We start from the raw sequence: 115,343 nt of genomic DNA on the forward strand, positions 1-115,343 counted from the left end.
TTTTTTGAATTTACCACTCTTAGAATAGACCTGGAATCTTCATTCCGCCAGTGTACTTACCCATATCCTGGTTAGCTAGTTCTTCTGCTTTTGTAAGAGCATCGTTAACAGCTGTTACAACAAGATCTTGTAACATTTCAATATCTTCTGGATCAACAGCTTCTGGACTAATTGCAATATTAAGCAGTTTTTTGTGACCGCTAATTGTAACCGTTACAACACCACCACCAGCACTTCCTTCAACTGTTTTTGTTTCAAGTTCCTCTTGTGCTTTAAGCATTTGTGCTTGCATTTTTTTAACTTGTTTCATCATTTGGTTCATATTATTCATTACATTCACCTCATTAGATTATTTGTCTGTTACCACAACTAGATCTTCACCAAATAACTTTACAGCTTCTTCGATCCAGATCGGTTGTTGCTTAGTTTCATTTATAGAAATATCCTCAGGCTCTAGCTCTAATGCTTCTGTCGGAGATTGTGATGTCCCTTCCATAGCATTTTGCCAGTCCTTGAGCATGACGGTAACCAATTGGTAAGGCTTACCCAGTACTTCTTGGGATACTTGTTCAATTAATTCTCGATGAGTTGGTTTTTCCGTTGTTTCGCGATGGATTTCATTTTTGAACGTTAATAACAATTGTTGATCAACTGCAGATACTAGTTCACTATCTCTCAACCAAGCATGCACAGTCACTTTACGATCTTTCACTCGCATTAACACATCGCTCCAGTTCATTCGAGCTTGATTAGTCTCTTGTGAACTAGCTGCAACAACATATTGGTCTAATTTAATTTTCGGACGATTGACGCCCGTACTCGTAAATGATTTACGTGTGACTGTTCGATCGGTTGCATTCGATGCAGCTGGCGTAGCTTGTATTCCTTGCTTCATTAGCTGGGCTAATTTACCCTCTAACTTTTGCACATGTTGTCGTAGTTCTACAATCTCGTGGCTACTTGCAGCTGAAGCACCACCTTGAACACCACTACTAGATTGCGAAGTTGAACAAAGTTTTAAGAGTGCAACTTCCAAAAGTGTTTGCGGCTGAGCAGCATGGCGTAACTCTTGTTGATAATGATTCAATGTTTCAATCATACTAAACAATGATTCTGGGCTATACGACTCTGCCATCTGTATAAATCTTTCATGATCTACGATTCTTTCAGTAGCTGCATTACCTTGCGGGGCAAGTTTTAACACTAACAAGTCACGGAAGTAATAAATAAGATTCTCCATGCACTTATCTGGACTTTTACCACCTTGCATAAGCCCCTCAACAAGTGGCAGCATTTTCGATACATCCCGCTCCTTGATCGCTTCTGCTAATTGATAAAATTGTTCAGCAGCAATACCGCCTGTGACATCTACTGCAGCTTCTAATGTAATATTGCGATCAGCAAAGGCAGCCGTCTGCTCTAATAAGCTGATAGCGTCACGCATGCCACCTTCTGATAATCGTGCAATATAAGCGAGTGCTTCATTAGTCGCTTCAATACCTTCTTCTTCACAAATCTCTTGAAGTCGCTCAACCTGCTCTGAAGTAGAAACCTGCCTAAAATCAAAGCGCTGACAACGTGAAATAATTGTAGCAGGCAACTTATGTGGTTCCGTTGTTGCTAATATGAATATAACATGTGGAGGCGGTTCTTCCAATGTCTTCAGAAGTGCATTGAATGCTTCTGCAGTTAACATATGAACCTCATCGATAATATAAACCTTAAATCGAACTTCCGTAGGAGCATATCTTACTTTATCGCGTATATCACGAATTTCATCAATACCACGATTTGATGCCGCATCGATTTCAACAACATCCATAATATGTCCTTCTGTTATTCCAATACAATTATCACATTGATTACAAGGTTCGATAGATGGACCATGTTCACAATTGACAGCCTTCGCCAATACTTTAGCAGTTGTTGTCTTACCAGTACCACGAGGGCCGTTGAACAAATATGCATGTGAAACACGTTGTTCACGTATCGCATTTTGTAGCGTCTGTATAATATGCTGTTGTCCGACCATATCCTTGAACATCTGCGGACGCCAAGAACGATATAGAGCTATATGTGACACGTTACGTTCTCCTCTAATTTCTATATAGTAAATCATATAGTTATTTCGTCATCTCATTATACTACATGTATTGTCTTAACAACATATTTTCACACAATTACACACAAAAATACCTGCCAATCATTAAGAGTACACTCTTACCATTGGCAGGTTATTTGTAGGCTACGCCTTTTGTTCATTCATTTAGTACCGTGCACCTATCTTCGATAGAAGCGATCCAAGCGACTTTCTTACTACATAGCTCGAGCAAGGCACTCCCTCGGCACATGAACTAACTTACTTATGGCTGCTTCCTTCCGGACCTGACCAGGTTCATAAGCGTCCATTGCGAAGGACCCCACTGTCAACACTACTTGCAAGCGTCAGACCTCACATCGACAACACCTAGAATAGGAATTCAACCTCGCTATAGCGGATTGCGAGTTACAGGGCACCGCTACCTCCCCATCTAGCACGGCAAGAATCAGTATATTACAATATGAGCAAAAGTGCAACCATCTCACAATCTGTTCACAAAAGTATGTTATATTTATTGGCCACATACTTTGATGTTTTCGCATGTTTATGTTGTATGGACACTGGTTTTGCGGTCTATTGCGACGTTTTCTCGTATCTATACTGCATAGACACTAGTTTTACGGTCTATTGCGACGTTTTCGAGTGTTTCTACTGCATAGACATTAGTTTTACGGTCTATTGCGACGTTTTCACGAATTTTTGCTACATAGACACTAATTTCACAGTCTATTGCGAAGTTTTCGCGTATTTATGCTCCGTAGACACTAGTTTTGCGTTACATTATGACGTTTTCGCATACTTATATCCTAAACAGTACATGAACACTGTAACGCACGATAATTGGGGCTGTAGCACAGTCTCCGTCGACTATGCTACAGCCCCAATCATTGTGACCACTAGCACCAAGATTGATATAATAAAAAAAAGCCTCCGATGGCTTGTACAAGCCACCGAAGACTTTCCTATGTTCCCTATAATAGGCACATATACGATATGGATTAGATACCGTATTTCTTTTTGAAACGATCTACACGACCGCCTGCATCCAGGAACTTTTGCTTACCCGTGAAGAATGGGTGGCATGCGGAACAAACTTCTACTTTAAGAGTCGATTTAATCGAACCTGTTTCGAAAGTGTTGCCACAAGAGCAAGTTGCTGTAACGGCGTGGTATGTCGGATGAATACCTTGTTTCATCTCGTTCACCTCTTTCTGCCCTGGATCTCATACGGACCAGAGTTTTATGCACATAAAATGAGTTTAACAGACTAAAGGTTCAATTGCAATGGAAAAGATGCGTAACCTACTTGCGTCTAAATCCCTCTGGTGGTACATGAGTATAGGAACCAATAACTACGTCTGGTAACTCTTCACGGAATATTTGAAGCATCTGCTTCATACCGTAAATTTCACCTTTAGCTTTAGGAATAAGATTCAAATAACTTTCAGGATCGATATTAAGATTCCTCATTTGAATCATTTTAAGTTTTGTACGTTTACAGAAATCAATCATTGCTTCTATTTCTTCTTCACGATCTGTAACTCCTGGGAAGATCAAATAGTTAATAGATGTATATACACCTTGCTCAGCAGCATAGATCAAAGATTTCTCAACATTTTGTAGTGTGTACCCTCTAGGACGATAGTATGCATTGTAATGTTCCTCTACAGCACTAATCGTACTAACACGCATAAGATCAAGTCCCTCATCGACAATAGCACGGATAAAATCAGTAATTCCGGCATTCGTGTTAATGTTAATGTAGCCTTGATTAGTCTGACTACGAACTTGCTTCATAGCTTCAACAATTATTTTAACTTGAGTCGAAGGTTCACCTTCACAACCTTGTCCAAAACTAATAATAGAATCAGGGTGTTTCAAATGTTCAAGCATAACCTGTGCTACTTCATCAACTTGAGGCTTGAAATTCATTCGAGTCTGAGGCGCAACAAATCCGCTATCATCAGGTTGTTCAGAAATACATCCGAAACAGCCAGCATTACATGAGAATGATACAGGCACCCCGCCCTCCCAACGATTCAAGAACGTGTTAGAAGCCGTAAGACATTCATATTCAAGTGCACAATTAGAAAGGTGCTTATACAGACGATTTTCCGGATATGTCGTTAGAAGTCGATCTACTTCGATCTTCAGTTCATCACGATCGCAATTTTCCGGATCCCAACGTTCAGGCTCATCGCATTGTTCAGCGGTAACATAGAACTCCCCATCTTTCCAGACAACCGCTGTATAACCGAAGAGTGGGAATTTCTCATTCGGATCTGATTTCACATATCCAGGAATATTCAGACGAGTATATCCTTGCGGAAGCAATGCTCCTACCGCCTGTGCTCCATCACCTATAACTTGCATTTCACCTGTATCTGGATCAAGTGCAATAGGCTTACTGAATGGCAGACTAACAAGTGTCGCTCCATCAGGTAAGGGGATTAATTCATCCTCCATAATCTCCACAATCATATCGCCACTTCTAGCTAACGCAATATAATCTGGATGATCATATACATTTCCTTGTTCATCTGCATATACGAGATTCATGTTGCCCTCCTAAAACTTTTTGTGACTTCATCGAAATACTTCTTGAATACAAAAAGTACATCGAAAGCATACTCAAAACTTCTCAAAGCTTCCAAATAGACTTCAACGTAATTGAAAAGTACATCGGAAGCAAGAATCTATCTTTTTGTGACTTCATCGAAATACTTCTTGAATATATAAAGTACATCGAAAGCATACTCAAACTTTTCAAAGCTTCCAAATTGACTTCAACGTAATTGAAAAGTACATCGAAAGCTTAATCTAATATTTTATCCAAACCATGTTTTGTAAATGAAAAGTACATCGAAATGAAAAGTACATCGAAAGTAAAATCCCATTCTCTCGATGTACTATAAGATATACTTCTCGAATTTAATAAGCACATCAGTATTTCACTTAATTAATGAAGTTCATTATTTTACAATTTGAGAGGATTGCGTTGTTCTAGTAGGCGGTTTGCGAGTAGTAGATGATGATGCAGGTCTTTTGGCACCAGACAACTCTTGCTTAGGCTTATCTAGTTTTGGAGTATCGGTGGCAGTATCCAATGACATTAAGAACTGCTCATTATTCTCCGCATCTTTAATTTTCTTCAGGAATTGATCAACAAATTCGAAGGAATCATTCATGTTTTTACGGATTGCCCATATTTTCTCAAGCTCATCCTTAGAAAGTAACAGTTCTTCTCTACGAGTTCCCGAACGACGAATATCTATAGCAGGGAATAATCTACGCTCAGCAAGCTTACGATCGAGATGAAGCTCCATATTACCCGTACCCTTAAATTCTTCATAAATAATATCATCCATACGAGAACCCGTCTCTATTAATGCGGTAGCTAAAATAGTTAAGCTACCACCTTCTTCAACATTACGAGCCGAACCGAAAAAGCGTTTAGGACGATGGAATGCCGCTGGGTCAATACCACCACTTAATGTTCTACCAGATGGCGGAACGTGAAGATTGAAAGCTCTAGCAAGTCTGGTAATACTATCTAATAGAATGACAACATCTTTTTTATGCTCTACAAGACGCAAAGCACGCTCAAGTACAAGTTCAGCTACTTTAATATGATTTTCTGGAAGTTCATCAAAGGTAGAAGCAACAACTTCACCTTTCACAGAACGTTGCATATCGGTAACTTCTTCTGGACGCTCATCAATAAGAAGAATAAACAACTCAATATCAGGGTTATTCGTTGAAATACTGTTGGCAATTTCTTTCAAGAGTAGAGTCTTACCTGCTTTTGGAGGAGCGACAATAAGTCCACGTTGTCCTAGACCTACTGGTGCTAATAAATCCATAATACGAGTGGAGATTTTATTTTGCTGTGTTTCTAGCGTTAATTTCTTGTCGGGATAAAGTGCAGTAAGTGCAGGGAAGTGTAAACGTTCTTGTGCCGTTTCAGGACTTTCTCCATTAACTGCATTTACTTGAAGTAGACCATAATAACGTTCACTATCTTTAGGTAGTCTACATTTACCCGATACTAAATCTCCGTTTCTCAGATCAAATTTACGAATTTGAGAGGCTGAGATATAGATATCCTCTTTACTAGGTAAATAGTTGATCGGACGTAGGAAGCCGAAACCATCCGGCAACACTTCCAATACGCCTTCCATAAATAAAAATCCACTTTTCTCTGCTTGAGCACGTAGTATAGCAAAAATTAGTTCTTTCTTTTTCAATTGACCATAATACGGAATTTGATATTGTTTTGCGAGCTTATATAGCTCAGTCAACTTCATATTCTCCAAATCAGCAATTTGAAGATCTGACATGATCTCACCACTTTATTATAAAATATAGAATCAGCTATTGATTAATCAGCATTGCCTGATCATCATGAATCTATTCTATGACAGTGCTAACTGTTTACTCTCCCGAAGTCTAGCTATCTTCTCTCCACACTTCAGCACCTAGTATACTCAAATTCTCAACTAGTCGATCATAACCGCGATCGATATATTCTACGTTAGTAATTTCCGTGACTTCGTCTTTTACAGTAAGGGCAGCCACAACAAGTGCCGCACCAGCACGAAGATCTGCCGCTTTTACTTTAGCAGCTCTTAAAGGACCACCTTCAATTACAGCTGTTCTACCTTCAACACGAATATTAGCTCCCATTAACGCTAATTCTGGAACATGTTTAAACCTAGTTCCATAAACATAATCAGAAAGTAAACTCGTACCCACTGCACAAGTAAGCAAAGAAGTCATTGGAGATTGCATATCAGTTGGAAAACCAGGATACACAAGTGCTTTCACATCAATAGCGTTATACTCTTGTTTACCAATAATACGGATGGATTCATCATATTCGATAACCTCAACACCCATTTCTTGCAATTTGGCAGTAAGTGCCTCAAGATGTTTAGGAATAACGTTATCGATTAACACATTTCCTCTAGTAGCTGCTGCTGCGATCATATACGTTCCCGCTTGAATACGATCAGAAATAACAGAGTGACGGCAACCTTTCATCTCACTCACGCCTTCAATACGAATAGTTTCAGTACCCGCACCTTTAATCTTTGCACCCATAGCAGTCAATAATGTCGCTACATCAACGATTTCCGGCTCTTTTGCAGCATTTTCAATAATAGTAACACCAATTGCACGTGATGCAGCAAGCATAATATTGATCGTTGCACCAACACTAGCTACATCAAGATATATTTTCGCTCCGCGTAATTGCTCAGCTTTTATATGCAAAGCGCCTTGTTCATTCGTCACTACCGCACCTAACGCTTCAAAACCTTTAATATGTTGATCGATAGGGCGAGGTTCAAAGTTACAGCCTCCAGGCATTCCAATAGTCGCTTCTCCGAAACGACCAAGCAGTGCTCCCATCAAATAATAAGATGCACGAAGCTTTTTGACATTACCGTTAGGCATTGGTTTAGATATTAAATGTGTAGGATTTATACGAATTTCATCGTCTTTTCGAGACACAACTGCGCCCAATTCCTCGAGTATTTCTGCATAAATAGCTACATCGCTAATGTTAGGTAAATTATCTAAAATCACTTCAGATTCAGCTAAAACTGCTGCTGGTAATAAAGCAATCGCACTATTTTTGGCTCCACTAATTGTTACCGTTCCGTTAAGTGGATTACCTCCGCGTATCATTAATTTCTCCATTAATCTATTGGTCCTCCCGTTGCTTGGAAGTCTACATAGTAAAAACCGCCGCATGCGTGCCCTCAAAAAATGAGAAAGCGCACTGACAACAGGCGGTTTACATGTGTCCCTTGTCCCATGTTTCTAATATTCCGTAGTGTTTAATAGATAACATTATATATAGGATCAAATTTTCTAATCCCTATCCATTTAAATTATATCTATATTATGCTAAGTCAGCGAAGAACATACATTCTTTCGAACAAGTTCACACTCACTACTAAGCAAACTAATTCAACGATATTATAGCATAGTGTACTCTGATTTCATACCGCATATTAAAACTACAAAATAATAGAAGCATCGCCACGATAACGTAACGACGCTTCCATTCATTAACCTTCAGCTAGTTGTGAGTTGTAAGTACTGTTATAGTTCAATTGAAAATTAACTTCAACTCGAAGTTCATCAATATCAAACGGCTTTGTGAAGTGCTTCACTGCACCCAGATCAGTCGCTTTCTTAATCATATCTAGTTCACCGTAGGCTGTCATCATGATGACTTTAATTGTAGAATCAATTGACTTAATATGCTTCAAGATTTCAAGACCATCCATACCTGGAATCTTCATATCAAGAAGCACAAGATCAGGGCGATTATTACGTACAATGTCTAGGGCAATTTTGCCGTTAGACGCTTGAAATGTGTTATAACCTTCAGAACTAAACACCTCATGCAACAGAAGTCTAATTCCATTCTGATCATCTACTATGAGTACTCGTTGCTTTTCCAAGCTATTTCTACCCCCTATAGCCTTCACCATAATAATGTGACGGGAATGTTACTATAAAAGAGTATTCGATGTAACTTTTAACTTTTCCTGCTAATTTGCAAATAATTCAACAGTAATTCCAAATTTTAATAATATTTTATTGTTGAAGAGCTGCTTCTACAAAGTTTTGGAATAATTGTTGAGGACGATTAGGTCTTGATGTAAATTCTGGATGGAATTGAACTGCTAGGAACCACGGATGATCCTTAACTTCTACCATTTCAACTAATCTTCCATCTGGAGATGTACCAGAAATAACAAGCCCAGCTGTTTCCAATGCTTCACGATACTCATTGTTAAACTCATAACGATGACGATGACGTTCATATACAAGCTCGTCATTGTATGCTTTATAAGCATTAGTTCCTTCAACAACTTTACAAGGATATAAACCAAGACGCATTGTTCCACCCATATCTTCGATATCTTTTTGATCTGGTAATAGATCAATAACTGGATATGGAGTTGAAGCGTTAATCTCAGAACTGTTCGCATTTTCAAGACCTAGAACATGTCTAGCGTACTCAATAACTGCTACTTGCATACCAAGACAAATTCCGAAGAACGGAACTTTTTGCTCACGTGCATAACGAATTGCTGAAATTTTACCTTCAATACCACGATCACCAAAACCACCAGGAACAAGAATACCTTGCACACCTTGTAGCTTGTCCACAACATTAGCATCTGTAAGTTCTTCTGCGTCAACCCAACGTAGTGAGATAGAAGAATCAAGAGCAATACCTGCATGGTTCAACGCTTCTACAATACTCAAATAAGCATCATGTAGTGCAACGTATTTACCAACAATCGCAATTTCAACATTCTTTTTCAATGATTTCACACGATCAACTAGTGCTGTCCATTCCACCATGTTTGCTGGAGGAGCATCTAATTTCAAGTGATTTAGAACAATTTCATCGAAACCTTCAGCTTGAAGTTGTAATGGTACTTCATACAAAGTAGAAGCATCACGACATTCAATCACTGCATTCGTATCTAAATCGCAGAATAGACCAATTTTACGTTTCAAATCATCTGCTAATGGATACTCCGTACGGCATACGATAATATTCGGTTGAATACCAATAGAACGAAGTTCTTTAACACTATGTTGTGTCGGTTTTGTTTTCACTTCACCGGCAGCTTTAATATATGGAATTAACGTAACGTGAACGTACATCACGTTATCACGGCCAATATCACTCTTAATTTGACGAATCGCTTCTAAGAATGGAAGACTTTCAATATCACCGACAGTACCACCAATTTCAGTAATTACAACATCAGCACCCGTTTCTTTTCCAGCGCGGAATACACGTTCTTTAATCTCATTAGTAATATGAGGAATAACTTGAACCGTTCCACCTAGATAGTCACCACGACGTTCTTTTGTAATAACATTGGAATAAATTTTACCTGTTGTAACATTGCTGTTTTTTGAAAGGTTAATATCAATAAAGCGCTCATAGTGACCTAAGTCAAGGTCTGTCTCTGCTCCATCATCAGTCACAAAAACCTCACCATGTTGATAAGGACTCATTGTTCCTGGGTCCACGTTAATATATGGATCAAATTTCTGAATCGTAACTTTTAGTCCTCTGTTTTTAAGCAGTCTTCCCAAAGATGCTGCAGTAATCCCTTTACCTAATGACGATACAACGCCGCCCGTTACAAAAATATATTTGGTCACTGTGATAATACCCTCCATGCTTTAGTTATGTTTTAGCTATTCCCAAATGTTAATAATTCAAGCCTGATCCCTTCATTTTCCCAAAGGTTTTTAGCTTATCTATGACCTGTACAAACAAAAAAAGTGACACCCGTAGCACGGGGGCACTTTTCTCACAAGGTATATAATGATACATCAATATGTTCAGCTGTTTCTATAGCCCATAGGTTAGTTTACTCTCCCCTATTGCTCATGTCAAGCATAACTGAAGAACTAATAGAGTAACATTTTATTCCTCTATTATTGATCTAAATTGATGAACCAATTATTTGTCTTCTTCTTCAAAATCTTCGTATTCTTCTTCTGCAGCTTCTTCAAGAGAGATCTCTTCATCTTCAATGTCTTCTTCATCCAACTCTACATCTTCTTCTGTAGCGTCTTCTTCATCAGATTCACTAAAAGTCTCTTCTTCACGATAAGCACCAAACTCATCATCTTCAGCTGTGTAATTTTCTTCCTCTTCTGCATAAAGATCTTCATCTTCATCCATATCGTCTTCGTCATTAATAATACGAGTACGTTTGGTATTTCCAACTGGATCTTCTGCACGTTCCACTGGGTACCAGCGTTTCAGGCCCCAAACATTATTCCCTACACAAGCAAAACGTCCATCAATATTGATTTCAGTATACACTTGAGCAATGAATCTGTTGATTCCATCCTCACTAAGACCACGAATTTTTGCAATTTCCATCATTAGATCACGGTAAAAGTACGGCGTGTTAGCTGCTTTTAGCACCTCAAATGCCAAATCAACCATTGGCATTTCGCGAATACGTTCAGGATCCAATTTTAATGTGTAACCGCTCATAACGACACATCCTCTCTTGCTATCTAAATAAGTAAGTTGTAAGCATCTTAATAACAATAGTCACAGTATAGTAAACCTTATTTCATATAAAAAAGCAAGTTGTTCCTATTCGAAGACTTAACAAATTGAATAAAAAACAAAAAGCGAAGGGGGGCACCCTTCGCCGTGACTGTATCCTTCCTAATGATGGTAGTCACCTTTAGGCATAAATGAGCTTTGAACTCATCTTTCATTTTATGTAACAATATCCATTTTGACACGGATATAAGCCCATTATTATTAAAAAAGGCGTTTGCATATACACATCACCTCTTCCGCACATACAATATCGAACACTGTATTCGGGAGGGAATAGAAATTAATGAAATCAAAGCAACTAGACGACAGCACTATTCAACTACAGTCCTCCACAGCAAGCAAGAAACTCATTCATAATGGGATACCTTGGGGGATCGATAAAGTGAGAGCTCCTCAAGTTTGGCAATATACAACTGGACGTCAAATCGTAATTGGCGTCATAGATACAGGTATTGATTTTCATCACCCCGCTCTGAAAGGTTCAATTCTTCCGGGTGTTAATCTAATTAACCGTGGAATGCCTCCTATTGACGATAATGGTCATGGTACACATATCGCCGGTACTATAGCAGCTTCCAATCCTGTAAACGGCATGATTGGCATAGCCCCTCACGCACTCATAGCTCCTGTAAAAGCTTTCGATAACAATGGCAGTGCATATGTCTCCGATATTATCCAAGCGATTGACTGGTGCGTACGTAATGGCGTTGACGTTATTAATATGAGCTTTGGGATGAGAACTAGAAGTAAAGCTATGCTAAACGCCGTCATTCGCGCTTATAACAAGGGAGTTATTATTGTTGCATCATCAGGCAATGAGAGCAAGAAAAAGTCTATTGATTATCCCGCTCGCTACCCTCAAACCATTGCAGTTGGAGCGACTAACTCCACCCGAAAAATAGCCCCCTTCAGCAATCAAGGATCTTATATTGATATCTATGCTCCAGGTGATCGCATTGTGTCAGCTTGGCTTAACGGAGATTATCATGAGATGAGCGGAACGAGCATGGCCACATCACATGTTAGTGGCGCTATTGCACTTTTGTTAGAACGTTCCCCTAACTTAAAACCTATCGAGATCAAAGCCATACTGAAAAAATCGATGCAGCCTTTGAAGTATGCTAAAGCTCGGAAAGCAGGAGAGCTTGATATCGTGAAGATGTTACAAGTTGCCAAGGAGGGGTAGTTCAAAACCGTTAAGTCCCAAACAAAAAGAGGCAATAGATTAATCTACTGCCTCTTCGCGGTCATTCAATTTCCAATATAGGTTTAAAACATTTGCTCGTTAGCACCATGAAGATACCATGAAGCTAGTGAAGTGAGTATCGCAACGTACGTTATTGGTACGTGAGAAAGCGAACGATGAATGGCAGCTTCGCAGCTGATTTTACTACAGAGTCAATCATCGTGATCACTAGTGAATGTTTGGTTCTACCTCGATTACATACGTTCAGGAGCTGAAACTCCTACTAATGTTAATACGTTAACTAATGCAATCTTCACTGATTTCACTAATGCAAGACGTGCTAGTGTCAACTCACGGTTCTCGGTAATTACTTTTTCAGCACGGTAGTAGCTATGGAATTGAGCTGCTAACTCGTAGACATAACGAATAAGACGATGAGGTGCATGTTGTGTTGCAGCCTCGCTTATTTCTTGCGGCAATTCACCTAATTTACGAAGCAAGTCAAATTCATGCTCAGACGTCAATGTATCGAATTGCAATTCAGATAGTGCTGGAACCTCGATCCCTTGTTCAATCGCTTGACGGAATACACTACAAATACGAGCATGTGCATATTGAACATAGAACACCGGATTTTCATTGGACGTTGAAACCGCTAAGTCCATATCAAAATCAAGATGTGAATCCATGCTACGCATTGTAAAGTTATAACGGATAGCATCTACGCCTACTTCTTCCATAAGATCCTGCATCGTTACCGCTTTACCTGTACGTTTAGACATTTTTACTTTTTCGCCATTTTGGAATAGACTAACCATTTGTGCGATTAGAACTGTTAATTTCTTAGAATCATGGCCAAGTGCATCCATCGCAGCTTTCATACGAGGAATATAACCATGATGATCTGCTCCCCAAATATTAATCATACGATCGTATCCACGTCCGTATTTATCCAGATGATATGCGATATCTGGTGTCAGATAAGTGTATGAACCATCATTTTTTATAAGTACACGGTTTTTATCATCACCAAGTGGCATTGTTGCTAACCACGTAGCTCCATCTTCTTCATATACATGTCCTGATGCTTTCAACTTATCAAGTGCTGCAATAACTTTTCCTTCTTCATAGAGTGAAGTTTCACTATACCAAATATCGAAGTTAACACGGAAACGTTCAAGATCACGTTTTATTTTAGCTAATTCTCGTTCTAAACCATAACTACGATAGAAATCATATTTTTCTTTACCTTCTAATTGCAGTAAAGAATCACCTTTATCTGCTACGAGTTGTTTGGCAAAGCCTACAATATCTTCACCATGATATCCATCGTCCGGCATCGCAATTTCTTGTCCTAGCTGTTGTAAATAGCGAGCTTCAATAGATAAAGCAAGGTTCTCAATTTGTTTACCTGCATCATTGATATAATATTCACGGGTTACATCATAACCTGCAAAGTCAAGTATGTTACATAACGCATCACCAACTGCTGCACCTCTAGCATGACCTAGATGCAAATTACCTGTTGGGTTTGCACTTACAAATTCAACTTCAATAGACTGACCTTTACCAATTTCTACTCGACCATAGTTTTCTTGACCTTCAAGCACTTGAGTAACTACTTCGTATAAATAACGATTGTCCATGCGGAAGTTAATAAAACCAGGCCCTGCGATTTCAGCAGATTCAATAGATGCTGATTTCATATCTAAATGTTCAATAATTGCTTCAGCAATCGCTCTTGGATTTTTCTTTGCAATTTTTGTTAGTTGCATCGCTGCATTTGTTGCAAGATCGCCATGCGTCTTATCTTTCGGTACTTCTAACACGAAAATCGGCAATTGTTCACGCTCGACTAATCCTGCAGCAATAACTGCATTAGCAATTGCTTCTCTCAATGTTTCATACATTGTTTCTAATACATAATTTTTCATTAACTTAACCCTCCTGAATGATCAAACGGTTTGAAAATTGTCCTGTTAATTGTTCACCAACAAATAAGTCATACGTCCATTCAAGTGTGAATGGTAACTTGGTTGGTAATTCATCCATCATCACTTCATCATTATGAAGCAGAAGTAATTCACTTGTATGAGCATCAAGTTCAAACTTGACTACTTTGTTATCATAATAACCACTTCGCCTAATCCCTAGCGCATAGATCTGCTCAGAGTTAACTGCACCTTTGCGCGAATGAGAAAGCATCTGATGCTCGTAGCGCAACAAATTCCGAACTTCACCAAGTTCGGTCTGCTCTGCATAACGAATGTAGAAGGAGTTCTCCTTAATAAACCATTCACCAGAATAAGTTAGAGCTATACTTTCTCCGTCTTGTTTACTCTCTAGTGTAATCGTAACACCTTGTTTGTGATTCATATTTTAACTCCTATACCAACACATTATATCTTACTACTATATACAGTATGAGGTTGAAATTCAACGTGAAAACCGTACTTTCATAACGACGACAACAAAAAGACGCATCCTTCCCCAATATGGAGTCAGAATACGTCTTTCTCATAATTTCGAATTATTTGACAAGATCTTCAACAAATTTCGGAAGAACAAATGCTGCTTTGTGTAGACGAGATGTGTAATATTTAGTATCCAATTCAGGGATTTTTGTCTCGTCCACTTCTAGTGGATCATATTTTTTACTTCCCATCGTAAACGTCCAAAGACCACTTGGGTAAGTAGGAATGTTAGCTGCGTATACACGTACAATTGGGAATACTTCCTTCACATCACGGTTAACCATTTGAATAAGTTCTGCTTTGAACCAAGGGTTATCCGTTTGCGCAACGAAAATACCATCTTCTTTTAATGCATCATAAATCCCTTGATAGAAACCACGAGTGAATAGATTTGCTGCTGGGCCTACAGGCTCAGTAGAGTCAACCATAATAACATCATACGTATTTTTATGGTCATGAATATGCATAAATCCATCGTTAACTTGCACTTCAACACGAGGATTTTCCAGCTCACATGCAATTGTTGGCAAGTACTTTTTAGAGTACTCAATTACTTTTCCATCAATATCAACTAGCACTGCCTTTTTAACTTTTGGATGTTTCATAATTTCACGAATAACACCACCGTCACCGCCACCAACAACAAGTACATGCTCAGGGTTTGGGTGAGTGAACAGAATAGGATGCGCGACCATTTCATGATATACAAACTCGTCCTTAACTGTAGTCATAACCATACCATCAAGTACAAGCATCGTCCCAAACTCTTCAGTCTCGATCATATCAAGCGCTTGAAATTCAGTTTGTTCATCAACATAAGTTTTTGTGATTTTAGCAGTAATCCCAAAGTTCTCTGTCTGTTTCTCTGTATACCATAATTCCATGTCGAATACCTTCTTTCTATCAGTGGTCAAAAAGTAATTATAGTGTAACGCTACGAAAAATCAACACTGTTTCCAATATCTTCAGAAATAAATATTTTCATACATGTCATAACTTGTGAATATCCGCCAATGTATTCTTCCATACTACAAATATAACTAATTATTGTCATAATTTGAGGTGAATCGTTTTGCGGAAAAATAAAAATTGGCTGCGTCATAGATTGCGTAGAACATCATTCCCAGCTATCTCAGAACGATATTTATCGTTCATGCTAAAACTTAACAAATGGTTACGTCGTACGATTATCGTCTTAATGGTGATGATGATACTTATATTAGGTAGCTTATTTTATATGAAACAACAAGACTTACCCGTATCTAATATTAGTCAATCCTCTCAACTCGTTGATCGTAATGGTGTTTTAATAGATTATTTTCATACAGGTGTCAATCGTCGCGCCGTTTCACTAGATGAGATTTCTCCTTATGTTATTGACGCAACTCTTTCAATAGAAGATAAGCGTTTTTACTCCCACTTTGGATTTGATATAAAAGGTCTTGCTCGTGCCGTTATCGTCAATGTACAAACATTATCTGCCAAGCAAGGTGCAAGTACATTAACCCAACAGCTTGCTCGAAATTTATATCTCACACATGAGAAAACTTTTGAACGCAAAATTAAAGAAGCTCTTTACACGACACAACTAGAAATGAAATTTTCAAAAGATGAAATATTAGAAATGTACTTGAATCAAATTTACTATGGTCATGGAGCTTATGGCATCGAAGCTGCCGCACAGTATTATTTCAACAAGTCTGCAAAAGATCTTGACCTTGCTGAAAGTTCATTACTAGCAGGAATACCAAAAGGGCCAACTTACTATTCTCCCTACAATAATATGTTAAAAGCAAAAAATCGCCAAAACCTTATTTTACAAGCGATGGTCGATAATGACTATATCAATGAAGATGAAAAACTGGAAGCCTATGAGGAAATGCTCACTTTTGGCACTCAAGAAAATAGCAGTAGTAATAATGAAGCTTCTTACTTCAAAGATTATGTCATCCAATCAGCGGTACATAATCTTGGTATAGATGAACAGTTACTATATGAAGGCGGCGTTACGATCTATACGACGCTTGATATGAATATGCAGGAAATTGCGGAGCAAAAAGTGCAAGAAGGATTACTGAAAGATAGTGAGCAACAAGCTGCACTCATCGCTATTGACCCACGTAATGGACATATTAAAGCGATGGTCGGCGGCAAAAATTATAGCGACAATCAGTTTAACCGCACCACAGCGACCACTAGACAACCTGGATCCACTTTCAAACCTTTTGTATTTCTGACTGCACTACAACAACAGACTTTAACGGTTATGTCGACTTTCAAGAGCGAACCAACCGTATTCACATACGATGAAGGAAGAAAAACTTATGAACCACAAAACTATGCAGATAAATATGTGAATGATTTCATTGCAATGCGTCGTGCTATCGCTAGCTCCGATAATATTTACGCTGTCAATACATTAATGACAGTTGGAGCAGATGCAGTCGCAGAAACTGCACAAAACCTTGGTATTCATTCGGATTTAACGGCTGTTCCATCACTTGCTTTGGGGACATCGCCGGTTAGTCCATTAGAAATGGCAGCATCCTATGGTGTGTTCGCTAATCAAGGAATTTACAACAAACCAATAGCTATATTGAAAATAGTTAATAAGCAAGGTAAGACAATCTATGAAGCTGACTATACACCAACATCAGTCATTACACCTCCTGAGGCTTTTCTTGTCACTTCATTATTAGAAGGTGTTTTTCAAACTGGCGGAACAGCTCACCGTGTACAAAACTATATTCACCGTCCAATTGCCGGTAAAAGCGGAACTACAGCTGTTGATGCCTGGATGGTTGGTTATACACCGGAATTAAGTACTGCTGTTTGGGTAGGCTATGATAAGGATCGCTACTTAACCGTTGCCGAAGCATATCGAGCAGCTCCTATTTTTGCTCACTTCATGGAAGAGGCATTGCAAGGCATACCACCTAAAATGTTTCCGATTCCAGAGGACATTGTAACGGTATATATAGATGAAGATACGGGATTATTAGCATCCGAAGCATGTCCATCTGATCAGATTGAATATTTCCTTGCCGGAACTGAACCACAAACCTATTGCCAAGCTGAGTTAGATGTAACCGATAACGAAATACAACCAAAAGAACCGCCTAAAGTGGATATCGATGAACACCCAAGTTATCGCACATGGTGGAATCAACTGAAGAAATGGTGGGATGATTAATTAACTTGTGTCCAAAGTTTGATTAAAAAGTGAAAAAAGTTTGAACAAAGTGACAAATTTGTGTTATATTAAAGATAAGAAAACCCTTACATCATTCAAGTGTTTTCTTTCGATGTATTTTCATTATGAAATTACGATCAAGATAACAATGAAAATTTAAGGAGTGAATATGATGACTTCAAAAACTGTTAATATACAAGGTTTATCTCCTGCTCAACCTGATTCCAAAAAACTTGTGAAGATTATGACCTTTATTGCGTGGGTCATATTATCAGTCGGTGTGATTTTATGTCTTACCAACATTACACAATTTAACGATCGTAACTTTGGGTTAATGATCGGTATCGGATTTTTGATTGGTAGTGTTCACATTTATGTTATTGGAACAGCCATCGGCTTAGTACACTCCCGTGCCATGAATCAAGCTATGGCAGATATTGAAGAATCCTAATCGTCTCCTCATAACCTTTATTATTGGAAGCATACACATCTCCATGAGGAGATGTGTATGCTTCCTTTTTTGTGAATCGTTATAAAAAGTGATAAAACAGGAAAGGTTATGTCTAAGAAGTGAACGAGATATGTCGGATATAAGACGATTTATTTACGGATTAGTTAACCCTGCATTTTTATGTGTGATAATTTGTTATCTTAGACTTAAGTTCAATAACTCAAGGAGTGGAAACGTCATGAGACCTGTTTTTCGAAAGCTATCAGTACTGCTTATTGTTGCGATGATACTTGTCTTATCTGGCTGTAGTGATCAATATCTTGTTCTCGATCCAAAGGGACCTATTGCATCAGCTCAAAAAGATTTGATACTTATTTCCTCATTAATCTGTCTGATTATTGCTGTACCTGTAATCGCAATGACAGCTGTTATTGTGTGGCGATACAGAGAACGTCCTAACAGCAAAGCAAAATACAAACCTTATTGGGAACACAGCACTAAGTTAGAGGCTATTTGGTGGGGTATTCCGATTGTTGCCATCGCAATTCTTGCGGTAATTACAGTTGACTACACTCACAAACTAGAACCATCTGTCGCTATTGAATCAGAGCAGAAGCCAATTGAAATTCAAGTTACTTCACTTGATTGGAAATGGTTATTCACATACCCTGATGAAGAGATTGCAACTATCAACTATGTTAAATTCCCGGTTGATACTCCTGTAGTCTTCAAACTTACTTCTGATATGGCGATGAATTCCTTCTGGATTCCTAGTCTAGGGGGTCAACTTTATGCCATGAGCGGTATGGCTATGACCTTAAACTTACTTGCTGATGAAGAAGGTGTTTATTACGGTTCAGGAGCCAATTTTACTGGTAAAGACTTCGCACAAATGACATTTAATGCGGATGTTACTACTAAAGAAGAGTATGACCGTTGGGTTCAAGAAGTTAAAACAACGGAAGTTGCTTTAACTGATGCAGGAGTAGATGAGTTAAAAGAACCAGGTACTGCAGAGGTTGCACAATTCTCTAGCTTCCCTGAGAATCTATTCTACAATATTATGACTCAATACGTAGAAGAAGGCGAAACGGGTGCACACGCACATCATATGACTTCTGAAGCAAGTAAACCAGATGATCAAGCTGTCGATGAAGATAGTTCTGAACATCATAATCACTAACAAATTTCATCATACGAAAGGAGTTTACTCTCCATGTTAGAAACAATTAAAGAGTTTGCTTCCGAGTTTTTCGTTACTGGTGACCCACTGATTTTGGGTGCACAAGTATCAATCGGTCTAGCAATGGTTGCCATTGTATTTATCCTAACATTCTTCAAAAAATGGCGCTGGCTCTGGACAGAATGGTTAACTACTGTCGATCACAAAAAAATCGGGATTATGTATATCATCTGTGCTATTTTAATGCTATTCCGTGGTGGTGTTGATGCGTTATTAATGCGTGTTCAACTAGCTGCACCAGAATTAGAATTTTTAAATGCGGAACACTATAATGCCATATTTACAACACATGGTGTTATTATGATTCTATTTATGGCGATGCCATTAATGTTCGGTTTATTCAATATTATCGTTCCATTACAATTGGGAGCACGAGATGTCGCCTTCCCTTTCTTGAACTCATTCAGCTTCTGGATGTTCTTTGCAGGTGCAATGTTGTTCAACGTTTCATTCGTTATCGGTGGTTCACCAGACGCTGGTTGGTTATCATATCCACCACTGTCTGAAATAAGTGGTAGTCCGGGTGTAGGTCAAGACTTCTATATATGGGGTATTCAAATTTCAGGTATGGGTTCATTAGCAACAGGTATTAACTTCGTTGTAACCATTCTGAAAATGCGTGCTCCTGGTATGAAGTTAATGAAAATGCCAATGTTCTCTTGGTCTACTCTGGCATCTTCTATAACTATTATGTTCGCATTCCCTATCTTAACAGTTACATTATTCCTATTGTTCCTCGATCGTTATCTAGGTGCGCATTTCTTCACTGTTGATGGCGGCGGTAATCCGATGATGTATCTTAACTTGATTTGGATGTGGGGTCACCCTGAAGTATATATCGTTGTATTACCAGCATTCGGTATTTTCTCAGAGGTTGTTGCTGCTTTCTCCAAAAAGAGAATTTTCGGTTACAAATCCATGGTGTTTGCTCTAATGTCTATTAGCTTCTTCTCCTTCTTCACATGGGCCCATCACTTCTTTACAATGGGTTCTGGAGCGAATGTTAATGCATTCTTCGCAGTCACTACGATGATTATAGCTATACCAACCGGAGTTAAAGTGTTCAACTGGCTCTTCACGATGTATCGAGGCAAGTTGTCATTCCCTACTCCAATGATGTGGACGGTAGCGTTTATACCATGTTTCGTAATTGGTGGTATGACAGGGGTGCTTCTATCTGTTGCACCAGCTGACTTCCAGTTCCATAATAGTTACTTCTTAATAGCCCATTTCCACCAAGTATTAATTGGTGGTGTAGTATTCGGATACTTTGCAGGTCTGTATTACTGGTGGCCAAAAATGTTCGGTTTCAAATTGCATGAAGGTCTTGGTAAATGGGCATTCTGGTTATGGAATATCGGTTTCTACGTATGTTTCATGCCGCAATACGCACTTGGTTTAATGGGTATGACTCGTCGCTTTAACGAGTATAACTTCGACATGGGTTGGCAGCCGCTTAACGTTGTCTCCACAGTTGGTGGTTTTATCATGGGTCTAGCGTTCCTATTCCAAGTATGGCAAATTGCTCATAGTATTAGATTCTTGAAAAAAGATACAAGTGGCGACAACTGGGGTCAAGGCCGTACGCTTGAATGGTCTATTCCATCTCCTGCGCCGTTTTATAACTTTGCACGTATTCCACATGTTGTTGATCAAGATGACTGGTGGGAAAAGAAAGAACGTCATGCTAGAGGCGAAGCAGATCCTGCTGAAGTAATCGCTGCGGATACAGCACCTCTTGAACCAATTCATATGCCTAAAAACTCTGGTATTCCAATCATTATGTCTGGTTTCTGGTTCGTTGCTGGGTTCGGTTTTGTATGGGATTGGAAGTGGATGATTATTCTAGGCTTAGTCGGCGTTGTTGTTACGATGTTAGCTCGTTCATTCAACTATGACGATGATTACTACGTTTCTGTTGAAGAAATTGAACGTATCGAAGCCGCTGCATTAAAGGGGGCTAAATAATGGCACAAGCACATTCGCATGACCACGATCATGCCCATGGCCATCAAGATCCTGAACAATTGAAGCAATTTGGTTTCTGGTTGTTCATGGTTACCGATGTTATTCTGTTCTCTACACTATTCGCAACCTTCGTTGTCCTTCGTGGCAACATTGCTGGCGGTCCTTCGGGAGCAGATCTTATCGAAATTAATGGGATTATCGTTTCCACATTTATTTTGTTAACAAGTAGCTTTACAAGTGGTCTAGCACTACTTGCTATGAATAGAGGGAATAAGCAAGGACTTATTCTTTGGTTAGCTGTTTCAGCTTTACTTGGATTATCCTTTATCTATCTTGAAGTTTCAGAGTTCGTTCACCTAGTGCATGAAGGTGCTAATATCGGAACAAGTGCATATTGGTCTGCCTTCTTTACTTTAGTTGGTACTCACGGACTTCACGTTTCACTCGGTATTGTCTGGATCACTTCAGTCATTATTCAAATTGCTAGACGTGGTATTACTCCTGCTACTAAGCGACGTGTTAATATCATTAGCTTGTACTGGCATTTCTTGGACGTTATTTGGATCTTCGTATTCTCAATCGTCTACCTTATGGAGGTGATGTAGCATGGCATCTCATCAACAAAATGAGCACCAAGCTCATTCACATGGTTCAATGAAATCTTATGTTCTTGGTTTCATACTATCCATTGTGTTAACCATTATTCCTTTGGTTGCTGTATTGAATGATATGTTTAATAAGACGACAACAATCGTTATCGTACTTGTTACAGCTGTACTACAATTACTAGTTCAATTACTATTCTTCATGCATATTCGTGATGAAGATGGACCAAGATACAACCTTATCTCACTTGTCTTTGCTGTTGTAATTCTACTTACGATCGTTATAGGATCTATCTGGATTATGACTTACAATGCAGTAGCGGTATAAGTTATAGTTTTATAACAAACGCCCCTCTCAACCACTTTAGTGGAAGAGAGGGGCGTTTGTTGTTTATGCTGTATTCAGTATACTATCTTATATCATTGATGTAATAACAAAAAGAATCCACATGGAGTTTACTCACATGTGGCTTTAATGGTTATACTATCTACTTTACTCCAGTTTTATAGAAGTTCTTGTTTCAATATTAATCTCGTATTTTTCTAGTGGAATTCCAAGAGCTGCTGTCGTATGTAGAATATAAAGTGATGAATTATCCGTTGGTTCAAGCTTCACCCAATGATTAATCTTACTAACACTTAGTCCAACAATTTTGCGAGATTGAATCTCCGTCGCGATATACATTTCCTCTTGCGAGCCAACATCCTTAAGATAAAGTCGAGCATTACTATTTCTTTGAAATAAGTTAATTAAATCTACTCGATATTCATACTTCTGGTCTGCTGTCACCTTTAATGTGTCACTTTCTATCTTTTCGTTTGCCCAACCGTTGGTAATAACACTTTGAATCAGGGTGGCCGAGACTAGTACTGAAAATATAAGACCTATACTAAGCCCAGCATAATCTTCTTTACTTGTTGGTGTCCAGCCTTTAATCAGTAGTATAGAAAATAAAATAACTAACAATAAAACTAGAATACCTGGACCAACCAAGTAAACCGTTCCTATTATATCCATTCCACGTTGGAAATATGCCGTTGCACCTAAAAGAAACCAAGCAAATGATGAAACACCAAAAATAATTACCACTATTAGCGAAATTCGTAACAATACTGGCATATTATCCTCCTTAGGGTGCACTATAAGCAAGCCCAGACTAATTCGCCTGGGCTTGTTCTTTACGCTGTTCTTCCTTCTAAACATTAGTTCTCAACTCTATTAAATTCTAGTGACCGTATAGCCTTTTTCCTTAAGCTGAGTGATCAAACCATCCTTGCCCAGCATATGAAGATATCCAACTACGACGAAATATGATTCTTTCTTCTCGTTACCCAAGTAGCCTTCAATTTTCTCCAACATACCCGTATGGCGGTTTGTAAGTAGCTTTTCATACAATTCTGGACTTTCTTCCACACTAGCAACAAGCTCTTCCAGTCCAGCGTCATCTCCTTGAATCCATAAATTAGCCAAAGCATCCAATGATGTATCTGTCTCAGCAGTTGTTTCAGTTATACCAAAGATTCCATCTAGCACTTCATTTACTTGCTGTTCCTGAAGTTCCTTCGAATAACTATCAAAAATGTTCAACTGAGACTTATATGATTCTAGTTCCAAAATAGGCTTATTTGCCAATTGTGCCCTACTTAAATAGTACATATCAATGCCCAGCCCTCCTTGATAACCAGAGGATAGTGATACATAGTTAGCCATATCCAAATATATTGCCCACGGCTTAAATGTATCATATGAGTTAGTAGGCAGATCTAATTCTACAAGGAACGATTGCAGTCGTGCATATGTTTCTGCTGATACATGATCCTTTAGCGTTGTTCCGTCGGAGTATACTTGCATAGCTTGAATTTCTGCAGCGGTTTTCTCATCAGGTCCTTCCGCAATATTCACCTCAACGACTAGGTGGTCAGAGTTATCAAAGGCTTGTTCAATTTCATCACGAAGTGGATACATCTTCTCGTCTCCCATATGGATCGAGCCTAGAAGGTGTACTTCCACACCGTCTTTTTCTACTTTCCAAATGTAGCCCTTGCTATATTCTTTTGTTAATAGTATGGAACCAGTAGCACCCTGCCACTCAACATTAAAACCAATAGTTTCACTAATAAATCTTAGCGGTACATAGGTAGTGTTGTTATATACTTTAGGAGCTGCTGCTAGTTCTACTTCAATCCCGTTAATATAAGCTGTAAGATTTCCGATTTGTAACGCAACAGACAATCCATACTTTTCTGCTAATACAACTTCATTTTCCTTATCCCAAGATACATCATAACCGAGAGTTTCAAAAATCTTGCGTGCTGGTACAAGCGTCGTGCCCTTCTCAATAATCGGCCCATTTTCACCGAATTGAACCTTTTCTCCATTGAGCGAAACTGAGATTGCCTTATCGTTAGCAGTGCCAGCTGCCTGTGCCTGAGTGCCTGTTGTCAGTACAAATACCATAACTAATGCAACGAATAGTGAGATAATTTTCTTCATTTAACTTCTCCTTTTTTGATCATATTTTCAAATAAGTTCCACATCATTATAAGCTATATATACAAAATATGGTATAATATATTTGCAGGCCTACTCTTGCAATCTGTCATAATACAAGATAAACCATTAGCGAAACATACTTCATTAGTCTGTTATTTAAATGAAAAACTAAGAGTTTACCATTACACCATTAGTAACAAGTAACCATTTTTCTTTAAATATTTCGTACTCTAATTTGGAGTTTTCAAGTGCTATATGGGCCCTATCTCGTTGAAATTCAACTGTTTCAACTTCTTTACTTGTTACTTTACCTGCAAAAAATAATAACTGTATATCTTTCACCGATTGTTGAGATGCTTCATACTGAACTTCATTCCCATTGACTTGATTAATTAGTGCGTTTCCTTCTAGCACTAGCGCTTCAATATACTGACTTATTTGCAGTTTAATAATGGCTTTGGTTTCTGTTTGTGTCTCCGTTATTTTCTGATAGTATTTTAGTAATTCAGGATTGTTCCCATTTGCAGATTCAGCCATCTCTTTATTGAAAATAACCTCTTCTTCTACTAAACGTAGTTCAATCATTTTCGACATATCTATCTTTTTCTCGTCTGTTGGAATGAAAGAAGTATAACTACTTACGGGTTGAAGCTTAACTTGTTTCTTACGATCAATTCCAAGTTTAGTAGAAAACTTTCTTAGCTCCAGATCAAACATCTTTTGTTGATCTATTACTAAGTTAAGCTGCAAATTATATTCTCTTTGCAATCTATCAAGTTCGCCTTTTTCTATGAGACCAAGTGAATACAATACATTTGAATCTTTTAAATGAATCTCTAATTCTCTAGATATTGACTGTTGTTGCTCCAATTCATTTTGCATTTTTAACAGCTCATAATATTGATAGGTTGCCTGATACTTAACAAGTTCTAGCGTACTCTCTAATTGAATTCCCGCAATACTTTCTTCTTTTTCCGCCGTAATTCCAGCTTGCTTCAACGAAGCTACACTGTTCATATAGTCAGTGAACACAGTAGAATATTGTATTCCACCCACCAACTCTAAGACGGGATTTAATGATTGATTAATCATCATTTGAATTCCAATAATATAATCTAATTCCCTCTGTTCTTCTTCACTTAACTCATCATAGTTAGGAATAGATGCTATGATCTCCTCAAATGTATCTGGCAAACTAATTATTGCCGGACTATTAATACCTTTTCCTGCAAGATCAATTTGACTTTGTACATAGGCTAATTGTGCTTTTGTCGCATCAACCTTTAGTTGAGCAAGCTTAACATCAACAAAATTTTTAAGTGCAAGTTCAATCACTTTATGACGATTAAGCTCAATAACTTCTGTTGCACTTGATGCATTCGTATTATTAGCATGACTACAAATCAAAATAGAAATAATACATAGTATCGATATTATTTTTCGTATCATTATTACGAATACCTCTATTCCTTCAAATTAATTTTTTCAAGAATATAGTAAATAATTTTTTGTGAATTTGTTACGATGTACGCCTCTGCAGTCATACCTACTCTAATTTCACCTTGCTCACCTTTTTGATTAACTAAAGGTTCATTTGCGATAGCAGCTTCTATAATGTAATAACGTAAACCGTCCTGCTGAACAACAGCATCTGAACCTATGGAGGTTACCTCACCAACTAAAGAACCATAACTTTGCTTAGGAAAAGCATCGAAATTTAGCTTAACCTGATCTCCAATAGCAATTTTCCCTATCTCTTGATTCGTGACTGCTATGCTAGCTTTATACATCGTTTCGTCAGTTGGTAATATGGTAAGTAAAGGTTCTCCCGGTTGGATAACATCGCCCTTATTTAGTTCTTTTACAATATTAACAGTGCCAGAAACCGGAGATTTCATTGTCTTATTTTCTAATTCTTGTTCTATCTTTTGGATATTTTCTTGTATAGATTCGATGTTCGATTGTTTATCATCTATGCTCGCTTGGATTATGACTACTCGATCCAGCCTATACTTTTGAAGTGAAGTTACCTCTGCAGTTTCTGTCAGTTCTGTTTTTTGTTTTAACTCCTGCTCTTGAATATTTAATTGTTCTTTCTTTAGATCTAATGATGCGATTTCTAGTTGCAAAGATCCATTGGGCTGAATTAATTTAGAGTATTCTAAGTTTAATTCCTCTAACTTCGTCTCATAACTTGTAATATTACTTTCCGTGGATAACAAAGCTTCTTTCTCTAACATTGTTACTTGTAGCGTTGCTTTTTCATAGACTCCGAGTTGTTGCTCTAACTCAACTTGAGATATAAATCGATCACCGAGCTTGAGGGAAGTCTCATATGTGTTTTTTGCATTAGTTAAGTCAACCTGTAATTGCTTTAGCTGCGTACTATATTGTTCATATTGTGCAGTTCTCAGTTCATCAGTTGATGATATTTTATTTTTTCCTGATTGAATCGATAATTTTAAATTCTTTTCCTGTTTAATATCCTCAGTTAATTGTGTAATTGCTTTTGAAAGTTCTTGCTTAGTTGTTTCCATATTTGTTTTATTCGCTTCAATATTCAAATCAATGCTAGATTGTGATTGTTCAAGTTCAGTTTTGGTTGATTTGATTTGTTGATCAGCTGTCATATAGTCTAACTCAAGTTGTTGATACTCTAAATTAAACTGCTCTACTAATTTATAATAATAACTTTCTTCTTCTATATTAGATTGGAATAAATTTTGATCGATTTCAATGCTTTGCATATATCTCTCTAAAAGTACTAATTCTTGCTTTTGTTGTTCTAGCTCTTCAAGACGATAGTTTAGCTCAGTCACATATTCCTCCTGCTGTAAAACAATAAGCGAATCTCCCTCTTCAACATACATGCCCTCACTAACAAAAATATCTTCTATCTGACCAAGTGTTGATGATTGTATTGTGCTCACCTTTTCATTAGGCCTTACAACCCCTTGAGCCTTAGCAGTTTCATCGATTTGACCAAAAAATGACCATGTGATCACAGATCCAATAAGCACAAGTAATATGACTAAAAACGAAGTAATTGCAGGACTTGTACGGGCTTCCAGTAATTCACGACTATCCGACATATCGGACAAATTGCGGATGATAGCTTTCATGATGTTACACTCCACCTACTCCCACTGCATATTGTTGGTTTTCCTGAGTTAATTCTATGCCTGGTAATTGATCTTTCCACAGTCCGTAATATTTTCCGTGTGCTGCTAATAACTCTTGATGTGTACCTTGTTCAATAATACTTCCGTTATCCATCACATATATTCGATCACAACGCATAATTGTGCTCAGACGATGAGCAATAATAATCGTCGTAACATTCTCAAAACTATTAATTGTTTCAGAAACAGCTCTTTCCGTAGTTGAGTCTAAGTTACTTGTCGCTTCATCAAGAATAAGAATATCTGGTTGTTTAAGTATCGCTCTGGCAATGGCTAACCTTTGTTTCTGACCACCAGAAAGATTAGAGCCATTTTCTTCAAGCATAGTCTGATATCGTAATGGAAACTGATTAATAAATTCATGAGCCTGGGCTATTTTACAAGCTTCTGTTATGGCTACTAAGTCTTCATCACTGTCGATGCCTAAACTTAAATTATCATGGATTGTACCGCTGAAGAAGAATGTATCCTGTGGAATATACGCAATACGTTGTCTTAAATAATCCAGATGTATGTCTTTAATATTATGTTCATTAATGACAATATCCCCTTGCTCATGGCTATAAAATTGCATTAGTAGTTTAATTAGTGTTGTTTTTCCAGAACCACTTTCACCAACAAACGCTATTTTTTCACCTTGATTAATCGTAAGGTTAATACTTTTCAAAGTTAATGCTCTCGTACCATAGCGAAAATCAACATTAGTTAGCGATATATTCCCTTTTAATGAAGCTAACTTTAATTTATTTTCCTCAGTATCTGCTTTTTCAGGTTCTAGATCTAATATTTCACCTAATCGATCAGCTGCTACTACTGCCGTTTGAATCGTCGGTTGAAGGTTAATTAAATTTTGAATAGGATTAAGAAAATATGCCAATAACGCATTATAAGTAATGAGTTGCCCCATCGACATATGGCCATTAATAACTTGCATAGCTCCAATCCATAGAATAGCAACTCCACCTAACATTTGGACAAATCCCTTCAGAGAATCTTGAATGTTGTTCATCACTCCGAATTTAAAGACAGATCTAAGAAGATCAACAAACTTCTTTTCCGTTTCAAAATTAGCTTTACTCTCCGCATGATAAGCCTTTACTGTTTCGATTCCATCAATAGACTCGAAAATGTAAGATGTTAATTGAGCATTCTTTTCCATCTGATCTCTGTTAAGTCTATCAAAGGACTTATGAAATCCCCAAACTAATGCTAGATAAATTGGTACCAGTATAATGGTGACTCCAAATAATAAGGTGCTTTGGGAATATAAAATAACACCTCCAACTATGACCATAATAATATCAATCATAATCGTTAGTGTTGCACTCGAAATAGCATCTCTAACCTTAGAAGCATCCATTAAACGCGATATAATTTCTCCAGTTTTTCTTGTACCGAAAAAACTCATTGGTAGTTTTAATACATGGTGATAATAGCCAAGTATTAGCGAAATATCGAGTTTTTGACTCAAATATAGTAATAGGTGGCTGCGGAAAGCATTTAATAGTACCTGAAATATATAGAGAACGATAACGCCGATAGAAAGTATATGTAATGTTTTTTGCAAGCCGTAGGGTAATATTTCATCTAGAAGAAATTGAAAATAAAATGCACCAAAAATGCCAAGTACAGTGTAAAGTATTGACGCCATAAAGATGCCAACTAGCATATTTTTTTGTGGGATTAGTAAGCTGAAGAAACGCGAAAAAAGCCCCTTCGTATGATCACCCTTTTGAAATTGTGGAGTAGGAACCATAAGGATAAGAACCCCTGTCCATATTCCAAAAAAGTCTTCTGGTGTATACTTAACAAGACCTTTACCTGGATCTGCAATAATTACTTCTTTTTCAGATATTTTATGTATGACAACATAGTGGAGTAAGGACTGGTCGATAACGACATGTGCAATCGCAGGAAGTGGAAATTCGCTAAAAAAGGCTTCTTGGTCACCTTTAACACCTTTCGCGGTAAAACCTAGTTGCTCTGCAGCTTTTACTAAACCATAAGCATTTGTACCTTTCTTATCTGTACCTGCAATTTCTCTTATTTTTGATATTGGATATTTTAAGCCGTGCTGCTTAGATATTGTTGCCAAGCAGGCAGCACCGCAGTCTTTTATATCTTGTTGCTTGATGCAATGGTATTTTTTTAGAAAGAGCATAGTCTACCCCTTAGTTTTTAGTCTTTCTTTTTTTATTAATAGCACTATATCGTAATTGAAGTTTTCATTTTAATACTATGCATTTAAATTATTGACATCTTTGAATTACTTAATTAAATGAGTTTTTATTAAGGAGTACACAATGAAAAAAGAAGTTAGCTTAAACCTTCTAAGCTAACTACTTTTTAAGTTTCAGTTAATTACCATATGCATTCCAACCTTTAACAATTCCTTTTCCAAAATCGTATGCTGGCTCGATTAATTGGATTGCTACCACTAACTTTCCAAGTGGAGACTTTGCAGCTGTTTTACCGAATTCAACAATATCGTCCCAAATACCTCCGCCATCGATATTGATTAACTGATCATGAGTAATTTCTTTAAACATCTTCATTCCTCCTTTCTGATCATATACTGTTTTCAATCCAATCATTATTTCGGAAGTAATCCTGGATAGTAGTAATTAATATAGTTTTTTGGATTAACCGCTTCTTTTGCAACATGTGCTATAGTCTTTACACCTTCAACTGCACCCCTAATAGCATAACCAACTGCAAAACCGATGTCTTCGAATGCACCTCCACCATCAAGTTGCAACAATTCATCCTGTGTGATTTCTACAAATAAATTCTTTTCCAATGAAATCCCTCCCAACTTTAATATTTAACTAATTTCACTTCATTTTCATGTTAACTTGTATATTCCCCCTTCAAAAGTCCTAATATAATTAGTACTTCTCACCAGTAATATTTTCTAATATACTATCAAGACATCCTTTTTTTTCCACAAATTTAATGTGTGAGGTGTACCATGCAAAACATCACTACTAAATATTTTTTTTGCTTCTTTCTTTCTTATTTTCTTATAAACTTCACAGTGGCAACATTATTTTTCGTATTTTCTGTAGATTCAGTATTTATTCTTTTGATTAATGTTATTTCCGCATTTGTGCTATTTACTATTTTCAAACAGGCAAGAGCCTATTTATTGACTCAATTAGTACCTATGGTCAAACCTTTAAGAGGTTCTTTACTCATTATTACAGCACTCATTTCACTGTCGCTTCTTAACTATCTTTACAATTATGTTTTAAACTGGAACAGCGTAATGAGCATCGAAGAACAGTTAAATACTGAAACTGTACAATTTAGAAATGAAACGACCATTCAAATATTGTTCAATATTTTATTTATAGGATTCTTAGCACCAGTAATTGAGGAATTACTATTTAGAGGATTTTTATTTTCATATCTCAATAGAAGTGGAAAAGTACTTTTTGCTAGTTTACTTACTTCAGCATTATTTGGATTAATGCATAGTGGCTTGTTTTTCTTCGCATTTACGATGAGCATTATGTCCATTATGTTATACAAATACACTAAATCGCTTAGGGCATCTATCTACTTTCACATTGCATGGAATAGTTTGAGTGTCCTCCTGAACTATTTACAATAATCCTCAGCTTACCTACGATTATTATCAATATTTTAACGTTTGTGACATAATACGCTCTTCCTACCGCATTTGTTGTAAGATATTAGTGATTTACATTATTATCGACTGTTATGTAAATAAATTAATTGAATGTATTTTAAACGATTAAAAACCACTAAACGCATTAGAATTATATAAACTAGCCTACTAATATGTAATCTTTAATTAACATAGGAGGGAACATGATTAAAATTAATACGCTAATTGTAGACGCTGATCCTATTTGGCGATATTCTATTGAAGCTTTGTTCGCAAAGGAGCATGATATTCACGTTATTAGCAGTGTAGCTACTGTTCAAGAAGCACTTCATTATATTTCAGAAGTCGATATAGTCATATTAGATATTAATATAGAAGCTTATAAATTAGAGGGTTTAAAGATTCTCCGTGACATTACAATTATTAAGCCAGTCCCTATTATTATTTTAACAACGATATCTGATCAAAATATAATACTTACTGCATTTCAAGCAGGAGCGATGCACTATATTGATAAACTCAACTATGATGTTCTACCTACCGCTATTCGAGAAGTTACTCATACTCTCTCTCCCTTTCAATTATTACTAAAGGACTATCATAAGCTTCGTAATGTTATGGCGTTGCATTCCTTAACACCCGCTGAAAAAGAAATTACTGATCTTATAATAAAAGGTTATACCTTATCCAACATTAGCTTAGCACTATATAAAGCTGAGAGCACAGTGAAGAATCAGGTTGGAAGTATATACAAAAAGATGAATGTGAGAACCCGAAAACAACTTATAAGCATATTACAATAAACACTAGTATGTAGGAGGAGCTCAACGTGGCATCTGAAAAATATTATAAACTCATTATAATTTTGTTCGTATTACATCTAATCAATATAGTTTATACTCTTATTATTTACCATGAAGTCGCTTACTTCTCACTTATTATTTTCGTTCTATTCCTAATTGCTTTTCTCGTTACATACTATCGTAAAAATAGATGATATCAATATTTTTATACTGTTCGTCACAATATGTTCTAGGATTAGCAGTACATTGACGTACAATGAAGTAGCAATATAAGTTGTAACCTTACAACAAACGCCCCTTTCAACCACTTTAGTGGACGAGAGGGGCGTTTGTTATTACGAACAACGAAAGAGTTTACACATACACCTTTAGATAAAATGTTTGTTATAAATTCTATAACGATGTATTAATCTTATTGAGTATTTGACCATAAAAAGCAACATTAATAAATTGACAACGATCGTCATCCGATCTATCCACTCAGTTATGCAACATCCGCTGTTACTCTATTTCTATATATAACTATTAACATAGTATCTATAAATAATATAACAATGACAAACCATGCTAAATAATCATGAAGATCATTCACTACCTCAGAAAGAATAAATATAATCATAGCTATAAACTTCAGAAAATTAATCGAGTAATGAAAATCAGCAACTTTCCGGTTGTAACCCGGATTTCCCACCCTCTTTATAAGCAATTTCCCATTATTACAAACTGAATATATAAAGAAGTTAACACTTAAAAACCACATAAACAGAAGCCATTCTGATAGAGTATCTTCAATTAATATACTATCCAAGTTTATACCGCTCATCAAAATCACCGCGGTCAGCCACCAGTATTTACTTCCCACAAATCTCGCTCCCTATAATCTGTTTTCCATCTAAGACCTTACAATTCAACATTAACTGAACTGAACACTTAATCCGAAACAAACAATACTATACTAATATTACCATTTAAAATATATTGTGGAAATATTAGCTTTCCCATCCCTCTTAAAACAATAAAAAAGCACCCCCTAGAATCCATTGAATAAACCTACTGGCTTAATAATGTCAATTCTAAGGGGTACCGCTTCTTATTGAAATGCAGTTTTGTTATTATTCCATAAACTTCATCATATTCATAATGATCGTGATCGCTTCAGCTCTTGTTGCAGTACCATTCGGATCGAATTTATTATTGCCTTTACCTTGAATAATACCTTCCTCAGCTGCTGCTGCAACCGCAGCTTTTGCCCAAGTTGCAATATCACCATTATCAGCAAAAGTCGTTGTAGTGTACTTACTAAGATCAATATCCATTGCTCTTACAGCCATAAGTACTAACTCCATACGATTGATATTTCGATTTGGTTGGAATGAACCATCTGCATATCCAGTAACGATTTCACGTTCGATACCATTTAACACAGCAGTTCTTGCCCATGATGCAATACTAGCTTCATCCGTAAAGGTCATTGTAGTATTACTCTCTTTTTCACCTAATAACCTCATTAGCATGACTAAAAATTCTGCACGGGTAACTTCTACATTAGGCTTGTAGCTACCATCTGTATATCCAGTCACAATACCAGCTGTTACTGCTTTACTAATGTTTTCTTCTGCCCAGTGACCCTTTGTATCCGTGAATGAGTTTACTTGACCATTTCCATCTGGATTAGGCGTTACCGTTGGTTCTGGTATTGGTGTCACTGTTGGTTCTGGTGAAGTATTACCATCACTTCCGCTTCCCGAACCCGTTCCAGGTGTTGGTGTTGGTATTGGTGTTGGTATCGGTGTTGGTTCTGGAGTAACTTCATCATTAGCTACGTTGATACTAATTTCTTGCGTACCTACTGTTGCAAACCACGTTTTCATTTGATTGAAATCATCAGTAAAAGCAAGTGTTAGAATCAACATAATTCTAGCATGTTGAGGATCTAGGTTATCCCCTGCGATAATACCATTACCAGAGCTGTATACAGACCCTGATCCTGTACGCGAACTGGATACAAAGACTATATTTTTATCCTTAATCGCTTTTGATCTTGCACTTGACAGTGCGGATGAAATTCCTCCTGCACCTGTACCAGCAGTAACAATTCCTTGTACTCCTTCTTCTACCAATCCGTTAAGTGCTCCTGCACCTGCTGCTTGATAGTTATATAGAATACCTACGCTAGGTAAATCCCCTTTAGCAATAGTTTTAAGATTAAAAGGTGTTTTCCATTGGTCTGTACCCGCCTTAGAAGCACGTCCATTAAGTCTGTACATTCTTACAGCATTATCATCGACATAACCCAATACACCAAACATTGCTGTATCGAATGTATCCATGCGATGAGTATTACTCTTCGTCACTTCTCTAGCAGCTTGGATCGTATCATTTAACATGATGACTGTTCCATACCATTTTGTTTTGTTACTAGCCGCTGTTTTAATCGCTTGGTATAGGTTAGCAGGACCATCTGTCCCGATTACATCCCAAGGTCTCATTGCTCCTGTAACAACTACTGGCTTTTCACTTTGAACAGTAAGGTCTAGGAAATACGCAATCTCTTCCATCGTATCCGTACCAGTCGTTACTACTGCACCATCATATTGTTCTAATGATTGCTCAACAGCAAGTGATAGATCATATAGATCTTGAATTGAATAGCCACCTGATCCTTTATTGCCAAATTGATACGTTGACACATCTGCAATTTTTTCTTTATTAGGTAGTTGAGCCACAAGATCGGCTATTAAATACGTACCCGCTGCATAACTTTGAAAATTTGTAGGATCACCGTTACTCGCTTTACCAGCTAAAGTACCACCCGTACCTATTACGATAATATTAGGCTTCTCTGAAGCTTGTTGTGCATCAGTGACAGCAGGTATTTCAAAGGTAGGTATTGTAACTGTCGAGGAAGCAGCCAGGGCAGCAGCATTTGGTTTACCGAAACTCCAAGAAGTAGATATAATAGCTACAACTAGGAGAGAAAGGAACAGGCGTTTCAAATTAATATCTCGAGTTAAACTCATATCCATCTTCTCCCTTATTGTGTTATGGCGTTACAGGCGTTTCAGTTGGAACTACTGGAGTTACGTTAGGAACTTCCGTCTCCGTTGGCACTACTGGAGTTACAGTAGGAATCTCTGTCTCCGTTGGTACTACTGGAGTTTCTGTAGGAACCTCTGTCTCTGTCGGTACTACCGGTGTTTCTGTAGGAACTTCAGTTTCAACCTCAACACTTACAATCGTGTTAGCATCAACAGAAATCTCAACATCTTGTGTACCGAAAGTAGTGAACCATTCACGCGTTTTTGCTACTTTTTGTGCATACTCAAGATCTGCTGTAAATGCTAAGGATAGTAGTAGCATCATACGAGCATGTTGCGGATCCAGATTGTCACCACCAATCGTGTTTCCACGACCAGAGTCATATACAGAACCTGAACCAGTGCGAGAAGTAGAGACAAATATTACTTGATTATCTCTGATTGCAGCCGTTCTTGCAGCACTCAATTTACTTGAGATACCGCCAGCACCAGTACCTGCCGTAATAATACCTTTAGCACCTTCAGCTACAGAACCTTTAATAGCTCCGCCACCTGCATCTTGGTAGTTATACACGATTTCTACTATTGGAAGATCAGTTTTTTCAATTTCAGTAAGATCAAATGGCGATGCCCATTCAGCAGTACCTGCATCAACCGCACGAGCAGGAGCTCTATAAATACGAACCGCAGAATCATCTACATATCCTAATGCCCCAAGCATGGATGAATCAAATGTGTCTGTACGATGTGTATTACTTTTCGTTACATCGCGGGCTGCATAGATCATGTCATTCAGCATAATAACTGTACCGAACCACTTTGTTTTACCACTAGCAGCGGTTTTAATTGCTTGATATAAATTAGCAGGAGCATCTGTCCCTATAACATCCCAAGGTCTCATTGAACCTGTTACAACCACTGGTTTTTCACTTTGCACCGTCAAATCGAGAAAGTATGCTATCTCTTCCATCGTATCCGTACCAGTCGTTACAACTGCACTATCATATATTTCTAATGCTTGATCTACTGCTAATGAAAGATCATATAAGTCCTGAATAGAATATCCACCTGATCCTTTATTTCCAAATTGATAAGTTGAAACATCTGCGATTTTTTCTTTATTAGGAAGTTGCGCCACTAGATCCGCTATTAAATATGTACCTGCTGCATAACTTTGGAAGCTTGTAGGATCTCCGTTACTCGCTTTACCTGCTAGAGTACCACCTGTACCTATTACAATGACATTAGGATTAGCAGATTGTTGATGTGCAGAACTGACAGATGGGATATCAAACTGTGTAACACTTGACGAACCAGCCGCCTTAACATAACTACTAATTGTTGAAATGTTTGTTGTTACTAATAGCATTGCTGTCACAACAACTGGAATTACTACTTTCTTAGTGAATGATTTTTTCAAGATATTCTCCATAATAAATTCCTCCCGCTGTACTATCATTTTTGTTTTCTTGTTAAATAATATATTTCATGTAATATTATTTAACAAATAATGATATGTACTATTTAAGCGTATACATATAACTTTTACTGAATAATACTATTATTTACTTGATAATACTCGGTTTTTTCCGTTTTATTATCCTAACTTTTATAAAACTTATATGTTTTCTATAATCTGATTAATATAAGTAAATACATGAAATTCTCATTAAATTTTTACTTATTTGAATTATGCCTACATATAATGTTATATAATATTACATAAATTAATTGACACATCTAAACGTTATTACATTAGTTAAGCACTGCAACACAAAATAAAAAAAGGATGAGCATCTTCGCTCATCCTTAACATTCAACTATTTTATTAGTCCTCATGATACTTAAGTTCATGTATATGAGTTAGTGCTCCTACAAAAACCAACTTATCCGGCTTATAGTTATATAATTCAATCCTATTAAACTTAGAAAAAATGTTGTTCTACATTACCATTGTTTCGGAGCTAATTCAATCGCTGAACGGATAGCAGCAAGCATACTCTTATCTTCAGCAATATTTTTGCCTGCAATGTCAAAAGCTGTTCCATGATCAACAGATGTCCTAATTACGCCACCTTTAAGACCGACTGTAATATTAACACCTTCTTCGATTCCCATCACCTTCACAGGAGCATGTCCTTGGTCGTGGTAACAAGCAACGACAATATCAAAGTCGCCTCTACCCGCTCTGAAAAACAGTGTATCTGCTGGTAGTGGACCAACTACATTAATACCCTCTGCTTGTGCACGTTCAATACCCGGCATTAATTTCTGTTCTTCCTCACCATACCCAAATAGACCATTTTCACCCGCATGAGGGTTAATTCCACACACAGCAACTCGAGGATTATCAAACCCTGCTTTTTTCAGCGTATCATAAGCAAGTTTTACGACAGTATACGTTCTTTCTGGATCAATACTAGCAATAGCATCAATAAGTCCCATATGAGTTGTTAAATGAATAACTCGTAAATTAGGTGTTGTTAACATCATAGAGAAATCTTCAGTATCTGTTAAATGAGCTAAAATTTCAGTATGCCCTGGATACATATGTCCACCTAAGTGTAATGCTTCTTTGTTTAAAGGAGCGGTACAAATAGAATGAATTTGATGATCTTTAGCCAATTCAATCGCTCTGGCTAGAAACTGAAATGCTGCGTCTCCCGCAATGGCAGAAACTTCGCCAAATGGCAGGTCAGCAGGTACTAAATTCAAATCAATCACATCAATTACACCATGTTCATAGCTCGCTTCTGATGGAGATTGAACAGTACGTATCGACAAAGACGAATGAACGATTGGTATAACTCGTTCTAGTATTTTGGCATCTCCAATTACTAGAGGTCTACATTTATCATACATTTCCTGATGTGCTAATGCTTTTACGATAATTTCAGGTCCGATACCAGCGGCATCGCCCATTGTAATTCCAACAATTGGTCTCATTATAATTGCCCACCTTTTAATTTAGTTATAGCATTAATAAATACTTCGGGTCTGCCAAATCCACCCGCTTTAGTAATAACGTGTAGATTGTCGATTCCAATAAATTTAGAGATTGGCACGCCAATTTCTAATTCATCCAACAATTCAAAACCTTTAATATTCCAGCGTAAGCAAATTTGCTTGGCGGTATCTCCACCTGTCATAGATACACCTTTGAAATAACCTTTTTCCAGTAGCTTCGCACATACCTCACCAATAGCTTTAACTATTTCATTACTAATTTCCGTGTGGCTTAATCCTCTTACCTCTCCCGTGCTCCATGCTTGTTCAATATCTTGTTGTTCGGCAGTAGAATAAATAACAATGTCTTTACCCTCTAAAGCCATAGATTCAGCTTCCTTATAAACATTATTTATTTCTTCATTTCTAATCGATTGATCAGAAACTGCCATATAAGAGTGAAAAGCGATTGCATGGACGTTTGCTTGATCTAAAAGCACTTTTAGCTGAGCTCTGGAATTTTTATTCACACTACCGATCACTGTAAGAATAGGACCTTTATTAGCAGCCAGCGTCAGCTCTGTTTTCTTTTCAGGTAATTCATAATAAGCAGGCAAATAATTAGCAATTCCAGCAGAACCTACCCATGAGAATTTATAATCCATATCCTTCACTACATTCAATATTTGTTCAAGATGAATCTCTTCAGTAGAATCGATGATGATATAAGGAGTATTGTTATGCTTAAATTGCTTCAATTGCTGAGCAATATGTTGTTTCCCTTGAGACAAATCATTAAGCGTAATACACGCTATGTCTTTGTCTGTTTGTTCCTTAAGAAGATCAGGCAAATATGAAATTAGAACTGGTGTCTTTGGATCCTTTGCAATTTCTGTCTCAGCTAATGGAATCCCATTTAAATAATGCGTTGATTGTATAATAGTACGGTTATTTTTAGGATATCCAGGAGCGATCATTATAAAATCCGGTTTCACCGTATCATATAGAGCATCGATTTCTGCTCCTATATTTCCACGCATAGTGGAATCTATTTTTTTGAAAATATTAGTAAACCCAGCATTAAGCAAAAAATTAGCTGCGGATTGAACTCTGTTGTAGGACTCTTCTCTGCTTACTGATCGGCTATCTGTATCAAACACAACAGCCTCATATCTACTAATATTGTGTTCATCCATATCGAAAAGAACGGATGTCTTCAAGCCATGACGTGCTAATTGAACCCCGCTATCGTTCGCTCCAGTTAAATCATCTGCAATAATTGCTAATTTCATGAGAATCTCCTTCCATAACTACGAAAAAATAACAAAGCTATATTAAAATGGCGAAAAGAAGAGAGTAATTACTCTCTTCAGGCTTTCGATTCGTTATATTTTGCAACGCCACCTGATTTCTCTAGCCGTTTCGCCAAGAAGCCAATAAATATAGGAAGCAGTATGGCCGTTGTCACTACACTCGCTGCAATTTGAACAGTTGCTATTTCAGCTATTGGTGCAAAAGAAGCATTCGCAGCTACAATCGCAGCTGGTGTACCAACGGCATTACCTGCAGTTGAACCTTCTGAAGCCCCAACAATTGGATTCCATCCAATTTTCTTAAATAATAGATAACCAATACCACCTGTAAATAGAACCGTAAGGACACCCAGTAATATTCCGCTTAATCCACCTTTAACAATGGAACTAAAGTTGATACCCATACCTAGTGCAAAAGCGAAAAATGGAACAAGCTTATCGCTACCGTTAGATAACCACTTACCCATATCATGATCGAGGTTACCAATAATAATACCAACAGCTAGCGGAAGTAGTACCGCCACAAAAGAAATTGGAGAGAACATCCCTTCAGCAAAGCCCATTGCTCCGAACACTGAAAGTGCTACCATCGTTAGAAATGGTCCATCACTCAATGCCAAAAATGGATAGGCTGCTTTGTCATCTTCTTTACCATATTGTCCTGCTAATGCGATGTACAGTCCACCATTGGAATTCGTCATCGCAGCAATAATTGCAAGTGGTGCTAATCCTAGAAATAAACCATTGGAACCTGCGAACATTATGGCAATTAAACCGAATGCTGCACCAATCACCCACTTAAATACTAACAGCGTAACACCTTTACCAACAGCTGAGCCTGCTGTTTTGAAATTAATTTGCGTTCCAGCAATCAATAGAAATAATGCGATAAGCGCACTACCACTATTTACAAATAGCGCTTCAGTGAAACCACCAATTCTTAATGCATTAGGCGCTATTGTATTAATACATGCCCCTAATAACAATGGCACAACCATCATTCCACCAGGAATACGATCTAATGTCGCTTTAATTTTCATATAACAAACTCCTTTAATAAAAATAATGTAATCAAAATGACTAGCGCTTACAAAACCTATACTAAAACAAAGTGTTTATAAAAGCAACACATTTATTTAACCAAATTTATCTTTTTCTAAATATGTTTAATAATGCAACAGTTTATTGCAAAGAAAAAGCGTAAACCTAAAGACATTAGTCTTTAAGCTTACGCCATAACGTAGCTCTATTAATTCCTAGACGTTCAGCAGCTTTAGATTGATTATTATTATTCTCCTTCAGCACCATTTTTATTACTTCTTTTTCAATTTCCTTTAACGTGCCTTGCAAAGGGATATTCCCTGTTAATTTTTGGTGTTCAAGTAAAACGGCATCTAGCGTTTCCATCGATATGACATAATCTTTTTCATTCAATGCGGCTAGCTTCATTAATGCTCGCAAATCACTAACTTCCATAAAGCGAGCTTGATCTTCAATCAACTTCAATGCATCTTCTTTGATTTTTATAGCCGTTGTGCCATACTTATGATAATAATCCATAAGAAAATATTGAATTAGAATGGGTATATCTTCTATGCGTTCCGCTAAGGAAGGAACAATAATCGTATTGAGTTTTAAGCGATGTACAACTTCTTGTTCTAATAATTGTTCGGTAACAACAAACACCCCAATTTGTAAGGACTGACAATTCTCTATAAATGCCTGTAAATTTGGAATCAACGCCCAATTTTCAGCATGCAAGATTTCAACATTACTTACCTTTATTAGTGATATTTTACTTAAATGATCAGGATTTACCTGAGCCAAATCTATACTAAGTAATGTCCCTCCACCACTAAGCTGCTGATGAATATAACGAACAATAAAAGATCGTCCACTACCGAAATCACCCTTCAAATGAATAACCTTATTACGTTCGTATAGAGCCTCAAGATTTTTCAAAGTAACCTTCATCGCATGAGAGTTGGCTGCAATTTGTTCCAGATTGATTTCTGTATATGCTGTAATGCCTCGTTGAGAATTTAAGCTTATCTCTTCTTTTTCTAAAACATATACTTTGAACTTATTGCTTTCAATTGTCATTTCATAGGCAGTAACTAATAATTGAAAATCATTTATTACAAACTGATTTTTAACCTCTGTCTTATGAAATTCTAAATTTGCATTAACGAGATGGATCTGATCATGAGATAATGGATTTTTATTAAAATGCTTTAATTGCTCAAAAACAATTTTGTTTTTCTCATCTAATATCATAATATTGGGATGTTCTTTCATAAACAATTGACTAAACAGATGGGAAATCGTATCATTTTTCGTTAAATAACGATGGACTAGCTGTGCTTCCTCAAATGCTTTTACAATAGATTCTTTTCCTGATTGAATTAGAAATCCATTCAAACCAAATACATTGGCGGTATCAAACGTCACGACATCCCCTACAATGCGTTCATAGCCTAACGATTTAAGCTGTAGTATAAGAGAAGCAACCTCATCCTTGCTATTAATGTTGTACACCTTCAAGGGCAAATCCATTAAATCAATAATGGCTTGCGCACCCGATGTAATATTAGAGAAACCAACAATAGCTGTCTTTTCATTCGATTGGCTAGCTAGCGTAAGAGAACGAATCATATCATAGCCAGAAAGCTGAACATCAATAACAGGCACTTTAACTGCCTTCTTGATTAACTGTGCTGTTCCACCCCTACTAATGATGATTTCTGTACCGTTCTGTTCTGCTTCAATTGCAAGCTCTACACCTTTAGCTAAATCCCCTACTGAATACTGTATTTCTAATTTAGGGAACAAAGGGGTACATTCCTGTATAATTGGAATCATTGCTTCATAAGGGGCAATGACATGTATTTGTATACTCATAGTTTCCCTGCCTTTAACAGTAAATAAATTAAACTTTAAACTACATATTTATTAATAATATTACTTAGTCCATTATAACCCAATAAAAATAATAATCACATCATTAACTAAACAAGCCCTCGTGATACCTGAATACATTCGCACCCACATTTTAAGTAAAAAGAAGAAGTTTCCCTGTCGGAAACTTCTTCTTTTACTTTTATGATTCAACCACACTACCTGCTGGCACAGATAATATAAGATTAGAAAATACTCGATCCGTTACTAGACCACTAACTTCATGCTCGATATTGTTAACAAAGACGTATAGCACATCGCCAACTTGCTTTGTTTGCATTAACTGCTGGTCGCGCAATGTCACAGCATCTCTCGCTTCATAAGTTATAGAACCAGTTAAAAGAACCTCAGATAATCCTTCATGTTCAGATATTGTGACAGGCACAGTACCTTTTACGATTATTTTAGACGGCTGATCTTGAGCAATAGCTACCTTCTCATCTACGAATAACGAACGCTCTTTCATATTAAAAGCTTGATTCAATTCATCTGTAATTCCTGTGTAGAATAGTACCGACATAATTAATGCCCCTACACTAATTATTGAAACAAACCATAGACTAAGCCAATCAAATTTTACCTTATATTTGGCCGATAACCCAAATGTATTAACACACAATAGCTCGATACCTAGTAATATGAACACAATTGGCGCTAGCCATAGTAAAAGCTCATACGCAGATATATCCTGCCATAGCGATACTGCAAACGCAGCTCCGATACCAATAAGCGTTATTCCCATGGAGTAGGAGCCTACTCGCCATACACGCTTCTGCTCTACTTCATGATGGTAGACTTCAGCTTCTGGTTCTTTAATCGTTATAGCTTCCATTACTTATTACCTCCCTTTTTTTGTACATTCTGTTTACTTGATGTTCCGAATAGTAACTTCATACCCAGAACGATCATAACAAAGGAGATAACAACGGTAGGTAACATATACTTCAATTCATAATATTCCCTCATCCAATTAGGGAACTTTATTTCAATTAATCTCAATGCAATTTTATCAAATAAATAATAGATTCCCACTACAAGTAAACCAATTCCAATCCAACGTTGGTACGGAATGAACATCGCTACAAAAGGTTCATCCTTCAATTCATCCTTTTCCCATCTACGCAGTTGGGACATAATATCAAAGAATGCATAACACCATAATAACGGCAATAGGAACAAGAATATGGTCAGACGCAATTGATCCATAATAAAAATACTTATTAGAAAAATTCCCATCAGTTGTAAACCACGCTGTTGAAGCCCAAGATACAAATGACCTGCACCCGGGAAGATAGATAGAGCAATCGCTGTAACACGATTTTTACGACCATCTGCCATATAACTTTCCATATTAGAAAATAAGGATTGATCGTTTATTTCCTCACCTTTTTGACGAGAAGCTAACAATGCTAACGCATCGAACATACCATAAATCCATATAATCGGTAGTGCTAACCAAAGCACAAAGATCGAAGGTGTTCCAAGAATTAGACCGATAAATAACGTTATACCAAATACGCCAACAAACAATATCATCAATGTAATACCCCGCGTAAGAAGACCCATATACATATGACCAAGGCCAGGGATCATAGATAACATCATTAATTTTGACTTCTCACTTTGTTCCTTAACTTCAAGTGGATCGTATACATAGTGTAGTTTGCCATACTCATCACGCTCCATCGTTGCCGATGTCGGATGAAACGCACGGTTCTTCCCACCAGCAATCGTAATAAGCATATCAAGCATATTAACTAAACCCATCAAACCTGCAAACATTAGCAAAAAAACAACAAATGCATCATCCGCATATCCACCACTTACCATTATAAAAAACAACAATGCTAGTGGTCCAAAAAATCCTCCAGCGTAAACAATAAACCGGAAAACTCTACCGATATATAAATGACCGAATCCCGGTAACAGCGATAGTAAAAATGCTACAAGCGGACTTTTATTTTCTGCTCTCATCTTTTTCAACTCCTTAAAATTTTTCACATCTTACTCCATTGCTTCCAGTAATGAAAAATCACCTCGAAAGCATTGGCTTTTTTATGACTTACAGATTAGCTTCATGTACATAAAAATATTTCGGAAGCATCTGTTTATTTTTCAAAGCGGCTATCTTGTACAGCTTCAATCCATCGCGACGCTTTATCAAGCCATTTCTCTGATCGCGTTTCGGCAGAGGATTCCGGAGCTGGTAGTTGCTCGATATTCTGTGATTGTACCGTCCGATCTAGCTTAACAAGTGTATGAGAAACGGTACTCATTAATCCTGATGTAACTAGCAATAGCGTAATCGATGCTGCAATACCATACTGTACGACAGGTCGCTGAATCCAACGTGGCTTTGTAACTACAGCTTGTTGACGAATCGTATCCATCACTTGATTACTAACTACTTCTGGATCAAGCGTTGAATCCGTTGGAAGCTGATCCAATAATAATACAAATCGCTCCATACATTGTTCGCACAATTGAATTTCCAACTCAACTCGCTCTCGCAGTTGTTCACTTCCCTCATTGCGTATGTACGCAATCATTTCTTGCTCACTAATATGCATAAGTTGATCTTTCATTCAAAATCCTCCTTTCGCCAATTTCGCTTCATCCATAGTCTAGCTCGATATAGTCGTGATTCCACTGATTTCTTCTCAAGACCAGTTTCCTTAGAAATCTGTTCATAACTTTTTTCATCCATATAGAATGCATGTATGATTTCTTGGTACTGTTCAGGAAGCTCATTAATTTCTTGATGGATCATAGCCTTTCGTTCCTCGGCAACAAAAGTATCTTCTATAGAGGGTTCATAACTCTTGTTATTCAATGATTCATATTGTTGATCAGTATCTTCTACAATATCTTCCCGTTGTCTACCAATCTTTCTTCTTGCATCAATCGCTCGATTTACTGTAATGCGGGTTATCCAAGTTTTCAAACCTTGATTGCGATACTCAGGGAGAGCCCGATAGATTTGAACGAATACTTCTTGCGTTACATCCTCAGCGTCCTGATGATGGTGTAGTACAGCGAATGCTGTCCGATACACATGCTCATGATAGACCTGTACAAACTCTTTATATCTACTTGTACCGCCTGCCCGAATACTGTTCAACCATTCCTGCTCATTAATCTGCTCCCCCTCCTCTCCATACAATAGACGAACGTTATCACTCGAACCCCTGCACATTTTTAAAAATAGACAAAAAAATCTCCTAGCATCGAGTTTAACCTAAAGTTAAACCAACATACTAGGAGATTTTCAGTCCATATTCAAACAGCTCACGAAGTTAGCAAGTTAATGCTACCACGAAGCTATGTTCAAAAAGATCGCAAAGCGAGCAACTTCCAAACACCTCGAAGTCCAACATTCAAAGAGATCGCGAAGCGAGCGACTTTGAAGCACCACGAAGTCCAACATTCAAAGAGATCGCAGAGCGAGCGACTTTGAAGCACCACGAAGAATAGCCCACACATCCCAGCATCGAAGCGAAGCTCGCTTGTCAGCACCAAGAAGATGGCATGAAGCTAGGAAAGCCGAGAAACGGAGCGTACGTTATTGGTACGTGAGTATCACAGGCTTCCGATGAATGACAGCTTCGCCGTCGACTAAGCTACGTCAGCCTAATCTTCGTGATCACTAGCGAGCGCTTGTTTTAGTTCCTCTGGAGAATGCTCCCACCACTCCGCATTATGCTCCATTAGCAATTTGCGCAGTGCTGCTTTTTCAACTGGGCCTATATTATCAAGGATGTAGCGACTTTTAATTGCAGAATCAAGACGATTAACATGGTCAGCGAGAATTTTCCAGCCACGCTTAGCTTCTGTATCAACTAACATTTCGCAAGAAGTTGCGCCTGCATAATACGCTCCTTGTTCATCTCGACCTACTGCAACCCAGACAATCCAACATGGACGACCATTAGGCGTATCTTCTTTATTAGGCGTAAATTTTATGCCGCGTTCAATTTTACTTTTCGCATGCATTGCACCTACGTCAATAAAAGCTACTCCTTGGTCAATCATTACACAAGCAACATCGCTTAAATCGATAGAACCTGCGCCAAAACCTTTATGCTTTTTATTACTCACAACGTTAAGAGCCAATTGTTTTTTCTCTTTTTTCTCTGGTTGTGCTGATTGATTCAACTCATCTGTCACTTTTATCACACCTTCCCGTACAATAATTCTATTTTAGCTAATATTATTGGAAAAGCCAACATATACATGCTGTAGATGCTTGTCAACGGGAGGGAATCGATAGATGTCTTCAAAACCATTTAAGTTAATTATTGTTGGTTTACTCATTGTTGTATTCTTAATTGCCACTTGGCCTTATCAATTTCAACATGCATGGCAATCGAGTTACACTTATGCACTTGAACCAATCCAATCAATCCAGAACATTCAGTCTACCATGTTTCAACCAGCCCTCAATGAGGCCAAGCCCTCAAACGGTACACTTAATTATGAAAACACCGCACCAAGTATACCGGCAGTAAAACTAAGTGAGCGTGTCGTCGATTACAACATTCAAGTTAGTCTTCGTGAGGAAGAACATATGTTAGACGGTGAGGAATTAATTACTTGGACCAATCCAGGAAAAGAAACCGTCACAGATATGTATGTTCATCTATATGCTAATGCATTCAATTCACCAGACAGTACATTTATGAAAGAATCTGGTGGACAACTTAGAGGAGATAAAGCAACGGACAAAAGTGAAGGTTCAATACGATTACTTAATCTCGAAACACTCGAAGGTGAAAATATGTTGCCACGAGTGAAATACATTTCCCCTGATGATCAGAACAACAACGACTATACTGTTGCTACATTCCGTCTAATCGATCCAGTAGCACCAGGAGAATCCGTAACTCTTCGAATTAAATTTGAAGTTACACTACCGCAAGTATTTGCAAGAATGGGTTATTACGAAGACTTTGTGATGGCTGGTCAATGGTTCCCCAAAATTGCTGCTTATGAAACTGTCGGCACTCGCAACGTCATGAAAGAAGGATGGAATATTCATCAGTATCACGGTAATTCAGAATTTTACAGTGACTTTGCCGTATACAGTGTCAAAGTATATGCTCCCGAAAATTACACCGTTGCAGGTACAGGTATGCAAACAAAAGTTGCAAATATTGGACAAGGTCGTAAAATGGTTCAATTTTATGCAGAAGATGTACACGACTTTGCCTTTGCGATGTCACCTAATTTCATTACACATGAATCATCCTTTTCTCATGAAGGAGTACCTGGTGTCAAAATTAAGCTTTACCTAGACCCTGCACATGAGCAATTGGCAGAACGCTATATACACGCAGCCAAGTCAGCACTAGCATATCTCGGTAAAAACTATGGTGCTTATCCTTATAGCACACTGTCTATTGTCGTACCACCCGCAGGTGCAAGTGGTGCTGGAGGTATGGAGTATCCCACATTTGTTACAACTTTAGCTGCTGATTCGACTAATCCTAAGTATGAACTTGAACGAACGGTCATTCATGAAGTTAGTCATCAATATTGGTATGGAATGGTTGCTAACAATGAATTCGAGGAAGCTTGGTTAGATGAAGCATTTACTTCTTATACTGAAGAGAAAATTATTGAGAATGCTTATGGCGTTACGAGTAATCATCGGATTGAAGCGAGTTTTATGACTAACCCTGCACCACTACAATTAAATTCATGGTTATATAAAGATCATAATCATTATGCTGAAAATGTGTACTTGCGTGGCAAGCTAGTATTACTTGATATTGAAGATATTGTTGGAAGAGTTACGATGAGCAAAATTATGCGTTCTTATTTCCAAACTTATAAATTCAAGCATCCTACCACGCAACAATTCCAACGCATCGTCGAGAACATTACGAAACAATCATGGCAATCTTACTTTGATAAATTCGTATATGGTAACGAGAGTGCAGACCTAGCCATTCAAAATATTAAAAGTCGAGTATTCGAAGAACAAGAAAAAACTATCTATGAATATACGATATTGCTAGATCAAAACAGTGGTATGCCGCGCAGTATTCCAATTGATCTCGTTTTCGAGGACGGATCTACTGTAAGAAAACAATGGGATCTAAGTGACGAAGCGAAGTTACACTTTGTAGAGCGATCTGAAGTACCTATTAGCTGGATCAAAATTGATCCAGAGCAAAACAATAAACTTGATTATCATCTAAATAATAACTTTATGCGAGCGGAATTACCGAATGCCGAAGTAAAACGAGTCAATATCGTAACTGAGTCTATTATTGATTATGCACTACGCTTATTCAGCTGGTAGCGGACTTTGATAACGATGAGTATGCTAACGCAGCGTATATCCCATCGAATATGAAGCTAATTTGGGAGTCAAGCGTAAGCTTGCGATGTATGTTTCTTGCAGAAACATTGTAGGTACGCATGTACCAACTACGTACACTTACGTTTCATACTTCCGTAAATTAACTCCATCTTCTCGGTTCTGAAATCCGCTTTTGAACTTTCAAAATAAGTTTTAGGAGGAAAGTTGCTATGACACAATTTTTACGCCAAGGTTGGCGTATGGCAAAAGGGCATACAAAAATCATTATCGCTTTGTTCTTGTATCAAGCGATTTGGGGTTTTATACTTTACAAAATGATAGACAACATTATTACCCCTCTGCTCAAGCGATACCCCGAGCTTACTGGAAGTGCAGATACTGTCGCATTATTCTGGATTGAAAATCAATTTCAAATTTTGAAAACAGATGTATGGATGCCCTATCTATATACGTTCCTGATACTACTCTTTATTCGCATGATCTTTACACCGTTTCTACAAGCGGGGCTATTCTACTCTATCCATCATCGTTCTGAAATTGGCAAAGGGACATATTTCCGTAAAGGAATTGCCGCTAAGTGGAAACAAGTGACGTTATTGTACTGGATCAAAAATATTCTCATCTTTATTCCGTTGATCTGGATTGTAAAACCAGTCTTCACCACAATACTTTCGAATAAATCAATTAATGCGATATTCAGCTTATTAGATTGGACATTATTTGTATATATTGCTTGGGCACTTATTGTTCAGCTGTTATTCTATCTGTTACAGCTTGGTACTTCATGGGAGATGAGCATAACAACTGTGTTACGTCAAACGCTCGTTCATCTCCTTCCTTTCATCTTAGTATCAATAGTTATTTCACTCATCTATTCATTCTTCAGTGTCAGTATTCACGCATTATCTATCATTTGGGTTAGCTTTCTTAGCTTCTTACTTTATCAAATCTTGCCACTCATTCGTACGTTATTCAAAGTATGGATGGTATCTGCACAATATGAAAGTATACGTGAACATAAAATTTAAATAAACTAAGCGCGTAGAGACCTTTGAAGGAATCTACGCGCTTAGTTTTGATTGTATCTCTACATGACATATTGGTCAATAACGTTGTGTACTAACTAAAAAACATTAACCTATTAAGAATGTTGAGGAATAAACTTAGAAATGTCTACGTTCAAACCTTCAGACAACTTTTGTCCAAGTGTAGCATCTGCACGGTAGAAGTTACACACCGCACGTAGCTGGATATCTTCATTCACTTGAGATAGATCGCCAATTAAGTTAGCAAGTAAGTTAGCTTGTTCCTCAGCCGACCAAGAACGGTATGTCTCACCAGCTTGGGTAAAGTTATCTTGCTTATCAATCTTCTGGCGACCAGCTACACCATGAATAGGTGAATAGGAATCTTTGAACTCCTCTGACGCTTCTTGCAGCTCATCAGAACCGCTATTCGGCTCATAGTTATATGTTGATGGATTAGCAGTCATCGTCATTGCACCATCACGTTGCTGATTACGAACTGCAGCATAAGGACAGTTTACTGGAATATGAGTGTAATTAGCACCAAGACGGTAACGTTGTGCATCAGGATATGAGAATAGACGTCCTTGTAACAATTTATCCTCAGACGGCTCAATACCAGGAACTAGTACACTTGGAGCAAAGGCAACTTGTTCTACTTCTGCAAAGTAATTCGTAGCGTTACGGTTGAGTGTCATTGTTCCGATCGTTTGAAACGGATACATATCTTCAGGCCATACTTTAGTTGGATCTAATGGATCGAAGCTATAACGATCAATATGCTCATAAGGCATTAATTGAACTTGTAATTCCCATTCCGGGAAGTTTCCTTTATCGATATTATCAAACAAATCACGCGTTGCATGGTTGAAATCTTTACCTTGTTGATCTGCTGACTCAGCAGCTGTAAAGTTACGAGCCCCTTGCTTCGATAACCACTTATATTTGATATAAGTGATTTTACCTTCCGCATTAATCCATTTGAAAGCATGAACACTAAAACCATTCATTTCACGATAGTTAGCCGGAGTACCATGATCTGATAACAACCAAGTCATCATATGTGTAGATTCAGGAGTTAACGTCATGAAATCCCAATACCGTGATGGATGTTGTATATTTGTAACTGGATCTGGTTTAAGTGAATGAACCATATCCGGGAATTTGATTGCGTCACGAATAAAGAATACTGGAATATGGTTACCTACAAGGTCGTAGTTACCTTCCTCTGTATAGAACTTCGTCGAGAAACCACGCGGATCACGTGCAGTTTCAGGAGAACCTTGACCATGAATAACTGTTGAGAAGCGAACAAAAACTGGTGTCTCTTTACCTTCGGTTTGCAAGAAATTAGCTTTCGTAAATTCGCTCATATTTTTAGATGTAACAAATACGCCATGTGCACCTGCACCGCGGGCATGAACAACACGCTCTGGAATACGTTCACGATCAAAATGTGCTAGTTTTTCGATAAGATGATAATCTTCCATTAATACAGGTCCACGTTGCCCTGCTGTACGTGATGATTGATTGTCTGCGACAGGTCCGCCTTGATTCGTTGTTAATCTTGTCATTTGTTCATACACTCCTTATTTAGTATTTAGACTTAATCTAAATCTTAGTATATTTACTATAGCGGAGTGTGGGTTACTATGTCATGAACTTCTGATGAAGAAACAATGAATTGACAATGAATAACTTATCTAAGAATTGGACGTATCAATCACGATCAGCTAGACGGTAGCCAACTCCTCGAACGGTAGCGATATACTTGGGATCCACTGCGCTATCTTCAAGTTTTTTACGCAAGCTTTTAATATGAACATCAACAACATTACTGCCTGCATAAAACTGTAATCCCCAAATAACATCAAGTAGTACTTCTCTCGTCTGAACCGCGCCATCTGAAGTTAAGAAGTGTAATAACAGATCATATTCTGTCTTGGTCAGCTCTATACGTAGATTGTCCTTCGTGACGATCATTTTACGAGTATTCACTTTCAAATCTTTGAATACGATAAGATCTTCAAATTTTGAAAACTGTGATTGATTCTCAAGCAAGCGATTAATACGCTCAAGCGCTTGATCTACAGATGAAGGCCAGATCATAATTTCAGCGCCCGCTAATTCTAACTGTTCTTTTCGCTCATAAGTTTGTTCATCCATCAGAATAACTAATGAAATATGATAACTAGAAACGTTGCCCAGTAAACTATGACCTCTTTCTAGTACGTCTGTATAGGAAGCAGTAACTGCCGTTGGCAATGCATCGTAGATCACTAGTTCAGGTTTCACAGATGACAACATATCTTCATTAAATTCATGTAATGAAAACACATCGAAACATGCCGTTGATAGCGAAACAAATAATTGCTTTACTCGTTCTGGCAGGGGACTAATAATCATAACTCGTTTCGTTAACGTGCATAACAACTGATCTTCTGATCGCTCTATTGCTTGGTCGTGCACTGGCCGCACACCCCTTCCATAACGATATGAGGATGATGAATACTGTAATTCGTTTGTTCACATACTTTATCTAACCATTCTTGTGGAATATCTACTAATACTTCATCTACCTTACCGCATACTGTACAAACAATATGTTGATGCTCCTCAGTTCTCGCATCATATCGACTAACAGCTTCGCCTAATTTCAGTTCTCTAATAAGTTCAACATCCGTTAGATAACGTAAAGAGTTATACACAGTTCCATACGCAAAATTAAACCCTCTTTCACGCAATCGATGAATAATATCCGCTGCTGTTGGATGATCTTCAGAGTCTTTCACTACCTCCAAAATCGCTCTACGTTGCACTGTTAAATTAATTTTCTGAACCATGACTCAGCCGCCTTTGCTTAATATTAGATTTAGTATAAATCTAATATTAAGCACCGTCAATGTAACTATCTTCCCCTGCAATTACTACCATCATTAAACGGCTTATCATTTGCTCTATGCACAAACAAAAAAAAGCAATCTAGACATTTGAATGTCAAAGATTGCTTTCGTTATAAGTGGGTGTTGCTTACTATTCGCCGCCGACTAAACTACGTTAGCACAATCATCGTGATCACGAGCGGATGTTTTGAACTTCCTATACAATGAAGGTTCAAAAAGCGGGCTTTCAGAACCGAGAAAATGGAGCGCTACTTGAGGAAGGAGGAAACGCAAGTGTACGTTATTGGTACACGCGTACCGGACTTCCCAAGTTCGCTTCATATTCGATGTCGAATAAACTACATAGCCGATCATCGTTATCAAAGTCTGCTTTTTGAACTTCCTATACAATGAAGGTTCAAAACATTCGCTTGTCAGCATCAAGAAGATGCACTCCAGCGAAAACGAGTAGCACAGCGTACGTTTTGTGTACGCGAGCACACAGAGGCTTTCGATGGGGGGGCATCTTCGACGCCGACTAATCTACAACGCGATACCGCGTGATCACGAGCGGATGTTTTGAACTTCCTCTATTACAATGAAGGTTCAAAACATTCGCTTGTCAGCACCAAGAAGATGCACTCCAGCGAAAACGAGTAGCACAGCGTACGTTTTGTGTACGCGAGCACACACAGGCTTTCGATGGGGGGCATCTTCGACGCCGACTAAGCTACGTTAGCATATTCCGCGTGATCACGAGCGGATGTTTTGAACTTCCTCTAAAGGATGGGGCTTAAAAGACGCGATATCGATTCCTTGATCCGTCTAACCCATGAACGCTTCGAATATTCCTCTATAGTAAGTACATGGCAATTTTCTATATCCTCATTGAATATTGTTTCAAGTCTTACTGCTACCTCTTGATTATAAATAAATGCATTCATCTCGAAGTTAAGCTTGAAGCTCCGAATATCCAAATTCGCTGTACCAACAGATGCTGATTTTCCATCTACGACAAGCGTTTTGGCATGGAGAAATCCGACGTCATACATATATACTTTAATACCGCATGACAAAAGATCTTCCAAGTACGATTGTGTAGCCCAATAAACAAAGAAGTGATCTGGCTTACTAGGCAACATAATTCGTACATCCATGCCTGAAAGTGCAGCAGTTCTTAATGCATTCAAAAGGCTACTATCTGGCACAAAGTAAGGGGTTTGTAGATACACCGATTTCCTAGCTGCGTAAATCATCTTTATGTATGAATTTTTAATCTCCTGATATTGTGAATCAGGCCCACTAGCAACAATTTGCATGCCGATGGGATTATTATTCTCTGCGATCAATATAGGGAAATAAGTTTCATTAAAACCAACTTTTAAGGATGATGCCATATTCCAATCAATCATAAATTGGGCTTGCATCTGTAAAACTGCATCTCCGCGAATACGTAAATGAGTATCACGCCACTTACCAAAGTGCTTATTAAGACCCAAGTACTCATCTCCGATATTGAAACCGCCAATATAACCAATCCCACCGTCAATAACAACTAATTTACGGTGATTACGAAAATTGATCTTAAAGTTAATATACGGTATACGAGAGGGAAAGAATGCTTCTTCCTTCCCTCCTGCAGCACGAAACTCCTTGAAAAATTTACGAGGAAGATTTGAACTACCAATATGATCATATAAGAAGCGAACCTCCACTCCTTCTTTCGCCTTAGCAGTTAATGCTTTCATAAGTCTACGACCAAGTGCATCATTTCTTACAATATAATAGACAAGATGAATATGATGCTTAGCTTCAGCAATATCAGCGATTAGAGCATCAAATTTCTCATTGCCATCCGTATAAATATTTACAGTGTTCTGTGTTGTAAATAGTGAAAGTCCTGTTGTAAGGTTCATCGATATCAAATCAGAATATTCGTCAATTTCAGGCCCAGCAAAATCAAGATCACCTCTTTGCAACTGACGGCGCTGTTCAATAACTAAGTCATTGATCATACTCGGATTAATACCAAGCAACTTTGCTAGTTTGCGCTTTTTGAATTTCTGACCTAATACAAGATAAAGAACGAATCCAAGAACAGGAATGAAAAACAGTACCATCATCCACGCCCATGTTGAGCTTACATTTCTACGTTCAAGAAATATTATTGCAATCGCAAGAAATATATTTAGTATTGTAATCGTAAAGTAGATGTTTTGAACAATATCCATTGCTTATCATCCCCTTTGAATTGCACTAATTATCTTTTTACTGGAACAACCTGATAATATTCTTCAAGTGTTAGTCCTTCGGAATCTATTTCTTTCGCTATTTCTACACCTACATAACGTAAATGCCATGGTTCATATTTGTAACCTGTAATATCTTCTTTTCCTTCAGGATAACGAATGATGAACCCGTGATTTGCAGCGTTGTTAGCAAGCCATATCGCTTCTACTGTCCCGCCAAAGCAGTCTTCTGCTGCACATTTACCAGTACTACCTGATACATCAATAGCAAGACCTGTTTCATGTTCACTTGTCCCTGGCTCTGCGCTGTACGTCTTAGCTTTCTCATAACCATCACGCTCTACGTAACGTTTGAAAAGTGCTTTTTGAGTTTCATGTGATCGATATGCAGATACTCCAGCCAAATAAATCCCATCAACTTCCGCAGCTTCAAACATTTCTTCAAGAGCAGTAGCTGCAGCTTGACGCATCATACGCTTCTCTATTTTGTCATCAAATGTAAATCGAACATCTGGGTACACTAGATCTTTCGGAGAATAATCTTCAGGAAGCTTATAATTTGGGTTGACCATTACTGCTACACTCTCAGCATCTGTATCCACATTATCAGTTGGACTTGATGTAGGCGATGGTACTGGTTCTTCCTGACCACTACCATTAGTATCATCATTTCCGTCAGTATTTGAAACATTATCATCTTCTTCTCCGTTATTAATAGAAGAGTCATTATTTGGAATATTTTCCTCTTGGTTAGTTCCATCAACTAACTCATTGTTTTGTTCATTCTTATCAGACATTAGAAATATAACAATACCAATCATAGCAGCACATGTGATTAAAAATAAAAATAATTTGAAAACCTTCAAAATATTGCCTCCTTGTGTAGATGCATGATTTCTCGCGATTAACGATGATATCATACGATTAATTATGGTTATTTAACACTATACGGCGTATTAATAGATAATTTGGCGGATTAGTAGTTTTAGTTTTTTTGACAACGCCACGCCGTACAAGCATAATAAGTAAGTATTATACCACCAATGAAGTTCTACTGAAATAACCAGATGAGATGAAAGAATTGGTTTTGTCTATTATTAAGTATTATAGCTCGCTCCTTATCCTTTTCGCTTTAACCCTTGTAATACTTAGTAAGAAATATACTTGGATTATTTTCTTGCTGTTTTATTGCATTTCTTTATGTATGATATGTCTGACCGTCTCGTTTGTATGAATAAACACTATATGGAAAGAAGAATATTTTGGATGAATATCCGTCAGTGTCTACTATTATAAATGGTATGGCGTCATTGTAACATATTTTGCATTTTCACAAGCATTAGTTCAGGTCGATCAGGTATTAGCTGTAAGTAATAGTGTATTCTCACTAACAGATTATTATTTCATACTCATCTTCATTGATATTGTTCTCTTGGCATTCTGCCTTATTCGAAAGAGAAAAGTTCGGAAACATACTTCTTCTTAGTTCTAACTCACCATTAACTTCACATAAAAGTATATATGTTATTTGAAAGGTAGGATGAATTGTGGTAAGCAATATTAAGTCTTTATTTGGTACGCGGCCTTTGTTATTATTTTCATTCATTATGCTATTAAAAAGTTCGTTAGCTTGGATGGTTATTTTTGAAGGAGGAGCGTCTTGGACACTTCTACTTAAAGAGTTACCGTTTGTACTCATTGTTTTTTGTTTAATTGAATGCTTTGCAAAGAAAAGAAAAATGCTATATTACTGGATAGCAAACTTACTAATGACTTCTATATTATTTGCCGTCATTATGTACTATAAGTATTATGGTGTTATTGTAACTTATTTTGCACTAGCACAAGTAAACCAAGTTACAGCGGTCAAGAACAGTGTGTTTTCATTGATGGACCCTTATTTCCTATTCATCTACATTGATGTTGTTATTATGGCTTTCTTCATTTTCATTAAAAGAAAACCACCAGGAGGCGGAACTCCACCAAGTGGAGGAAGTTCATCAGGTCGAGGAAACTCAAACAAACGTAGTATTAGATTTGCCTTACCAATTCTTATCGTTTCACTAGTTGTTTGCCTATTCAATGTTGTACCTAACCGTGCAAGTATGAATGAACTTGTAAAGGCTGAACAAATGGGTATATTAAACTATGAGGCTTATATGATTCTTTCCAGTAAAGACAAGGAATTTGTTGAACCTGAACATATTACACAAGAAGCTATTAATAAAATTAAAAATGTTAATCCTGTAACTGAGCCTTATCTATATGGTACTGCTGAAGGTAAAAATGTCATTATTCTTCAAATGGAGTCATTCCAAAACTTCTTAGTAAACTTAAAAATTGATGGCCAAGAAATTACACCTAATTTCAATAAGTTAGTGAAAGAAAACTATTACTTCAATAAGTTCTATCAGCAAGTAGGACAAGGAAATACATCAGATGCCGAATATGTAGTGAACTCATCACTTTATATTCCTGCTCGTGGAGCAGCGACACAAATGTATGCTGATCGTGAATTACCTAGCTTACCGAAATTGTTAGAGGAGCATAATTATGATACTGCTACTTTCCATACAAACGTAGTGGAGTTCTGGAACCGTGGTGAGTTGTATGAATCACTAGGCTTCAACCATTATTATGATTCTAAATACTTCGGAGAAGAGGATACTGTCTTCTTTGGCGCTTCTGATAATGTACTTTATCGTAAAACTTTAGATAAGTTAGTTGAAATGGATGCTGCAGAAAATCCTTTCTATTCGCAAGTCATTTCGATGACTGCACATCATCCTTATACTTTACCTGAAGATAAACAATTGATTTCGCTACCAGAACGTTTTCAAAATACGCTAGTTGGTAATTATATTGTGGCACAAAACTACGCAGACCATGCACTGGGAGTATTTATTCAAGACTTGAAAGATAAAGGAATTTGGGAAGACAGTTTGATCGTGATGTACGGAGATCATCTTGGTTTGCCAATTTATTCTCTTGATAATCATGAACGCGAACTTATGAACGAAATATATGGTCGTGAGTATGCATACACGGATATGATTAATGTTCCTTTGGTTATCATTAATGAAGGGGTATCCGAAGGTCAAACATTATCACAAATTGGTGGTCAAGTTGATGTATTGCCTACAATAGCTAACTTACTCGGTATTAGTGTTGAATCACAAATTCATTTTGGTCAAGATATTTTCAATCAAACTGAAAATATTTTACCGCAACGTTACTATCTACCTACTGGTTCATTCCTAACGAGTGAAGAACTATTCCTATCAGGTAGTGGTTATGAAGATGGCCGACATTATTCTTTGTCAGGTCATAATGTAGATAATGGTCTAGCAACAGAGTCAGAATTCCAAAGCGCACTCGATCTACTAAAGCTTTCCGATAGCTATGTAAATAGCTTGCCATTAAAAAAATCTGCGGTTAAAGATGAAAAATAATTAAACATTTAAAGGCCTATTGAGCAAAGTATCTAGCTTTGCTCAATAGGCCTTTTTTTATTAGTTACTGAACACTTGTGACTTTACCTTAGCATACCTCGCAACTCAATGTCGCTCAAAATATAATTGATCCTTCAGTAAGAAGTCTTGAACTTCTTGTTCTGAACGGAATAGGGAATAGGCGATCATAAGCTTCGTAAAGGCAGCTTCTATACCTATCTTCTCAAGTAAGACCGCTCCCGCTTCGATAAGAGCTGCTGTAGATGCATACTGTGCCTCTTCTGCCGACTTCACAGGGCAAAGATAGACTGTAATGTTGTCTTTCTTACAACGGGCAATAAACTCTGGTAACGAATATGGACCTTCTGTTAGTGCACACGCAGTTCCTGAATGATATAGATCATGAAGTATCGCAGTCGGACGACGATTAGATGACCACGAGTATAGTTCATAATTCAACCCAGGATATGGCTTCACATATAGAATATCGGTAACTAACGTATCTAATTGCTGTATTTGTTCAAGAATCGGATGAGCTGCTGGTCTAATATCACTTACCGTTAAACTATTAGACTGTTCTGCCATCTGTACGACTCCATCTTCTAATCTACCTAACACCATGTCATATGGGCTACGGAATTGATCAGTAAATGCTTCACATTGCATGATTCTTGAACCTAGATATAATATGCTTTCACTACGATTATTTTCGTATACGACAAAGATACCAGGACTTGCACCTTCTTCAATCCAACGAACAGCATTATTGAAATTACGCAAACCATTGGCACGTTCATCATTAAGATGATAATTACTCGCAATAAGAATAAGTGGCACTGGGATGTCGCTAAGCAAGTAACTTAGCATCGCTGCGGAATACGCTAGTGTATCAGAGCCATGTGTTAATATTATGGCATCTATTGAAGAGTAATCTATCGCACGTAACTGCTCAGCTAAGTTAATCCATTGATCAGCTACTAGATTTTCACTCAAAATATTCAGTGGTTGCATCGTCTCAAAGGTCGACGATGATTTATATTTTTCCTGGAATAGATCGATAATCATATATGAGCCTGCACCATTAACATCAATGCTACTTCCTTGCTTCATACTTCCGATCGTTCCACCTGTAAATACAACCATAATGTTCTTCATCATATATCCCTCTTTACTATTAACAATAATTAATGACATGTCCTATTAGGAACGATATTTTATTTAATAACATACCAACATAATGGTAGCATATCTATACGATATTACAAAGCGACTTAATTATCGCAATTGCTAACAAAAAGATGCCGTATATACATTGAATGTACATACGGCATCTTCTATTTCTACAACAAGTAGCGAGGACTATATCGTTACAGCAACTCCGCCAGCTTGAAGCTGATACATGAGGTAGTACTTTCCTTGCTTATCCATTAGAACATCATGATTGCCACGCTCCACAATTACACCACGATCTAGAACTAATATCTGATCGGCAGCACGAATAGTAGATAAACGATGGGCAATGACGAATGTCGTACGACCACGTTTTAATACATCTAGCGCCGCTTGTATAACAGCCTCTGTCTCTGTATCAATACTAGCAGTTGCTTCGTCAAGAATGAGTATGGCTGGATCATATGCTAGTGCTCTTGCAAATGAGATGAGCTGTCTCTGGCCAGCAGATAACGTACTCCCTTTCTCAACAACCTCCGTGTCGATCCCTTGAGGCAATTGCATAAACATTTCATATGCGCCGACTTCTTTCAGCGCCTGTTCGACACGCTCTCTTGAGATATCAGGATTGTTCAAACTTACATTCGTTGCAATCGTACCTGTAAATAAGAAAGGATCTTGCAATACAATCCCCATATGCTCACGTATTTGTTGTTTGGAATATTGACTAATATCTACACCATCAATAGAAATATGACCCTTCTCGATATCATAGAACCGGAACAAGAGATTCAATATGGAACTTTTGCCCGACCCTGTATGACCGACTAAAGCGACCGTCTCCCCTTGTTTGGCTTCAAAGTCAATATCTTTCAATACGTATTCTTCATCCTTATAGGCAAATGTAACATGATTGAATTTCACATTACCGCGGTAACGAGCCATTTTCTCCTTATCAACATCAATTCCTGGCTCATCCATTAGCTTGAATACTCGCTCCGCAGACACTCTAGCTACTTCGAGATTAGAAAGTTGATTGACGATACCTACGATCGGATTAAACATACGATTCAAATAATCAATATAAGCAAACAGTAAACCTACAGTAATTGCTGCCCCTAATTGACCTTTCCAAAACATAATAATTATGACGATGTAGATAATGTTCCGGAATACGTTTAATAAGTTATGAGACGTTAATGAATTTAAGCTAAGCATTTTTTTCTGATATTTGAAATAATACTGATTCAATTCATCAAATTCTTGCCCCATCGCTTTCTCTTTACGGAACGCTTGAATGATTGACATTCCTTGAATCGATTCATTAATATTACCATTAATCTCACTTAATTTAGCTCTTAAAACGCGGTTGTAGCGCGCTGCGAATTTGCGATACACATATATCCATGCCAATAATGCTGGAATCAATGGCAATGTAATAAGACCCAGTGTCGGATTCAGAACGAATATAGAAATATAAATAGCACTAATATAAATAAATCCTGTACTGAAATTAGCAATTACACCGACATATAGTTCACGAATGGCTTCGGTATCATTCGTTACTCGCGAGACGATTTGCCCTGCTGACAAATGATCGTAATACTTTACAGGTAAACGCTGAGTATGAGCATATACGTCATTACGTAGTTTTTGGACAATCTTATTCGCTGCTGTTTGCAACATAATGCGTTGGAAATAAACGAAGATTGCTGAAATTATTAGTAATGCAAGATAGAATGCTGATAACTTAATAATGTAAGGTATTTCATACTTGTAAAACTGATACACTTCTTCCTTTGTTAATAATACTTTCTCTCCCTCAGGGGAACCTTCTTCTAATAAATAGAACGTTAATCCCTTTTGTTCAAAGTTAATTGCACCATACGTTGTTTCATCGGTAACTCGATCCCCACGGAGTAAGTATTTATTCTGATAGGAAACGGCTTCAGGTGTGTCTTCATCTACATAGTACCAAGTTTGATTAATGCCTGTAATATGATTATCGATCATATTTTTCGCAATAATTGGTCCAACTACTTCCGCACTAACCGCGATAATTAGAAATACTAGTGCAATGATAATATTAGTTTTATAAAGCATCCCGTATTGAAATAATCGCTTTCCCGTCAAGCTTGATTTGCTTGTATCTTGCATTTCTATTGTTTCTTGTTCTATATTGTTACTCATCTATCCAATTCACCTCTCTGACTGCTACGAGCTAAGCTCTAGTTCAATTTGTTGGCGATCATACTGTTCTTTGTACCAGCCTTCTCGCGCTAGTAACTGATCATGTGTTCCCTGTTCAATAACTACACCTTCATCTAATACAATAATCCAATCGGCATGTTGAACTGCAGATAGACGATGCGTCGTAATGATTGTTGTTTTCTGTTGACGCTCAAGTTTGATACCATCAATGATTTCCATCTCAGTCTTCGCATCCACAGCAGATAATGCGTCATCAAGCATAAGAATTTCTGGATTGGCAATTAATGCACGCGCAATGCTTACACGTTGCTTCTGCCCACCAGATAATGCAACTCCACGCTCTCCCACCATCGTATCTAGACCATTTGGTAAGAAGTGAATATCTTTGGCAAATGACGCTCTTTCTAGCGCTTGCTGAAGCTGAGCTTCCGTTGCATGCTCATCACCAAATAGAATATTATCTCGAATAGAACGTGAGAATAAAACAGGTTGCTGCGGTACATATCCCATATAACCTAATGCATCTTCAAGAGATAAATCATCTAATCGATGATTTCCTAGCTTAACCTGACCAGAGCCCATTGGATATTCTCTTAATAGTTGCTTCAAAATTGTTGTTTTACCACTGCCGGTCTTTCCGACAATTCCTAATGTTTGACCTTGCTTAATTGAGATATTTAACTGACTAAGATTAACCTTCTCCGAAGTCGGATATTGGAATTGATAATCTTGGAATTGAACTTTCGAAGGAACATGATTGTCCGCTGTCTTCTCCTTATTAGCTACATCCGCTTCATAATCTAACGTTTCAGATACACGATCTAGTGAAGCATTACCACGCTGCATAATATTGATGAGTTCGCCCATCGCGATCATTGGCCAAATCAACATACCTAGAAACATATTGAAAGTAACTAGCTCACCAAGCGTCAATTCACTGTTGAATACGAGATAAGCACCATATCCAACACCAATTAAGTAACTAAGTCCAACGAGTATTTTCATCGTTGGTTCAAACAACGCTTCAATTTTCACAACTGCTAAATTACGTTGTAACACTTCTAACGTTTTTTTACGGAACTTCTCTTTGCTTGCTTCCTCTTGGACAAATGCTCGGATAACACGTACACCTGAAACGGCTTCTAACACATCATCATTCAATTCACCGAAAGAGTCCTGTGCAGCCATAAACCGTTGGTGAATAATTTTACCAAAAATAGATAATACAACGGCAATAAGCGGAAGAGGCAACAATGCCGCTAGCGTTAATTTCCAACTAATCATGAAACTCATTACAGCGACAATACAAATCATAAAAATAGTTGAATCAAACAACGTTAATATCCCAAAGCCAGCAGTGTTAGACACTGCACCTAAATCATTCGTTGCTCTTGCCATTAGATCACCAGTACGATTACGTTCATAAAATGTAGGCTTCATCCGCAAGAAATGTCCCATTAATTTCGTGCGTAGTATTCTCTCAAGTACGAAAGAGGCACCAAATAATTTGTTAAACCAAACATACGTAATCGCATAACTTACAATCGTAATGACAACCCAAAACACTATCATGAGTTGGAACTCTCGACTTGAGAATAATTGTTGCTGAATACCATCGATGACCTCACCGATTAACCATGGTGGGATCAGATCGAGTATTCCCGTTAGAAATAATAGCCCGATTGCGAGCGTATATCGTTTCCATTCTAATTTAAAAAACCATCTTAGTTTTTTCAGTACACTTAACATCGTGTATATACAACCCCTCATATGCAGTTTTAATACTGTATAGGCACAAAAAAAAGCATGCCTATCGTTCGTAGGCATGCTTCTTCATCCTAGTAAGTGAGCATTTCCGTAATGGCAATAACATCGCTTACTTATATGATAATGAAAAGGCGCATGACTACGATTCGTAATCATGCGCCGTAAATTGCTAAATGAATATAGCTCTATGGGCGCGGATTACGTTATCGTTATTATGAATTCCAACATTGATACCAACTGTAGTAAAATCGATCTTCATGATACGTAACCCCCTTTCCATTTTTTGTGATATGCTAACACAATATCATTGTAAAAACCTAGTTGTCAATTCTTTTTTTAATACACTCCGGTGAATATTTGCTACAACTGTGGGCTAATCGGCAATTACAGTCACTGGCCACATTTCTACATTATGCAATAAATTACTATGTTATGCCGGTAAATTAAACAGCTTCAAATCAAGAATAACGCAAAAAATGCTTCATCATCGATGATGATAAAGCATTTTTATTATGTTCAACTATTTTGAATAAATTTATTATGAAAGGATATTATGCTTTTTGTAATTCGAATTCGATGTTGATTTTAATATCGTCTCCGATTAATACGCCACCAGTTTCTAGAGCAGCATTGTATGTTAGTCCATAATCGCTACGTTTCAATGAACCTGTTGCGCTAAAGCCTGCTTTTTCATTGCCCCAAGGATCAGTTGAAGCACCTTCAAACGTTACTTTGAACGACTCTTCTTTCGTTACACCATGAAGTGTTACGTTACCAACTAATGTATACTCATCAGCACCCGCAGCTTTAATGGATGTCGCTACGAAATTCAAGCTTGGGCTGTTCTCAACATCAAAGAAATCTGCGGATTTCAAGTGATTATCACGATCTTCATTGCGTGTATCAACACTTGCAAGATCAATATTCACTGCAATTGTTGCAGTAGATAGATCATTAAGATCAGCTTCGATATTTGCATCGAAAGTATGGAATAAACCTCTAACCTTTGCAATCATAAGATGTTTAACTGAAAATTCAACTACACTATGCGATGCGTCTAATAACCATTTGGATGTCGTCATAATAAATTCCTCCATTTATATATATTTTATATTTACTTACTTAAATAAAGTTTATAACCTTATGTTATTTCTTGTTCGCAAAATTGTCAACACTTTTTTTGTAAAAAATGCAAGTTGTACAAAAAATTACAGAAAAATTATTTGTACACTAGTTCTTGTTGATCATGATATGAACTGTTTTTTACATCGGTTGATTAACGACAAAATAAATTACCACCTTATTGGATAAGGTGGTAATTCATAAACATAATTCAGATTATATAGAAGACTACAATAATATTTACAATTTATATTTATTTTTAATGATATCAGCAACTTCAAAAGCAGTTAATTTCGTATTGTTAATTTTGATGTAATTTTTCCGTCTAATTTCTCCCTCGTACGAGTTCAATCGATGTAACTCCATCGTCCGTTTTAACTCCTGTTCAGAGCGAGCAATATCTCTCTTTGTTGGTTTATGTTCAAGTCTATGAGGAGTTTTGTTACGCTCGATTCGCTCCTCAAGGTCGGCTTCAAGCTCCACTAAAAAAACTTCACCGTCTTTATCCTCAAATATTTTACAAACTTTATCGACATAATCCCAATCAGTCTGCAAATCGAAACCCCATACATAAGTGAATATCATTCCATACATATCACTGGTAGCAGCTACTTCAAAAATGTCTTGGCGAAATTTATTCACTAATCCCCACATTTCACTACTAAAACCAAAATAGGGAGCCAACATTTCAATCGTAGTATGGTTGTGAAATAATTTTAATTCAGTTAACTTTTCCAGTTCATGTCCCACTGTCATTTTACCTACTGCCTGCGGACCAAATATAATAACAAACTTCACGACATTACCCCCTTGGAATATATTTGAATATAGCATCACAGCTGATATAAGGAAGATTACCATAACTTCTTACACGTAATCTTGCAGATACATTCTAAATATAACTAATATTTAGCATTTCATACAATAATCTAATAATTAATTCGTTGTTAACCTATTGTCAATGTGATCACTGTTAATTTATACTTAAGCACTAGGAATTAAGAAGGATTTTGTCGAAATTTGTCTAATTAGTATAATTAATATAGAATACAAATGCGTAATGGAGGGATCTGCATGTCTATCCGTTCAAAGCTATCATTTTCCATCTCTCTTATTGTGCTTTTCATACTTGTATTGAATGTTGTATTTTCGCAAATTAATGCTATTCGAGTTCAAGAAAACAATGTTGAACAACAAGTAGTAACCATTGCCAACCAACTTGCCATTACAATTAATTTAATTGATTCTACAAATCGCAGTATTGAACAAGAACTTGCAAAGCGATTGAAATCATCAGCACAAACGGTAGAGGAAATACTTGACCCTGATATTGCGAATGTAACGACAGAACAACTAGAAGAATTAAAAAAACGGCTAGATCTTGATGATATTACACTTTGGATTAAGGAAGAAGAAGAATTAGTAAGTGTACGTTCATCTAATCCTAATGAAGTTAATTTACGATCTAAATCATGGGATTATTGGGATGTAGCTTTAAAAGATGTAATAAATTTACGTCCTGTCACGGTCGCTCAAGGAGAACGATCTACTAATTTCTATGCAGGGCCTATTAATTTTGCAGTAACCGATCCTTCAAAAGTTAATAAATGGGGATATTACTATACTGGCAAAACCAATTACATGATTAATACGATGTTAAATACGGATAAATCTTTCACCCACGGATATATCGGCGGAACCGATCGCGTAATAGCTCAGTTATTGGCTGAAAACGATGCGATATTAGAAATAACTGCCTTTAATCCAACTTTCTTTGGAAAAGAAAAAATAATTAAGTTAAAACAAGGCAAGCCTGTTTACAATTTAGACGTACGTGATGTTTCATTCGGTTCTTATAATTTTGCAAATATAAAGTCTGACATTGAATCCGTACATCTTGCCTTAAACGAAGATAAGTTTGTTACTTCCGATTTCAAATTTGGCGGTTCTTCACTAACACGAACTTTTATCCCAATAGAAGATTTTGAACCTTACGTTATTGGAATTGTCATTGACAAGAATACATTGATGGCCGACACACATAAGCAGTTAATTGATCATATTATTATTGCAATTATTCTTCTACTTATCGCTATAGTGGGAAGTTATATTATTGCGGAGTTACTTACTTCTCCATTAACTAAAATAATGTTCAAAGTAAATGCAATTTCCATGAACCAGTTCCATACTTCACTTGTCCATAATAGCTCTGATGAGTTTGGACTGCTAGCTAGTCAAGTGAATACGATGGGTAATAACTTGTCACGCTATACGAATGAATTAAAACAAACAAATATTGAGTTAACGAATACAAAACAATATCTTGAGTCTTTTTTCAAACATACAACAGATGCTGTTCATATTGCTGATTTGAATAACATAATTATGCAGGTCAACGATGCCTTTGAAAATATGTTTGAATGGAACAGTGATGAACTAGTGGGACATCCGCTTTCTAACCTTTCATTACAAGATCGAGTGAGTTATGAACAGTTAATTGAACAGGTCATTGAAGGCAATGCCGTAACGAGCTATGAAACTATTATGTATACGAAATCTAATTTTCCGATTGATGTCAGTATGTCACTGTCTGGGATTCGCGATGAGAATGGGCTAATTATAGCGATAGCATCGATTACACGTAATATTACTGCTCGTAAGCAAACGGAAGAGTTACTTCTTAAAAACGAGAAACTTTCAGCTATCGGACAGCTAGCCGCGAGTATTGCTCATGAAATTAGAAATCCACTTACGACTGTTCAAGGATTTTTGAAAATCAATTATAAAAAAGGACTATTGCCTGAAAATCATATGGATCTTGTCATGAAAGAAATTGATCATATGAATCATATCGTCGGTCAGTTTCTAGTCATGTCAAAACCTCAAATTAGCAATTTACAACCTACCAATATTGTGCAACTAATTAATGATATTTTACTGTTAATGACTTCATCAGGAACGATGGAGCATGTAACTGTAAAGTCACGTATTGATGAGGACGTTCCGCTAATTAATGGTGTGGAAGGCAATCTGAAACAGATGTTCGTCAACCTTATTAAAAACAGCGTAGAAGCAATGAGTGAAGATGGTATTCTGGAGATCGGCATTTGTAAACAAGATCAACATGTACAGATTACGATAACCGATAATGGAGTAGGCGTATCAGAAGAATCATTAAACCATCTCTTTGAACCTTTCTATACTAATAAAAAAGATGGTAATGGTTTAGGATTGCTTGTCTCACAACAAATCATTGCAAATCATCAAGGCACAATTACCTTTACAAGCAAAGTAGGAGTTGGTACTACAGCAACGATTGTGCTACCAGCGTTAAAATTGTAATAATATCCCGCTATGTCAGTATTAAAATTGAGGCAAATTATGCTTTTCTGTTTGTCTCTTTACTTTATCTATAAATAAGACCATTTGACTTGTAATGAAAATAAGAGAATAATAAGTATTATCGGGTTCAATTATGAATCGAATTTAAGTCAGATAAGCTTTCAAAGTTAATATTATCTAACAAGTTATGCACCGAAAGCATGAACAGTTGTAGGAGGAATACACATGAGTATTGTGAAAAATTTTATGGAGTTCAATAAGACATTCGTAGAGGACAAAGAGTATGAAAAATACTTAACGGACAAGTATCCTGAGAAAAAAATTGCGATTTTGACATGCATGGATACAAGACTAATGGAACTATTACCAAAAGCCTTAAATCTTCGCAATGGCGATGCCAAATTCATCAAAAATGCTGGTGCAGTATTAACGCAACCTTTTGGTTCAGCTATGCGCAGTATTCTTGTTGCGGTATATGAATTACATGCAGAGGAAGTTGTCGTTATCGGACACCATGGTTGCGGTATGACAAATCTCGATAGTAAGGGCTTAGTTAATAAAATTGTTGAACAAGGCGGAGTAGATCCGTTAGTAATAGAAACGCTGGAACGTTCAGGTATTCGTATGGAGAAGTTTTTACGCGGCTTCACTGCTCCCGAGCACGGCGTTATGCATAGTGTAAAAATGATTCGCAATCATCCATTATTCCCTAAAGCTGTACCAGTACACGGCTTTATTATGGACCCAGAGACAGGCAAGCTTGAATTACTAGTAGAAGATTATCGTGAATAGATGAATTGAATAACAAGGCATTCTCGTGCTTTTCAGGCATATCTTATAACCTGATTAACATGAGAATGCCTTTTTTATTTTTATGCTATTGCTTTCTAATCATCGTCTGAACTTTTGTTAAGCGTTGTTGAGCTGAATCTTGATTCATACTTATTGCAGCTTTTACACCATCACCGGCCGCAATAACTGCTTGAGCTGGTGATATATGGGCCATATCCCCTGCTACATAGACACCTTGAGCGCTAGTTCTCCCTTTACCATCTTGCCATATCCCGCCCTGGTCTGTTAATTTACAACCTAGTTGCGAGGCTAATGTTCCGGCATGTCTCCAATAAGTTGAGACAAATCCGCCCGTACAGTTAACTTTGCTACCATCCTTAAGTAATACTCCTTGCAATTTCCCTTTTTGCCCAACTAATTGAACGATTGGTTGTTCGTAAATTGAAATATCCATCGCCTTCAAGATGTCTTTTTCTGAGGTCGTTAATTTGTATTTTCCATTCGTAAATACAAATATTCGTTTGCTCCACTGTTGCAGTGTCACTGCAAGAGAAATTACATTATTAGCTTCTGTGAATACAGCTAACGCCTGATCTCGTAATTCATAACCATCGCAATAAGGGCAACTGAACACTGAACTCCCGTAAAAGCGGGAAATGTTGCGAATTGGTGGTAATGATTCTTGCAATCCTGTAGCAAGTAATATTTTATTCACTTGAAATTTCTTGCCTTGAGATGTTGTTATCGTAAATGTTCCATTATTGCTACGCTTAATTTCAGTAATCGTCGCTTGATACTGCTTCACATGTTTGAATTGCTCCAATTCTTGCTGTGCTAATTTGCGAAATTTGAGAGGGGACATCCCCTCGCGTGTAATAAAGCCATGCATCGCTTCTGTTACAGCATTACGAGGTTTGGCATTGTCAAAGAGATAAACTTTATGTCTAGACCGAGCAAGCAATAACGCGGCATTTAATCCAGCTGGTCCACCACCAATGACAGCACATATCATCCCGATCACATCCTAATCTTTGTTAACACATCATATGTTGTAAATTGGGTAGGCATGCTTTACGTTTCGTTAAGAAACAATAATTAATTTAGCAGCAGAGTAAATAATACGTGAAGTAGGTACACTGTTTGAGTTAATGGGATGTGGAGTAAGGCGTGCTGAAGTGACTACTAGGCTTCATTTTTGAGGTTTATTGTGGGGTTCGGCGTGCCGAAGGGACTATTAGGCTTCATTTTTTAGGTCTATTATCGGATTCGGCATGCCGAAGAGACTTTTGGACATCATTTTTGAGGTTTATTGTAATCATGCTTATTCATACATTGACTTAGTCGCAAAAAGAGGATACTCCTTCAGTCATTACGCAAATGACCTTTGGAATATCCCCTCATGATGCGCTTACTGTAGTAAGCACATCAACTGATGTTTATGATTTGAATTGAGCTTCATACCATACTTTCGCTGCTTCAACCTCTGTACGAGATAGTTGGTGACCATGACGTTCCCAATGAATTTGCACATCAGCGCCAGCTTCACTTAGTAATGATTTTAGCTCATTCGACTCAGCTGGTGTACAAATCGGATCGTTCTCACCTGCTCCAATAAAGCAAGCTACGCCAGTAAGCTTCGGCAATTCGATACTGCGAAGTGGCACCATCGGATGGTGCATAATTGCTCCTTGCAAAACATCAGCATAATGGAACAACATACTCGCTGCAATATTTGCACCATTAGAATATCCCAGTGCTACTACTTTGTTGCGATCAAAGCCATATTGAACAGCTGCATCGTCGATAAATTGCTTAAGTTCTTGAGTACGGAAAATAAGATCTGGTTCATCAAACACTCCCTCAGCAAGACGACGGAAGAAACGTGGCATACCATTTTCAAGGATGTTACCTCTTACACTAAGTATTGCTGCACCCGGATCTACAGTACGTGCAAGTGGGATTAGATCATTCTCATCTCCACCAGTACCATGCAATAGCAAAAGCACTTGACCATCTTTTTCAGTTCCCGCTTCATAAATATGTTTCATTACAATTCCCTCCACTTTTTAATATTACATTCATTGTCCCTTTAAGCCTTAAATTACATTCATCACAATGATATCTCAGCATTAAGATATGAGAGATTAAGCTACAAGGAACTACCCCTTATAACTTTCTTCTGCAAATTTCCCGAGTTTTTTTAGTAAACTCGTAGCTTGACGCTGTTCTTCTACTGTTAATCCTGCCACAGCATCATGAATAACACACCCATGAGTCGGAAACACTTCCTCAATAAACTCCGAACCTGCATCTGTCACTTCTGCATAGATTAAGCGACGATCTTCTGTGGATACTCTACGTCGTACCAGCTGCTTTTTTTCTAATTTGTCGATGACGTACGTAATATTACCGCTACTCATCAATACTTTATTGCCAATTTGTTGTAATGGTTGTGGGCCTTTATGATACAGTAATTCTAATACTCCGAACTCCGTACGATTCAAGCCATGCGCTCTAATATCACGATCTCCATGGGAACTTACCCATTGGTTAGCACGTGATAATGCAATATATAGTTCTAAAGCATCTTCCACTTGTTCATAACGCTTTGTTTCGCTCATCGTTATGCCCCTTTTCAAATTATCTTAATTTTAAGATAACATGTTAACGAATCGATGTCAATCATCCTAGTTAGCATATGATACCAAGTAATCCATCACTTGTTAACTTGACTTATTCAATATTAATAAGTATGCTATTATAAATTATATATTAAACAGCAAGGAAGAGAAATAGTAGTCTAAATTTGCATGTCTTTAGCGAGCCGATAACTGGTGAAAAGTTCGGCACATGCCTGTAGATGAATGGGTCTCTTCGCCTCAACCCGAACATGCACATCGTTTTAGAGATGATTGGCATTAGTAGGCATTGACGGAGCTCACCGTTATTGAGCTATCAAGTGCGATTGTATAATCGAATTTGGGTGGTACCGCGGAGTATAACGCTTCGTCCCTTATGTTTTAAGGGGCGGAGCTTTTTTTGTTTTTAAATTAAAGAGAAGGTAGGGTGTTTGTATATGAAACGTATTTTATCTGGTATTAAACCTAGTGGGGAACTTAATATTGGCGGTTATTCTGGCGCTTTAAGCCAATTCGTTCTTAACCAAGAACAATTCGATTGCTTCTACTTCATTCCTGATCTACACGCGATTACCGTATATCAAGATCCAAAAGAACTTCGTCAACGATCTCGTGAATTGGCTGCTCTTTATGTTGCTGCAGGAATTGACCCTAAGCGTTCAGCAATCTTTCTACAATCTCAAGTATCAGCACATGCTGAGCTTGGATGGTTAATGGAGACACAAGCTCACTTTGGTGAACTTAGCCGTATGACGCAATTCAAAGATAAATCCGATGGTAAAGACGTAGTAAGTTCTGCACTATTCACTTATCCAGCACTAATGGCCGCTGATATTTTATTATATCAAGCGACTCATGTTCCAGTAGGTGACGATCAGAAGCAACATGTTGAGTTAACGCGTGACTTAGCTAATCGTTTCAACAATCGTTATGGTGAAACATTCATCGTTCCTGAACCAATTATTCAAGAAACTGGCGCTCGTATTATGGGACTAGACGATCCTTCCAGTAAAATGAGCAAATCTAATCCGAATATAAGTAGCTACATTCTTATGCTAGATGAGCCTGCTGTTATACGCAAAAAATTCTCACGTGCTGTAACAGACTCCGATATGTCTGTTCGCTATGACTGGGAGAATAAGCCTGCTGTAAGTAACTTAATCGAAATCTATTCTGTATTCTCTGGTATGGATATTCCAGCGGTTGAGAAACATTTCGAAGGTCAAGGCTATGGTAACTTCAAGAAAGAAATTGCTGAAGTTGTTATTAGTAAACTTGAGCCGATTCAACAAAAATTCCATGATATCGTCAACTCTGCTGAGCTTGACGCCATCCTTCGTGATGGAGCAGAGCGTGCATCTGCAGTAGCAAATGAGACACTTACTAAAGCGAAACAAAACATGGGCTTCCTTGTATTGTAATCGAGGATTTTAACAGTACATCTACTTAAGCATCATAAATAGGCTCGCTCGAAAGTAAATTACTTTCAAGCGAGCCTATTATTGTTTTCAACTATTAATTGTTCGATGCTTTATCTAGCTGCTTGCTTCGTAATTGTCCACATGCTGCATCGATATCAGCACCATGCTCCAGACGAACACTAACGCTAATTCCTTGCTTCTTCAACACATCGTAGAAAGCTCGAATATCATCTTGCTCACTGCGTTGATACTGACTATGCTCATCTACTGGGTTATATGGAATTAAGTTCACATTCACTAAATCTTTACGTGGCATCATTAATTCAGCAAGTTCAAGCGCATGTTCTGGCTGATCATTTACATGTTTCAACAGTATATATTCAATCGTTGCACGGCGATTAGAATTATTCAAGTAATAATCAATCGCAGGCATTAGCTTCTCTAGTGGATAAGCCTTATTGATCTTCATAATGCGTGAGCGAAGCTCATTGTTCGGCGCATGTAGAGAGATCGCTAAGTTAACACCTAGATCACTGTCTGTAAATTCTTTAAACTTATTCACAATACCACTTGTCGATACTGTAATATGACGTGGGCCAATCGCAAGACCATTATGATCCTTCACTGTACGAACGAAATTAGACATGTGTATGAAGTTATCGAATGGCTCACCAATCCCCATTACAACGATATGGCTAACTTTCTCATTTTTAGCATGACCATCTAAGAAAAATTGAACTTGCATTATTTGCTCGGTAATTTCCGCACTCGTTAGATCGCGGCTTTTTGCAATTAATCCACTCGCACAGAAACTACAACCGATATTACAACCTACTTGAGTCGTCACACAAACCGATAGACCGAACTTATGGCGCATAAGCACCGTTTCGATCAGATTACCATCAGCAAGTTGGAACAGAAATTTCACCGTACCATCTTGTGATTGTTGACGTGTATGCTCAGTTAACGTCTCAAATATGAAATGCTGTTCTAGCAGTTCTACTGTCGCACTGTTCACTTCTGTCATGTCTGCAAACGAACGAACACGATTTCGATACAATGCACGCCATACATGAAGGGCACGAGAACGCTTATGACCACGTTCTTCTAGCCACTCCACTAATTGGTCAAATGTTAATCCATATATTGATACTTTCATCTCGCTATATCCTCTTTTCACCTATCACATCATCAACGTAAAACTCTTTACTGCTCGTGGTGCTATGATAAGTTCCTCTATTGTCGTATATATTCTGCTTTCTATTTTCCCAAAATTAGCACGACAATACAAGTAGTAAGTTCAGGACAAGAAATAACCCCTTCAACTATTGAAGGGGAATGGAGATTTCTTTGCTACCATCAAGGTAAGATGGGTAGGAATAAACGTAAATTCGAACAGGGTTTACAATTTCACTCAAATCATAATTGTCTACAGATTCTATATACTCTTCATTAGAATGAGTACTTGAAGAATTGAAATAAAGTGAATTGCCTTCTGCATCGATGCCTCCGGAGAATATAGAACTAATCGTCGACTCTTCATCAATCATTATCTTCGACCGTAATGAACGATGGTTCATAACTTCTAATTCCAAATCGAGCTGTTCAGGTACATATAGTAACTCATTATTCTCAAAGTCAACCTCAATATAATCCTTTCCTTTAGGTAGAGCTTCAATACTACCTAGTAGTAAGGTTAACTGCTCAGGTTCGCGGAAGAAGTTACTTTGAATGTTATAGCCAACTTCTCCATCACGAATGTTCCCCCAGCCAGAAACACCATTAAGTATTCCACCCCACTGTTCACCGTGCTCATCAACCAATTTAATTTCTTTAATTTGTAGTAGTTGCATTGTATTATGCTCATCAACCAATATTTTCACCTGTGCACGTAGCGGTGAAATACTTAGCGACTGTACTGTAAGACGTTGACCATCGATAGTGAACTCTTCGTTCAATTCATAATGCTTCGTCACTGCAATGGGTTGCTGTAAAGTGAATGGAATATTGAATTCTGTATTATATTCATCCTTAAAATCTATTTCTAGACTAAAGCTGGCATTTTCATAGCTAATTGGTTCAGACACATGAACTTCGATCTTATCTTCAATAATAGTAGTTGGAACTGCGCTAAATCCTGAGGAACCGTAACCAGCTTGCATCGCCTCCCCATTTTGCAATATATTGATTCCACCCATATTCAATCGAGAAATATCATATGGTGCTTCTAATGTATAAAATACAATCATCCCTGATTCATCAGCAATAATACCGTCTAATGTTAGTGTCAAATCATTATTCGTTACTTTAATATTCAACGGCTCATAATATTGCTGGTCCATAATATCTTCGATTCCTTTATCCCAAGTAATGAGATCAACCACCCGATCCATACCAGGTATTTTCGCTACAGTACTTGCAAACACAGGTGATATCCGAATACTTGTGAAGAAGATGATCAGTATTCCCATTACTATGCTTGCATTACGTACCCATAGTAGTTGCTTTGTTCTAGTACGTTCCCGCTTCGCTCTTTGTAGCCCTGCTAATCTAGCAGCTGCTAACTGTTCAGTCGGAACAACAATTCCATCGAGTGTCTCAGCATACCGGTCGTAGTTAACTAATGCTTCGTTCTCCATTATATCCCCTCCTCCTTGAACAATAACCGCAATTTACGAAGTGCATAATGCAATCTTGATTTCACTGTTCCTTCTGGGATATTCAATGATTGAGCAATATCTACATTGCTTCGATCTTCGATATACTTCATCATAATTAGCTCCCGTTGTTCTTCACTTAAACTTGATAGTGTATCTAGAATCTCTATTTCTGTAGCTTGCTGGGATTGATAATCTAATTGTTGATCAACTACTTGTTTAATCGGTATTTCCCGCTTCTGTTTGCGCAACATATCTTGACATAGATTAATTAATATTCTCGTTAACCAAGTGCGAATATATTGTGGTTCTTTAATGGAACGTATATTACGAAAGCTACGATAGGTAAGTTCCTGCATCGCTTCAAGCGCATCATGTTCGTTACGCATATAGCTGTAAGCAATACGATATAGCTGTTGTTCATATTGCTGCATTAACTCCACGAAAGCAGCTTCATTTCCCGCTATAGCATATTTAGCAAGCTCATCATTAACCATATTTTCATCACCTCGACTCTTTCGTATGTCTCTATATGTATTAGACTGTCTAGTCATTCATTTCGTTCAATGAATTGGGATAATTAAAATAACGTTTATACCTATATTTATCTAACTGTAAATAAAACAAAAAATCCACTCCAAATTAGAGCGGATTACAATGTTAACGTTTCTATTATTTCTTTTTTGAAGATTCACCTTTTCTTACGCTCCATCTTTTCTATTTTATATGTTAGCAGATCTATTTGTTTTTGCATTTGCTCAATTTGTTGGATTAAATCTGATTGATCATCAGAGCTTTGATTCTTTTCTTTGTCAAATTGTTGAAGTGCCATACCCGCAGCAACAGCAGCAATTCCATCACCTATTGTAGCAAGTGTCCCTCCCAAAAAGGCAAGTTTCGCAATGTATCTGTCTTCTGCATCACTATTTTGTTCTGTTTGTTTATTTTTTTTATTATTCATCGCTAATCCTCCCTTACCTATTTTATGCCTATAGGATGAATTGTGATTATCCTAAATAACAGTTTAATGAGTATAGAGCATTTTCGGGAGGAAATATATATCATTAAAAATCCCCAATATCAATTTTTCATAACAAAAAAGAGCGATCAAAGTAGTCATTTCCGAAAAAATGATAGTTTGATCGCTCCTGTATTTTATTAAATAGTATAAGTTCTTATTGTGCGTGCTTTTGCATTAGTGAAATTTGACCTGCGTGAATACCAGTATGGTACATTAGTTGAGAAATTGCATCTAGTGGAGAGAATGTTCCACGAGGCGTTTTCACTTCTTTATTCCAATCTTCTTCTGGTAATGCCTTCATAGCGGCAATAATTATAGCGTTAGATGCCTCAAGCAAAGCGACTAGCTCATCTACATTATCGAATTCGACTGCAGAATTACCGGGACCACGTAATGTGTGATATTCAAGATCAGCAGGTTTCGGCGTTCCGAATACCCATTCTGCATATACAAATTCAACTTCAGCACTATGTCTGATCATATGACCTACGGAAGCAGGACCAATCGACAATGAAAGAGATTCTTGCGGCAATTCCTTAACCATCTTGTGGAAACGACCTTGTAAGGACTTCCACATTGCAATTACTGTTTCTGTATTCATATTTCTGTACCTCCAGCGGTTTACATATTAATAGATGACTATTACCCGAACTGAAAATTAATTATTTACTTTCAGGTTTTCCAGGTTTAACATCTTGACCATGTGCATCACGGTTAACATGATCGAAATGTTCGCCTGCAAAGTCAACATCGAACGCTTGACCAAAACCAATAACATAACGGCCATTAGCTAGTGTAAGTTCGAATAATGAGAAGTCTAATGTACGAAGCATTTTGAATGTTGGAGCACCAAATTTCTCTTCGAATTTCGCGAATACATCTTCAAAACCTTCATTACCAACGTTTGCAGCTTGACCCTTAAAGCGAGCACGCTCACGAGCAAAAATGTTTTTAGTGGCAGATTCATCAGCAACTAACATAACGTCTACAGCAGGGTTGTTTTCCATGTTTTGATAATGCTCAGCTATACGACTAAGGTAGATATATACTTTACCTTCATGTTCAACGAATGGTGCATAAGATAAGAATGGACTACCATCTAGACCAATTGTGCTTAAGAAAATAGATTTCATTCCACCCACTAATTGTTGGTAGTTCTCTTTCAATACATTCAAATCCATCGGTTTAATATTCATCATAACTTTATCACTCTTCCTCACGTTACTTTTTTTTATAATATGAATTCGGGGTACTTGATTGTATAAATCAATTTCAGATTCAACACCATATACATCTCGAATTAATTCAGTTGTAATGATTTCGCTTGGAGCACCATACGCTTTTACTACACCTTCGTTAATGACACAAATTTGGTCACTGTACGAAACAGCATGATTCAGGTCATGTAATACCATGATTACCGTAATACCTAACTCAGCGTTCAATCGTTTCACTAGCTCAAGTACTTCCAGTTGATGAGCAATGTCTAGATAAGTGGTCGGTTCATCAAGTAATAGAATACGAGGCTTTTGTGCCAATGCCATCGCAATCCATGCGCGCTGCGCCTCACCACCAGATAAGCGATACACTAATCTATCGCGATACTTTTCCATATGAGTTTGCTCAAGTGCCCACTGAACAATGTCAGTATCCTCTGTAGTCATCCGTTCATACCATTTCTTATAAGGCAAACGTCCATAGCTAACTAACTCGCCAACCGTCATATCCTGAGGACTTGTGTTAGATTGCGATACCATACACATTAATTTAGATATATCTTTAATTGACATATCGGTTAATGCTTGATGATCTAACATAATCTCGCCACTTGCTACATTAATTCGCTTAGAAATTGCTTTAAGAATTGTAGATTTACCTGTTCCATTTGGACCAATAATCGAAACTATTTCGCCGTCGTTCACTTGTAAAGATACATTTTTAATAATCTGTTTATCCGAATAATTGATAGCAATATCTTTAATCGATAGCATATCTACGCTCCACCCTTCCGCATAAGATACAAGAAGTATGGACCGCCAATCATCGCCATAACAATACCTGCAGGGATCTGAATCGCTCCAAATAAAGAACGACCAATCATATCTGCAATAAGGAGCATAATTGCACCTAGTAAAATACTAAATGGCAAGCTAAATCTAAAGTCTGAGCCAATCAACAATCGTGAAATATGGGGAACAACCAGACCTACAAATCCTACTAACCCTACCATTGATACAGAAATTGCTGCGAGAAATACAGCTAATACCGATAGAATTAAACGAACACGATTCATATTCTGTCCCAAATTATGCGCTGTCTGTTCACCTAGACGTAGTATATTAATTTTGCGTATACATAATAGCGCAAAAATCCATCCTGCAATCGAATAAGGTAAGATAAACCACACATCACCAATGTCTTTTCCTGCTAAACTACCATTCATCCATTGAACAGCAGCAGGTAGTCGATCACTATAAAGTAATTGTAGTAAACCCATTAACCCACCAAATATTGCATTAACTGCGACACCTGACAAAATGATTCTTACAGGCTGGAAGCCTATAGAACGTTGCCATGCCATTGCATACACCATAGCGGCAGCAATCAATCCTCCTGCAATTGCTCCTACAGGAACCAACATACTTGATTGTGGCATAACTAGCATAATAAATAGTGCAGCGGTGGCTGCTCCACTTGATACACCAGTAACTCCTGGATCTGCCAAAGGATTTTGTACAACAGCTTGCAAAAGTGCACCTGAAATTGCTAGATTTGCTCCTACAATTAATGCTAGTATAACTCGTGGTATACGAATGTCCCATAAAATAACAGAACTAGTATCGTCACCATTTCCAAGCAAGGTTTGCAGGGTAACAATAGGATTAACGCTAACACTGCCTATACCAATAGCAAAAAGTGCAGAGAGGACCAGTACGACACCTGCGATTCCAATCATAGCTGACTTCTTTCTTGTCGATCCCTCAGACACTACCTGTGCACCTCCTATTGCCTATCATGAATTTCAGCTACAAATGAGCTTTCCAACCAATTATAGCGATATTGATAATTATTATCAATATATATGTATGTTTTTATAATAAAAAAAGACTCTACATCACATTGTTAATCAACAAATGTTAGTAGAGTCAAACTTCGACAGTATCTTTAGATTGCATAAATAAGTAATTCATAAATTGTTCCGTTGTAAGATTTCCCTTCTGCTGATTGCAGGTAAGACATGCACATACGCAATTAGCAGGAGTCGTATAACCACCTTTGGCACGTGGTAATAGATGATCGATCGTATCTCCGCTTTCACCGCAATAATGACAAGTCAGATGATCTCTCATCAAAATAAACCTTCGAAATTCTTTGTTACTATAGACCATACGAATCGTGTATGGATTAATGATAATCGCTGCCCCTTCTTTAACTAGTACTTTAGCTTGCTGCGGATCAATTTCTTCATACCATCTACGACCTGTATCTGATCTTCCACGCATCCTTACAACACCACGGGAAGTTGGTCTAATATCATCAGCACGAACAATACTATTCTCACTATTCGGTGATTGACGATGGTAAGAAGCTGGCTGTCTTTTCTTCCTTGTCCATTTAGCTCTCCCAGTATTATGAGGAACTGAGAACGATAGTGTCTCGGCAACTTGTCCACGACCCGCCAACGAAGTTCCAGCTTGTCTGCAACGCTTACATGTTCCACGTCGACTATTCTGACTTTCTCGGCGACCTGTCCGCCTCAAGAAATCACTAATCGGCTTCTCTTGACCACAGCTTATACAGTACTTCTTATTTGTTTCAACCATAGCATTAACCTTCCATCCGATTGATGATATAGAAATTATAACACAAATATGTACAGACATTTCATTAATCAAAACAACAAACTTCCCATAATTTTTCCACAATTGTGAGAAAAGTCACTTCCTGTATAAACCTTACTCTATTATAGTATACTTATTAAGAAATTGAACAATAACAACGGTTCATGGAGGAGATTATAATGAGTAAAGCTGTTATCATTCCTGAAAATCCAGTATCTCGTTTTCTATTCAGTAGTACACAAGCTGCTTGGTTCTGGTTAGTCGTTAGACTTTATGTTGGTTATTCTTGGATCACAGCAGGTTGGGGTAAAATTAATAATGACGCTTGGGTTGGCGAAAATGCTGGTACTGCCATTAAAGGATTTATGGGCGGAGTATTAGCTAAAGCTGAAGAAGGAAAAGACGTAACTTCTTGGTATGCAACATTCGTAGAGAATGTAGTTATTCCAAATGCGAAAGTGTTTTCTTACATGGTAGCTTTCGGTGAAGTTCTTATCGGTCTTGGTCTAATCGTTGGTCTACTTACTGGTATCGCTGCATTCTGTGGTGGTCTAATGAACGTAAGCTTCCTATTAGCGGGTACAGTGAGTTCTAACCCTGTATTATTCATTCTTGCAACTTGGTTAGTATTAGCTTGGAAAAACGCTGGTTGGTATGGTCTTGACCGTTGGGCATTACCATTACTTGGTACACCATGGTCTGGAAAAAAGAAAAAAGAAGATGCTAGCGAAACTACTGTCGAAGCGTAAAACTTATTATTACTTGAACTAATTGAACGGTAACGCGTTATATACATTATAAAAAGAGATTTCTGTGAGGTACTTAGCCCTCGTAGAAATCTCTTTTTTTCGTATATCGATAACGAACTATATCCATTAGCTGTTAAAGTTAAGTATTAAAGACTTTAGTTTGGAGGGTATGAAGGGCATCCTCGACCGCAATTAAATCCGCCTCAGAAAGATCTGCAATCCTCTCACTAAATTGCAAATATATTTGTGCAAAAGCCTCATCCATCATCTTCGTTCCTTGCTGTGTGAGATGGATATAGTATTTACGACGATCGCTATCATCCACAATTTTCTCAACCAGCTGTTGCTCTGTTAATTTCTTCAGCTCACGACTAGTATTCGGCATAGACATTTTCATGCAATCACTAATATCACTAAGTAAAGCAGGTGGGCTTACCGCTAGATACTCCATAATTTTATATTGTACCGGCGTAATAGAATCAGACTTCACATCCTTAGCCATATCATGCGACATTTGATGCACCGATGATATAAACGGAATGAGTTGTTGAAATAATGCGTACTTGTCCATTGGATCACCTCTAATAACAACATAGCAAATTAGTTATTAAAAAACAATTATTAATTGACAACTAATTTGTTCATGTGCTACATTTTACTTATCAATTGATAACTAAAAGGAGTTGCATCGTAATGAATTTGCTCGTTATATACACTCACCCGAATCATCAGAGTTATAATTATTCGCTGTTCGAGGAAGTAATGAAAGGTGCCAAGGAGAATGCTCTAATTAATGAAGTTCGAGTATTAGATCTATATGAAGAAAAGTTTAATCCTGTACTTTTCTTTGATGCCCAGCATCGAAGAAGAGATATGCATAAAGATCCAAACCTTGAGAAATATAGAGAACAAATACTTTGGGCGAATAAAATCGTTATGGTGTATCCGATTTGGTGGGGGCGTCCACCGGCAATGTTACTTGGATATATAGATCAGATGTTTGCCTCAGAATTTGCCTATCGTGATACGAAAGGATGGTTAGCGGAAGGGCTTCTTAAGGGGAAATCAGTCGTCTGTATCTCGACGATGAAAGGTCCAACTTTCTATCCACTGCTATGGTTGAATAACTCTCATAAAGTTTTAATGAGAAAAGCATTATTTAATTTTGTTGGTATTAAGAAAGTGAAGTTTTTTGAATTTGGCTTCTCTGAAAGTCCAAATGGCAAACATAAACAAAAGCAGCAGCAGATCTATCGTTATTTTCAAGCGCTACGAGTTTAACCATAGTAGTAAAATACTATTGCTCTCTTTACTTTCTATTTAATGTAGAACAACCCCAATCCGTATAGTAAATTGGGGTTGTTCTACATTGTTTGTATTCGTTTTCAAAACTCTTGAATCTCAGCTACTTTTCTGTCGTAAGTGCTATTCTTAGTTCTTACTTCTTCTATTCGCTAGATCTGTAACAAGCTGATTCGTTTTTTGTTTGTTCAGCGGATAAGTGAACACTAGCAAGAAGAACAAAATAGTAAACACAATAGCAGGTACTAATGTACTTAGTGTGAATATTCCATGTAACGCTTGATCTGTCTGAACTGCTTTACCGGACTCATAACCAACAGCTTGTATCGCAAATCCACCAATACCACCAGCGATCGCTTGACCTACTTTACGAGCAAAGGAATAAACGGAGTACACAGTTCCATCTTCACGTAGACCAGTCAAATACTCATGATAATCGATTACATCTGTTACGAAAGCCCATACGACGATGTTGAAAAATCCAAAGCCGAATGCACCAATTGACGAGATTAAGATAAAGTTAATTGCAGATAGGTCTGGCAGGAAGAAGAGCGTCAAATATACAATAGCAGCTAGTACCATTCCTATGGAAGCGGTTTCTTTTTTTCCTAGACGTTTAACTAATGGCTTTGTTAAAGGTACCGCAATAAGAATACTAACGACTTGGACTAAACCAGCAATACTCAATGCGGATGCATTGCTGAAATAATTTTTGAACAGATACACATTAACTGCACTTAACAACATATTGAGCATCATAAAGATAAGCGATACGGAAAGAATAGAAATTAATGGTTTGTTCTTCATGAGTCCTTTAAGAGTCGTACTTAACTTTGTCTTCACGATGGCAGCATCAGCAGCCGGAACATTGCGCTCAGTCGACATCTTGTAACATGCCATATAGCTAGCTAATGACATTATGCCAAATATGATGGCAGCTATTAAGAAACGATTTGAATTTGCTTCATTATCCACAAATAATACTAAGGGACCTACCACACCAATTAGCATACCAGCTATCATCGCACCCATTGTTCTAAACGTAGATAATGCTGTACGCTCAACTGGGTCTTCAGTAATTACTGATGCCATTGAACCATAAGGGATGTTAACAGTACTATACAATGTACCCCAGATAAGGTACGTAACAAAAGCATAAATAAGATAGAAATTATTGCTCATTCCTGGTATATGCACAAACATTAGTACACCTGATAGTACTAGCGGAAATGACATTCTAAATATCCACGGTTTGAACTTTCCGTGTTTAGTTGCTCTCCTGGAGTCGATAAATCTCCCCCAAGTGACATCAGCTACCGCATCCCAAATCCGGGCAATTAAGAACAATATACCAACTGTTGCTGCACTGATGTTAAAAATATCGGTGTAGTACACCATTAAAAATGAACTTACAAGAATAAAAAAGAAGTCGTTGCCTAGATCACCGAACATATAACCTAACTTGTCACGCAAACCGAATTTTCGATTGATGACTACCTGTTCGTGGCTTACTTGATTTCCTGTTGATATCCCTGGTTGACTCATAATATGACCTCCTCAACGACCTGATTGCATATGCTTATTTGTAGGCTCTGATTCATCTCATTGATCAGAGCCTACGCGGTGTCATTTCATACATTAGAGACTAATAGTCACTATACTCACCTTAACTCTTTTTAATCTTAGTTAATTCTTTATTGAGCATATACAATAATTTTTCTGAGAAGACCTCAGAAGCCATAGTAGCAAGCATATCAAATGAGAAACCTTGCGCCATAGGGAACATAGGATGTTGGGTGAAATCACCTAAATGTTTTGTAACAACTGCCTTCGCTTCTTCGTTCTCCATAATTGTTCCTATCGTACACTTTGTAGAGTACACATCATCTGTAATGACTAATTCTTCAACGACAACATCTGTCGTATCAGGCATTTCGAACCAGTTATCTACAATTCCACCCTTCGCTTCAGGTGCCTCGTAGCTCTTGTTCGCTTCATTCACTTTGTTGAAATGAGCTGTATCTTCATATGTTGCGCCCTCTTGGTCCGCACGTACTGTAATCTCGTTAAGACCATCGCGTAAGGAGATATTGTCAAATTGGAACACACAATCCTCACTTGCCACTGTAGAATGCTGCACTCCATTTACATACAAAGTTACAGAGCTACAATTAGAGTAAACTTTAACACCTATTGTTTCATCTACGCGATCAACGAATCGTTTGCTTGTAATGTGGACAAATTTCTCTTCTGACCAATTCGCCTTGTACATATAGAAAGCATCCTTCTTAATCTTGCGATCGTAAGTCACTAAGCCTTTATTATTACGTCCTTTCACGCCACCTTCATCACGAATGTTAGCTCCGAAGTCGAACATATTCCAAACATAAGTGGACCATAGGAACGGACGTTTCTTGAATATTCCCCATACGATTTCATGGTAAAGTGCATGATATTCCTCTGTATAATCCTTTACCTGAGGATCATTTGTATGATATTGAATAATTCCCTCTGCACCATACTCTGAGATACCTAGTTTTACATTAGGATTTTTTTCGTGGAAGCCATCAAGCCAACCTGCGAAATCTTGAGCTTCGCCGTTATACCAACCATAATATTTGTTATAACCAAGCGTATCCGTTACCGTATTGTAATCATCATCATCTGGAACAAACATAACATTCGCCATCGTTGATAAACGAGTTGGGTCTTCTTTCTTCGTTAGTTCATTTAATTCAGATACAAGCTTACGTAACGCTGGTGTCTCACCACCGATTTGAATTTCATTCTGAATACCCCAGAACATAATGGATGGATGATTGTAGTTCTGTCTAATAAGTTCCGTCATTTGTTGCTTCGCGTTAATTCCTTCTAGCTCGTTTTTCGACATGACCGAGATGAATGGTATTTCAGCCCATATAACCATACCTTCTCTATCGCATAGATCGTAGAAGTAACGATTATGTTGATAGTGAGCTAACCTAATTGATGTAGCCCCTACTTCCTTGATCAATGCCATATCCTCTTCTTGCTCTTGAGGTGTAATTGCCCAGCCCATATCTTTACGATCCTGATGACGTGACACACCATTAAGTGCAAGATGCTTACCATTTAGGAAAAATCCCTGCTCCGAATCAACATGGAAGTAACGAATACCAACAGGTATCGATAAATAATCTACCGTATCGTTGAAGCTAGTTAATGAAACATTAGCTTTGTACATGTATGGATTTTTCTTGCCGTTCCACAATGTTGGATTGTTAATGCTAACTGGCATTTCTACGATCTCTGTAGCGCCAGCTTGAATCATAACTTCCTTAGCTGCATAAGCGACTATTTTACCACTTGCATCTACAATGTCTGCCCATAAGCGAACTTTCTGATCTTCCACGCTATCATTAACAACATTAGATCTCACCGTAAGTGATGCTAACTCATCCGTCACTTTATCTTGTTGGATGTAAACACCCTGTGAGCCATAATCCATTAGATCAAAGTGCATATTATTTACAACTACTAGGTTTACATTACGATAAATACCACCGAAAAATGTGAAATCTGCCATCTGCGGATACACATCATCAACTACCGTATTATCTACTTTTACAGCCAATGTATTAGAATTTCCAAATTGCACGACATCAGTAATATCAAATCGGAATGTGGAGTATCCACCTCTATGCTGCCCCAAATGTTGTCCATTCACATAGACATCTGTAATGCTGTTCGATCCTTCAAATTCTATAAATACTTTATTTCCTTGTACTAGTGTATCTACTCTGAATGACTTCCGGTACCAACAAGCACCTTTAAAGAAATCATAACCATTAGCTCCGTCAACTGCATTCCATGTGTGAGGAACATTTACCTGTTCCCAATTGGAATCATCATATTGTGTATTTTGTGCTAACTCATCATTTTGTTTTAGAAATTTCCAGTCATGGTTCAAACTTTTGATTGTTCTCATTTTATTTCCCTCCGTATTCTATATTAATAAAACCCTTGTTTTTGTAAGCGATTACATTTAACATTATAATTCAAATTTCTCAATTATAATCGCACGCATTTGACTCGATTCGCACAAAACTTGCATCTTCAAAAAAAAATTGCTTTAATATTATTAATTTACAGAAATCTATATCAGGGATGTGACTTCTCAAATGGATAATCTATATGAAGATTTTCACACAACATGTACACTTATTCATTCCGTAACTAAGCAGGATACACGGTTTATTGGACTCGATGGGGTCGCTCATTTCCAACTTGTTGAGCATTCCTTACCCATTGCCATTCAACATCAGGTCGAAACATATAGTACAATTGCAGAATTAATACAGGTAAATCCCCCTCAAAGTTATTACTATTACACCAATACGTATGGTCTTGAATACATTGCCGTTGGCTATTGGCGAGAGGAAAAGCTACTTGGTTATTTGCTCGTAGGACCATTTCTGTCTAATGTCCCAAGCTCTGATTGGATTAGTCAAATCATCATCGTCAACAACCTTCCAATTAGCGAACGTAATCATCTAGAAGCATTCTATACTTCGCTTCATATGATAAGTAGTAGTGACTCTGATCATATTGGTAACCTTCTCGTCCAACTCTCAATGCATCCCCTGATAGAGGCACAGCTTATCACGTCAGAGATCATTACAGCAAAGTTGGATAAAGAACAATTAAAAGAAAATATTGAGGAACTTCAAACGATTATTGAAATGAGATACAAGCTTGAGAAACAACTTATGCATCTTATTGAGAATGGTGACTTAAATAAATTACGGGATCTAATGAAACGAACTGTGAATATATTCGTCATGCCCGATCGTATCCCTGAGAGTCCGCTCCGTTCCGCAAAAAATATTTATTTTACCTTGAACACCTTATGTCGAATAGCAGCCGAGCGTGGTGGACTTCACCCTGTCTACATTCATCACATTTCTGAAAAATTTTCTATTATGATCGAACGTGCTCCTAATCTTCCCCATTTGAATAAACTTAGATTAATTATTCTTGAGGAATATTGCGGTGCAGTGAACACATACTCAACTTCTAAATATGGGCCACTTGTTAAACAAGCGGTTGCATATATTCAATTTAATTTGGAAAGAGAATTATCGCTTCAAGGCATTGCCTCGGAACTGCATGTGAATCCATCACATCTCTCTCGAAAATTTTTGCAAGAAACGAATCAGACTATTATAGATTTTATCAACCAGAAACGTGTCGAAGAGGCTAAACAATACTTATTGACAGGAACGATACCAATAACTGAAATCGCGCTTATGGTTGGATATAATGACCTCAATTATTTCGGTAGAGTATTCAAAAAGTTCACTTCACAAACACCTAGAGAGTTCGCAAAAAATCCGCTTTAAGTTCAGAAAATATGAGTAAATTCAAAAAAACTGACCCTCCGGCTTAATACCGATGAGACAGCTTAACTGCGGAACTTACTTTTTACCTTTAATATAAATGGAGCAAGCTCTCAGTAACTATATCTACTGGTAGCTTGCTCCTAAATAATTAACTATTTCAAAAATGTTTGCTCTCCGTCATAGGTACCAATAACCTTGTATAGATCCGGTCTACGATCACGGAAAACACCCCATTCAATACGCATCGTTTCAATTTGATCAAGATCAAATTCTGCAACAAGCACCGTTTCCTCGAATCGACCCGCTTCCGCCACTTTATTACCTTGTGGACCTGCGATAAAGGAAGATCCATAGAAGGTAATGGAAGAGTCTTCATCACTTTCCACGCCAATACGGTTAGAGGCTACGACAGGAACTAGATTAGAACCTGCATGTCCAAGCATACATACTTGCCAGTGATCTTTAGAATCAATGTCACCATCTTGTGGTTCAGATCCGATTGCTGTAGGGTAGAATAGAATTTCCGCACCCATCAAAGCCATACAACGTGCTGCTTCAGGGTACCATTGATCCCAGCAAATGCCGACTCCAATCTTCGCATACTTCGTATCCCATACTTTAAATCCTGTATCACCTGGATTGAAATAGAATTTCTCTTCATAGCCTGGTCCATCAGGAATATGACTCTTACGATATTGACCTAGAATCTCTCCATCAGCATCAATAATGACTACAGAGTTATAGCGAGCATTATTCTTCTTCTCATAGTAGCTAATTGGCAATACAACTTGTAGCTCTTTTGCTACTTGTTGGAAGTGCAAAATCGCAGGATTTTTCGTCAGTTCCGTTGCATAAGCATAATACTCTGCTTTTTCCTTCTGACAGAAATAATAAGTCTCAAACAGCTCCTGAAGTAAAATAATTTGCGCACCTTGTGCTGCTGCTTCACGCACAAAGCGATCCGCCTTCGCAATATTCTCTTCACGAGTAGCCTCACAGCTCATCTGCGTAGCCGCAATTTTCACATTTCTCATAGCAATTCTCCTATCCATTTGTTATATATTTTCTATATCCATCTAAGCATAATATCAAAACAACAACGCAATCCCAGCAAAGTTGGCATAAAGCCAACTAAGTGAGCAGCGCAGCGTCCTCACATGCGGTCAAAGATCTTCCTCGAATGTTCGGTAGTCAGCACCAAGAAGATGGCGTGAAGCTAGCGAAGTGAGGAGCGGAATGTACGGTATTGGTACATGAGCACCGGAAAGAGCGATGAACGCCATCTTCGCCGTCGAATCCGCTACTTTAGCATATCATCGTGATCACTAGCGAACACTTGGGAGTTGTTGGGTTGTGCAGTGAACGTTACCACCCTCACGTATAACACCCATCCCATTTACAGTGCGAATTCGACGATCCGGGTACAACGAAGATAACACTTCCATTGCTTTGCGATCCGTTTCTTCTGCAGTACCACCAAATACAGGTAGAATAATACCACCATTCACAAAGTAGAAGTTCAAATAACTTAACGTCAATCTAGAATCTTCGAAGTATACAGCCGGTGGTTGCTCGATTTCAATAATTTCTAATTTACGACCTTTAGCATCTACAGCGTCACGCAGTATTTGCAGGTTTTCTTGTGTAATGGCATAGTTATCATCACTAGGATCATAACAAACTTGCATAATAACTTTTCCAGGTGCTGCGAAACAAGCGATATTATCTACATGACCGTCTGTTTCATCGCCACTTAATCCATTTTTCAGCCAAATAACTTCATCTATATTGACATATTGCTTCAAAAGTTCAAATATTTGCTCGCGAGATAGATCTGGATTACGATTCACATTTAACAAACATTCCTCTGTGGTTAGCAATGTTCCTTCACCATCGACATGAATAGAACCGCCTTCCATCACAAGGGGAGCATCGAATTGCGTTGCACCAACATGCTTAATAATTTGCGGTGCTACAGCGTCATCAAGATCCCAAGGCGTATATTTCCCACCCCATGCGTTAAAGCCCCAATTAACTCCAGCAAGCTTACCATCTGTTGTCGTAACAAACGTTGGACCATTATCACGTAACCAAGCATCGTTATGCTCAATAACTAAGCATTCTACTGCGTAATTATGATTTGTTCCTACTTGAGCTTTTACTGCTATTTCATCTGCACCGTTAACAACAACAGTTACAGGTTCGAATTCTGCCATTGCTGTAATGATCTCAGCATAAGCTGCACAAACTTCCGCGTACATTTCAGGATATACCATTGAAGATTGAATCGGCCAAGATATAAAAGTACGTTCGTGGTTTGTCCACTCTGCTGGCATGGAAAATTGCTCTGTTCTAGAATTCATAATGACCTCCACTTTATATAAGTTAATCTATTATTAATACGTTGCATTCTAATTCTATTTCATAGATCAATCTACGAACAATCGCTATAACATCAATCATTATATACTAAAAGTACATGTTCAAAAAGAGGGCTTTCAGAATCGAGAAGATGAAGTGCTACTTGTGGAAGGATGAAACGCGAGTGTACGTTATTGGTACATGCGTATCTACAATGTTTCTGCAAGAAACATACATCGGAAGCTTATGTTAAAATTCCCAAGTTCGCTTCATATTCGATGTCGAATATGCTACAAAGCCAATCATCATCATCAAAGTCTGCTTTTTGAACTTCCTCTAAAAACATTTATTGTTCGATGCTAATGTTTTGAACAATTGGTAAACTAATCTTGACAGCTGTACCATATCCGCTCGCACTTTCTAATTCTACCCCATATTTTGGTCCATAAAGTAGTCCGATACGATGATGAACATTATCAATTCCAATACCAGAAACGGAACGTTTCTTCACTCGCTCTTTATTTTCTTGTGCGCCAACACCGTCATCTAATACTTCAATTAATAGACGATCTTCCTGTTGTCTGATAAAAATATGAATGGTACCTTTACGCATACCAGGGAAGGCATGGAAAAATGCATTTTCTACAAACGGTTGAATAATTAATTTAGGAATATACAATTCATTACAATCATGACGAATGTCAAATAATACATCGACTTGATCACCATAGCGAATTTTATTGATGTAGACATAATGTTTCAAGTTTTCTATTTCTTGATCTACCGTAACTGTATCTTCCGTCGATCCGATCGTGTTTTGCAACATCGCACTTAAACTTGTTATGGTCCGATCCACATCATCAATTCGATTCATCTTCGCCAAATATTTAATCGAAGTAAGAGTGTTGTATAAAAAATGAGGGTTGATTTGCATTTGCAGAGCACTCAGATCCGCTTTACGACGCTCATTTTGTTCAAAAATTAAGCTATTGGTATAACGATCGATTTCCTTCACAAGATGATTGTACGTTTTCGTTACTACTTTAATCTCATAACTGACTCCCTCTTGTATCGGGTGGCTATGCAATGAATCTACCTTAGCATTTTGCATTGTATCAACAAGTTCATACAGTGGCTTAGTAATTTTACGAGTCATAAAGTAAACCGATATAATAATTAGAAGAAGTACGATAACTACAACTTCAGCAATGCGATATGCAATTTTGTGTAATGGAGCAAACGCAATTTCACCATCTATTTCTTGTAATAAATAAGCATCGAATTCAGGGATATAGAAAGATATATACGTCATATCATTCTCTGTCATTATTCCATGCCTTTCAGAATTCGCTCCTAATTTAGCATATTCAAGTAATTCAGGACTAACTATATTCGTGTTATCACGTACACTGCTAGACATCACATAACCAGTTGATGTCACTAGAGAAATATCCGCCCCATCTGATAGATAAGAACTGTATATATCATAGATCGTTTGTTCATTCATAATAACAATCGTGTATCCATACATTTTTCTTTGGAAAGTATCCATCAAAGGTTTAGTAGCAAATATATATCGTTCATAGGGCACCGAATCAGCAAATAGATTTGGACTGCCATGATAGAGTATCTTCTGCTGGACTAGCCCATCTTTTACCATGTAATCTTCAATAATATTAGAAGGTACACGATCCCATTTCAAAGCATTACTTGAGTAATTACGATCTTTATTACTACCTACTCCTGCTACAATAAAATGCGTTTGGTCAGGACTTAAATACTCTTTGTAGGTATCGATATATCTACCCAAATTCATAATAATATTCAACTGATCAAGCGTTGACTTTGTTGGTTGCGTTAAATATTGCTTGAAAGCATCACTATTATTAATACGGACCATCGTATTGACAATTTGCTCGTTATATTTAAGCAATTCATCTCGTACGAGTTCCATATTTACAGAAGCATTTTGAGTGATTTGTTTCAATAATAATTGTTCAGCAATACGTGAAGTTGCAATCGTAATGACGACGGATATAATTAACGTTGCCGCTAGCATAATCGCAAGAAACTTCATAAAAATACTGTTTCGTCTTGGCATAGGATCACCTTTACTTAGAGTGTGAGTTTCGGTACTCAACAGGCGTCATACCTGTGAACTTCTTAAAGACTTTAGAAAAATAGTTATGTTCTGAGAATCCTATTTTCATACTAATTTGCGAGATTGTTTCATCGTTATATTTCAGTAATTCTTTTGCTTTTTCGATACGTAATTTATTAATATAAGCTGTTAAATTTTCATTCGTCCGGTGTTTGAAATACCACGATAAATAACTATAATTCATGTGAAACTTATCTGCTAGTTCAGATAAAGAGATATCTTGATCATAGTTCGCATGAATGTGATCAATAATTTGATTCAACAAATTCACTTCATTATGCTCGTTATGCTCATTGAACTGATCTTGAACCATTTGCATAAACAACGTCATAATTTCTTCTAGCTCATCTATTGTTGTTGCTAAATCGATCTTTTTGAACCATATGAGTTTTTCAGAACTTTGCTCTGTAAATGGCAACTTCAAATGTTCAAGATTACTCATAACGGTATAAATAATATGTTGAATAAATCGTTTTAGCGAGTACTCATCTAAAGCTTGTGTCTTTTTCACTTCCATAAAGTACTGATCAAAATGCTCTTTGGCTTGATTAATTGTTAACCACTTCAAAGCATTTACAAAAGGTTCATGTTCAAAAGCTACTACAATTGGATTCTGCTTAATCTCATTCTCAAGCATCATACTGCGTGAGCTGAAATAAATCACTTTGCTCTGTAACTCTTGCAATAATGTATATTTTTCTTTCAATAGATCAATTGAAAAAACCGTGTTGGAATGAAGAAATTTCAGTTGTGAATAACGTTCATTCACTTTTTTCACGAATTGAATCATAATTGATTTCAAATCCAATTCTTCCTCTGGTTCATGGTTAATAATGATCGCTATATGATGCTTTGTGAAAATTGATACATAGGAAATCGTATGAAATTGTTCATAGCATTTATCTAAAATAAATTGTTCAAGCTCATATTGACTGTTATTAGTAAGTGACTGTAGCCCAGCTGTACTTGTTACCAGCATTGTAAATTGGCTACTAGGTAAATAACTGTTTAACTGCTGCTTGTCTTCTTCTGAAAGATGATCTTCCTGTTCAAACCACTGACCAATAATAATGGCTGGCTCTTTCAATAAAGGGACAACCTGTGTACGCTGAATCGCACTAGGCTCGCAAGAATTATGAATTAGTGTAACTAATTCTTCTGCTGTTACTTTTGGCTTCAATAAATAATCATCCACACCATATTTGAACACTTCTCTTACTAGTTCAAATTCACTGTAACTACTCAATATTATTATTTTTATAGAAGGATGATGTTTTCGTAGATTTTTCACTAAATCTATTCCATCCATAATAGGCATCATAATATCTGTGATGACAACATGAGGGTGTACCTTGTCAATTAATTCTAAAGCCTCCATACCATTCGCCGCTTGCGCTACTACTTCTATGCCTTCTTTACTCCAGTCATGTAAATGAGTTAAACCCGTTCTAAATATCGCTTCGTCGTCTACGATCATTACTCTATATGATGTCATCGTCGTAATCACCTTTTTCATTTCTTCAGTTACATCTTTTTATCATATAACAAGTTAACATAGCAAGTATTCACTATTTCACCAAAAAAAAATTCTCTAAATTAATTACTAGTACACAAAAATAATACTATAAACATATTCTCAATCTTCATATTTCTATAATTTGTTCCATCTTAACACAAAATACTTATTATACAGCTGGGCTTATTTTTCTTAGAATTAACATGTAAACACAAAACATAGACAAGGGGTTGTAATAAATGAAGAAAGCACTTACAATTTTGCTTCTTACTGCGTTAATGACTGGTCTACTAGCTGCTTGTGGTAGCTCCAAAAATGAAGCAAACAACAGCACAGATTCCGGCAATCAAAAAGTAGTTGCTTGGGCATGGGATCCTTCCTTTAATGGAAAAGCACTAAAAATTGCTGAAGAAATTTTCAAAAAAGAAAATCCAGGATTTGAATTAGAAGTAATCGATATGGCGAAAGCTGATCTTGAACAAAAATTAAACACTAACTTAGCTGCTGGTGTTACTGATGGTCTTCCTGACATTATTCTTGTAAATGATCCTAACATTCAAAAATATGTAAATTCTTACCCTGGTACATTCACTGATTTCACTGATTCAGTTGATTTCACTCAATTCTCTCAATATAAAGTTGATGCATTGACAATTGATGAGAAAGTTTACGGTATTCCATTCGATATCGGTGTTACTGGTATGTTCTACCGTACTGATCTCCTTGCTGAAGCTGGTTACACTGCAGAAGATCTTGAGAACATCACTTGGGATCAATACATTGAAATCGGTAAAGTTGTAAAAGAGAAAACTGGTAAATTCATGTCTACAATCAACCCGAACGATGAAGCTTGGACATCTATTCTTCTTCAATCTGGTGGTAGCTGGTATATCACTCCAGAAAACAAAGGTAACTTCGTAAATAACCCAGTGATGACTGAAACACTTCGTCTATACAAAGCAATCGCTGATTCTGGTATTGCTAAACCAGTAACTGGTTGGAGTGAATTTGTTGGTAGCTTCAATGCTGGTGATGTTGCAACTGTAGTGTCTGGTGTATGGCAAATCGCTTCTATTATGGATGCGGCTGATCAAAAAGGTCTATGGGCTGTAGCTCCTACACCGCGTCTTGATATCGAAGGTGGCGTAAATGCTTCTAACGAAGGCGGTTCTAGCTGGTTCGTACTTGAAAAATCAGCAAATAAAGATCTTGCTAAGGAATTCCTTGGCGCTACAATCGGTGGCAGCAGCGAATTCTATGAGCGTTTCCTAACTGAAGCTGGTGGTGTTGGTTCTTATATTCCTTCATTCTCAAGCGAAGCATACCAACAAACATCTGAATTCTTCGGTAACCAAGCCATCTACGCTGACTTTACTGAATGGTCAACACAAGTTCCTGGTATTACTTTAGGTATGTACACTCAAGAAGCTAAAGATGCTTTGAAAAACGAGCTTCCTAACATTCTTAACGGTGCAGACCTTACGAAAAGCCTAGCTAGCATTCAAAAGCTATTTGAACAACAAGTACAATAATCTATAAGTTAGCGGGTGGTAATATGAGGGGCAAGTTCAATAAATCCTCTCTAATCGGATGGCAGTTTGTATTACTGCCATCCGCATTAATTTTATTGTTCAGTTTTTATCCGATGATACAATCCTTTATCCTTTCATTCGAATCAGGTAAAGGTAATGTTTCTCACTTTGTAGGTTTAGGTAACTATACTCGCCTATTCTCTGATCCAATGTTCTTACAAGCTTTATTCAATACGCTTTTATATTTAGTTATTCAAGTACCTATCATGCTTATACTGGGTTTAGTTATTGCCCATCTATTAAACTCACCAAAATTGAAGCTTAAAGGTTTTTACCGTACAGCAATTTTCTTGCCTTGCGTAACCGCATTGGTATCTTACTCCATTCTATTCAAAAGTATGTTTGCAGTAGATGGTATCTTCAATCAGATGTTATTAAATTTGCATATTATCAATGAGCCTGTAGCATGGTTGTTGGATCCTGTCTGGGCTCGTGTGGTCATAATATTAGCTATTACTTGGCGTTGGACAGGTTATAACATGATCTTCTACCTTTCTGCTATGCAAAACGTTGATCCAAGTGTTTATGAAGCGGCATCCATTGACGGTGCATCTAAATTCCGTCAATTCGTGTCCATTACCATTCCAATGCTGAAACCAATTATTTTATTTACAGCGATTATCTCTACAAATGGTACACTTCAACTATTCGACGAAGTTGTAAATATTACAAATGGTGGACCTGGTAACTCAACGATGACTATTTCGCAATACATTTACAACTTATCATTTGTATATACTCCTAACTTCGGGTATGCGGCTACTGTTTCTTATGCAATTGTTGTTATTGTTGCAGTGCTAGCTGTTCTACAATTGAAAGTCGGAGGTGAGAAGAAATGAAACATCTAGGCGCAATCGGTAAACATACATTTCTTATTATCGCTTCATTCATATCTCTGTTTCCCTTCGCATGGATGATTACTGGTATGACCAATTCATCAAGCGATATCGTTAAAGGTAAATTCAGCTTTGGTTCAGAATTTATGAATAACGTTAATAAATTGTTTGATACAGCAGATGTTGCTACTGCATTCACGAATTCTTTCGTCATTGCGATTGTATCTACTTTATTAACATTAATTCTTTGTTCTATGGCAGGATATGGATTTGAAGTATATCGTACGAAAGGCACAGATCGTCTATTCGGACTACTAATGTTATCCATGATGATGCCTTTCGCTGCAATTATGATTCCATTGTTCAAGTTATTCAGTACTTGGGGATTACTTAACTCTGCAACTGCAGTTATACTACCTGGTATGACTACTGCATTCATGATCTTCTTCTTCTTGCAAAATACGAAGTCATTCCCACGTGAATTACTTCAGGCCGGCCGGGTTGATGGATTGAACGAGTTGAAATTATTCACACATATTTATGTGCCGACTATGAAACCAACTTATGCAGCTGCTGCAATCATCACGTTCATGGCAAACTGGAATAACTTCCTCTGGCCATTGATTGCATTGCAATCTCCAGAGAAAAAAACATTGCCTCTAGTTGTATCATCACTAGCTTCATCATATAATCCAGACTATGGTATTATTATGGTGGCAATTATAATTACTACAATACCAACCATTATTATCTTCTTCCTACTGCAAAAACAGTTTGTACAAGGTATGCTTGGTTCAGTTAAATAGTCCATCTTTATACTTAGGCTATACTTGATATTCATTGGAATATCGAGTATAGCCTAAGTCTCAAAAACACGTTAAAAATTTTGCTTCCGATATACTTTTTATTTACTAGAAGTATTTCAGGGGGATAATAAAAAGTTGAAGATCTTGCTTCCGACGTACTTTTTGTTTTCAAGGAGTATCACAGGAAGACTACAAAAAGTTTAAGGGGATATATGTATGCAGAAGTTATTCTCAGATAAATTGCTTCACGGAGCAGATTATAATCCAGAGCAATGGCTCCATGATCCGGAAATATTGGCGAGAGACATCGAGTATATGAAAGCGTCCAGCAGCAATATAATGTCCGTTGGTATTTTTTCATGGGCAAAGCTTGAACCTAAAGAAGGCGTTTTTGATTTTGAGTGGTTAGATAGCGTTATCAATAATTTATATAATAATGGCATTAATATATTTCTTGCTACTCCATCGGGTGCTCGTCCCAATTGGCTTGCAGAAAAATACCCTGAAGTATTACGTGTAGGAGCTAACCGTCAACGTAATTTGTTCGGAGCACGTCATAATCATTGTTATACTTCACCTGTATATCGTGAAAAAATTACTATTATTAATCAAAAAATAGCAGAACGTTATGCACAACATCCAGCAGTGAAACTTTGGCATATTTCCAATGAGTATGGCGGCGAATGTCACTGTGATCACTGCCAAGATGCATTCCGTGATTGGCTAAAAAATAAATACGGTACAATTGAAGAACTTAATATGCAATGGTGGACAACATTCTGGAGCCATACGTACAGCGATTGGTCTCAAGTAGAATCACCTGCACCACATGGTGAAAATGCGATTCATGGTATGAACCTTGACTGGAAACGTTTCGTTTCTGATCAAACTCAAAACTTCATGAATCATGAAATTGCTGCTGTTAAGCCTTTTAACCCTGAACTTCCAGTAACCGCTAACTTCATGTACTACTTTAATGGTTTGAATTACTTTAAGTTCAAAAATGATGTAGATATCGTATCGTGGGATAGTTATCCACTATGGCATAAAAAAGATGACATCTCAGTTGGTCTAGATACTGCTATGATGCATGATATTATGCGCTCTATCAAAAAAGAGCCGTTTCTATTGATGGAAAGCACTCCATCAAGCACGAACTGGCAAAGTGTATCTAAGCTGAAAAAGCCTGGTATGCATCTATTGTCTTCTCTTCAAGCAGTAGCACATGGCTCAAATTCTGTTCAATATTTCCAATGGAGAAAAAGTCGTGGTTCTAGTGAAAAGCTTCATGGTGCAGTTGTAGCCCATAACGATCGCTCTGATGCAAGAGTGTTCAAAGAAGTTGCTCATCTAGGTCATATGCTAACAGAACTGTCTGATATCGCTGGAACAAATACGAATGCAGAAGTAGCCATCGTATACGACTGGGAGAACAAATGGGCAGTTGAAGATTCCCAAGGTCCTCGCAATAAGGACATGGGTTATATAGAAGAAGTTCAAGCTCACTACCGCGCATTTACAAAACAAGGTATTTCAGTAGACTTTGTTGATATGGAATGCGAGATCAATGAATATAAAATCGTTGTTGCACCAATGCTATACATGCTACGCGCTGGATTTGAGAAAAAGATGCGTGCTTTTGTTGAAAATGGTGGCACACTAATTACAACTTATTGGACTGGTATTATTAACGAAAACGACCTAATGTTCATGGGTGATGGTCCACATGATTTAACGGATGTGCTTGGTCTATATAGTGAAGAAATTGATGGCTTATACGATCATGAACTTAACTATGGTCAAGTAAACCAATCACTTGCTGAAGGTAAGCTACAAGGTAGTTATAGTTGTACTATGCTTTGTGACATCGTTAAATTGCAAGGTGCAGAGGCAATTATGACTTATAAAGATGACTTCTACTCCGGTAGTGCTGTCGTAACACGTAATCAATTCGCTAAAGGTGAAGCTTATCATATCGGAAGTCATTTCGAAGATGCTTTCTATGATGATTTCTACAATGAACTAGCACACAAACTTCAACTTGAAACTGCGCTTGATGTACAGTTGCCAGATGCTGTGTATGCTGCTAGCCGTGAAAATGAAACGACAAAATATGTGTTCATTCATAACTTCTCCAATCAAACAACGCCAATTCCTACATTAGATGCTCGTTACAACTTCGTAACTCGCTCTCGTGCAGATGTGGCTCAAGAACAATGGACACTTGCTCCATATGAAATGATTATTGTTTCTATCGCAAAATGAGAATAATAGAGCTTAGAGCAACGAATTAACGTTGCTCTAAGCTTTTTCTTTATGATGAAACAATTGCTTTCAATGTGACTTTCTATCGCAAGAAGTGTTATTATAGAGCAAATAAAAATAAGTAGATGATAAAAAATTTAAGGAGATATACCACATGATTAGACAAGCGCAACTAGAAGATGCATCACAAGTTGTTTCATTAATTATTTCTGCTATCCATGAACTAACGGTTCCATTTACAGGCGAACATGATGAGAACGCCGCTGCGAAAATTTTAACAGAGTATTACTGTACCCCTGGTAATCGATTTAGCTACGAATTGGTTACCGTTGAAGAAATCGATGGGGAGATTGCGGGAATGATTCTATGCTATTACGGCAAAGATATGACCGCGTTATATTCACCTATTGAGACATTACTACAACAACGTCTACAAAAAGCAGTAACGCTTGAATTAGAAGCCGACACAGATGAATATTACATCGATGCAATAGCCGTTCATCCATCATATCAAGGGCGTGGTATCGCCTCTCGATTAATGCAGCATAGTGAACAAAAAGCTGCAAATGACGGTGTTCATAAGGTCGGATTAAACGTTGATTTTGACAATGCTTCCGCTGAAGATATCTATAAGCGCAAAGGCTATGTGGCAGATAAACAAATTATGCTCCACCATAAACCTTTCTGGCATATGGTGAAGCAAGTATAACTACTTATCTTTGGATTGAAGAATAAACTTGCTTAGATCATCTTGTAATTGAGCGGAGACTTGCTTCAATTCTTTCGCTGAATACTCAATTTGTTCCATAGATGCCAGCTGCTCTTCGGCTGCTGCAGCCATAGTTTCTGCTTCATTAGAATTAAGTTCGGAAATGTGTGCCACTTCAGCAATTGAAGAGGTAACTTCTTGCATTTCAGCTGACATTTCTTCTGATGTGGCAGAAACATCTTGGATTTGACCACTAACAATTCTAATATCTTCTAATATTCGATCAATCGTATTTTTCGAACGATGGACGGATTCTAATCCACTATTTGTCTCCATTTGCATCGACTTCATTGCTTCAACATTTTCATTCACTAAGCCGCGAATTTCACCTAGCAACTGGGATATTGACTTTCCAGATGTCGTTGTTTCTTCCGCTAATTTCCCTACTTCCTGTGCTACTACTGTAAACCCTCGTCCGTACTCACCCGCACGTGCAGCTTCGATATTGGCATTCAATGCTAGTAATTTCGTTTGTGATGCAATATCCATAATAGCATCAATTATTTTACTAATTTGTGCAGAGTGTTCTTCTAGGCGACGAACGACCCCTGCGCTTAGATCCTGTGACTTCTTAATACTGTCCATTTGCTTAACTGTTTCTGTTAGCTGTTGATCACCTAGCAACGCATTTTCACTCGCACGAACGGCTACAAAGGCAACCTCTGTTGCCGCTTCAGCTATCCGATTCACTCCAATAGCCATTTCATTCATCGCTTTCGCTGTCTCACTAGTCGTTCGAGTCTGTCTTACTGTGCCATCTGATACTTGCTGTACTGATTCTGCCACCTGTTTCATCGCTATGGAGCTTTCCTGAGCAATCGCTGCAAGTTGAGTCGAAGAGCCCAATGTTGTTTTAGCTATATTTTGATTATTTTCTAACACGATGCTCATAGCATGTTGCATACGATTGAATGCTTCTCCTACTTCTCTTAGTTCATCCTTCGTATTTAACACAATGTTTTGTGAGAAATCACCTTTTGCCATTGCTTCTGCTCGATCTTTCAAATTTTTGACCGTTTCTATTACACTCCGATAGAAAGCTAAATATATCAACATAATAAATATAAAAATGATGCTCATTATCGATAATGCAATATTACGACTTAATACGTTAGCGTCGATTCTAGATTGTAATTGATCTGTCATGTTATGCCCAAGTAACACATAAGCTTTATTCATTTCTTCAATTACAGCAGCACCTTGGTTATAGTAATCTTCATTACTTATTGTAAAGCTAGCAGCTTCTAATATTTCTTTGTCTAAAAGAGTAATATAATTTTCAGACATCGTATGAACATTTTCTAATTGATCAAGTAAGTTGGTATACTTTCCAGCGTGGTTAGTTTTCAAACGCCCGATCGTGTTCACTAACTCATTACCGGTATCCTCACTAATTGCCTTCTTCAGCTGCAATTGCAAATATGCTTCATCACTTAATTGGCCAGTCATTAATGTAGCATTCCCTTGTCCTCTTATAACACCTGTTGTTTCTATTAGTATAGGAAGCTCGTTAACAAGCAAACGCATCATATAGTATGTGTCAATCTCAGTATCAAGCGTCAAATAAGATTCATCAGATAACAGCTTAATAGCAACTAACACCTCCTTGACCAAAGCCGAATGAATATTATAACTTTCAGCCGCAGAAGATTGGTCAAAAGTACTCTCTAACTTATGCCACTGGCTTAGTATAGATTGATATTGCTTGTAAGATTGCGGATATTTTTCTTTATTAAATCGTTGATCAATACGGCCCGTTAAATCTTCTATTTCCGCCTGCTTTACCTTAATATTTGTAAGGAGCTCAGTATCACCATTTAAGTAATCACTAACCAATCCTCGATGCTGCTGAATTTGTATTGCAAGTGGCCACACTTCTTCAATCTGATTGACACCTACTTGTTCTCCATTCAAGTATTCAATTTCCTCCTGCTGATCAACTGCCCATGTTGTAAATAAGTAAATGATTGGGGCGAGGAATAAAATACTAATAAAAACAAACTTCTGACCATACTTCATTCTAGATATAAGTGAAGTAAATGGTTTCAATAATGTAATTAGCATTGTTGTCTCTCCCTTAACATAGAGAATAATCGTTATACCCTTTCAGAATGTACAGCGCTATCCTTCTAATCTATTAATACAGTAATTTGATTCACCCTTTCGTTAGAATTGCAGCAAAAAAAGAGTAGTCCTTCTGTACACTTCGCTATTGTTGCAAGTGTTAGGTCTACTCTTATATATGTGCTAGCTTGCTAAATTGTCCCCGTCAACTGTCTAATAGACAAAAGAAAGAGAGACTTGCGTCTCTCTCAATCTTTCCATAGTATTCAAATATTAATAAACTATTATAGTTTCTATAATCGAGTTGCCATTATTCAAACTCTGTATAATCAATCTCTAGAAACTGAGAAACTTCCTTCTCCCAGCGTTCACTTACAAATGCAACATGAAGTGGATGTTCATTATATGCTGTATAAGCTTGCTTGTCCTCGAACAACATACTGAAACCAAATTGATAGTCATTTTTCGGACTAACTTGATTAAACACTTTAAACTGTTGAACGGTAGGGATAGAACTTAGAATTGAACGTCCATCATCCAAAAAAGCTCGCTCTTCACTTGAACCTGCCACATGTTTAAGAGTAAAAATAACGGAATGAATAATCCGATGATCTGCCATTAGCGTGCTCTCCCTTAATACTTTATATGTAATACAATAAGTTTACTACAGCTTTATAATTTTCTCTTCTATTAATATAATAAAAATCCGATATATTTAGGACATATCGGATTTTCTGTGAACATATTATTGTATCCCTTGTTCTTTCTCCCATTTCGAAACTTCTTCTCGAACGATTGGAGCAACTTCCTTACCAAATAGCTCAATACCATGCATCACTTGATCATGTGGCATCGTACCTAATGGCATATGAATCATAAAACGGGTAATCCCTACATGTTTACGTAAGTTGATAATCTTCTGCGCAACATATTGTGAATCACCAACATATAACGCACCTTCAATACTACGAGCATGATCAAATGTTTGCTTCGTATAGGGACTCCATCCTCTTTCACGGCCCAAAATGTTCATAACAGCTTGGGCTGGTGGGAAGAATTGCTCAGCAGCAAGTTCCGTCGTATCCGCGATAAAGCCATGTGAATGTGAGGCAATTGGCAGCTTACTAATATCATGACCTGCTTTAGTAGCTGCCCTCTTATACAATTCAACAAGTGGAGCGAAGTGATATGGACTTCCACCGATGATTGCTAATACCAATGGTAAACCAAGATAACCAGCCCTAACAACTGATTGTTGATTACCGCCACTACCTATCCATACTGGAAGTGGATCTTGTACAGGGCGTGGGTAAATCCCTTTAGCGTTGATAGATGAACGATGTTTACCTTTCCAGCTAACTATTTCTGACTTTGTAAGATGTAGTAATAGATCTAACTTCTCATCAAATAGTTCATCATAATCCTCTAGGTCATAGCCGAATAGTGGAAATGATTCAATAAACGAGCCTCTGCCTGCCATAATTTCAGCACGACCATTAGATATAGCATCAACAGTAGCAAATTGTTGATATACTCGAACAGGATCATCTGAAGATAATACAGTTACCGCACTTGTCAGCCGAATATTTTTTGTTCTTGCTGCTCCTGCAGCAAGAATTGTAGCAGGCGAAGAAGCTGCATAATCTTGACGATGGTGCTCACCTACACCATATACATCTAGTCCAACTTGATCTGCTAAGACGATTTCTTCCACAACTTGACGAATACGCTCTGCATGAGTAATAACCTCCCCCGTCTTCGGATCGGGATTACATTCCACAAACGTCGATATACCTAATTCCATCTATATCATTCCTCTCAACTTTTTGTTAACTTCCTGAATTACTTCTTGCAAACAAAAAGTACTTCGAAAGCATAAGCCACTTTTTGTTAACTTCTTGAGTTACTTCTTGCAAACAAAAAGTACTTCGAAAGCATAAGCAACTTTTTGTTAACTTCCTGAATTACTTCTTGCACAAAAAGTACTTCGAAAGCTACTCAAGACGAATTACAACACTTATTTATATTGTGCATATAACGCCAACGAATTGCAAGTAACTATATTTTTTATTGTTAATAGTCAACAAAAAAGCTACAAAGTAACGTCGTTAAGTGTACGTTCAAAAAGCAGATTTTTGAACATACGCTTATCTACATTAGCTACTTCATAGCCTCTACATTCATAATGGATTTATTTCACTTTTACTGTCTTGTTCGCAACAATCGTTATCGCAAAAGCTACTAGTAAGGAGACAAGCATAGCAATAGCAAAGCCCCATGGATTATCAGATAAGAATGGAGCCGCAAAGGATGGAACGTAGGCTGTACCACGAATGGCGAGCAATCCAACTAAACCTCCACCAATACCAGAAGCAATAATCGCACCTGCAAATACGACTTTATTAGAGAACATAAACGGATACGCTGCTTCAACGAATGTACCAAACCCCATATTAATTAAGAATCCAGGTGTTGCAACCGTAGCCTCTCCTTTATCACGCGGACTAATAATATTAGCTAATGTAATACCAGCAGAAACCATAACTAGACCAACCATATCTACAGCTCCAAGGAAACTATTACCAGTTGTTTCCATCTCAAGCAATACAATCGGTAATATTGCTGCGTGATATACACCAGCTAGTATAGCTGGCCAGATTAACAACCCTGCTAATATACCCGCTAATATCGGATTGAATTCAATAGCTACATTAATAATAATTTTTACCCATTCTCCAAGTTGCAATGCAATCGGAGATACGAGGAAATACATAAGTAAACCTGCTACAAGACCTGAGACACCACCAGCTACAATGTTTACTGTAGTCATCGGGAAGCGCCACTGAACGCATTTGGTAAACAGCCATTGCACCAAAATACCAGCTAGAATACCACCAATCATACCACCGATAATACCGCCTTTAGTGGACAGAATACCCGCGATAACACCCGCTACAATTGAAACTTCATCTAGCTCAGACACTTGTTTCGCTGCAATAACAGCAATCAATACAGGCAAGGCGCCAATAATAACATTAAACACATCACTTAAAACAGATAGAGCAGGAATTTTACTTAGGGCAAGTATAATAGCCATCGCAATAAATCCTGGTAAGGATGCTTGCATTATTCCTTTGAAGTTAATTCTTTTCCACACACTTATAGATGAACCTTGACCGTTATTTCCTTGATGACCTAGAACAGGCATATATTTAATATTCCATTGTTTACTTAGTGAAGTTAAGAAAGAAACTGCTCTTGTACGGTTTGTTGTACCTGTCGTACCGGATGTAGCGATGACATTAGCTCCTTTGGAACTGATAAGTGCCATAGACGTTCCACCTGTACCTACAATCGGCAGTTTGAATTCGGCTGCGGCTGTAATGGCTGCATTATTTGTTCCCTCGGGATCACCACTCATAATAATGATGCCATCTACTGCTTTATTGCGAATAAGCTTTGCAATTGCTTGGTCTGCATCTTTCGCTTGGTCATTAATAGTAGATAGATTATTTTGTTGACCTTTTACAAATGTCTGCTCAGAAGTATTCCAGCTATACAATGACGCTAATGTCTTTCCTTTAGCTACATCCATTGATTCTTGAGCAGCAATAAATTGAACTGCAGCAATCTCAACTCCAGCGCTTTGACATTGCACTAAAATTTCACCTAATAATTTCTCGGGGTCACGACCACCTAGATTGAACAAATTTCCACCACTGCTACCTAATATAGCAACCTTCATCAAGTACACTCCCTAACTCGTAAATGCTACACACCACTTTAGTATAGTAATGTATTAACTTATTATAAGAATGAAATGTGAAGAGATCAACCCAAAAATTAATATTTATTAATAATTTAATGAATATTAATTTATTTGACAGTAATATATTAAGTATTTACACATTATTAACATAATTTTTATCCAATAAATATGCGTGTTGTTGAATTTCATCTATAAAATGTGAAAGTGTATTCGTAATATAGGAATCTTTACGCCACACAAAAATCGTTGTAATATCACAATACGGCTCTGGCAATTGATGCTCCTCTACAACTTCCGTAGCAACAAGATCGGTAACGCTAGATTGAGGGATAATCGTCACTCCAATACCTGCAGCGACACTTCCAATAATTGTCCCGAACGTTCCAAACTCCATAATTTTACGTGGAATAATTCCTTCGACCTTCATCCAACTTTCCAATCGTCCACGATAGCCACAACCTTTGTGATAAAGTAGAAATGGAGTTGTTGTCAGTTGATCCATTGTGAAACTGTCTCGCTTAGATACTAGAACTAGTTTTTCTTGAATAACTGCTAGCTGTTCTACACTCGGATGACGAATCGGACCAGTTACGAAAGCCCCATCCAACTTCATATCAATTACATCTTGAATAAGTTGATCTGTAACGCCTGCAATTAACGATAATTCTACATTAGGATAATGGTCATTAAATGATGATAGAATGTGTGGGAGCGCGATAACCGTCTCTACAATTCCAATCTTTAACATACCTGAAGCTCCATCTTGATCTTGAAAACTCCGTTTCATCTCTTCGACTTTCGCCGTTATCTCTTTCGCATATTCTAATAAACGTTTCCCTTCCGAGTTAATAATCATCCCTCGTTTGTGACGACTGAATAGTGGTGTATGCAATTCTTTCTCTAATACTTTAATCCGAGCTGTCACATTGGATTGTACATAACTCAATTGCTCTGCCGCTTTACTTACACTGCCACATTCAACTACTTTTTGAAAAATTATTAAGTCATTAAGTTCCACGTCGCTCCCCCGTTCCACATTGATTAGCTAAATTACCAATCATATAAGTATCATTATAAATGATGGAAGTATTTACTTTCAATCATTTTACATAGTGCATTAATTCTTCTATAGTAAAAAATAGATAAGAGTTCAAACCTCTATAGAAAAAATATTGGATATTATTAGGATGGAGAGTTACCACAATGGTTAGAAAAAATGTAGTGATCGGAGCATTACTATGTCTTATCGCTAGTGTTTCTTGGGGTGCAATGTTTCCCGTTGCGCATTTGGCATTACAGCATATAGATCCGTTCTACTTTTCATTCATTAGATATTTCTTAGTCAGCATATTATTAACGATCATTCTGCTCGCTAAAGAAGGTCGTAAAGCTTTCAAACTTGAGGGACGCGGACTTGCACTAACATTTTTCGGATCCATGGCGTTCGTCATCTACAATATGTGTGTGTTCCTAGGGCAACAGATGATGGGTGAGGCAGGAACGGTTATTGCTTCTATTATGGAAGTACTTATGCCAATCATTACAATCGTCTTAGTTTGGCTAGGTACACGTAAAAGACCAACAGCAACAACAGCTCGTAATATTGTCATTGCCTTTATTGGAGCGATGCTCGTCATTACTAGAGGTGATTTGTCATTCTTCTTTATGAACAGTAATCAACTGTTGCCGTTATTATTAATCTTTATCGGTGTTACTGGTTGGGTTGTTTATTCATTGGGTGGTTCTCGCTTTAAGGGCTGGTCAATTCTTAGATACTCTACATTAACTTGCTTACTTGGTAATGGTGTAGCCTTTCTAGTTGTCGCAACAGGAACTGCTACAGGTATGTTAGAAGTACCTACATTAGAAACATTATCAAATGTAAAATTTGAAATGGCATTCATGGTACTATTACCTGGACTTGTTGCCTTGTTAAGTTGGAATAAAGGATTACAACTTTTATCTTCCACTCACGGCGTACTATTTATTAATTTTGTTCCGATCACGACTTTTGTAATCATTGCAATTCAAGGTTACAGTATTAGTACTTTTGAAATTGTCGGTACTGTACTTATCATAGCTGCTTTAGTTCACAATACGTTGCATGAACATACATCCATTAAAATTATTCCCAGACCAATGCGAAAGTTTGCAAGATTTTCTCGTTTCCAATTATTCAAAGCCGTTCGCATGCTTACCTCAAAAATGTAATATACTTATAAATAAGGGTCCTCTCTGTTGGTAATCATAACCGCCAACAGAGAGGACCCTTTCGTTCTACCTCCGAGCAATAGACTAATTCATTAGATCGTCCATTGACCATGAATGACAGCTACAAGGAAGTATTGACCAGCAGTCTTCTCGAAAACTAACCGTAAACTATTCCAATTCATCCCTTCATACTCCGCCGTTCCTTCAATATAATATTCAACTGATGTGTATTGTTCAGTAGCATATATTTCTTTCCAGTTTTGTATCATGGAACCTAGACCATTCGTCGTATTAACACCGATAACAGCTTCTGTAGCATACGCACGGTCATTAATGAACTCATCATAATATTGTGCGAAAGTTAGCTCCATCGGCTCTCCAGAACCATCATACTCTCTTGCAGTTACGATATCATCAGCGTTCATTGCAGTTGCAAATTGTGCTTGGGTTAATTCAAAGTCAACGTCTTCACGAATATATGGGTATGGTGAAAATCTAACTGGTACATCATCCGCTACATATGGAGCGATATCTGCTAACTGACCTTGTGCGAATTTCTCGACAATAAGTTGAGCTAATTGTTCCGGTTGCAGTTGCTCAGGTTCAATATCATTAGGGATAGGCTCATTAGTTGGTTTAGGGGTAGTTTGCTCTACCACTGGAGGTTCAGTGGTATTATGATCAATATTTTCTGTAACGATTGGAGGGGTTTGAATGTGACTTTCTTGCTTTTGACAACCTGTTACTGTTAATATGACAACCGCTATAATTAACAATAGCCATTTTCTCATCTGATCCAACTCCTTTATTTGAGTTAATCATTTGACGAAATATGGCTACCAATTGTTTCAATATATTATTTTATTTCAAGAAGTTTATACGTAATCGTTCCAACTGGTGCTTCAACTTTAATCGTATCGTTGACCTTTTTACCGATAATTGTTTTTCCAAGCGGACTTTCGTATGAAATTTTGAAGTTTGCAACATCTGCTTCTGACTGACCTACAATCGTATATTCAACATTTTCATCATATTCTTCATCATACAATACAACTGTGGAACCAACTGTTACATTTGATTTACTTTCCGCTTTAACTATTCTTGCTACGCGAAGCATCGCTTCGATTTGTTTAATACGTGTTTCCATAAATGCTTGATCGTCTTTGGCAGCATGGTACTCACCATTTTCTTTCAAGTCACCATAGCTAATCGCTTGCTTCAAACGTTCTGCTATTTCGCGACGCTTAGTTCCTTTTAACTCTTCTAGTTCTGCTGTTAATTGATCATGTCCATCTTGTGTTAAAACTACTTCCTCATTTGCCATTTCGTACACTCCTTTATGCTTCTATATCCTATTGTACCTTATAATGTGCCTTGAGAACGAATATTACGCAAAATAATGAAATAAAATATTATGTTATCTAATGTAATGAATTATATATAAAAAAACACTGTGGCCAATAGCTACAGTGTTTTCATTGTTATAGGTTTTGTAATGATTATTATATTAATGACTTACTAGCCACCAAATATATTTCTTAAGTTATTTCCGATATTATTAACGTAAGAAGATACTAATTCATTAATTAAGAAATATAAAAATAACCCTTGTACTGCAAACATAATGCCTGTTGAATACATAGGATCAATAACATGCTTTTCACCTAGCTTATAATTTTGCACAATAGAAGCACCACTTGCAAATACAACAATTACTACAATAGCTAGTAGCAACATCGCTAACTTCGATAGGCCAACAATTGTGAATAAAAAGATTAATGGCATACACGCCGCAGGTATTGCCATATAAGCAAACCATTGTGACATAACATCAACAAAGTTAGTCGATAATTTATTTAGTTTATTCAACCCAAACGCGACACATCCACCAATGGATAAGCAGATAGCAGAAAGTATAACTGGAAATAAAAATGATGATATGAATGATACTGACATACCAAATATATTATCTAGTATGCTATTCATGTAAAGCCAAGTCGTTAACCCAAACAATACAGCAAATGCTATAATGTTAATAGCTCCGAATAGTATATGGTTTTTATCTTTTGAAAAAGCTTCAACATGTGGTCTTTTTAATATCGCTAACACATACTTAAAATAATCTGTTACTGGTGCTAATTGATCTTTTGCAGGAGCTGGTGCAACAGCATACGGTTGTTGATAACCTTGTTGTGGTGGATAATTCCCCTGCGGTGCTTGCGCATATTGTTGAGGAGGCACTTGTTGATAGCCTTGTGGCGGTACTTGTGTAAACCCTTGTTGGGGTGGTACCTGCTGGTGTCCTTGTTGTTGTGGGACTTGTTGATAGCTTTGTTGCTGCTGCGGTACTTGTGTTTGTCTATGTACTTCCTGTTGATATACTGGCTGCTGTTGTTGGGCTGCTGCCGCTACTTCTTGATTCTGTGCAGGTTGTTCTATAACTATTTTTGTTCCGCAATTATGACAATGAGCCGCACCTTCTAAATTAGTAGTTCCACAACTTATACAATTCAATTAGATCACCCTCACTTTATTCATTTGATCCACCTCTCCGATGAACATCAACTTGATCAAGTATTATTTTACAGATATTTACTACAATATCAACCATTTGTTTTACATTTATCATTTTAGGAGTGTGACTATGAAAAGACTGATTATACGTTTTGTACTATCTATAATTATGATCGTCATAATTGTTATTGGTGGATTTGTTGGATATGTCTCGCTTACTGACTATAAACCTGATGCTGTTGAACCTCTATTAATTCGTCATCCTGTATCTGAAACAATTAATGTTACAAAACCATTTACAATTACTACGTTCAATATTGGGTATGCCGGATTAGATGCTAAGCAAGACTTTTTCATGGATGGAGGAAAAAAGTCTCGATCAAGTAGCTTAGACCAGACGATAAGTAATATGGAAGCAATTACTGCGACAATGAATCAATTGAATTCAGATATCTTTCTTTTACAAGAAGTGGATATTGATTCCACTAGATCGTATCGATTGAATGAAGTCGACATGATAATTAAGCAATTACCCAATTATAGTAGCGTATTTGCGTATAATTATAAATCACCTTGGGTGCCTATCCCTATTACTAAACCAATGGGCAAGGCAGAAAGTGGACTTCTATCTCTTAGCAAATTCAATATTAGTAATCAAACTAGATATGATCTTCCCGGTAAAGAAAGCTGGCCTGTACAATTATTCGAGCTAGACCGAGCATTTGTAGAAATGAGATTTCCAGTCAGCAATGAGCAAGAGTTAATATTGTTAAACCTTCATCTATCCGCATTCGATAAAGGTGGTACGATACGTCAACAACAATTACAATTTTTAAGCCAATATATAGAAGAACAGATGACCGAGGGTCATTATCTTATTATTGGTGGGGATTGGAATCATGTATTACCAGGAACGGATTCTACTAAATTCCCTACAAAGCAATCATGGCCAGAATGGCTTCAACAATTTCCGGAAGATTTCAAACCGGATGGCTTCCAATGGGCAGTTAACGCCGACATTCCAACGGTACGCACGCTTGACGTTGCTTATACAGCAGGGGAGAATTTCTTAGCTGTCATTGATGGATTCTTAGTATCGCCTAATGTTGAAATCGTTAATGTTGCTACAGAGAACTTGCAATTTGCAAATAGTGATCATCATCCAGTAACCGCTACATTCAAGCTAAAAACCAAATAACGCACTCAAGTAAAAACACCTCCGAAGATTAGATATGTCTAACCTTCGGAGGTGTTCTGTAATTATTAGTTTAACGTTTCAAATGAATTGTTACCGCGCTCTTCGCCTCTACTGCTATAACGATTGATTCTGCACCAGGCAATGCAATTGACGCATTATAGTTCAGTTCACTATCATTAAATAATACAACGGCAATAGAGTTATCCGTATTTTTTGCGGACACTGCACGAAGATGTTCATTCGTAGATTGTGTGTCCAAACGAACCGCTTTAGGACGAATACATTTACTGAAATGAGCTAATGCATAATAATCCAACGTATAAGTAAGCTCTTTTGTTTGCTGATTGACTTGCACGATACCACGACAAGTACTAGTACCAAAACCAGGTACAAATGGCCCATTATTTTCATCTAATGCCATATTCCACAGCACAAGGCTTTTACTATAATTACGAATGATCTCAATACCAGTTCGCATGACATTAGAGAATGCTGGTTCAAAAGCTGGAATCCAATCCCCGCCAGATCCCTCAGTAAAGTGTACCTCTTTCAACGGGAACTTATGAAATACATCAGACTGAGCACTTGGTGGACCACCATACCAATGCCATGCGACACCGTCTACTGCATCATCTGCTGTTTCCAGCACATGAAGCGGATAGTTCGGCTCATCCCAGTTGTGGTCATAACATAGTATTTTAGTAGAAATACCGTGTTTCACGAAAGCAGGTTTCAAATAATCTTTAATAAATTCACTTTGAACTTCTGGTAACATAATCATACCCGGATAATGCCCAGGAGAATAAAGTGCTTCATTTTGTGGAGTTACTGCATACATTGGTAGTCCATGCTTGGCATAGGCTTGTATATACTTCACAAAATAGTTAGCGTAAGTTGCATAATATTCTTTTTTCAACTCCCCGCCTATCATCGAACCACTAGTCTTCATCCAAGCAGGTGGACTCCAAGGTGATGCCATTAATTTAATCTCAGGATTTAATAGCATTGCTTCCTTAACTAAGGGAACAACATCTTGCTCATCATGTGCAATCGTGAACTGAGATAATGCTACATCTGTCTCCCCTTCTGGAAGATCATTATAGCTATAGAAGTCTCTTGCATAATCCGATGCTCCCATCGGATTACGCACTACAGACAAACCTATCCCTTCAACAGGATCAAACAACTTTTTCATTGCTTGTTCACGTTGTTCTGGTTCTAATACTTGATTCATTAGATAAGCAGAAGAGTCTGTGAAAGAAGCACCGAAACCATCTAATTCCTGAAAGGTCATCTGCTCATTAATTGAAATCGTCACTTCTTTGGCATCTGAAGTAAAAGGAGCTAATTGTTCAATATTCTTTTCAATAAACAATTGTTCTGCCCCATTGGAATGATAAATTGTGATGTTTTTCATGATGGTTTCCTCCAACTCATCTTCTCTATAATATTACTTGTTATTAAAGACCTAATTTCTCTTTGTTTACAAGCATTTTTTCGTTATAAACTTTAACAACAGATTCCCAATTATTATCTTTCAAGAAAGTTTCGTATTGTTGAAGGGTATTATTGAAAGCTGCATCAGTTTTCGAACGAATTAAGCTTACAAGCGTTGTATTCCATTGTGTATTAATAGCACTTAAAGATCTAGCTTCAGGAGTACCTTGGTCAGGTGTAAGATTTTCAATTACAAAGTGCGGCACCAATTTCCCCTTACCCCACTCTCTCAATTGTTTCACTGATTCAGGTGCTGAATCTTCACTTAATGATTTATGTTTATCATGACCGAAGAACATAAATTCTCCGAAACGGTATTCCTTCTTAAACTGATCTGCATTATTTAATTGCATTTCTTTCACATCAGGCGTGAATTCTACTTTACCATCTGCTGTTTTTGTATAAGTTTCGCCTTCAATACCATAGTTCATCAGCATTTGACCTTCTTCACTTAACAAGTAAGTGAATAATTGAATAGATTTAGCTGGTTCTGGATTAGAGTTAGTAATAAAGTTAACCATCCAACCTGTAACTCCAGATTGATTTAGTGTAGGACTATTTCCTACTGTACTTTGTGGACCATCAATAGCGATATACTCTTTACCAGGGTTAGCACTATTGAAAATTTGTAAGTTACCACCTTGTTGTGGTGTACCATCAAGTAACATTGTTGCATATTTACCTGACTTCACTTTTTCTTCAAAAGATGTACCATCATCTGCAAAGCTATCATCACTAATTAGTCCTTTTTGATAAGCTTTGTTTAATGTAGCTAACCAAGTGATATAATCACTATCTAAGTTACGATCATAGAACTGTCCGTTTTCATCAGTAAGAGGAACCCCGATAAAGTCTTGGAATACATCACCTAATGAACTTGTACCTGTACCAATGGAATTAAAACCAAATGGAAGTAGTGCTGGGAATTCAGTTTTAATTTGAGCTAATACATTTTGGAACTCTTCTGGAGTGCCCATGCTCGGTTGTCCTAGTGCTTCATATACATCTTTACGAATAATGAATGCTGTTTTCGCAGGAATTTCTCCGCTTTCATAATCTTCTTTTGTATTGGAATAGTTAGAATAACCGTATGTTTTTCCGTCTTCAAGTTTGAACCAATTCAAAGTATCTTCAGCAGCTACCTTAAAGAAGTATGGGTCATATTGTTCTGCCAAATCATTCAATGGCATTGCCCATGAGTTTGCTTTTTGTACAAGTGCTGTCTTTGCATCAAGCACAGTAATTATGTCTGGCATATCATCACCAGCGAAGAATGTGTTTAATTTAGTGTCGTCACCTGTAAGGAATTTAATATCAATATTTAGATCTTCTTTAATTTTTTTCGTTACAACATCATTACCATAGTCTGTGTTCCACCAATCAGCATTGACATACCATGTTAATGTTGTCATTTCTTCTTTCTTATCTAACTTCCAAGCTGGAGTGTTTTCATCTAATTCATATCGATCTGCAATGGAAATCTTCTCATTATCGTTTGAAGAACCTTTACCACAAGCCGACAATACCAGTGCGAAAATCATTACTACAGAAAATAACATAAAACTCTTTTTCGATTTACTTCCGTTTCCATAAAACATAGTTAGCCTCCTCATAATAAAAACGTTTTAATTTTCACCAATAGCTAAATACAAGAAATCGTTAATCTTAGTTTTGTGTTATTCTTTCACCGCCCCAACCATCATTCCA

95 protein-coding genes, 1 other RNA gene, 1 pseudogene and 1 other annotated feature (1 of these 98 only partly in view) are annotated in these 115,343 nt (G+C 37.4%); of the genes and pseudogenes, 25 read left to right on the forward strand and 72 right to left on the reverse strand.

What is annotated here, in order from left to right; translation table 11 throughout:
• Positions 1-19 precede the first annotated feature (19 nt).
• The 10 genes from NAG76_04590 to rpoE form a co-directional block, all read right to left on the reverse strand.
• Entirely contained in the window at positions 20-331 is a 312-nt protein-coding gene (locus NAG76_04590) for a YbaB/EbfC family nucleoid-associated protein (protein URN95527.1), read from the reverse strand.
• Between the two features lie 18 nt (positions 332-349).
• Entirely contained in the window at positions 350-2,083 is a 1,734-nt protein-coding gene (gene dnaX / locus NAG76_04595) for a DNA polymerase III subunit gamma/tau (protein URN95528.1), read from the reverse strand.
• Between the two features lie 189 nt (positions 2,084-2,272).
• Positions 2,273-2,540: signal recognition particle sRNA large type (gene ffs / locus NAG76_04600), an RNA gene on the reverse strand.
• A gap of 559 nt (positions 2,541-3,099) precedes the next feature.
• On the reverse strand, positions 3,100-3,297 hold the full coding sequence (gene rpmE / locus NAG76_04605) for a 50S ribosomal protein L31 (GenBank protein URN96766.1): 198 nt from the start codon (positions 3,295-3,297) through the stop codon (positions 3,100-3,102).
• Between the two features lie 106 nt (positions 3,298-3,403).
• Positions 3,404-4,660 carry a radical SAM protein gene (locus NAG76_04610; GenBank protein URN95529.1) on the reverse strand — a complete coding sequence of 419 codons (1,257 nt, stop codon included), beginning with the start codon at positions 4,658-4,660 and terminating at the stop codon, positions 3,404-3,406.
• 413 nt (positions 4,661-5,073) lie between these two features.
• Positions 5,074-6,441, reverse strand: a complete 1,368-nt coding sequence (gene rho, locus NAG76_04615; protein URN95530.1) for a transcription termination factor Rho — start codon at positions 6,439-6,441, stop codon at positions 5,074-5,076.
• A gap of 109 nt (positions 6,442-6,550) precedes the next feature.
• A complete protein-coding gene (locus tag NAG76_04620; GenBank protein ID URN95531.1) occupies positions 6,551-7,804 on the reverse strand; it encodes a UDP-N-acetylglucosamine 1-carboxyvinyltransferase in 1,254 nt (417 codons plus the stop codon).
• A gap of 374 nt (positions 7,805-8,178) precedes the next feature.
• Complete coding sequence (locus tag NAG76_04625; GenBank protein ID URN95532.1) at positions 8,179-8,607, reverse strand: response regulator; 429 nt, start codon at positions 8,605-8,607, stop codon at positions 8,179-8,181.
• A 106-nt stretch (positions 8,608-8,713) separates the two neighbouring features.
• Positions 8,714-10,309, reverse strand: a complete 1,596-nt coding sequence (locus tag NAG76_04630) for a CTP synthase (GenBank protein ID URN95533.1) — start codon at positions 10,307-10,309, stop codon at positions 8,714-8,716.
• Positions 10,310-10,613: 304 nt separating this feature from the next.
• The gene (gene rpoE / locus NAG76_04635; protein URN95534.1) at positions 10,614-11,159 is read right to left on the reverse strand and encodes a DNA-directed RNA polymerase subunit delta; all 546 of its coding nucleotides are present in this window, start codon (positions 11,157-11,159) and stop codon (positions 10,614-10,616) included.
• 361 nt (positions 11,160-11,520) lie between these two features.
• Here rpoE and NAG76_04640 point away from each other — a divergent pair, with 361 nt between their 5' ends.
• Positions 11,521-12,423 carry a S8 family peptidase gene (locus NAG76_04640; GenBank protein URN95535.1) on the forward strand — a complete coding sequence of 301 codons (903 nt, stop codon included), beginning with the start codon at positions 11,521-11,523 and terminating at the stop codon, positions 12,421-12,423.
• Between the two features lie 254 nt (positions 12,424-12,677).
• On the opposite strand, the gene argS is transcribed toward NAG76_04640, so the two are convergent.
• The 3 genes from argS to speE all read right to left on the reverse strand — a co-directional run bounded on the left by argS (position 12,678) and on the right by speE (position 15,781).
• The gene (argS, locus tag NAG76_04645; protein ID URN95536.1) at positions 12,678-14,357 is read right to left on the reverse strand and encodes an arginine--tRNA ligase; all 1,680 of its coding nucleotides are present in this window, start codon (positions 14,355-14,357) and stop codon (positions 12,678-12,680) included.
• A 4-nt stretch (positions 14,358-14,361) separates the two neighbouring features.
• On the reverse strand, positions 14,362-14,799 hold the full coding sequence (locus NAG76_04650) for a DUF1934 domain-containing protein (GenBank protein ID URN95537.1): 438 nt from the start codon (positions 14,797-14,799) through the stop codon (positions 14,362-14,364).
• 154 nt (positions 14,800-14,953) lie between these two features.
• Positions 14,954-15,781 (reverse strand): polyamine aminopropyltransferase, encoded by an 828-nt coding sequence (gene speE / locus NAG76_04655; GenBank protein ID URN95538.1) that lies wholly within the window; start codon positions 15,779-15,781, stop codon positions 14,954-14,956.
• Between the two features lie 188 nt (positions 15,782-15,969).
• Between speE and NAG76_04660 the strand changes: the two genes are divergently transcribed.
• From NAG76_04660 to cyoD, 6 genes are all read left to right on the forward strand, one after another.
• Positions 15,970-18,090 (forward strand): PBP1A family penicillin-binding protein, encoded by a 2,121-nt coding sequence (locus tag NAG76_04660; GenBank protein ID URN95539.1) that lies wholly within the window; start codon positions 15,970-15,972, stop codon positions 18,088-18,090.
• A 172-nt stretch (positions 18,091-18,262) separates the two neighbouring features.
• The gene (locus tag NAG76_04665; GenBank protein ID URN95540.1) at positions 18,263-18,541 is read left to right on the forward strand and encodes a hypothetical protein; all 279 of its coding nucleotides are present in this window, start codon (positions 18,263-18,265) and stop codon (positions 18,539-18,541) included.
• A 238-nt stretch (positions 18,542-18,779) separates the two neighbouring features.
• Complete coding sequence (cyoA, locus tag NAG76_04670; protein URN95541.1) at positions 18,780-19,724, forward strand: ubiquinol oxidase subunit II; 945 nt, start codon at positions 18,780-18,782, stop codon at positions 19,722-19,724.
• A 33-nt stretch (positions 19,725-19,757) separates the two neighbouring features.
• Positions 19,758-21,752: a cbb3-type cytochrome c oxidase subunit I gene (locus NAG76_04675; protein ID URN95542.1), complete on the forward strand. Its 1,995-nt coding sequence runs from the start codon at positions 19,758-19,760 to the stop codon at positions 21,750-21,752.
• Positions 21,752-22,357: a cytochrome o ubiquinol oxidase subunit III gene (gene cyoC, locus NAG76_04680; GenBank protein URN95543.1), complete on the forward strand. Its 606-nt coding sequence runs from the start codon at positions 21,752-21,754 to the stop codon at positions 22,355-22,357. The genes NAG76_04675 and cyoC overlap by 1 nt, the downstream gene beginning before the upstream one ends.
• A 1-nt stretch (position 22,358) precedes the next feature.
• Positions 22,359-22,685 carry a cytochrome o ubiquinol oxidase subunit IV gene (gene cyoD, locus NAG76_04685; GenBank protein ID URN95544.1) on the forward strand — a complete coding sequence of 109 codons (327 nt, stop codon included), beginning with the start codon at positions 22,359-22,361 and terminating at the stop codon, positions 22,683-22,685.
• A gap of 165 nt (positions 22,686-22,850) precedes the next feature.
• Here the strand turns inward: cyoD and NAG76_04690 are convergent, their stop codons facing one another.
• The 7 genes from NAG76_04690 to NAG76_04720 form a co-directional block, all read right to left on the reverse strand.
• The gene (locus NAG76_04690) at positions 22,851-23,477 is read right to left on the reverse strand and encodes a hypothetical protein (protein URN95545.1); all 627 of its coding nucleotides are present in this window, start codon (positions 23,475-23,477) and stop codon (positions 22,851-22,853) included.
• A gap of 99 nt (positions 23,478-23,576) precedes the next feature.
• Positions 23,577-24,851 carry a TraB/GumN family protein gene (locus NAG76_04695; protein URN95546.1) on the reverse strand — a complete coding sequence of 425 codons (1,275 nt, stop codon included), beginning with the start codon at positions 24,849-24,851 and terminating at the stop codon, positions 23,577-23,579.
• 168 nt (positions 24,852-25,019) lie between these two features.
• Positions 25,020-26,300 carry a hypothetical protein gene (locus NAG76_04700; GenBank protein URN95547.1) on the reverse strand — a complete coding sequence of 427 codons (1,281 nt, stop codon included), beginning with the start codon at positions 26,298-26,300 and terminating at the stop codon, positions 25,020-25,022.
• 14 nt (positions 26,301-26,314) lie between these two features.
• Positions 26,315-27,973, reverse strand: coding sequence for an HlyD family efflux transporter periplasmic adaptor subunit (locus NAG76_04705; GenBank protein ID URN95548.1), 1,659 nt, complete (start codon positions 27,971-27,973; stop codon positions 26,315-26,317).
• A 4-nt stretch (positions 27,974-27,977) separates the two neighbouring features.
• Positions 27,978-30,194 (reverse strand): peptidase domain-containing ABC transporter, encoded by a 2,217-nt coding sequence (locus NAG76_04710; protein URN95549.1) that lies wholly within the window; start codon positions 30,192-30,194, stop codon positions 27,978-27,980.
• Positions 30,195-30,390: 196 nt separating this feature from the next.
• Complete coding sequence (locus NAG76_04715) at positions 30,391-30,582, reverse strand: lactococcin G-beta/enterocin 1071B family bacteriocin (GenBank protein ID URN95550.1); 192 nt, start codon at positions 30,580-30,582, stop codon at positions 30,391-30,393.
• A gap of 44 nt (positions 30,583-30,626) precedes the next feature.
• A complete protein-coding gene (locus NAG76_04720; GenBank protein URN95551.1) occupies positions 30,627-30,833 on the reverse strand; it encodes a hypothetical protein in 207 nt (68 codons plus the stop codon).
• A gap of 348 nt (positions 30,834-31,181) precedes the next feature.
• Between NAG76_04720 and NAG76_04725 the strand changes: the two genes are divergently transcribed.
• A complete protein-coding gene (locus NAG76_04725) occupies positions 31,182-31,649 on the forward strand; it encodes a CPBP family intramembrane metalloprotease (protein ID URN95552.1) in 468 nt (155 codons plus the stop codon).
• Between the two features lie 221 nt (positions 31,650-31,870).
• Positions 31,871-32,470 carry a response regulator transcription factor gene (locus tag NAG76_04730; protein URN95553.1) on the forward strand — a complete coding sequence of 200 codons (600 nt, stop codon included), beginning with the start codon at positions 31,871-31,873 and terminating at the stop codon, positions 32,468-32,470.
• A 484-nt stretch (positions 32,471-32,954) separates the two neighbouring features.
• Here the strand turns inward: NAG76_04730 and NAG76_04735 are convergent, their stop codons facing one another.
• The 12 genes from NAG76_04735 to NAG76_04790 all read right to left on the reverse strand — a co-directional run bounded on the left by NAG76_04735 (position 32,955) and on the right by NAG76_04790 (position 46,892).
• The gene (locus NAG76_04735; GenBank protein ID URN95554.1) at positions 32,955-33,332 is read right to left on the reverse strand and encodes a hypothetical protein; all 378 of its coding nucleotides are present in this window, start codon (positions 33,330-33,332) and stop codon (positions 32,955-32,957) included.
• A gap of 250 nt (positions 33,333-33,582) precedes the next feature.
• Positions 33,583-35,490, reverse strand: a complete 1,908-nt coding sequence (locus NAG76_04740; GenBank protein ID URN95555.1) for an asparaginase domain-containing protein — start codon at positions 35,488-35,490, stop codon at positions 33,583-33,585.
• Positions 35,491-35,512: 22 nt separating this feature from the next.
• Entirely contained in the window at positions 35,513-36,940 is a 1,428-nt protein-coding gene (locus tag NAG76_04745; GenBank protein URN95556.1) for an asparaginase domain-containing protein, read from the reverse strand.
• A 515-nt stretch (positions 36,941-37,455) separates the two neighbouring features.
• Positions 37,456-38,454, reverse strand: a complete 999-nt coding sequence (gene pdxA / locus NAG76_04750; protein ID URN95557.1) for a 4-hydroxythreonine-4-phosphate dehydrogenase PdxA — start codon at positions 38,452-38,454, stop codon at positions 37,456-37,458.
• Positions 38,454-39,746 (reverse strand): four-carbon acid sugar kinase family protein, encoded by a 1,293-nt coding sequence (locus NAG76_04755; GenBank protein URN95558.1) that lies wholly within the window; start codon positions 39,744-39,746, stop codon positions 38,454-38,456. Before NAG76_04755 ends, pdxA begins: the two co-directional genes overlap by 1 nt.
• Positions 39,747-39,823: 77 nt before the next feature.
• Positions 39,824-40,807 (reverse strand): 2-keto-3-deoxygluconate permease, encoded by a 984-nt coding sequence (locus NAG76_04760; protein ID URN95559.1) that lies wholly within the window; start codon positions 40,805-40,807, stop codon positions 39,824-39,826.
• A 175-nt stretch (positions 40,808-40,982) separates the two neighbouring features.
• Positions 40,983-42,668, reverse strand: coding sequence for a PrpR N-terminal domain-containing protein (locus tag NAG76_04765; protein ID URN95560.1), 1,686 nt, complete (start codon positions 42,666-42,668; stop codon positions 40,983-40,985).
• Positions 42,669-42,867: 199 nt separating this feature from the next.
• Positions 42,868-43,557: a hypothetical protein gene (locus NAG76_04770; protein URN95561.1), complete on the reverse strand. Its 690-nt coding sequence runs from the start codon at positions 43,555-43,557 to the stop codon at positions 42,868-42,870.
• The gene (locus NAG76_04775) at positions 43,557-44,699 is read right to left on the reverse strand and encodes a hypothetical protein (protein ID URN95562.1); all 1,143 of its coding nucleotides are present in this window, start codon (positions 44,697-44,699) and stop codon (positions 43,557-43,559) included. Before NAG76_04775 ends, NAG76_04770 begins: the two co-directional genes overlap by 1 nt.
• A gap of 134 nt (positions 44,700-44,833) precedes the next feature.
• Positions 44,834-45,310 carry a hypothetical protein gene (locus NAG76_04780; protein ID URN95563.1) on the reverse strand — a complete coding sequence of 159 codons (477 nt, stop codon included), beginning with the start codon at positions 45,308-45,310 and terminating at the stop codon, positions 44,834-44,836.
• Entirely contained in the window at positions 45,307-45,846 is a 540-nt protein-coding gene (locus tag NAG76_04785) for a sigma-70 family RNA polymerase sigma factor (GenBank protein ID URN95564.1), read from the reverse strand. Before NAG76_04785 ends, NAG76_04780 begins: the two co-directional genes overlap by 4 nt.
• 509 nt (positions 45,847-46,355) lie before the next feature.
• Entirely contained in the window at positions 46,356-46,892 is a 537-nt protein-coding gene (locus NAG76_04790) for a YwhD family protein (GenBank protein URN95565.1), read from the reverse strand.
• 103 nt (positions 46,893-46,995) lie between these two features.
• Here NAG76_04790 and NAG76_04795 point away from each other — a divergent pair, with 103 nt between their 5' ends.
• Both NAG76_04795 and NAG76_04800 read left to right on the forward strand, forming a co-directional pair.
• A complete protein-coding gene (locus NAG76_04795; GenBank protein URN95566.1) occupies positions 46,996-49,032 on the forward strand; it encodes a M1 family metallopeptidase in 2,037 nt (678 codons plus the stop codon).
• A 230-nt stretch (positions 49,033-49,262) separates the two neighbouring features.
• Positions 49,263-50,081: a hypothetical protein gene (locus NAG76_04800; GenBank protein ID URN95567.1), complete on the forward strand. Its 819-nt coding sequence runs from the start codon at positions 49,263-49,265 to the stop codon at positions 50,079-50,081.
• A 113-nt stretch (positions 50,082-50,194) separates the two neighbouring features.
• Here NAG76_04800 and NAG76_04805 read toward each other — a convergent pair whose 3' ends face one another.
• From NAG76_04805 to NAG76_04825, 5 genes are all read right to left on the reverse strand, one after another.
• Complete coding sequence (locus NAG76_04805; protein URN95568.1) at positions 50,195-51,652, reverse strand: catalase; 1,458 nt, start codon at positions 51,650-51,652, stop codon at positions 50,195-50,197.
• 145 nt (positions 51,653-51,797) lie between these two features.
• A complete protein-coding gene (locus NAG76_04810) occupies positions 51,798-52,547 on the reverse strand; it encodes a response regulator transcription factor (GenBank protein URN95569.1) in 750 nt (249 codons plus the stop codon).
• Positions 52,529-52,921 carry a transcriptional repressor gene (locus NAG76_04815; protein URN95570.1) on the reverse strand — a complete coding sequence of 131 codons (393 nt, stop codon included), beginning with the start codon at positions 52,919-52,921 and terminating at the stop codon, positions 52,529-52,531. Before NAG76_04815 ends, NAG76_04810 begins: the two co-directional genes overlap by 19 nt.
• 818 nt (positions 52,922-53,739) lie before the next feature.
• On the reverse strand, positions 53,740-55,191 hold the full coding sequence (cls, locus tag NAG76_04820) for a cardiolipin synthase (protein ID URN95571.1): 1,452 nt from the start codon (positions 55,189-55,191) through the stop codon (positions 53,740-53,742).
• Positions 55,192-55,220: 29 nt separating this feature from the next.
• Positions 55,221-56,075, reverse strand: a complete 855-nt coding sequence (locus NAG76_04825; protein ID URN95572.1) for a M15 family metallopeptidase — start codon at positions 56,073-56,075, stop codon at positions 55,221-55,223.
• Between the two features lie 741 nt (positions 56,076-56,816).
• On the opposite strand from NAG76_04825, the gene NAG76_04830 reads away from it, so the two are divergent.
• Entirely contained in the window at positions 56,817-58,661 is a 1,845-nt protein-coding gene (locus tag NAG76_04830) for an LTA synthase family protein (GenBank protein URN96767.1), read from the forward strand.
• Between the two features lie 105 nt (positions 58,662-58,766).
• On the opposite strand, the gene NAG76_04835 is transcribed toward NAG76_04830, so the two are convergent.
• The 5 genes from NAG76_04835 to NAG76_04855 form a co-directional block, all read right to left on the reverse strand.
• The gene (locus NAG76_04835; protein URN95573.1) at positions 58,767-59,816 is read right to left on the reverse strand and encodes an asparaginase; all 1,050 of its coding nucleotides are present in this window, start codon (positions 59,814-59,816) and stop codon (positions 58,767-58,769) included.
• A 204-nt stretch (positions 59,817-60,020) separates the two neighbouring features.
• A complete protein-coding gene (locus tag NAG76_04840) occupies positions 60,021-61,988 on the reverse strand; it encodes an ABC transporter ATP-binding protein/permease (protein URN96768.1) in 1,968 nt (655 codons plus the stop codon).
• A gap of 57 nt (positions 61,989-62,045) precedes the next feature.
• Positions 62,046-63,791, reverse strand: a complete 1,746-nt coding sequence (locus NAG76_04845) for an ABC transporter transmembrane domain-containing protein (protein URN95574.1) — start codon at positions 63,789-63,791, stop codon at positions 62,046-62,048.
• 569 nt (positions 63,792-64,360) lie between these two features.
• Positions 64,361-64,891, reverse strand: a complete 531-nt coding sequence (locus NAG76_04850) for a YceI family protein (protein URN95575.1) — start codon at positions 64,889-64,891, stop codon at positions 64,361-64,363.
• 280 nt (positions 64,892-65,171) lie between these two features.
• Entirely contained in the window at positions 65,172-65,729 is a 558-nt protein-coding gene (locus tag NAG76_04855; protein ID URN95576.1) for an AAA family ATPase, read from the reverse strand.
• A gap of 276 nt (positions 65,730-66,005) precedes the next feature.
• Here NAG76_04855 and NAG76_04860 point away from each other — a divergent pair, with 276 nt between their 5' ends.
• Together NAG76_04860 and NAG76_04865 are read left to right on the forward strand one after the other, a co-directional pair.
• On the forward strand, positions 66,006-68,273 hold the full coding sequence (locus tag NAG76_04860) for an ATP-binding protein (protein ID URN95577.1): 2,268 nt from the start codon (positions 66,006-66,008) through the stop codon (positions 68,271-68,273).
• Between the two features lie 225 nt (positions 68,274-68,498).
• Positions 68,499-69,065 (forward strand): carbonic anhydrase, encoded by a 567-nt coding sequence (locus NAG76_04865; GenBank protein URN95578.1) that lies wholly within the window; start codon positions 68,499-68,501, stop codon positions 69,063-69,065.
• Positions 69,066-69,150: 85 nt separating this feature from the next.
• Here NAG76_04865 and NAG76_04870 read toward each other — a convergent pair whose 3' ends face one another.
• The 3 genes from NAG76_04870 to NAG76_04880 all read right to left on the reverse strand — a co-directional run bounded on the left by NAG76_04870 (position 69,151) and on the right by NAG76_04880 (position 71,686).
• Positions 69,151-70,077: an NAD(P)/FAD-dependent oxidoreductase gene (locus NAG76_04870; GenBank protein ID URN95579.1), complete on the reverse strand. Its 927-nt coding sequence runs from the start codon at positions 70,075-70,077 to the stop codon at positions 69,151-69,153.
• Between the two features lie 424 nt (positions 70,078-70,501).
• Positions 70,502-71,113, reverse strand: a complete 612-nt coding sequence (locus NAG76_04875; protein URN95580.1) for an alpha/beta hydrolase — start codon at positions 71,111-71,113, stop codon at positions 70,502-70,504.
• Positions 71,114-71,224: 111 nt separating this feature from the next.
• The gene (locus NAG76_04880; GenBank protein ID URN95581.1) at positions 71,225-71,686 is read right to left on the reverse strand and encodes a MarR family transcriptional regulator; all 462 of its coding nucleotides are present in this window, start codon (positions 71,684-71,686) and stop codon (positions 71,225-71,227) included.
• 152 nt (positions 71,687-71,838) lie between these two features.
• Positions 71,839-72,082, forward strand: a binding site (T-box leader).
• A 59-nt stretch (positions 72,083-72,141) separates the two neighbouring features.
• Between NAG76_04880 and trpS the strand changes: the two genes are divergently transcribed.
• Positions 72,142-73,125: a tryptophan--tRNA ligase gene (gene trpS / locus NAG76_04885; GenBank protein URN95582.1), complete on the forward strand. Its 984-nt coding sequence runs from the start codon at positions 72,142-72,144 to the stop codon at positions 73,123-73,125.
• 94 nt (positions 73,126-73,219) lie between these two features.
• Here the strand turns inward: trpS and rlmN are convergent, their stop codons facing one another.
• The 9 genes and pseudogenes from rlmN to NAG76_04930 all read right to left on the reverse strand — a co-directional run bounded on the left by rlmN (position 73,220) and on the right by NAG76_04930 (position 80,627).
• Entirely contained in the window at positions 73,220-74,284 is a 1,065-nt protein-coding gene (gene rlmN, locus NAG76_04890) for a 23S rRNA (adenine(2503)-C(2))-methyltransferase RlmN (GenBank protein ID URN95583.1), read from the reverse strand.
• Between the two features lie 166 nt (positions 74,285-74,450).
• Positions 74,451-75,764 carry a DUF4179 domain-containing protein gene (locus NAG76_04895; protein URN95584.1) on the reverse strand — a complete coding sequence of 438 codons (1,314 nt, stop codon included), beginning with the start codon at positions 75,762-75,764 and terminating at the stop codon, positions 74,451-74,453.
• Complete coding sequence (locus NAG76_04900) at positions 75,764-76,279, reverse strand: sigma-70 family RNA polymerase sigma factor (protein ID URN95585.1); 516 nt, start codon at positions 76,277-76,279, stop codon at positions 75,764-75,766. The genes NAG76_04895 and NAG76_04900 overlap by 1 nt, the downstream gene beginning before the upstream one ends.
• A gap of 194 nt (positions 76,280-76,473) precedes the next feature.
• A complete protein-coding gene (locus tag NAG76_04905) occupies positions 76,474-76,743 on the reverse strand; it encodes a translation initiation factor 2 (protein ID URN95586.1) in 270 nt (89 codons plus the stop codon).
• A gap of 214 nt (positions 76,744-76,957) precedes the next feature.
• Complete coding sequence (locus NAG76_04910) at positions 76,958-77,404, reverse strand: DinB family protein (protein URN95587.1); 447 nt, start codon at positions 77,402-77,404, stop codon at positions 76,958-76,960.
• Positions 77,405-77,465: 61 nt separating this feature from the next.
• Positions 77,466-77,936, reverse strand: coding sequence for a pyridoxamine 5'-phosphate oxidase family protein (locus NAG76_04915; GenBank protein ID URN96769.1), 471 nt, complete (start codon positions 77,934-77,936; stop codon positions 77,466-77,468).
• Positions 77,937-78,023: 87 nt separating this feature from the next.
• Positions 78,024-78,794: pseudogene (locus NAG76_04920) on the reverse strand (ABC transporter ATP-binding protein).
• Between the two features lie 2 nt (positions 78,795-78,796).
• Positions 78,797-79,792: an iron ABC transporter permease gene (locus NAG76_04925; GenBank protein ID URN95588.1), complete on the reverse strand. Its 996-nt coding sequence runs from the start codon at positions 79,790-79,792 to the stop codon at positions 78,797-78,799.
• Positions 79,793-79,949: 157 nt separating this feature from the next.
• On the reverse strand, positions 79,950-80,627 hold the full coding sequence (locus tag NAG76_04930; protein URN95589.1) for an HNH endonuclease: 678 nt from the start codon (positions 80,625-80,627) through the stop codon (positions 79,950-79,952).
• A 197-nt stretch (positions 80,628-80,824) separates the two neighbouring features.
• Between NAG76_04930 and NAG76_04935 the strand changes: the two genes are divergently transcribed.
• Entirely contained in the window at positions 80,825-81,394 is a 570-nt protein-coding gene (locus NAG76_04935) for a DoxX family protein (GenBank protein URN95590.1), read from the forward strand.
• A 139-nt stretch (positions 81,395-81,533) separates the two neighbouring features.
• On the opposite strand, the gene NAG76_04940 is transcribed toward NAG76_04935, so the two are convergent.
• The gene (locus tag NAG76_04940; GenBank protein URN95591.1) at positions 81,534-81,965 is read right to left on the reverse strand and encodes a MarR family transcriptional regulator; all 432 of its coding nucleotides are present in this window, start codon (positions 81,963-81,965) and stop codon (positions 81,534-81,536) included.
• A 122-nt stretch (positions 81,966-82,087) separates the two neighbouring features.
• Between NAG76_04940 and NAG76_04945 the strand changes: the two genes are divergently transcribed.
• On the forward strand, positions 82,088-82,675 hold the full coding sequence (locus NAG76_04945; GenBank protein URN95592.1) for an NAD(P)H-dependent oxidoreductase: 588 nt from the start codon (positions 82,088-82,090) through the stop codon (positions 82,673-82,675).
• Positions 82,676-82,825: 150 nt separating this feature from the next.
• Here NAG76_04945 and NAG76_04950 read toward each other — a convergent pair whose 3' ends face one another.
• Both NAG76_04950 and NAG76_04955 read right to left on the reverse strand, forming a co-directional pair.
• The gene (locus NAG76_04950; protein ID URN95593.1) at positions 82,826-84,241 is read right to left on the reverse strand and encodes a glycoside-pentoside-hexuronide (GPH):cation symporter; all 1,416 of its coding nucleotides are present in this window, start codon (positions 84,239-84,241) and stop codon (positions 82,826-82,828) included.
• 121 nt (positions 84,242-84,362) lie between these two features.
• Positions 84,363-86,663, reverse strand: coding sequence for a beta galactosidase jelly roll domain-containing protein (locus NAG76_04955; protein URN95594.1), 2,301 nt, complete (start codon positions 86,661-86,663; stop codon positions 84,363-84,365).
• A 193-nt stretch (positions 86,664-86,856) separates the two neighbouring features.
• Here NAG76_04955 and NAG76_04960 point away from each other — a divergent pair, with 193 nt between their 5' ends.
• Positions 86,857-88,077 (forward strand): AraC family transcriptional regulator, encoded by a 1,221-nt coding sequence (locus NAG76_04960; protein URN95595.1) that lies wholly within the window; start codon positions 86,857-86,859, stop codon positions 88,075-88,077.
• Positions 88,078-88,229: 152 nt separating this feature from the next.
• On the opposite strand, the gene aguB is transcribed toward NAG76_04960, so the two are convergent.
• From aguB to NAG76_04980, 4 genes are all read right to left on the reverse strand, one after another.
• Complete coding sequence (gene aguB / locus NAG76_04965) at positions 88,230-89,111, reverse strand: N-carbamoylputrescine amidase (GenBank protein ID URN95596.1); 882 nt, start codon at positions 89,109-89,111, stop codon at positions 88,230-88,232.
• A gap of 291 nt (positions 89,112-89,402) precedes the next feature.
• On the reverse strand, positions 89,403-90,440 hold the full coding sequence (locus NAG76_04970) for an agmatine deiminase family protein (protein ID URN95597.1): 1,038 nt from the start codon (positions 90,438-90,440) through the stop codon (positions 89,403-89,405).
• Between the two features lie 344 nt (positions 90,441-90,784).
• Positions 90,785-92,539, reverse strand: coding sequence for a sensor histidine kinase (locus tag NAG76_04975; protein ID URN95598.1), 1,755 nt, complete (start codon positions 92,537-92,539; stop codon positions 90,785-90,787).
• A 10-nt stretch (positions 92,540-92,549) separates the two neighbouring features.
• Entirely contained in the window at positions 92,550-94,094 is a 1,545-nt protein-coding gene (locus NAG76_04980) for a response regulator (GenBank protein ID URN95599.1), read from the reverse strand.
• A gap of 260 nt (positions 94,095-94,354) precedes the next feature.
• On the opposite strand from NAG76_04980, the gene NAG76_04985 reads away from it, so the two are divergent.
• The 5 genes from NAG76_04985 (at position 94,355) to NAG76_05005 (ending at position 100,323) form a co-directional block, all read left to right on the forward strand.
• Positions 94,355-95,647 carry an extracellular solute-binding protein gene (locus NAG76_04985; protein URN95600.1) on the forward strand — a complete coding sequence of 431 codons (1,293 nt, stop codon included), beginning with the start codon at positions 94,355-94,357 and terminating at the stop codon, positions 95,645-95,647.
• 23 nt (positions 95,648-95,670) lie between these two features.
• Positions 95,671-96,546, forward strand: a complete 876-nt coding sequence (locus NAG76_04990; protein URN95601.1) for a sugar ABC transporter permease — start codon at positions 95,671-95,673, stop codon at positions 96,544-96,546.
• The gene (locus NAG76_04995; GenBank protein URN95602.1) at positions 96,543-97,349 is read left to right on the forward strand and encodes a carbohydrate ABC transporter permease; all 807 of its coding nucleotides are present in this window, start codon (positions 96,543-96,545) and stop codon (positions 97,347-97,349) included. Before NAG76_04990 ends, NAG76_04995 begins: the two co-directional genes overlap by 4 nt.
• Positions 97,350-97,565: 216 nt before the next feature.
• Positions 97,566-99,614: a beta-galactosidase gene (locus NAG76_05000; GenBank protein URN95603.1), complete on the forward strand. Its 2,049-nt coding sequence runs from the start codon at positions 97,566-97,568 to the stop codon at positions 99,612-99,614.
• Positions 99,615-99,768: 154 nt separating this feature from the next.
• Positions 99,769-100,323, forward strand: a complete 555-nt coding sequence (locus tag NAG76_05005; protein ID URN95604.1) for a GNAT family N-acetyltransferase — start codon at positions 99,769-99,771, stop codon at positions 100,321-100,323.
• Here the strand turns inward: NAG76_05005 and NAG76_05010 are convergent, their stop codons facing one another.
• From NAG76_05010 to NAG76_05030, 5 genes are all read right to left on the reverse strand, one after another.
• The gene (locus NAG76_05010; protein URN95605.1) at positions 100,324-102,447 is read right to left on the reverse strand and encodes a methyl-accepting chemotaxis protein; all 2,124 of its coding nucleotides are present in this window, start codon (positions 102,445-102,447) and stop codon (positions 100,324-100,326) included.
• A gap of 310 nt (positions 102,448-102,757) precedes the next feature.
• Positions 102,758-103,066, reverse strand: a complete 309-nt coding sequence (locus tag NAG76_05015; protein URN95606.1) for a Dabb family protein — start codon at positions 103,064-103,066, stop codon at positions 102,758-102,760.
• A 126-nt stretch (positions 103,067-103,192) separates the two neighbouring features.
• Positions 103,193-104,251: an LLM class flavin-dependent oxidoreductase gene (locus NAG76_05020; GenBank protein URN95607.1), complete on the reverse strand. Its 1,059-nt coding sequence runs from the start codon at positions 104,249-104,251 to the stop codon at positions 103,193-103,195.
• Between the two features lie 387 nt (positions 104,252-104,638).
• Positions 104,639-106,192: a PTS sugar transporter gene (locus tag NAG76_05025; GenBank protein URN95608.1), complete on the reverse strand. Its 1,554-nt coding sequence runs from the start codon at positions 106,190-106,192 to the stop codon at positions 104,639-104,641.
• A gap of 157 nt (positions 106,193-106,349) precedes the next feature.
• Complete coding sequence (locus NAG76_05030; protein URN95609.1) at positions 106,350-107,234, reverse strand: LysR family transcriptional regulator; 885 nt, start codon at positions 107,232-107,234, stop codon at positions 106,350-106,352.
• A gap of 185 nt (positions 107,235-107,419) precedes the next feature.
• On the opposite strand from NAG76_05030, the gene NAG76_05035 reads away from it, so the two are divergent.
• Positions 107,420-108,427 carry a DMT family transporter gene (locus NAG76_05035; GenBank protein ID URN95610.1) on the forward strand — a complete coding sequence of 336 codons (1,008 nt, stop codon included), beginning with the start codon at positions 107,420-107,422 and terminating at the stop codon, positions 108,425-108,427.
• 92 nt (positions 108,428-108,519) lie between these two features.
• Here the strand turns inward: NAG76_05035 and NAG76_05040 are convergent, their stop codons facing one another.
• The 3 genes from NAG76_05040 to NAG76_05050 form a co-directional block, all read right to left on the reverse strand.
• Positions 108,520-109,218: a hypothetical protein gene (locus NAG76_05040; GenBank protein ID URN95611.1), complete on the reverse strand. Its 699-nt coding sequence runs from the start codon at positions 109,216-109,218 to the stop codon at positions 108,520-108,522.
• 65 nt (positions 109,219-109,283) lie between these two features.
• A complete protein-coding gene (gene greA, locus NAG76_05045; protein ID URN95612.1) occupies positions 109,284-109,751 on the reverse strand; it encodes a transcription elongation factor GreA in 468 nt (155 codons plus the stop codon).
• A 194-nt stretch (positions 109,752-109,945) separates the two neighbouring features.
• Complete coding sequence (locus tag NAG76_05050) at positions 109,946-110,941, reverse strand: hypothetical protein (protein ID URN95613.1); 996 nt, start codon at positions 110,939-110,941, stop codon at positions 109,946-109,948.
• A gap of 130 nt (positions 110,942-111,071) precedes the next feature.
• Between NAG76_05050 and NAG76_05055 the strand changes: the two genes are divergently transcribed.
• The gene (locus NAG76_05055; protein ID URN95614.1) at positions 111,072-112,139 is read left to right on the forward strand and encodes an endonuclease/exonuclease/phosphatase family protein; all 1,068 of its coding nucleotides are present in this window, start codon (positions 111,072-111,074) and stop codon (positions 112,137-112,139) included.
• A 70-nt stretch (positions 112,140-112,209) separates the two neighbouring features.
• Here NAG76_05055 and NAG76_05060 read toward each other — a convergent pair whose 3' ends face one another.
• From NAG76_05060 to NAG76_05070, 3 genes are all read right to left on the reverse strand, one after another.
• Positions 112,210-113,556 (reverse strand): glycosyl hydrolase, encoded by a 1,347-nt coding sequence (locus tag NAG76_05060; protein URN95615.1) that lies wholly within the window; start codon positions 113,554-113,556, stop codon positions 112,210-112,212.
• A 43-nt stretch (positions 113,557-113,599) separates the two neighbouring features.
• On the reverse strand, positions 113,600-115,234 hold the full coding sequence (locus tag NAG76_05065; protein ID URN95616.1) for a sugar ABC transporter substrate-binding protein: 1,635 nt from the start codon (positions 115,232-115,234) through the stop codon (positions 113,600-113,602).
• 78 nt (positions 115,235-115,312) lie between these two features.
• A protein-coding gene (locus NAG76_05070; GenBank protein URN95617.1) for a carbohydrate ABC transporter permease crosses the window boundary here: on the reverse strand, positions 115,313-115,343 show its end. 857 nt of this gene lie beyond the right edge of the window; the window shows 31 of its 888 coding nt (coding positions 858-888); the start codon falls outside the window, past its right edge; the stop codon is at positions 115,313-115,315.

Origin of the sequence: Candidatus Pristimantibacillus lignocellulolyticus, from assembly GCA_023639215.1 — a bacterium.
Classification (GTDB): Bacteria; Bacillota; Bacilli; order Paenibacillales; family Paenibacillaceae; genus Pristimantibacillus; species Pristimantibacillus lignocellulolyticus.

Coding starts and splice junctions, on each gene's coding strand:
- NAG76_04835 (URN95573.1), bottom strand. CDS start 59,816: ATGAAGAACATTATGGTTGTATTTACAGGTGGAACGATCGGAAGTATG.
- aguB (URN95596.1), bottom strand. CDS start 89,111: ATGAGAAATGTGAAAATTGCGGCTACGCAGATGAGCTGTGAGGCTACT.
- greA (URN95612.1), bottom strand. CDS start 109,751: ATGGCAAATGAGGAAGTAGTTTTAACACAAGATGGACATGATCAATTA.
- NAG76_04755 (URN95558.1), bottom strand. CDS start 39,746: ATGAAATTAGCAATTATTGCAGATGATTTAACTGGAGCGAACGATAGC.
- NAG76_05010 (URN95605.1), bottom strand. CDS start 102,447: ATGCTAATTACATTATTGAAACCATTTACTTCACTTATATCTAGAATG.
- NAG76_05040 (URN95611.1), bottom strand. CDS start 109,218: ATGAGAAAATGGCTATTGTTAATTATAGCGGTTGTCATATTAACAGTA.
- NAG76_05035 (URN95610.1), top strand. CDS start 107,420: ATGGTTAGAAAAAATGTAGTGATCGGAGCATTACTATGTCTTATCGCT.
- NAG76_04975 (URN95598.1), bottom strand. CDS start 92,539: ATGCCAAGACGAAACAGTATTTTTATGAAGTTTCTTGCGATTATGCTA.
- NAG76_04995 (URN95602.1), top strand. CDS start 96,543: ATGAAACATCTAGGCGCAATCGGTAAACATACATTTCTTATTATCGCT.
- NAG76_05060 (URN95615.1), bottom strand. CDS start 113,556: ATGAAAAACATCACAATTTATCATTCCAATGGGGCAGAACAATTGTTT.
- NAG76_04900 (URN95585.1), bottom strand. CDS start 76,279: ATGGTTAATGATGAGCTTGCTAAATATGCTATAGCGGGAAATGAAGCT.
- NAG76_04625 (URN95532.1), bottom strand. CDS start 8,607: ATGGTGAAGGCTATAGGGGGTAGAAATAGCTTGGAAAAGCAACGAGTA.
- cls (URN95571.1), bottom strand. CDS start 55,191: ATGGATATTGTTCAAAACATCTACTTTACGATTACAATACTAAATATA.
- rpmE (URN96766.1), bottom strand. CDS start 3,297: ATGAAACAAGGTATTCATCCGACATACCACGCCGTTACAGCAACTTGC.
- rpoE (URN95534.1), bottom strand. CDS start 11,159: ATGAGCGGTTACACATTAAAATTGGATCCTGAACGTATTCGCGAAATG.
- NAG76_04610 (URN95529.1), bottom strand. CDS start 4,660: ATGAATCTCGTATATGCAGATGAACAAGGAAATGTATATGATCATCCA.
- NAG76_04800 (URN95567.1), top strand. CDS start 49,263: ATGACACAATTTTTACGCCAAGGTTGGCGTATGGCAAAAGGGCATACA.
- NAG76_05015 (URN95606.1), bottom strand. CDS start 103,066: ATGGCAGATCATCGGATTATTCATTCCGTTATTTTTACTCTTAAACAT.
- trpS (URN95582.1), top strand. CDS start 72,142: ATGAAACGTATTTTATCTGGTATTAAACCTAGTGGGGAACTTAATATT.
- NAG76_04815 (URN95570.1), bottom strand. CDS start 52,921: ATGGTTCAGAAAATTAATTTAACAGTGCAACGTAGAGCGATTTTGGAG.
- NAG76_04865 (URN95578.1), top strand. CDS start 68,499: ATGAGTATTGTGAAAAATTTTATGGAGTTCAATAAGACATTCGTAGAG.
- NAG76_04870 (URN95579.1), bottom strand. CDS start 70,077: ATGATATGTGCTGTCATTGGTGGTGGACCAGCTGGATTAAATGCCGCG.
- NAG76_04985 (URN95600.1), top strand. CDS start 94,355: ATGAAGAAAGCACTTACAATTTTGCTTCTTACTGCGTTAATGACTGGT.
- NAG76_04675 (URN95542.1), top strand. CDS start 19,758: ATGTTAGAAACAATTAAAGAGTTTGCTTCCGAGTTTTTCGTTACTGGT.
- NAG76_04960 (URN95595.1), top strand. CDS start 86,857: ATGGATAATCTATATGAAGATTTTCACACAACATGTACACTTATTCAT.
- NAG76_04860 (URN95577.1), top strand. CDS start 66,006: ATGTCTATCCGTTCAAAGCTATCATTTTCCATCTCTCTTATTGTGCTT.
- NAG76_04940 (URN95591.1), bottom strand. CDS start 81,965: ATGGACAAGTACGCATTATTTCAACAACTCATTCCGTTTATATCATCG.
- NAG76_04880 (URN95581.1), bottom strand. CDS start 71,686: ATGAGCGAAACAAAGCGTTATGAACAAGTGGAAGATGCTTTAGAACTA.
- NAG76_04740 (URN95555.1), bottom strand. CDS start 35,490: ATGAGTTTAACTCGAGATATTAATTTGAAACGCCTGTTCCTTTCTCTC.
- NAG76_04990 (URN95601.1), top strand. CDS start 95,671: ATGAGGGGCAAGTTCAATAAATCCTCTCTAATCGGATGGCAGTTTGTA.
- NAG76_04700 (URN95547.1), bottom strand. CDS start 26,300: ATGATACGAAAAATAATATCGATACTATGTATTATTTCTATTTTGATT.
- NAG76_04845 (URN95574.1), bottom strand. CDS start 63,791: ATGTTAAGTGTACTGAAAAAACTAAGATGGTTTTTTAAATTAGAATGG.
- NAG76_04795 (URN95566.1), top strand. CDS start 46,996: ATGTCTTCAAAACCATTTAAGTTAATTATTGTTGGTTTACTCATTGTT.
- NAG76_04650 (URN95537.1), bottom strand. CDS start 14,799: ATGAATCACAAACAAGGTGTTACGATTACACTAGAGAGTAAACAAGAC.
- NAG76_04970 (URN95597.1), bottom strand. CDS start 90,440: ATGAATTCTAGAACAGAGCAATTTTCCATGCCAGCAGAGTGGACAAAC.
- rho (URN95530.1), bottom strand. CDS start 6,441: ATGTCAGATCTTCAAATTGCTGATTTGGAGAATATGAAGTTGACTGAG.
- NAG76_04945 (URN95592.1), top strand. CDS start 82,088: ATGAATTTGCTCGTTATATACACTCACCCGAATCATCAGAGTTATAAT.
- NAG76_04850 (URN95575.1), bottom strand. CDS start 64,891: ATGACGACATCCAAATGGTTATTAGACGCATCGCATAGTGTAGTTGAA.
- NAG76_04775 (URN95562.1), bottom strand. CDS start 44,699: ATGAGAGCAGAAAATAAAAGTCCGCTTGTAGCATTTTTACTATCGCTG.
- NAG76_04875 (URN95580.1), bottom strand. CDS start 71,113: ATGAAACATATTTATGAAGCGGGAACTGAAAAAGATGGTCAAGTGCTT.
- NAG76_04895 (URN95584.1), bottom strand. CDS start 75,764: ATGGAGAACGAAGCATTAGTTAACTACGACCGGTATGCTGAGACACTC.
- NAG76_04590 (URN95527.1), bottom strand. CDS start 331: ATGAATAATATGAACCAAATGATGAAACAAGTTAAAAAAATGCAAGCA.
- NAG76_05005 (URN95604.1), top strand. CDS start 99,769: ATGATTAGACAAGCGCAACTAGAAGATGCATCACAAGTTGTTTCATTA.
- NAG76_04780 (URN95563.1), bottom strand. CDS start 45,310: ATGAAAGATCAACTTATGCATATTAGTGAGCAAGAAATGATTGCGTAC.
- NAG76_05000 (URN95603.1), top strand. CDS start 97,566: ATGCAGAAGTTATTCTCAGATAAATTGCTTCACGGAGCAGATTATAAT.
- NAG76_04770 (URN95561.1), bottom strand. CDS start 43,557: ATGGAAGCTATAACGATTAAAGAACCAGAAGCTGAAGTCTACCATCAT.
- NAG76_04950 (URN95593.1), bottom strand. CDS start 84,241: ATGAGTCAACCAGGGATATCAACAGGAAATCAAGTAAGCCACGAACAG.
- NAG76_04620 (URN95531.1), bottom strand. CDS start 7,804: ATGGAGAAATTAATGATACGCGGAGGTAATCCACTTAACGGAACGGTA.
- NAG76_04640 (URN95535.1), top strand. CDS start 11,521: ATGAAATCAAAGCAACTAGACGACAGCACTATTCAACTACAGTCCTCC.
- NAG76_04930 (URN95589.1), bottom strand. CDS start 80,627: ATGGTTGAAACAAATAAGAAGTACTGTATAAGCTGTGGTCAAGAGAAG.
- NAG76_05055 (URN95614.1), top strand. CDS start 111,072: ATGAAAAGACTGATTATACGTTTTGTACTATCTATAATTATGATCGTC.
- NAG76_04715 (URN95550.1), bottom strand. CDS start 30,582: ATGTTTAAAGAAATTACTCATGATCAGTTAATCAATATCGATGGCGGA.
- NAG76_04805 (URN95568.1), bottom strand. CDS start 51,652: ATGACAAGATTAACAACGAATCAAGGCGGACCTGTCGCAGACAATCAA.
- NAG76_04955 (URN95594.1), bottom strand. CDS start 86,663: ATGAGAACAATCAAAAGTTTGAACCATGACTGGAAATTTCTAAAACAA.
- NAG76_04830 (URN96767.1), top strand. CDS start 56,817: ATGCTATTAAAAAGTTCGTTAGCTTGGATGGTTATTTTTGAAGGAGGA.
- NAG76_04905 (URN95586.1), bottom strand. CDS start 76,743: ATGAATAATAAAAAAAATAAACAAACAGAACAAAATAGTGATGCAGAA.
- NAG76_05020 (URN95607.1), bottom strand. CDS start 104,251: ATGGAATTAGGTATATCGACGTTTGTGGAATGTAATCCCGATCCGAAG.
- cyoC (URN95543.1), top strand. CDS start 21,752: ATGGCACAAGCACATTCGCATGACCACGATCATGCCCATGGCCATCAA.
- cyoD (URN95544.1), top strand. CDS start 22,359: ATGGCATCTCATCAACAAAATGAGCACCAAGCTCATTCACATGGTTCA.
- pdxA (URN95557.1), bottom strand. CDS start 38,454: ATGAGACCAATTGTTGGAATTACAATGGGCGATGCCGCTGGTATCGGA.
- NAG76_04765 (URN95560.1), bottom strand. CDS start 42,668: ATGAGTATACAAATACATGTCATTGCCCCTTATGAAGCAATGATTCCA.
- NAG76_05065 (URN95616.1), bottom strand. CDS start 115,234: ATGTTTTATGGAAACGGAAGTAAATCGAAAAAGAGTTTTATGTTATTT.
- NAG76_04665 (URN95540.1), top strand. CDS start 18,263: ATGACTTCAAAAACTGTTAATATACAAGGTTTATCTCCTGCTCAACCT.
- NAG76_04710 (URN95549.1), bottom strand. CDS start 30,194: ATGCTCTTTCTAAAAAAATACCATTGCATCAAGCAACAAGATATAAAA.
- NAG76_05025 (URN95608.1), bottom strand. CDS start 106,192: ATGAAGGTTGCTATATTAGGTAGCAGTGGTGGAAATTTGTTCAATCTA.
- speE (URN95538.1), bottom strand. CDS start 15,781: ATGGAATTATGGTATACAGAGAAACAGACAGAGAACTTTGGGATTACT.
- rlmN (URN95583.1), bottom strand. CDS start 74,284: ATGAAAGTATCAATATATGGATTAACATTTGACCAATTAGTGGAGTGG.
- NAG76_04695 (URN95546.1), bottom strand. CDS start 24,851: ATGAAGAAAATTATCTCACTATTCGTTGCATTAGTTATGGTATTTGTA.
- NAG76_04915 (URN96769.1), bottom strand. CDS start 77,936: ATGAAATCTATTTTCTTAAGCACAATTGGTCTAGATGGTAGTCCATTC.
- NAG76_04690 (URN95545.1), bottom strand. CDS start 23,477: ATGCCAGTATTGTTACGAATTTCGCTAATAGTGGTAATTATTTTTGGT.
- NAG76_04935 (URN95590.1), top strand. CDS start 80,825: ATGAGTAAAGCTGTTATCATTCCTGAAAATCCAGTATCTCGTTTTCTA.
- NAG76_04840 (URN96768.1), bottom strand. CDS start 61,988: ATGCAAGATACAAGCAAATCAAGCTTGACGGGAAAGCGATTATTTCAA.
- cyoA (URN95541.1), top strand. CDS start 18,780: ATGAGACCTGTTTTTCGAAAGCTATCAGTACTGCTTATTGTTGCGATG.
- NAG76_04760 (URN95559.1), bottom strand. CDS start 40,807: ATGAAAATTAAAGCGACATTAGATCGTATTCCTGGTGGAATGATGGTT.
- NAG76_04980 (URN95599.1), bottom strand. CDS start 94,094: ATGACATCATATAGAGTAATGATCGTAGACGACGAAGCGATATTTAGA.
- argS (URN95536.1), bottom strand. CDS start 14,357: ATGAAAAATTATGTATTAGAAACAATGTATGAAACATTGAGAGAAGCA.
- NAG76_04705 (URN95548.1), bottom strand. CDS start 27,973: ATGAAAGCTATCATCCGCAATTTGTCCGATATGTCGGATAGTCGTGAA.
- NAG76_04730 (URN95553.1), top strand. CDS start 31,871: ATGATTAAAATTAATACGCTAATTGTAGACGCTGATCCTATTTGGCGA.
- NAG76_04745 (URN95556.1), bottom strand. CDS start 36,940: ATGGAGAATATCTTGAAAAAATCATTCACTAAGAAAGTAGTAATTCCA.
- NAG76_04910 (URN95587.1), bottom strand. CDS start 77,404: ATGAATACAGAAACAGTAATTGCAATGTGGAAGTCCTTACAAGGTCGT.